The following is a 115,004-nucleotide window of genomic DNA, read 5'->3' on the forward strand; positions in this document are numbered from 1 at the left end:
GCGCACTGTGCGCGTGCACGGCCACCTCGACCGGGAGAATGACCCCGCTCTGCTCCCCGGCATGTTCGTGCGGGCCGTAGTCGAAACCACGAACCGCCGCACGGCTGCCCTGCCCGACAAAGCCGTGGTGGACTACGAGGGTAAGCAGTACGTGTTCCGCCAGGAGCGTCCTACCCAAGGCAAGCAGGTGTTCAGGATGCTGGAGGTGCGCCGCGGCGAGCAGGCCGACGGCTACAGCGAAGTCTTCATTCCGGGGGCCAGCGCAGCGGATACGAAGGTGCAGTACGTCACGGAAGGAGCGTACTCGCTACTCAGCAAGCTCAAAAACCCCAGCGAAGAATAGACACTCACATGGATATCAGCCATGCTCAGCTGTTTGCATTGTGTACTGCATGACGCACATTGCGGCCAGCGTCAGCATCGACGTTAAAAGCCGGAATGAAGGTTCAGCATTCCGGCAACAGTGCTTATTTGACGATCAGGCGGCCGCGCAACATTCCCATACCGCAGGTGAAGGCGAAGGTGCCCGCCTGCCGGGGCAGCAACTCCACCAACGTTGTTTTGAAGGCCGGCAGCTCGCGCCGGATGCTAAAGTCGGGAATAAGGAGCTCCTCGGAGCAGGAGTTTTCCTCGTCCCGGTAAAAGCTCAGCTGCACGGGCTTATCGCGCTCTACTTCAATCACATCGGGCGAGTAGCCGCCCTTGACGGTAATATCGACCTGCTGCAGCCCACCGGACGTAGAAACCGCACTGGCCGTCTGGCGGGTCGAAAAGAAAAAGTACCAGATAACAAACCCAGCCAGACCCACACCGGCCAGGGTTACGATGATTTCGGCGGTATCCATAGCCCTAGTTCTTAACGGGTGAAAAGCCGCGCAGGCGCAGCGAGTTGGTAAGCACCGATACCGAGCTCAGAGCCATGGCCCCGGCGGCAAGCATGGGCGAGAGCAGCAGTCCGAAAACGGGATACAGCAGCCCGGCGGCAATTGGAATGCCCAGCACGTTGTAGATAAAAGCGAAAAACAGGTTCTGCCGGATGGTGCGGATGGTCTGGCGCGAGAGGTCGATGGCCGTAACGACGCCCTGCAGATCGGAACGCATAAGGGTGATGCCGGCGGCTTCCATAGCCACGTCGGTGCCACCGCCCATTGCCAGGCCAATATCGGCCTGGGCCAGCGCCGGCGCGTCGTTAATACCGTCGCCGACCATGGCCACGGTGCGGCCTTCGGCCTGGAGCTGCTTTACTTTGCCGGCCTTTTCGTGGGGCAGCACTTCGGCAAAGTAGCGTTTGATCCCCACCTGCCCGGCCACCTCAGCGGCCGTTTGGGGGTTGTCGCCCGTCATCATCACTACCTCAATGCCCAGTGCCTGTAGCCGCCTGATGGCAGCGGCCGACGTTGCCCGCACCGTATCGGCAACGCCGATTACGCCCACGGCCTGGCCGGCTACGGCTACGTACAGCACCGTTTTGGCCTGGGCCAATAGCATATCGGCCTGCTCCGTCAGCGCCGGTGCCAGCTTGATTCCGGCTTCCGTGAGCAGACGCAGGTTACCAACGAGTACGGCCTGGCTGTTCACCGTAGCTGTGGCTCCTTTTCCTTCCACTGCCTGAAAGCCTGTTGCGGCAAGGGCCGGGGTTTGCTGCTCGTCGGCGTAGCGCACCACAGCCTCGGCCAGCGGGTGCTCACTCTGCCGCTCCACGGCGGCCACGAGCTGCCGCAGCTGAGCAGCATCCTGCCCCGGGGCCGGCACAAAGTCGGTTACGGTGGGCTCTCCGCGGGTGATAGTGCCGGTTTTGTCCAGCAGCACGGTGTTTACCTGATAGGCCTTTTCCAGGGCTTCGGCATTGCGAATGAGCACCCCGTGCTCGGCACCTTTACCAGTGCTGACCATGATGGCCGTGGGCGTGGCCAGTCCCAGGGCGCAGGGGCAGGCAATGATGAGCACGGCCACGAAATTGACCAAAGCCAGCGGCAGGCGGGTTTCCACCGGGGCCAAGTCAAACCAGAGCACAAAGGTGAGAATGGCAATAATGATTACCGTAGGCACAAAAATGGCGCTGACTTTGTCGGCCAGCCGCTGAATGGGGGCCCGGCTGCCCTGGGCATCTTCCACCAACTTCACAATCTGGGCCAGCATGGTATCGGCTCCTACTTTCGTTACGCGGAAGCGGAAGGAGCCGGTTTTGTTGAGCGTGGCGCCAAAGACCGGGTCACCAGCTTTTTTCTCTACCGGCAGACTTTCCCCGGTGAGCATGGCTTCATCTACGGCTGAGTGGCCTTCCTCAATAATACCGTCGGTGGCAACTTTCTCGCCGGGGCGCACTACAACGACGTCGTGCAGCTGCACCTGTTCAATAGGCACATCCACCTCCTGCCCGTCGGGGCGTACTACCCGGGCAGTTTTGGCTTGCAAGCCCATTAGAGCTTTGATGGCAGCTGAAGTTTGGGTTTTGGCCCGCAGCTCCAGCACCTTACCCAGCAGAATCAGGGCAATGATGGTGGCGGTGGTATCGTAGTACACGTCGGGCATCAGGCCGCGGCGCATAAACCAGCCGGGCACTACCGTAGCCGCTACGCTATACAAAAAAGCGGCGCCGGTACCCACGGCAATGAGGGTATCCATGTTGGCGGCGCGATGCTTAAACCCGTTCCAGGCCGAGGTATAAAACTCGCGGCCACTGTAGAGCAGCACGGGCAAGGTAAGGACCAGCAGACCGTAATTGAGCCAGAGCATGTTCACGCGCTGCATCATCGAGGGCCACAGCATAAGCATGCTCAGCGGCATAATTACCACTGCCAGCGCCGCAGCCACCCAAAACCGGCGCTTGAGCTTTTGGTAGGCCCGAGCCTTTTGCTGGTCGAGCTCAGCCTGACGGTCGGCGGCGGAAGTATCGGGGGCGCGCTCCGTAACGCCGTAGCCGGCTTTCACCACGGCCTCTTTCAGCGTGGCGGGGCTGGCCTCGGTGGGCAGGTAGTCGATGGTGGCTTTTTCGGTAGCAAAGTTGACCACGGCCCGCTGCACGCCGGGGGTGCGGGTCAGGGACTTTTCGACGAAGGACGCGCACGAGGCACAGGTCATACCTTCGATGTCGAGAGTTTCGGTTTTAGTTGTCGGTTGCATAATAGTAACAGGAAACGGGGCCGGCCGGGGCGAAGAAAACGTAGTGGCAAGGCCCGAAAGCACAGTACAAAGTAACGGCGGGCCGGGGCCGGAGTTGGTACGGAATCCTTCCGGAAACTTGCATAATTTGACAGCCGCCCCGCTAGGGCATTAACATAATCCCGCTGCACACTTGCATAATTTTGCCGCCCCAGGTTCTGTATACGAACTGCTAATGCCGTGCTTAATGGCTAAACCTGGCCTGCCAGCGCAGTTTCTTCCCTTATAGCCACAGTTCCGCCACTCGTGCCGGAACTCTTAGCAGCGAATAGCAGTAAAGAATCAGTCCCCGTACTTTCTGCGCAGAAACTTAGCTTTGCCGTTCCGTAGCGCCTGTCATGTTCCGTAGCCTGTTCCCTTTCCGCCGTTTGCTGGCGACGAGCTTCTTGCTCGTCTTCGTCAACGTGTTTGTGGGTCAATGCTGGTGCGCAACCCTCACCCCCGCGCTGGCAGCCATTGCCCCGGCAGGCAAGCCGACGCGGCCCAGCTGCCACAGTCACGGCATGGCCGCCCAGAAGTCGGCCAAGGCCAAGCAGACGCACGAGCAGCACGGCTCGCAGTCGGCTGGTAAGCACAACTGCTGCAAAGATAATTCGGCTTCTATTCTTAAGTCGCTCACGACGCCCGGCGAAAAGCACCTGCTCACGCCAGCTCCGGCCCTGCTGCCAGCCAGCAACGACTTCTTTTTCCGGCCGGCTGCCGGTCAGTGGGACCGGGCCCACGCGGTAGTGTTGGTGCTGCGGAAGCACCTGCCGCCCAAAATACCTGACATCCGGATTTTCATTCAGTCCCTGACGGTCTGATAGATTGATGCGCCAAAGGCTCGTCCCGGCATAGCTGTGCTATGTTCGGGGCGGGCCTTTGCGTTTGCGTATCCGCCCGGCGCCCCAGTGCGCCCCTCCCCTTTTCTTCCTGGAGTTTCCTGCCCAGCAACGAAGCATTGTTGCCAGCATGCCCGCATCCACTTTCTCAGTTGAAAGCCGGTTCGTCGTCTGCTGCATGCCCTTTGCCCTCGGGCCGAGGCTGCCACCGTGGCAAGCCTTACGCTCCCGCCGGAACGCCGGCCTGCTGGCGGGGCCTCCTGTTTAACTCCCTATTTCCTGCGTTTATGTCCCGTTTTCCGCTTTCCCTGCTGGCGCTTGCCAGCCTGCTTACCGCTGCCAGCTGCTCTTCCGAAACAGAGTCGGACAGCGCGGCCAATACCGTTACGACGCCCACCACCGGTACCGCCGACCACGCCGGTGGGCACACCTACGCCTGCCCCATGCACCCTGAAGTAACCAGCACAAAAGAGGGCGAAAAGTGCCCTAAGTGCGGCATGAAGCTGGAGCACAACGACCAGGTAGCCAACAGCAAAACCTACCAGATGAACTTCACCGCCACCCCCACCCAGCTTACGGCGGGCCAGCCCGCTACGCTGGCCTTCACGCCCCGCGAAACCGGCAACGAGTCGGCACCGGTGCCGCTGGCGGTGGTGCACGAGAAGAAGATTCACCTCATCATCGTCTCCAAGGACCTGGGCCAGTTTTACCACGAGCATCCCGAGTACACCGCCGACGGCGACTATAAAGTGCAGTACACTTTCCCCAAGGGTGGCAACTATGTGCTGTTTCAGGACTACACGCCCACCGGCAGCGGCCATCAACTCGGCCGCCAACCCATTACGGTGCAGGGCCCGGCCTATACCCCGGCGCAGTTCAAGAACGACGACATGCAGTGGGAGAAAAATGGCTACCAGGCCAGCCTCTCCTTCGATAAGCCCCTAACCGTGGGGCAGCTGCTGAGCATGAAAATCAACATCACGAAGGATGGCCAGCCCGTCACCGACCTCGACAACTACCTCGGCGCCCTGGGCCACGTGGTGGTTATCAGCCAGGATACGGAAAGCTACCTGCACGTGCATCCCAACGACCAGGCCGACAAGGGCCCGGCCATCGGCTTCAACACCAGCTTCGAAAAGCCCGGCCTCTACCGCGTCTTCCTGCAGTTCAACCACGGCGGCCAGATTCACACCGGCGACTTTACCATCAACGTGCAAGCCTAGCCCGCCTTTCCCCTTTAACCTTCTCCATTCAACGCCATGAAACGCGCCACATTCCTCCTCTACGCCCTGGCATCCAGCACTTTGCTGATGATCAGCTGCTCCGATAACAAGTCGACTGAAACGACCACCACGACCACCGAAACAGCCGCAGCCCCGGACTCGGTCGGCCATGACCACGACGCTATGGCCGGTCACGGGCAGATGCACCACGACGCCACGGCTACCGGTATGCAGGCCGTGATGCATACCATGATGCGCGACATGGATGCCTTTAAGCCCGCCGGCAACACCGACCACGACTTTGCCCACATGATGATGGCCCACCACCAGGGCGCCGTGGATATGGCCACGCTGGAGCTGAAAGAAGGCAAGGACGCGACGCTGCGGGCTATGGCCGAGAAAATCAGCGCCGACCAGCAGCAGGAAATCAAGGCCCTCGAAGCCATTGCCACCCGCCTCGACGGAGCGCCCACCAACTACCAGCCCACCAACTACCAGCCCACCAACCCGACCGACCCATTCACCAAAGCCATGAAAGCCTCCATGGACGGCATGATGCAAATGGGCCAAGCCACCGGCAACGTGGACCAGGATTTTGCCCTAATGATGGTGCCCCACCACCAGAGCGCCGTCGATATGGCCAAGGCCGAACTAGCCCACGGCCGCGACACGAAACTTAAGGAAATGGCGCAAAAAATGATTGACGCCCAGCAGCAGGAAATCCAGCAGTTTAAAGCTTGGCAGGCCAAAAACGGCGGTCAGCTCAAGCCCAGCGCCGCCGTGTATGAATGCCCCATGGGCTGCGAAGGCAGCCGCAGCACCCAGCCCGGCAAGTGCCCGGTCTGCGAAATGGAGCTCGTCAAGAAAGTATAACCGGCCGACCCTGATACGGCGGCCGGGCCCGGATTTACTCCCGACCTCATGAAGTATTTGCCCCTTGGTTTTTGCCTATTGCTGCTGGTGGGCTCGGCACACGCCCAGCAGCAGGTGGTGCGGCTCGACAGCGCCGAGCAGCAGGCATTGCGCCGTCACCCGCGGCTGCGGCAGTCGGAGCAGGAAATTGCCGAGCAGCGCGCCCTCAAGCGGGGCTCGTTTGCGCCGGCCAACCCCGATGTGCTGCTCTCGGCTCCCACGGGCGAGAAGTGGGCCCCGGGCGTGGTGCAGACTATTGACCTGCCCAATGTGTACCGGCGCCAGCGCCAGGTGGCCGAAGCCGGTATTACGCTGGCTGAGCGGGGCCGCGACGTAAGCCGGGCCACGGTGCTGCGTGACACACGCCTGGCGTATCTAAGCTTGCAGTTTGCCGAAGCTCAGGTGCGCCAGCTCACCTACCAGGATAGCCTCTTTCGGGCCTTGCGCCTGGCCACCGAGCGGCTGTATGCGGCCGGCGAAGTTACGTCGCTACAGCGCCTGAGCACCGAGGCGGAAGCCCGGCAAGTAACCGTGCAGCTACAGCAGGCCACCGCCGACCAGCGCGCCGCCCAGCGCCGACTAGCACTGCTGGTGGGGCGGCCCACTGAAGCCCTGGCTACCAGCACCGACCTGCGCCGCAGCGGCCCCGAGCTGGCCCAGACGGGCGCAAACCTGCTTGCGGACCTGCCCACCGAGGATAGCAGTGCTCTGATGCGCAGCCCCACCCTGGCTGCGGCGGCGCAAAATGTGGCATTGAGTCAGTCGGGCATCAGCCTGGTGCGGGCCCGGCGCACCCCGGCCCTGACGGTGGGTTACCAGAACCAGGCCTTTGACAACTCGGCTCTGCGGTACCGCTTCCAGTTTGGCGTGTCGGTGCCCATCTGGTTCTGGACCTACCGCGCCCAGCTGCAGGCCGCTACCGCCCGCGCCCAAGCCGCTGGCTACCAGCTGCAAACGCAACGCCTGGAGCTCAGCACGCTCTACCAGCAGGCCCTGGCCGACACCCGCAAGTTCTCGGCCTCACTGGGCTATTATGAGCAAACCGGCCTGCCCCAGTCGCGGGCCATTATCAGCCAGTCGCAACGCCTGTTCCGGGCCGGCGAAATCAGCTACCTGGTGTTGATTCAGAGCTTGAACCAGGCTTTTACCATTCAGAACACCTACCTGACCACCATCCGCGACTACCGTCAGGCCCTGATCGAACTTAACTACCTGCGGGGTGAATAAGATGAACCAACTTCTGATGTTGCTGCTCGGCCTGCTCCTGCTCAGCGGTCCAGCCCAGGCCCACGGCGGCGAAGACCACGGCGCAGCCAATGCTGCCGCGCCAGCGGGGGCTACCTCCTTTTCTGTGGCAGCCCTGTCGGAAAAGTTCGAAGTGCTCTTGCGCTACGATCCCCTGGAAGGCGGCGAGCCGGCCCATCTGCGCCTGTTTCTGTCGGACTACGCTACCAATGCGCCCGTTACCGGCGCCAAGCTCACGCTCACCAATCCTGAGGATAAGAACCTGAAATGGGCCGTAACAGAGCAGGAACCCGGTGTTTACCTGGTCGAGGGCGAGTTTCCGGCTAACCAGCCCTACAGTTTCGCCCTCAACATCGTGGCCGGCTCCCGGGCCGACTTACTGCTGCTGCAGGGCGTCAGGGTGGGTGAAAAGCTGCCCGCAGCCGAACTGCCGCCCACAGCTGCACCGGGGCTGTTTTCCTCCTGGAAAACTATTCTGGCCTTGGTCGGGGCCTTTGCCCTCGGTATTGTGCTCACCGTGCTACTCATGCGCCGGCGCCGCGCCGTTTCCCCCACCCCTGCTTCCGCCATCTATGAAAACCGCGCCTAAATTACTGATTGCTACTGCGGCGGCCGGCTTCGTGCTGACGCTACTGCTGCCACCGCCCGCTACGGTGCTGGGCCACGGCGGCGAAGACCACGGCGGCACGGCCCCGGCCAGCACCGGCATGGCCTCACCCGATGAGGTACTTCTGCCCAAGGAAAGCCAGTTTTTATTCCAGGTACGCACCTCGCTGGCGGCTTATTCCGCTACCTACAGCCGAGCTACGCTCTACGGTACCGTGTCGGCGGCGGCGGGTGGAGAAGGGCGCATTGTGGTGCCGCAAACGGGCCGCATTGTGCGCCTCGCGGCCCAGGTAGGCCAGCAAGTGCGGGCTGGGCAGCTGCTGGCCGTTGTGGAGCAAACCCTGGATGCCACCCAGCAAATCGGGCTGAGCACCGAGCGGGCCAACGCCCAGGCCGAGCTGCGCGCCGCCCAGCAGGACTACGACCGCCTGCAAAGCATTGCCGACATTGCCGCCCGCAAAGACGTGGTAGCCGCCGAGCTGCGCCTGCGCCAGGCCCGCCAAAATGCCAGCATTTACAACGGGCAGGCCCAACAACGCCGCACGACCATCACCTCGCCCGTGAGCGGCACCGTGGACGTGTTCAATCTGGCCGTGGGGCAACAGGTAAATCAGGGTGACGAGCTGTTCCGGGTCATCAACCCCGGCAAGCTGCGCATCGAAGCCCAGGTCTTTGCCCAGGACCTGGCCAAGGTAACGCCCGGCACCCGGTTTCGGGTGGAAGGCCTGCAGGGCCAGCCCGGGGCCGAAGCCCGGTTGGTGGTATTCAGCAACGTGGTAAATCCCGTGAACCAGGCCCGCCAGCTGATTCTGGAGCTGAACGCCGCCGAGGGCAGCACCTACCGCACCGGCCAGGCCGTGAACGTGCAGATAGTGGGCCAGAGCGGCGGGGGCCGGAAGCAACTGGTGGTGCCCACCTCGGCCGTGACGGACCTGAACGGTAAGCCGGTGGTATTTGTGCATACCGCGCCCGAGCACTTCCGGATTCGCTACGTGCAGCCCGGCGCCGTGAATGGCGAGCAAACCGTGCTGGAGCCGGGCCAAGTCAATGAAAACGACCGGGTTGTGACCCAGGGCACCTACCAGCTCAAGTCCATCTACCTGAACCAATAGGCATGCTCGACCAGATAATTCGCTTTGCTCTGCAAAACCGCCTGCTGATGCTGGCCTTCGCCGTGGGCCTGCTCATTGCCGGCTCCTACACGGCCCGGCAGCTCCCCGTAGATGTACTGCCCGACCTGGACCGGCCCCGTGTTACCGTGTTTCTGGAAGCGCCGGGCATGGCTCCGGAGGAAGTGGAGGCCCTGGTAACGCTGCCCGTGGAAACTGCCCTGAACGGCGCCACGGGCGTGTCGGCGGTGCGCTCCAACTCGGCCATCGGGCTGGGCATGGTGTTCGTGGAGTTCGACTACGGCACCGACATTTTCACCGCCCGCCAGATTGTAAGCGAAAAGCTGCAAACCACCACCGAGCAGCTGCCCACGGGTATTACGCCGGTACTAGGCCCCATTTCCTCGGTCATGGGCCAGATTATGCTCGTTGGCCTCACGGGTGGGCCGCAAACCAACGCCGCCGACCTGCGCACCCTAGCCAACTACACCGTGCGCCAGCGCCTGCTTAGCATTCCCGGCGTGGCCCAGGTGATTCCCATCGGCGGCGACAACCGGCAGTACCAGGTGCTACTCGATATGCCCCGGCTCAATGCGACCAACCTGACGGTGAACCAGGTGGAAGAAGCCCTGCGCCGCTCCAATGTGAATACCACCGGCAATTTCTTTGACCGTAACGGCTCCGAGGTACTCATTCGCAACCTGGGCCGCCTGCGCTCAGTGGCCGATATCGAAAATATCATTGTGGGCTACCGCGCGCAGTCGCCCATCCGCGTAGCCGATGTGGCCCGGGTAGAGTTTGGGGCCCGTTTCAAGCGCGGCGACGGCAGCGTAAACGGTCAGCCCGCCGTGATTCTGAGCATCGAAAAGCAGCCGGGCGCTGCCACCGTGGGCCTCACCGAAGCCGTGGAAAAAGCCCTAGTCGAGCTCAAGCCCTCCCTGCCCCGCGACGTGCAGGTGAATACGCGCCTGTTTAAGCAGTCGGAGTTCATTGAGTCGAGCATTAGCAACGTGGAAGAAGCCCTGCGCGACGGAGCCATCCTGGTGGTTATCGTGCTGTTTGCCTTTCTGCTGAATGTGCGCACCACGTTTATTTCCTTGGTAGCTATTCCGTTGTCGTTGCTGGTCACGGCCCTGGTGTTTCGCTTGGCCGGCATCAGCATCAACACCATGACTCTGGGCGGACTAGCCATTGCCATTGGTGAGCTGGTCGACGACGCCATCGTGGACGTAGAAAATGTGTACCGCCGCCTGCGCGAAAACCGGCGGCGGACCACTCCACAGCCGGCACTCAAGGTCATTTACGCGGCCAGCTCTGAGGTGCGCAACTCCATTGTGTACGCCACCATCATTGTAGTGCTGGTATTTTTGCCGCTGTTTGCCCTCGAAGGCATGGAAGGCCGCATTTTCGCGCCCCTGGGCATTGCCTACATCACCAGCATTGTGGCTTCGCTGTTTGTCTCGCTCACAGTCACGCCGGTGCTGTGCTACTACCTGCTGCCCCGCATGAAGCAGATGAGCCACCCCGAAACCGACGGGGGCTTGGTGCGCTGGCTGAAGCAAAAGGATACCCGCCTGCTGACCTGGGGCCTGGCCCACTCAAAAGGTATTCTGACTGCCACGGCGCTGCTCTTCGTGCTGGCCGCGGGCCTGGTACCTTTCTTCGGTACCGAATTTCTGCCGCCCTTCAACGAAGGCTCACTCACGGTCAATTTCTCGGCACCGGCTGGCACCTCCCTCACCGAGTCGAACCGCCTGGGCACGCTAGGCGAGCAGCAGATGCTCAAGATTCCGGAAGTGGCCTACACCGCCCGCCGCACCGGCCGGGCCGAGCTCGATGAGCACGCCGAATCGGTGAACAACTCCGAAATTGAGGTGGCTTTCAAGACGGAGGACGAGCTGAAAAAGGCCGGCAAAGCCATGCGCAGCCGCGACGAAATCTTGGCCGACATGCGCCAGAAGCTCGGCCTGATTACGGGCGTGAACGTGAACATCGGGCAGCCCATTTCCCACCGCCTCGACCACCTCTTGTCGGGTGTGCGGGCGCAGGTAGCCATTAAAGTGTTTGGCAACGACCTGCTGGAACTGCGCCGCTATGCCAATGAGGTGCGCACCGTGGCCGCCTCTGTACCGGGCGTGGTCGACCTGCAAGTTGAAAAACAGGTCCAGATTCCGCAGCTGCTTATTCGGCCCCGCGACGAGGCTTTGCGCGCCTATGGCCTGGAGCGGGGCGAAGTAGTGCGCGACCTGGAAACGCTGTTTCAAGGGGCCGTGGTGTCGCAGATACTCAACGGGCAGCAGCGGTTCGACCTCGTGGTGAAGCTCCCGGAAGCACAGCGCAACGATATTTCAGCCATTAGCCAGACCCGCATTGAAACACCCGCCGGCACCCTGATTCCGGTGAGCCAGGTGGCCGAAATCCTCTACGAGCCTGGGCCCAACACCATCAACCACGAAAACACCCAGCGCCGCATCATCCTCTCGCTCAACGTGGCCGGGCGCGACCTAGGCTCCACGGTGCAGGAAATTCAGCGGAAAGTGAGCCAGCAGGTGCCGCTACCGGCGGGCTACTACCTCACCTACGGCGGCCAGTTCGAGAGCCAGCAGTCGGCTTCCCGGAAAATTCTCTGGCTGAGCCTGTTTTCATTGGCCGGTATCTTTCTGGTCTTGTATTCCCATTTTAAGTCGAGCTACCTGGTGGGGCAAATAATGCTCAATATCCCGCTGGCTCTCATCGGCTCGGTGGTAGCGGTGCTCCTCACGGGCGGCACGTTCAGCATTGCCTCGCTCGTGGGCTTTATCACGCTCACCGGCATTGCCTCGCGCAACGGCATCATGATGATTTCGCACTACATCCACCTGATAGAGCACGAAGGCGAGAAATTTGGCAAGGAAATGATTATCCGCGGCTCGCTGGAGCGCCTGGTACCCGTGCTGATGACGGCCCTGGTGGCCGCACTGGCGCTGGTGCCGCTTACCCTGGCCAAGGATGCGCCGGGCAAGGAAATTCTTTACCCTGTAGCCACCGTTATCCTGGGCGGCCTGCTTTCTTCCACCTTTCTCGACATCATCGTGACGCCCGTAGTGTTCTGGCTGGTAGGCGAGAAAGCCTTAGCCCAGTACTTCGCCGCGCGCCAGGAAGTGAGTCTCGATGAGCACGCACCGGAGTCCGCCGCCCCCACGCCCCCACCGCCCCTGAACCCGGTGCTGCCCGCGCACTAGGCTTCGCTTCGCCGTGTCTCTCAGCACTATTGGTCGGCTAGCCGGGCTTTGCACGCTAACGTTTGTGCGAGCACTGCTACAAAGTTTCCTTTTCAGCGAAGGGTTTGTGTATATTGAAGACTCGCCTGTAGTCTATCCTGGATGGAAGTACTTTATCATACCGCTGCTTTGTCTATTGCCCATGATGCCATCAACCAGTGGCTGTACGTGGAGTGGAAAGGCCAGCATAATGAAGTATCGGCCATTTCGGGTGGCGACTTGATCCTGCGTTTTTTACAGGATTATCCTTGTAAAAAGATGCTCAACGACAACAGCCAGGTCACCAGCGACTGGGAAAAGGGAGCCGCCTGGGTAGGCGGGCACTACTACGACCAACTGGCGCAACGCGGAGTGCGGTACGTAGCCTGGGTGTATCCACCGCACTGGCGGGCCCGCAAATCGATGGACCGGGCCATGCAGTTTGTCACTCGCCCTATGGTGGTCACATTCGATGACTTAGCTACTGCTTACGAGTGGCTCCGGACCACCAACTAATTTTGCCACGAACACTAAAAAGGCCCTGCCTCAAGTAGCGCAGGGCCTTTTCAGGGTACAGAAAGGATTACCGGAAAAGTTTGTTTTCGTAGCTCAGAATGGGTATTTCGTGCATTAAGCTGCTTGCTCCCGGGCGCTGGCCGGCAGCCGGAGGTGTTTTTCCTGTAGGCCTTCCTGGGTTGCCTCTAGCATAGATAGTGTGACGCCGCCGTGCAACGTAAAAAACACTTCTATCTGCTGCTGCAGCTGGGTCGGATCATCGGAGGGTAGCTCAGCGACTATATCGGCCATGGAGGATATTTTCTCGCAGGTCGTCAGCATGTAGCCGGGCTCATGCAACCATGAGTACACGAACAGATGCGTGCCATCCTGAGCCGTGTAGATGTGCTGATAACGGGCATCGGTGGCAGGAATGTACGCTTCTTCGCCGCCCCGGCTGGTGTGGTAGAGGCTGTAGCTGGGGGTCAGGGGAACAAAACCGAGGCTGTGCAGGTAGGTATCTTTCATGGTTGCTGGCAGTTTAATGCAAAGCCCGTGGAGGCAGGCTGTTAGAACGCATCCAAGATTGCCGCCTTATCGTCGGATAGAAAGGACCCTTTATGGGCAGTTGTGACATCCAGCCACACTTAAACACTTGCCGCTAATCGGTCATTCGAGCGTCACACAGCTTACCAGCCTTATTTTAGAGTGGCTCAAGTATGTAAAATTGTGACGGCTAACGACTATTAATTTCAGGGGTTACGAGTGCTCAATAACTGGCAAACCTGCTTCTGGTATGTGCGTATTGTTCCCGCCGCCGCTCTATTGCGCACCCTTTGGTATATAGCTGATTATCTATGTGGTGGATTTATGCGTTGCTCTCCGCCACTTTTGCGGCTCTCACTACGGTGCTGGCTAAAGTGGGTATCAAAGGCGTGAATTCGGACCTGGCCACGGCTATCCGAACCGTTGTGGTTTTGGTGCTGGCCTGGGGCATTGTGCTGGCGCGGAGCAGCCACACCGACATAAGCACCCTAACGACGCGTAACTGGCTCTTTATCGGGCTTTCCGGCATTGCCACGGGCTTGTCGTGGGTCTTTTACTTCAAGGCGCTGCAGCTGGGCAACGTGTCGCAGGTAGCGCCCGTCGACAAGCTGAGCGTGGCCCTGGCAATTGTACTATCGGTGCTGTTGCTGGACGAAAAGCTTACGCTGCCGGTTGGTATCGGGGCGGCTCTTATTATTGTGGGCACTCTGGTTTTGATCTGGGGCTAGCGGGCCACCACGCTACGGCAGTTCCCGTACCGACGCCGGCCACCGGCACACGAGCCGGGTCATTTGCCACAATAACCCTTTGCTGCTTGCCGACCGGTGGGCTAAGGCGGCCCGCTTCCACCCCAAATTACCCCTCCGATAATCCATTCAGCCGACCAGCGCGTATATCGGGCATCTCACTTTTCCTCTCCCCTAATATGATCAAGCACTTCCTGCCCACTCTGGCCCTGACCGCCGTTTTCAGCATCGGCACCGCCGCTACCGCCCTGGCCCAGCAACCCGCCAAAACCAAGTCGGACGCTGATAAGATGAAAACCAAGGAGGACGGTGTGATGGCCAAATCCAAAGTGGCCGACGACGGCAAGGTAAAAATGAAGGGCAAAGCCAACGACGGCAGCAAGATGAAGGCCAAAACCAAGCCCACCGCAGGCATGGACAAAGCCACGAAGGGCGTACTGGTAGGCGGGGCCATGATGACGCCCGATAAGGACATCGTCGATAATGCCGTTAACTCCACCGACCACACCACGCTGGTATCGGCCGTGAAGGCCGGCGGCTTGGTAGAAACCCTAAAGGGCGCCGGACCTTTCACCGTGTTTGCGCCCACCAACGCGGCTTTCGATAAGCTACCGGCCGGCACTGTAAACACGCTGGTAATGCCCGAAAACAAGCAGAAGCTCAGCACCATTCTTACCTACCACGTAGTGCCCGGCCGCCTCACCGCCGCCGACCTGCAGGACGGCCAGACGCTGACCACCGTAGAAGGCGAAACCCTGACGGTGATGAAAAAAGGCAGCTCAGTGATGCTGCACGACGCCAAGGGCGGCACAGCCAACGTGACTATTGCCGACGTTATTTCCAGCAATGGCGTCACGCACGTAATCGACACGGTATTGATGCCGACCAAGTAGAGTCGCTTCATCAAAACTTCATGCCGGACGTTTGCTTATCAGGAGTTTATTAAACTTTTCTAATAGAGCAGAATAATAATCTTCTAAAAAAAGGCCCACGGATTCTTCCATGGGCCTTTTCCCATTTTGGCGCAAGCTAGGAATAGCATTTACGGCTGGTCTACCGAATCATTTTCTGATATTTGTCTTATTCTCCATCCTGTTTTTTCACACTAAGCATGAAACACCTCTTCGCATGGGTTTTGGCCGCTGCAATGAGTTTGAGCATGGCCGCTACGGCTCAGGTGATGCCGCCGGCTCCGCCTTCCAATTTGCAGGGACAAGCACTGAAAGACTGGCTGCGTACCAACTGGTACGACGGCAAGCGCGTGGACCTGGGCTACGACCGGGCCCGGGGCAAAATGTACAACTACGTCGACGTCTTCAACGGACAGCTCACGTGCGTGTACTCGGGCTACTCGGTGCCCAAAACCATTGACTCGGCGGCTACCAGCACCGGTGGCGTGGGCCTGATCAACTGTGAGCACACCATTCCCCAGTCGTGGTTCGACGAGGTGAGCCGGATGCGGTCCGACATTCACCACCTTTTCCCGACCTACACGCAGTGGAACTCGAACCGCAGCAACGACATGTTTGCGGATGTGCCCGACAACCAGACCCAGATCTGGATGCGCAATACGACCAGCCAAAGCACGATTCCGACGAGCAACCTCGACGAGTGGAGCGAAGACGGCGGCTCGCTGTTTGAGCCCCGCGAAGACCACAAGGGCAACGTGGCCCGCTGCGCCTTCTACTTTTACACCATGCACCAGGGTCAGACGTTTGACGCTGGCAAAGACGTAATTACCGGGCTGGCCGATCTGGCTACGCTCTACCGCTGGCACCTGGCCGACCCAGTGGACGCCCACGAGCGGGAGCGGAACCGCCGCGTGGCTAAAAGCCAGGGCAACTTCAACCCCTACATTGCCTACCCCGAACTGGTAGCCCGCGCTTATGGCCTCATCGTGCAGCCTACCTTCGCCTTTGCTACCGCAGGCACTGCCGTGGCTGAAGGCAACAGCGGTACTACCACCAGCACCATCACCGTTTCCGTTGACCCCGCTCCTACCGCTACCATTACGGTGCAGGTAGCCGTAGATGCCGCCAGCTCGACGGCCATCAACCCGGAAGACTACACGTTTTCGACCCAGACGCTGACCTTCGCGGCCGGCGAAACCAGCAAGACGATTACCGTGACGGTAAACGGCGACACCAAGCCCGAAGTCGATGAAACGGTACGCCTCACGCTGACCAACCCCAGCAGCGGCAGCAGCACCGGCAGCGCCGCTACCCACACGCTCACCATCACCAACGACGACGGCGAGCCAACCACGGTGAAATTCGCCTCAGCCAGCGGCTCGATTTCGGAAGGCAACACCGGCACCCAGACCTACACCGTAAACGTGACGCTGACCGGCACGGTGCCTACTACGGCCGTTACGGTGCCCGTGACGATAGTAGCCGCCTCTACCAGCGCCGACGCTGCCGACTATACCCTGAACACGACCTCGCTGACCTTCGCGGCCGGCCAAACCAACCAGACGCTACCCGTGACCATCACCGTCAATGGTGATGTGACGCCCGAGGCCAGTGAAACGGTATATCTGCGCCTGGGTACGCCCACCAGCGGAGCCGTAGCTGCTACGCCCTTCAACCACACCCTGACCATTACCAACGATGACCAGGCCCCGACGAGCGGCCCCTGCACCCGGCTGTATTTCTCGGAATACGTGGAAGCCAGCACCGGCAACACCAAAGTGCTGGAAATCTATAACCCTTCCCAGTTCCCGGTTGACCTAGACGGCATCCGCGTCGACCTGTTTGCCAACGGCTCAACGACGCCCGTTTCGCAGGAACTCAGCGGCACCATTGCTCCCGGCGATGTATTCGTTATTGCCAATGCCGGCTCGGTACCCTCGGTGCTGGCCCAGAACGACCTGGCCTCGGCCGTGACGTTCTTCAACGGCGACGACGCCATCGGCCTTTTCGACGGCACCGATACGCTGGACGTAATCGGTGTTATCGGGCAGCGCCCGGTAGCTACCGGCTGGGTAATTCCCGGCGGTGGCACTACTACCGACAACACGCTGGTGCGCCGCAGCAATGTGGATAAGGGTGATGCCAACTGGTCGCGGGCGGCGGCTACCTGGCAGGCCGCCGGCAAAGATGTATACACCGGTATCGGCAGCCACACCTCGGCCTGCATTACGCTGGGCACCAAACCTGCAGTGGTTACCAACAAGCTGGAAGTGTACCCCACGCCGACCACCAACTTGCTGCACGTGCGCCTGCCCGAATTAGCAGCCCGCACCGAAACCACCATTACGCTTTTCAACGGCCTGGGCCAGCAGGTGCTAAGCCAGAAGCAGACCTTGGGCGGCTCGGCTACCGAAGCCACACTGAACGTGCAGGCCCTGCCGGCCGGCCTCTACGTGGTGCGCGTGGCCCTGGCGGGCACGGTGTACACTAGCCGCGCCATAGTGCAGCACTAGTTATGCGCTGACAAGCACCGGCTTGTGCTAGTCTAAGAAGGCCTGATTCCTTGCGGAGTCAGGCCTTCTTAGACTAGCACCTGGCTGCCGAACTGATTTTATTCAGGTGCTAGCACTGTGCTGGTGGCAGTAAATAATCTATGTTGGTACCTATGTCTCGGGTTTGCGTCGTATTTTTGTAGGTGAAACCGCAGTTGTCTGAGCCGGGAAACGATATTCTTCGTCCTGCAGCGTGAGCAACAAATCTTCCCGTTGCCGTATGTCTCCTAGCTCGCCCAGCGAAACCACTTATTTCTCTAATCCGGTCCTCAACCTGAGCTATGACGCGGCGGGCTACCTGCGCCTGCGCTGGACGCGCACGGGCGGCACCGAGGCCGAACTGCGTGCTGCCTACCAGCAGGTGAAGCAGGCTATGCGGCATTTCCGAACCGGCAAAACGATGAGCATTCACCAACAGCGCCCCCTGATTCCGGTGGCGGTGCAACAGTGGCTGAGCACGGAATGGATACCGAGCTGCGTGCGCGAAGCCGGCTACAGCCACTGCGCCATCGTGGAAAGCGACAACCCGATGGCCCGCCTGGCTTCGCAGGCCGTGAGCCTGGGAACTCCAGCTGCGCTGGCGTTTCGGCACTTCCCCACCGAAACAGCCGCTGACAACTGGCTACGAGCGAAATAACAAACAACTAACCAGCTACTCCTGCTGCTCGCGCAAATCCTGGTACTCGGAGTGGCGTTCGACGTAGCTGCGCATAAATGAGCAACTAGTTTTGATTTGCAACTGCTGGGCCCGGGCATAGTCGAGGGCCTCCACGGCTAAGGCTTCGCCCACGCCCTTGCCGCGCAGGTTTTCATCTACGAAGGTGTGCGTGAAGTCGATAACCGTATCGGTAGGCCGGCTGTAAGCCAGTTCGGCCTCGTAGCCGCTCAGGGTAGCGTAAAAAGCCTGATCTTCCTGATTGTGGGTGATGGTGGGTTTCATAGACTAAGTGAAAACGGATTGGGGCAGTTGCTGGGCTGCATACGCAGCAGAAGCTAGCGGGTACGGCTTTATAGCTGCCGCACTGAAGGCAGGGCTACAGTTGAGGTTGGATTTTAAGCGGGGCTGTAGCCAAATGCGGGCAAGCTGCGTACATACTCGCAGAGCACGGCTTCGTGCCATCCATCCTTACTCTTCTTTCAGCCATGCAAACCCATCCTAACGACGGCAGCAACGATAATCCGGACGAGTTCAGCGAGTTTCGCAAAGACAAAACCCAGGACGCGGAAAACCTGCGCGAAGGCGCCGCCCGCGCCAACACCGCCCCCGATATGAAACCCTCGACGCCCGCAGGCACACCCGCTTACGGCGAATTTGGCGGAGCTATCAACGTCGCCCCAACCACTGGCTCTGATGTATACTCGCACCCAGCCGGCACCAACCCCGGCGGCGTAGCGGCCCCCAACGTAACTGAGCCCGACCAGAAAGGCGCCGCGCCCCAGAACCGCGCTACCGACACGGTAGTCAGCACCCAGGAAGCCGACGCCGAAACGCGCCGCGAAGCTTATAAGGAAGACGACCCGCGCTACGGCAGCGGTACCCGCAACTGGGAAAGCGAAGAGCCGGCCAACCGCAGTAACAGCCCCGAAAACCCCAATGACAGCGCCCTGAACTAGGCTCCGCCGCTTCTCTCACGCCACAACCAGTTTTTTTATGGATAAGAACAAGCAACCGGCTGCCTCAAATGAGCTCCAAAACGACGGCGCCAAGATGAGCCCCGAGCAGCAGAAGCACCACGACGAGCTCTACAACTACAAGCGCGACGAGGAAGGCACCCTGGACACGTCGGCCCAGCTGGAGCAGGAAACGATGGGTATTCCGGACGATACTGTGACGCCCGGTGCCAACCCCGGCACCACCGGCGACCCGGTAGATAATATTATCATCGAGTCGAACAACTCCATCGACGACAACAACCGCTAAGCATCGAACCCTTGATGCTTGCTGGTTCCTGAGCATTCATAACGGATGCGGGGAATTGGTAGTAGATTTCCTAAAAGCCGGCCAGACAATTGTTTGGGCGGCTTTTTTGTTGCCCCTAAAAAAATAACTGGTCAGAATATTGACTTTGAATTACACTATGTCGTATGTTTACGTCATACTACAAAGACACAGCATGACCTACGCCAAAACTGCCGATTTCACCCCTACCCAGCAGGAGCTGGCGCGCCTGGCTAAAGCGCTGGCCCACCCAGCCCGCATTGCCATCATTCAGTTGCTGGCGGCCAAGAAATCCTGCATTTCGGGCGACATAGCCGCCGAGCTACCCCTGAGCCGCACCACCGTGTCGCAGCACCTGCAGGAGCTCAAGGCGCTGGACCTGATCCGGGGCGACATCGACGGGCTGACCGTGTGCTACTGCCTGAACGTGGAACTGCTGCGCCGGGTGCAGGCGCAGTTTGCCGACTTTTTCGCCGAGGCCACTACCGGCTTCGACTGTGCCTGCTAATACCAGTTTGCTACCCGATTGACTCGTTTTTTCATTTCTCACTTTTCCCTTTTTCATCATGAGCAATGCTGTTTTTCCCCGCATGCACGTCAGTCTCTACGTAGCTGACCTCACGGCCACAGTGAACTTCTACACGGCCTTTTTCGGGCAGCCGGCTACCAAAATCCGGACTGGCTACGCCAAATACGTGCTGGATTCGCCGTCCCTGATTATCTCGTTCGTAGAGAATTCGGCGCGGGTCCGCAGTGACTTCGGGCACCTGGGCTTTCAGGTCGAAACCCTGGCCGAGCTCAACCAGCGCCTGGACGTGGCCCGCAGCCTGGGCCTAGTGCAGCGCGAGGAAGTAGGCACCAGCTGCTGCTACGCCAAGCAGGACAAATTCTGGGTAAACGACCCCGACGGCACGGAATGGGAAGTGTATTATTTCCACGAGGATGCCGAATTCAACGACCCGCGCTACCAGCACGAATACGACCAGGCGGCCGGCGGCGCGGACAGCAGCCAGTGCTGCATTGCTCCTGCTGCCACGACCACTACCATTGCCACCACCGAAGTGCTGACGACCGAGCCCATGGCCTTCGCGCTGGAAACCGCCCCGGCCGCCGCCTGTTCCACCAGCTGCGGCTGTGGCTGAAAATGGCTGGACCAGATTGGGCTTATAAGAACAGTAAGTTGGTTCAGCTATAAAATAGAGCGGGCCGCTCGGGCCCACTTGGAGTGGCAGGCTGCTAACCAGGGCAGGATAAGCTCTTACTTTAACGGCAGCCTAACGCTCCTGCGGTATCCTGCGTATCCTTATCGTTAACTACCTGCCCGTATGTCTGCTCCCCTGCTAGTCCTGACCGACTTCACTCCCGCCGCCGACGACGCTCTGCAGTATGCCGCCGCGCTGGCCGCCCAGCTGCAGATGCCACTGGTGCTGCTGCACGTCAACCGCGACTCTATCTTCGACCCCGAAACCTTCACGGGCCGGGTGCCACACCGCACGGAGGGAGAAATAGCCGTAGCCCTGGACGAGCGGCTGCGCCATCTGACTGTGCCCACTATTCCGGCCATGACGGCCGGCCGCTCCACGGCTGCCATTCTGGAAGTGGTGGAACAGCACCGGCCGGCACTGGTAGTGTTGGGCAAACCTAACGTAGAAGACCTGCCCGACGAGCTGGTGACGACAACTTCTTTGGATTTGCTGCGAGCCACGCAGTATCCGCTGCTGGTAGTGCCAATGGGCACTCTACCCCAGCGGCCCCAAAGTATTGTCATAGCCGCTGATGGAGCCCAGTTCCGGCTGGCTGCGCCGGCGGCTGCCGTGGCCCCGCTGTTGCAGGCTCTACAGGCCCACCTCACGGTGGTACACGTAGCCGAGCCCGAAGACGACGACTCCTGCATGGGCGCGCTGAGCATGGTGCGCCAATCGGGGCTGCTGGGCAACCTAGCCGAAAATGCCGTACATACCCGGGGGGCGCGGAACCTGGACGTGGCCAAGGGTATTGAGCACGCCGCTCAGGCCGTGCACGCCGACCTGCTGGTGCTCATTGCGCGGCGCCACAACATTCTGGGCCGCCTGTTTCACCGCAGCATCACGGCCCACTTCATCCGCCACTCCCGGCTGCCGGTGCTGGCCCTGCCCACGGCCGGGTAGCATTTAGGCACCTACCACCTGGCTGCGGCGCTCCAGCAGGCATACGTCGCGCCACTGGCCGTGCAGCTGGCCCAGCCGCTCCCTTATGCCCACGTCGCGGAAGCCGAAGCGCCGGTGCAGGGCTAGGCTGGGTTCGTTTTCCCGCAGAATCCCCGATTGCAGCGTCCAGATACCCTGCGCTTCCGACTCCTGAATCAGGTGGTGCAACAGCGCCTGCCCGATGCCCTGGCCCTGCTGCGTCGGGCTTACATATACGCTCACTTCGGCCACACCGCGGTACACGCAGCGGCCCGACACGGGCGTGAGGGCCGCCCAGCCGGCTACTGTGCCATCGGCGGCCACAGCCACGAGACGGGCAGCGGCCAGGTGACTTTCATTCCAGGCCGGCCACGCGGGTATTTCGGTGGCGAAGGTGGCGTTGCCGGTGGCAATGCCGGCGGCATAAATAGCCGCTACGGCCGGGTAGTGGGCCTCAGTGAGGGGCTCAATAGTGAAGGCGGAGTTCATAGCGTACGGGCCTGGGTAAAATGAAAGGCCCAAGATACAAGAGAAGCCGGGCGTAACGCAAAGCGGTAGTTGGCCGTTCAGTCAGCAGCTACCAACTACTACGCTACCGATGCCCATCAGCCCTGCTACTCCCGATTCGCGCCGCCGCTTTCTGCAACAGCTCAGCGTGGGCGCGGCCCTGGCCGCCGTGGCCGGACCGGGCGCGGCCTTTTCCCAACCTCAACCCGACCCTATGAAACCAGCGGATTCCGGCAAGCTCGGCTTTGCCATTGTGGGCCTGGGCAAGTTTGCCACCGAGCAGATTATGCCCAACTTCAAAGACTGTAAATATGCCCGCATTACGGCCCTGGTAAGCGGCACGCCCGACAAGGCCAAAAAGCTCGCCCAAGAATACGGCGTAGCCGAAAAGAGCGTGTACAGCTACGAGAACTTCGATTCCATCAAGGACAATCCGGAGGTGGATATCGTCTATATCATTCTGCCCAACTCGATGCACGCCGAGTACACGATACGCGCGGCCCAGGCCGGCAAGCACGTGCTCTGCGAAAAGCCCATGGCGACTTCCGTAGAAGATTGTGAGAAGATGATTGCGGCCTGCAAAAAGGCCAACAAGAAGCTCATGATTGCCTATCGGGCCCATTATGAGCCCTTCAACCTGGAGGCCATGGACCGAATCCGGAAGGGCGAGTTGGGCAAGCTGCGCGCCATCACCTCCGACCACGGCCGCCCCGTAAAGCCCACCGAAGACAAGGCCGACTCGTGGCGGGTGGTGAAAAAGCTGGCCGGTGGCGGCTCTTTAATGGATATCGGCATTTACGCCCTCAATGCCTGCCGCTACCTCACCGGCGAAGAGCCAGTGGAAATTACGGCCCAGGAATTCAGCGACAAATCAGACCCGCGCTTCAAGGAAGTGGAAGATAATATTCACTTCACCCTGCGCTTCCCCAGCGGCGTGCTGGCTTCCTGCACCAGCTCCTACAGCTACTCGGAGGTAAAGCGCGGCCGGGCTTTCGGCGACAAAGCCTGGCTCGACCTCGACCCGCTCTCCGACTACAAAGAGCACACGATGAAAATCGGCAGCGACGAAGGCAAGCAAGAACCCAAAATCAAGGAGGGCAACCAGTTTGCCGCCGAGCTGGACCACATGGCCGAGTGCGTGCGCGACAACAAAACACCCAAAACGCCTGGCGAAGAAGGATTAAAGGACGTGCGCTATATCATGGCCATCTACGAAGCCGCGAAGAAAGGCAAGGCGGTGAAGGTGTGATTTAGCGAACTAGTGAGTTAGTGGGTTTTATGTTCTGCCATCCTAAACAGAGCAAAAGGCGTCCTCATCTGGCCCAATCAAGCTTAGTGAATACAAAAAGCCCTTTACTACATTGGTGGTAAAGGGCTTTTTGCGTTGAAAGATGCTTGTCACTTACTGGAGCAAGGTTCTTCACAGGCTCGCAATGACAGGTAATTGTAGGCGGCAAAAAAACAAAAAAACAAAAACTCACTAACTCACTAATTCGCTAAATCACCACTTCCATCCTACCGTGGTGCCGGCGTAGAAATTGCGGGCGGGGGCGGGCTGGTAGAACCGGTTGCCGAAGGCGTTCAGGTCGGGGCCGAGGCTGTAGTGGCGGTTGGTAGCGTTTTCGAGGCCGGCAAATACGTCCAGCTCCAGGTGGCCCAGCAGGGTGCGGCGCCAGCCGGTGCGGGCGGCAAAGGTCCAGTAGCCGGGCGCATAGAAGGTGTTGGCGTCGTTGAGTGGCAGGCGGGCCTGATGGCTGAGTGTGGGGTGCAGGTAGAAGCCCGGCTTGGTGGTGGCATCGAGGCCGGCGCTGAGCGTGTGCGGGGCAGTGCCGGTGAGGCGGTTGCCGCTGTAGTTGTCGGCGTTCTGTTGATAGTCCTGGAAGCGGAAATGGTTGTAGGCGTAGCTGGCCCACAGGCGCAGCCCGGCGGCCGTGGCGGCCACGTCAGTTGGCGTGGCCGCAGGTTGCCAGAGCCAGCCACTCACGGCCGCCTCCACCCCGCGCTGGCGGGTAGAGCCGGAGTTGGCAAACAGTTGGGCGCCCTGCTCCGTGGTGCGCGTCACGATGGTTTGGCGCAGCCGAAAGTCGAAGGCGGCTACATCGAAGGTGAGCCGCTGGCTAAGGGCTTTGCCGCGCAGGCCCGCTTCGTAGCTGGTGCCGCGCTCGGCTTGCAGGGCCGTGTTGAGGCTGCCGTCGGAGGGCCGTATTTCTTCCTCGGTGGGGGGCGAAAAGCCGCTGCTCACGCTGGCGTAAGCCGAAATCAGCGGGGTAATTTCCTTGAGCAAGGCTACCCGGGGCGACACTTCGGGCTCGAAGCGGCGTTCTACCTCGTAGCCCCCGGGCGTGATGGTGCCGCCCGGCAGGCGGGTGATGTCGTAGGCGAGGCGGTTGTAGCTGGCGCCCACGGTGGCCAGCAGGCCGGCCGGCAGTTCCAGCTCAGCCTGCCCAAACACGAAGCCCGTGCTGGTCCGGATTTCGTCGTCGTAGCGCAGCGGGCCGGGCGTACCGGCGCGGTTGGTGTAGTTGCGGGAGCTTTCGAAGCTGCTTTGCCACTCCCCGCCCCCGCTCAGGCGCAGAGCGCGGCCGGCCACCGGCAGGCGGTAGGTGAAAGCCGTGCGCCCACCCCAACCCAGGGCCGTGTTGCGCTCATAGTCGACCAGGAATGGGGTACGAATGGCCGTGCCAGAGGTATAGAGCGTGGTTTTGTTGGTGAAGGCCGGCGTGAAACGGTACTCGTGCGACAAGCCCAGCAGCGCCGTGCGCGAGGCGTAAGCCGCCTGCTGGGCCACCGTGCCAGGGTTGGTTACTACGCCCGCCGCATTCACCACCGACGGCCGGGCCTGCCTTGGGTTCTGGTCGAACTGGGCCCGGGTGAGGCCGCCGGGTAGCTGGTAGCTCAGGTCGGTGTAGAGCAGGTGGGCGGCTACGGTGCGCTTCTCGGAGGGCCGGAATTCGCCGTCGAGGGTGAGCACGTCGCGCAGGGCGGCGCTGTTCTGACGGTAGCCGTCCAGGCTTTGGTGGGCGTACTGGGCCCGCAGGCTGCTGGCAGCGGTGCTGGTTTCGGCCGTGGCCGAGTAGCGCCGCAGCCCGTAGCTGCCCGCCGTGAAGCCCACCTGGGCCCGCGACTCGCCGGGCGCGGCCTGGCGGTTTGAGAGCAGAATGGCCCCGCCGGTGCCGGCCCCGTACACGCTGGCCGTGGGGCCTTTCAGCACCTCGATGCGCCCGATGGTGGCCGCGTCGAGCAGGTTGAAGGGAGTGCTGCCGCTGGCCTCAGTGAAGGGAATATCGTGGTAATATACTTTCACGTTGCGCACCCCAAACGGCGAGCGAAGCGTGCTGCCCCGCACGCTGATGCGGTAGCTGGCCGTGGCCCGCTCCTCCAGCCGCACGCCGGGCAGGGTATTGACGGCGGCGGCCAACGACGATTGGTTGAACCGCTCGATACCCGCGGCATCCAGCACGGCCACGCCGGCCGCCGTGCGCCGCAGGGGCAGATTGGTGCCGTAGCCCACCACGGTAGCCTCGGGCAGCTTCACGGTGCGGGTGGTATCGGGCGGGGCGGGGGTTTGGGCCCGGGCCGACAAGGTCAGCAAGCCGAGGGGAAACAGCAGTAAATAACGGGGACGCATACGCACAAGTCAGGTCAGTGAGCATCCAAACGGCAAACCGGGCGGGATGTTTAGGCTGATAATGCCCGTCTTAGTGTATCTTGACTGCTAGCAGCTGAGCGTTCCGCTATTTCCGTCTCCGACTTTTCCCATGTACGCCCTTCGCCGCCACCGTCGCCAGTTGCTGCTTCCACCGGGCTTGCTGGCCCTGGCGTTTCTGTTGCTGCTGGGGTGTAGAGTGATAGAGCAGCAGGCAGGGCGGCTGAGAGAGCAGTACGTAGTATCACTTACTGTTGCCCCACCGCTCCCAAACCAAGACCCTATTTTAGCGAAGGGAAACCCACACTTGTACATGCCTCCAAGCAAGCTGGAGCATTTCCGCCCCTGGCAAACGGTCCTGTTGACCGGCAATGTCTGGCAGGACTACTTTTCTCTGCAACAAGCTCAGACCATACTCCGGCAACTGCATCACGCCCCAAACCATGACCGGGGATTACGTATCCGCTTTGGGCCGCAAGCCTCCTACGCCAGCCTTATCCAGACCTTGGACCAGCTGTATAATGCGGACGTGAATAAGTACTGGCTGGATATTCATCATGAGCCGACCACGCTCTATACCTTCACCACGTATCAGCAGCAGCCCCTAATCGAGTGCTACGGTACTTTCACAGGCAAACAAGCTACTGCAACCCTAGCACCTCGCCTGTACAGCTGTACAGAAGTTGGCACTATTCCTTTCAAACTAATGCCACCAGAGGAGGCATCGATTTGGGCCCATGTTACTGAAGACATACCCCCCTTTTCAATAACTACCACCTGGGCATCCCTGCTCCTGCTGGCCCTGGTTTCGGGCGGGCGGCTGTTTCGGCAGTGGCAGCAGGCATAGGTCTTCCCCTGCCCATCCCACAAAAAAGCCTGCCCGGTTTCCCGGGCAGGCTGTTGCATAGGCATAGCATAAGGTTAGGCAGACAGCTCATCGTGGCGGACTTGCACCTGGGCTTTGCAGTCCAGGTAGCCGGTATGCTGGCGCTGGGCGGCATCTAGCTCCCGGGCCCGGCGGAAGGCCCCGCTGCCGCCCTGGCCGACGAGCTGCTCGTCCTGGAGCCCTTCGCGCTTGCGTTTGAGGCCGCGCAGCTTCACTTCCTCCTTGGTACGGGCCGGGCCGGCGAGCATCGTGGCGATACGCGCCTCCAGGGGCGTAATCTGCTCGGTCAGGGAGTCGATTTCGTTGACGTTGGCCGTGGCCTCCCCGGTTTGCAGGGTAGTCGAGCGGGTCGTGGCCGTAATCCGGAACTCCATCCGGTCAATATCGGCCTGGGTTTCGGCGAGTACCAGCAGACACTCGGCGCGGGAGATAAGCAGGTGAACAGGGTAATCCATAGTACTGATAAGAAAAAAAGAGGAATAAACCAGAGTGGCGGAGTGCCACCCCACAGAAATATAAGCAGCTATTAATCACGTAGAATAGGTATATACATATTTATTTTTATACCACCTTACGGTGAGTGCCGTATCCTCGCCCGGCCGTCCCGCCCACGCCCCGTTACCCCTTCCCTCCGGCCAGCCAGGCTTCCAGCAGCACCCCCTCGTGCCGGTAGGCTTCCCCTCGCATACCCAGCAGCGCGGCCACCACCGGCCCGGCCTCAGCTTCGGGGAGCAGGGCATCGGTGGCGGCTTCGCGCAGGCGGGCCAGCCAGCGGCGGCGCAAGGCCAGGGCCACCGGCTCGGCAGCCGTTTCGGGGGGTAGGGCCGCGTGCAGTACCGGGGCGGCTGCCAGGCGGCGGGCGGCGGTGCGCAGGGTGCCCAGCAAGGCCAGGTGCTGCAAGTGCAGCCGCCGGACCTGGTAGTCGCACTCGCGCAGGCGGGCCAAGGCCGCGGCGGGCCCGGCACTAGCCAGGAGCAGCGCGGGCGCGAGCGGCGGGGCCGGCACGGTCGTTTCATCGTCGGGCAGGGCCTGGGCCGTGAGCCAGGGAAACAGCCAGGGCCGGGCGTGGCGGGGCAGCTCCTCCCGGCCCGTTTCCACTAAGGCCAGCAACGAGCGGCTTATGCCCAGCCAGGTGGCTAGGTCGGCCTGCAACAAACCGAAATGGGCGCGCACGTCGCGCAGCAGCGGGGCATAGCTCATGGCAAGGCAGGTCAGGCGAGACCTAACAATTTCTCAGCCCATCCGAAATGGTGTTAGGTAAGGCCTAACCTAACATAATTTCACCTAACATGATATGGTGTTAGGTGAAATCGTGTTAGGTCCGAGCCGGGAGGGCGGCGCGGGGGCCAGAAACCGTAGTTCCTGAGCGAAAATCGAGGATAAACGCGGAGCGGCTTGTAGTTATCGATGCGGACCTTTGCAGAGCCTAACGCCCTGGGCTGTATGGAGAACAGGCAAAAGGGCCGTCATGCAGAGTATTCTGCGCATGAAGCAGAGCCGAAGCATCTCGCGTGCTGACGTTGCAATAGTAATTGCGCCTGAGTTTGCGCCAGCAGCAGGCCTTGTTTGAGGCCGTGCAGGCGGCCCAGGAAGCCGAGCGCAAACGCGTGGCCGAAAGCCTGCACAACGGTATTGGCCAGTTGCTCTTTGCCACCAAGCTACGCCTCGACCAGCTGCACGCCCCGGCGCTGCACACCCTGCCGTCGTTGGTAGCTGCCCGCCAGGAGGCCGACCGGCTGCTGGCCGAAGCCATCCGCCAGACGCGCACTCTCTCTCACGAGCTAGTGCCCATGATGCTGGAAAAGTTTGGCCTGGCGGCAGCGCTGCAGGACATCAGCCGGAAGATGAGCTCTCCGCAACTGAGCCTGCGCTGCCAGGTGCTATTCGACGAAGATGCTGGCCCGATATCCCCGGCTTTGCAGCTGGCACTCTACCGGATGGCCCAGGAGCTGGAAACCACGCCCGGCTGGGTACTGCTGCGCGCTGAAGACAACGGCCCCGGCTTCGCCCCAAGCCCAACGGCCAGCACCGGCCTGGGCCTGCGCAGCATCCACGACCGGGTAGAGCTGCTGGGTGGGGTAATGGAAACCGGCACTTCGGATGGGGCCTACGTGCGCATTCGCCTGCCGCTCTCCCGCCCGGTATAAGGCGGGCTACTACGGAAATGAGCTGGTGGAAGGCAACGCCCGAGGGCCAGCCGGATAACCTCCGGCCGTCGGGCTGCGTCTAGCAAGTATGCCTTTCCTCCAGCCCAGTGTGGCTTTTCTTTTTTGCCTGGGCTCTTTCGCCGCCTGCGGGCAAGCCAGCCGCTTGGCCGACCGTAACCACCTCGGCTGGCTGGTGTATGAGGGCGACCATCGTTTGGGCCGCCGCTGGACGCTGCACACCGAGTACCAGTGGCGGCGCACCCACTTTATTGGCCGGCCCCAGCAGCAGCTGGCCCGGCTGGGCGCGGCCTACCAGCTGCTCCCCCGCCTGAGCGTGGCCACCGGCTACACCAACCTGATTACTCACCCCTACGGTGCCTACCCCACCGCCGCTACCGGCGTGCCGTTTCCCGAGCACCGCAGCTACCAGGACGTGCAGCTGAGCGACACCCTGGGCCGCCTCGGGCTGGAGCAGCGGGTGCGCCTGGAGCAGCGCTGGCAGGGCCAGCTGGCCGAGGGCCGGGGCCGGGCCGTGCAAAGCTGGGAGTACCAGAACCGTATCCGCTACCAGCTCGCGGCTACCCTGCCCCTGCAAGGCCCCCGCCTCGACGACGGTGAATGGTACCTGACAGCCTTTGACGAGGTGTTTCTGAGCTTTGGCCGTAATGCCAGCAAGGTGTTTAACCAGAACCGAATTGGGGCGGGCCTGGGCTACCAGGTGCAGGACAACTTCCGACTGGAGGCGCTTTACCTCAACCAGATAACCCAGCACGCCGACGATGACGAAACTTCCGGCTTGCCGGTGTTCGAGTTCAACCACGGCTTCCGGCTGGGCGTAGCGTATGATTTCACGCTGGGGCAGTAGCGCGAACTTTGTAGTTCGCGTAGCCCGCGCTGTTAAAGTCGTTCTGGCACTCAAACTACAAAGTTCGCGCTACTGCCGGCAACCCTAACCCGGTGCAGGCGGTAAACCGAAGTGCTCTATTCGCTCAACTTCCTACTGTATGACTACCCGAATTCTTCCCTATCTAACCGCCGCGGCCCTGCTTTCTACCCTGACTGCCCAGGCCCAGAACGACTATGAGAAGACCGTAAAAGACGGCTTTGCCGTCAATGTCTTCAAGCCCGGCAAGGTAGACGCCACCGATGCCTACGTGGCCCAACTCAAAGCCCCGGCGGGTTTTACCGTCACGAAATTCGCCGAGAAAACCGGCAACCCGCGCATGCTGGCCGTAGCCCCCAACGGCGACGTGTACGCCTCCGACCGCACCAAGGGCACCGTCATGCTGCTGCGCGACACGAACAAGGACGGCAAGTCGGATATGATGAAAGAGGTAGCTAAGCGCCCCGACCTGCACGGCTTGGCCCTGCGCAACGGGAAGCTCTACATCAGCGCTATTCGGGAGCTGTTCGTGGCCGACATCAAGGCCGACGGCACGCTGGGGGAGCTGAAAACGCTGTATAAAGACCTGCCCGACGCCGGCCAGCATCCTAACCGCACCCTGAACTTCGGGCCCGATGGCAAGCTGTATTTGTCGGTGGGCAGCACCTGCAACGCCTGCGACGAGCGCAACAAGGAGCAGGCCACGCTGCTGGTGGTGAATACCGATGGCTCGGGCCGCAAGGTGTTTGCCAAAGGCCTGCGCAACACCATCGGCTTCGGCTGGCACCCCGCTACCAAGGCCCTCTGGGGCTTCGACCACGGCATCGACTGGCTCGGCGACGAAGACCAGCGTGAGGAGCTGAACGAAATCAAGGAGGGCAGTGACTACGGCTGGCCCTACGTGTACGCCGACGGCAAGATTCCACCCCACCCCCAGCCCGCCGACATGACGCCCGAGCAGTACGCGGCCAAAAGCGTGCAGCCCGTGCAGCTCTACGCCGCCCACGCGGCCCCGCTGGGCCTGGTGTTCAACACGGGCCAGCAGTTTCCGAAAGAATACCAGAACGACGCCTTCGTGACCATGCACGGCTCCTGGAACCGCGCCCAGCCCTCGGGCTACCGCATCGTGCGCGTGAAGTACGATGCCCAGGGAAAAGCCACCGGCATCGAGGATTTTGTAACCGGCTGGCTCGTGAACAACAACAAGGAGCAGTTCGGCCGCGTCTGCGGCATTGCCCAGCACACCGACGGCTCGTTGCTGATTTCGGACGACTCGAACGGCGTAATTTACCGCGTGGCCTATGCGGGCGGTAAAGCGGCGGAGAAAGGCAAGGCGAAGAAAGGGTAAACCATTGAAGAAGGAACGTCATTCCGAGCGAAGCTGAGGAATCTCGCGTGCTGATGTTGTGGTAGCAATCCAACGTCGCCACGCGAGATTCCTCGGCTTCGCTCGGAATGACGTGCTGTTTTTTTACTATTCACACTTCTACTGCGTTACTTGTTGGCTTAACTTTCCTGCCCGGCCATGTTGCTTTATCCTGTTCGCCGCTTCCACCGGCCTCTGCTGTTTCCGCCCAGCCTACTGGCGCTGGGGTTTCTGCTGTTGCTGGGGTGCCTGGCATTGCGGCCCTGGTATCCGGCGTTGGAGCCGCGGTATATGCTGGAACTTACGGTGCCGCCCAAGCCAACGTCCGATTATATCTTCTTTCAGGTTTCCTCACAATCTGGCATACACGAGTGGCTTCAGATCGGTGAGACGGAGCGTATTTCTAATTTTGCAGAAAGGTTAGAGCGTTATTCTCAGCTGCCCTATTTCCGCTCTTGGCAGGATTTTGCTTTTACCGGAGTACTAGAGCAGGATCTGACCACTGCCAATGAAGCCCGATTAGCTATGCGGGTAATGCAAACAGATACAATGCACGCTAAAGGCATACGGATACGCTTTGCTAAGCAGGCCACTTACGCTAGTCTGGTTCAGGGATTGGAGTGGGCAAATTCTGCTACCGAAACGTATTTGCTGGACATTCACCACACGCCTGTTACACTGTATGCTTTTACCAATGTCTACAAATCGCCAGTTTTGGCTGATGGTATTCTTTACCCCAACAAGGCTCCTGTCCCATTTGGTTGTGGCACTGCTTATTACGACGTAATTGACAAAAAGCCACTCGCTTCTTTCGGAGGCCAGATGCAAAATTGGCTCACGCGCTGGCAGCAAGCTCGGAGCGAAGCCTTCTCTTCCTCTGCGTGGCAACTTCCAATCCTATTCCTGTTAGGAATTATAGCCCTAAGCAGCTGGAAAATGGCGCGGCGGTGGCACACGGCGTAGCTATTGCGTGTTTCCCAGTCTGACCCAGACTTCCCTATGCCCGCCCTTTCCCCCGACCTGCGCAAAGCCCTCTTCAACTTACCCCAAAAGGAAAAAGACCAGCTCCTGGCCCGCCTCGTGGCCCAGGACGCGGTGCTGACCGAGCAGCTGGCCTACCGCCTGCTCGAAGGCCCCGACGCGCTGGAGGACCGCCGTGCCCAGCTCCGCACCCAGATTGACGACCCGGTGCGCGGCTACCACCAAACGCCCAACGATTTGCTCATTATCGTGCGTCAGCTACAGGCCCGCATTGGCTACCACGCCAAGATTACCGAGGACGCCTTCGGGGAAGTGGAACTAACCTTGCGCCTACTCAACCGCGTCTTTGAGCACCAGCCCCAATTAGTAGCCAAGCTGCACGGCCCCACTCAGCCCTTGCTGCAACACCTGGCCAAGCGCACCCACGACGCGCTACGCCAAACCGAGAAACTCCACGCCGACTACCACCTGGAGCTGGCCGAAACCATCCAAACGCTCCTTCAACGCCTCTGGCAATCCGGAGCCGCGCCCCTGGCCCGGGAGCTGGGCGTACCGAAGGAGTTTAGTTGTTAGTTGTTGGTTGTCAGTTGTTAGAGCTGTCATCCTGAACGCAGTGGAGCATTCCGAGCATCAAGCGGCGTTGAAGAACCTTCCCTCGCCTACCCCACCGCAGATAGTGCCAATGTAAAAAGCCAATTACCACGCAAGTAGTAGAGGGCTTTGGTACGTTGAATCACCCTTATCACTCAAGGGAGGAAGGTCCTTCGCGGGGCTCAGGATGACAGCGCTAACAACTGACAACTGACAACTTCACCACCTACTCCAGCGCCCGAAACACGATGGGCAACGTGTAGGCCACTTTCACGGGCTGACCGCCGATGCGGCCGGGGTTCCACCAGGGCATGATGCGCACCAGGCGCAGGGCCTCTTCGTCGAGGCCATAGCCGAGGCCTTTCACCACTTTGGGGTCCAGGATGTGGCCCTGCTCATCGACGACGAAGCTGACGTGGACTTTGCCGGACGCGCCGTGGTTGAGGGCGGCGGCCGGGTAGTTGATTTTGGCCCGCAGAAACTTGGCAAAAGCGGCGTCGCCGCCGGGAAAGCCGGGCATTTCCTCGGCCGTGTGGTACACGAGCGGGGCGGCGGCCGGGGCACTGCCAGTGGGCACGCTGCTGCCGCTGTCGGAAAGCGCAGCCGCGAGCTGGCTTTGGGCGGCGGTGGGAGCCGTGGCCAGCAGAAACGAGAAAAGCACGAGTAGCAGTGGACGCATGGCGGGGCGGGGTATCTGGCAGACATACAAAGCTATGCCCTGGCTCAAGCCCGGCCGTAACGCTACCGTTATGCTTGTGTTGCCGTTGTGTTGGCAGAGGTTGCGGTATCCTTTGCCGCCAAAAAGCAGTACATTATTTCAGGGTTCTTTTCCCCACCTTTTCCAACGCCCCCGCCTAGCTTTCACCACCATGTCTACTCCCAACCCCGAAAATATGCGCGTGCCTCAGCATCTGAGCGAGGCCGAGCTGCACCAGGCCCTCGACGAGCTGGATGCCAAAATCAAGACGCTGCGCAACCGCACCCACGCCACGGCGGCCAACTCCGAAAACACCTACCACGAGCACATTGCGGCCCTGGAAGTGAAGCGGGCCAAGCTGGCCGAGCTGGTTGGGCCCGCCAGTGCCAAAGCACCCGAGCGCCCCGGCAGCACCTGGGACGAAATCCGCCGGGGCATCGACACCCTGCGTGAGGACTTGCGCAATATCATTTAGCCCCTACCATGAAGAACTTTTTTCCGCTCGCGGCCCTGGTGGCTGCCTTGCTGCTGAGTGCCTGCACTGCCCAGGAAAGCTTTCAAAACGCCGAAAACTGCGTGAAAGTGGAAGTCGGGATGAGCGAGCAGCAGGTGCGCGGCATTATGGGCGCGCCCACCGGCGAAGATGCAGCCGAGGGCAGCGGCAAAACCTGGTCGTACCTGTTTGGCAGCGCCACCGACACCCAGCCCATCCGCATTCAGTTTGATGCCAACGGCAAAGTAAGCTCTACTACCTGCGCCCCGGAAGCCTCGGGCTCGGAGCGGCCTACAGGCAACTAGAAGCACGTTTTGCTAACTATACGCGGCCCCGTCTCAGTCTTTGAGGCGGGGCCGTCGGCGTTGCGGGCGTTACCATTCGGCCGGGTTTACGGCTGGTCAGCGGCCCTATTTACCGTTCGCCCAAAACCTGTTTCATGGGGCCGGGGCTAGCGCTAGGTTTGAGTCATCATTCACCGCCAACCTCACTCCTGCTCTATGAACTTCGCCGCTACCCTCCGCCCCGCCCTGGCCGCCATGCTACTGGCTGCTGCCCCGCTCACCGCCGCCCTGGCCGCTGCTTCGCCGGTCAGCGCTACTGCCCTCATTGCCGACGATGCCGCCGCCCACCCCGGCTTCACGGTGAAAGTAACCGGCAAAGGCCGCCCCATGCTGCTGATTCCGGGCCTGACCTGCCCCGGCGCGGTGTGGGACGAAACCGTGGCCCACTACCAGAAACAGTACCAGTGCCATATAGTGTCGCTGTCCGGGTTTGGCGGGCAGCCGGCCACGGCCAATACCACGGCCTTTCTGCAAGGTGTGTGCGACCAGCTGCTGGTGTACATCAAGGCCCAGAAAATGAGTAAGCCGGTGATAATAGGCCACAGTTTGGGCGGCTTTATGGCTTTGTGGCTGAGCGCCACCCAACCCGAAACCGTCGGCCCGCTGGTTATCGTCGATTCGCTGCCGTTTATGGCCGCCATTCAAAACCCGAGCCTGACGGCGGAAGCCGCCAAGCCGATGGCTGAGGGCATGCACCAACAAATGAGCAAGGGCCGCATGACGATGGCCACCCAGCGGCAGATGGTAAGCAGCCTGGTAACCGATACAGCCCGCGTGACGCAGGTGGCGCGCTGGGGCCTGGCCTCCGATGCGGCCACCGTGGCCCAGGCCATGTACGACCTGATGACCACCGACCTGCGCCAGGATATTGCCCGCATTCAGCAGCCGGTGCTGGTGCTCGGGGCCTGGGCGGCCTACCAGCAGTACGGCTCGACGCTGGAAAGCACCCGCGCCATCTTTGCCAGTCAATATGCCAAGCTGCCCCAGCACCACATTGAGATGTCGCAGGCCGGCCGCCACTTCCTGATGTACGACGACCAGCAGTGGTTTTTCGCCCAGGCCGACGCGTTTCTGAAGCAGAGCACGGTGGCTAAAAAGTAGGCGGTACAGAGCAGAATAGAAATGTAGCCCGTCATGCTTGGCTCAGGCTCAGCATGACGGGCTTTGCCGCCTGGCATTCTCGTGCAGGATGCCCAAGGCGGCTCCACCCATATCCGAACGGCGCTATATTGCTCATCTTATGGCCATCATTACCGCCCGCCCCCGGCTTTACTGGACGCTGCAGCTACTCTGCTGGAGCCTGTACGCCCTGATGGGAATTACCATTTTCAAGGCTACCGGGCGGCTTACGCCGGGGCTGGCCGTGTCGCAAGTATTCATCGTTGCCCTCAATATCGGCACTTCGCACCTGCTGCGCGGCCTCATTCGGCGGGGCGGCTGGCTGCGATTGCCGGTATTAGCCGTGGTGCCCCGGCTGCTGGTCGTCAACTTCCTGCTGGCGCTGGGCACGCAGTTCGTCATTTCAGGCATCATGATGTTCATCGTGGGCGTCTTCACGCCGGGCGAGTTCAGCTGGCTGATGCTGGTGCTCTATTCCTGCTACGCCAACTTCGTGTTCTGGCTCTGGTCGGTGCTTTACTTCGGCCTGCACTACCTCGACGGCTATAAGCAGGCCGAGGTGGATAAGTGGAAGCTGACGGCAGCCGTGCAGGAGGCCGAAATGCGGATGCTCAAGGCTCAGATCAATCCGCACTTCATGTTCAACGGGCTCAATAACATCCGGGCGCTGGTGATTGAAAACCCCGCCCGGGCCCGCGACATGATAACTCACCTCTCGGACTTGCTGCGCTACTCTATTCAGCTCAACAGCACCGAGCAGGTGCCCCTGGCCCGGGAGCTGGAAATCGTGGAGCACTACCTAGCCCTGGAAGCTATGCAGCTGGAGGAGCGCCTCGCCTACTCGCTCGACGTGGCCCCCGAAGCCCTGGCCGTGCCCATTCCACCCATGACGCTGCAATTGCTCGTGGAAAATGCCATTAAACACGGAATTGCCCCAAACCCCGACGGCGGCCGGATTCAACTAGTAGCCCACCTCGACCAGCAGGAGTTGCGCGTAACGGTGCGCAACACCGGCCACTACCAGCCCCGCTCCGGCCACGAAGGCGTGGGCCTGCGCAATGCCCAGGAGCGGCTGCAGCTGCTGTTTGGGCCCGCCGCCAGCCTGCAGCTCACCAACAGCGCTACCGAGCCCGGCACTGTAGTAGCCGAGTTGCGGCTGCCGGCCGGGCCTGGGTCCCCGGCCCTGCGGCCCGCGCTGGCAGCCGTTTCCGCATAATGCTTCCAACGCCTTCCTATTTCGCCATCCTGCTCATTTTCTTGCCCTGCTTGCTATGAATGCCCTTCTGGTTGATGATTCGCGGCTGGCCCGCACCGAGCTGCGCCACCTGCTACAGGCCTTCCCCGAAGTAGTCGTTGTGGGCGAAGCCCGGCACGCGGCCGAAGCCCGCCAGCAGATCGAGCAGCTCCGGCCCGAGCTGCTGTTTCTGGATATTCATATGCCCGGCGAAACCGGCTTCGAGCTGCTAGCGTCGCTGGAAGCGGCCCCGCAGGTTATTTTCACCACGGCCTACGACGAGTATGCGCTGCGGGCTTTCGAGGTCAACGCCCTGGATTATCTGCTCAAGCCCATCAGTGAGGCCCGGCTGGCGGCGGCCCTGGAAAAGGCCGGCACTCAGCGGCTGGCCCCCGCCATGCCGCCCGAAGAAGCTACGCCTGCCCCGCTGTCGATGCAGGATCAGGTGTTTGTAAAGGACGGGGAGCGGTGCTGGTTTGTGCGGTTGGCCGATATCCGACTGTTTGAAATCAGCGGTAGCTACACCCAGATCTACTTCGAGCAGCACCGGCCGCTCATTCCGCGTACCCTGCAGCACCTGGAGGCTCGCCTCGACCCAAAAGTATTTTTCCGGGCCAACCGCCAGCAGATCATCAATCTGAAATGGATTGAGAGCATCGAGCCCTGGTTTAGTAACACGCTCAAGATAAAGCTACGGGAAGGGCCCGAAGTGGAAGTGTCGCGCAAGCAGTCGGTGCTGTTCCGGGAGCTGTTGAGCCTGTAAGCGGCGGGGCAAATGCGGGCCTTTCAACCGACTGGGGGTATAAGTTAGCTCCTCAGTAGCCCAAGGGCTTATGTATCTTTTATCCCTCGTTCTTAGTATACTACCAGGCAAAGCCCCGACACTCCCGACCGGGGCATTTTCCAGTGCCTCTCCATGAAAAGACTAGTACAATTGCTCGCCTGCAGCCTGCTCATTACCGGCGCATCCTGCTCCCAGGATACGGTCAGCCAGGGTGCCAACCCGAAGAAATACAAGGCCGTTTCCACCAGTGGCCCCCGTCGCACCAACGACAAATCCAAGTTCAAAAAGCACCGCAGCCCCGGTTTCGGCGTCGATTTGAATTCCCGCAACCCCTACAAGGCCAAAACGGTACCGGCTCCCAAAGACTACAAATTCGACAAGAACCCCGGCCGCTAAGCACCGCCTCGTTAGTACCAACAAGCAGCGCCCCGCCTGAATTGCTCAGCCGGGGCGCTGTTATTTATCGATGATAAGCTTTAGGAAGCGGCAGGCTCGCGGAAACCCACCCAGGTGAAGCGCTTAATTACAAATTCAGGGTTGGTGAAGGAGGCATTGCCGGCCGGGTTGCCGCCCGTTACGTGGAAGTCGGAAAAGCCCGCGTTCTGGTTCACGTAGATGCCGCCGGTCAGGTTGAAGCTCACGGGCGTGCCAGCCAGGCTCATTTCATCCATTATCTGCTCTTTCACCTGCGCGTCGGTGGTATAGGCCCCGCAGCTGATGGCGCCGTACTCCCGGGCCAGCTGGGCCGCCAGCCGAATGCTTTCCTGGGTGTCGCGGGTTTTGATGACCAGCATAATCGGCCCAAACAACTCTTGGCTAAATTGCTCGATACGGGCCGCATCTACCTCATGAATGCTGGGCGAGCAAGTGCGCGCATTCTGGAAAATGGGGTGAGCCACGGTGCCATAGGGCAAAATGCTGCGGCCGCCATCCAGCGTCAGCTGCTGCACCCGGGCGTGGGTAGCGGCGCTCTGAATAGCCCCCAGCACGTGCGGGCCGGCTTTGGGGTTGGTAGCCAGGCTCGTAACGGCGGCAGCCAGCTTCTGCACTACTTCCTCGTAGGGCACTACTTCGTCGCCGACGCGCACGCCGCCGGCCGGAATAAAGAAGTTCTGGGGCGCGGTACACATCTGGCCTGAATAGAGGCTCACCGAAAACGCCAAGTTCTGGGCCACCTTGTCCAGGTCGTCGCAGCTGTCGAGGATAATGGAATTGACGCCGGTTTTCTCGGTAAACACGGTTTTGCCCGGCAGACTTTCGATATAGTCGCCAAACTGGGACCCGCCGGTGTAGTCGATGAGCTTCACGGCCGGGCTTTCGGCCAGGTCTTTGGCAATCAGCCGGTCGTCGGCATCCACGGCCAGCTGGCAGGTATTTACATCCAAGCCGTAGCCGGCCAGCACTTTCTGCACCTCGGCCACCATAATGGCAATGGGCAGCACGGCTTTGGGGTGGGGCTTCACGATAACCGGGTTGCCGGTAACCAGGGAGGCAAACAGGCCCGGCACCGAGTTCCAAGTGGGGAAAGTAGAGCAGCCGATAACCAACCCCACACCCTTAGGCACGGCCCGCCAGGTTTTGAGCAGCGCCAGGTTGTATTTGCCCATGGGCTTTTCCCAGCGGGTTTCCTCCGGAAAGCGGGTTTGCTCCTCGTAGCCGGCGGCAATGGCTTCCAGGGCCCGGTCGGCGGCATGGGGGCCGCTGGCCTGAAAGGCCATCATAAACGCCTGGCCCGTGGTGTGCATGGTGGCGTAGGCAATTTCGAAAAACCGGTCCTTAATACCGTCGAGGGCCTCGGTGAGCAGGGCTGCCCGCTGCGCTGGCTTGAGTTTGCGCCAGGGGTTGAAGCTGGCCTGGGCGCGCTGCACCAGGGTTTCGGGCGCGAAATATGGATACTGCACGCCCAGTGGCAGTTGCTCCCACGGCGACTCTTCCTGGCCCACCCACTGCTCAGCACCAGTCTGGAGCAGTTCGGTGAAGCGCTGGTGGCGCTGGCGCTCAAAGGCTTCGTGGCCGAGCCGGTCGGCATCGGGGCCATAGATTTCGGGCGAGGGGTTTTCGGGGAAGGCGGCGAAAAATGTGCGGCCGTGCAGGGCCCGAATGGCGGTATCGAGCGTATCCTGGTGTTTCTGGGTGGGAATGGGCATATGCGCTTGGGAAAGAAGCGGGAGAAGAGTTGGCGGAGTATTTAACGGAGTTAGTCGAAAAGTAGCGGGCCGACCTCAACAAGTACGCCTGCCCGGGACTAAATTTACGTACCTAACCGGGAACCGTTTACCCCGCCTGCTATGCCCCAACTGCTACGTTTCGTTCTTTTTCTGGGGCTGCTCGGCGCCACTTTTTCCGGTTTTGCCCAGGAGGCCGGTACCCAGCCGCTGCCGGGCACGCTGGTCTTTAAGCTCAAGCCCGAGTTCAAAGCTCAGGCCGCACCCGACAACGTAGCTATTCCGGCCCTACAACGGGTGTTGGAGCAACTCGGGGCCACGAAGCTGCGCCAGAAATTCCCGCGCACGTTGCCCGCCAGCACCGAGCTGCCCGGCTCCGTGGATCTGCAGCTGGTGTACCAGATTCAACTGAAGGCCGATATGCCGCTGGCCAAAGCCTGCCGGGCGCTGCTGCAAACCGGCGCGCTGGAATACGCCGAGCCGCTGAACTTCCGCCCCCCGCTCTACCAGCCCAACGACCCGCTCGCCGACTCGACCAACACGGCCGGGCAGTTTTACCTGAAAAACATTCAGGCCTACCGCGCCTGGGACGTAACCAAGGGCGACACGAGCGTGGTCATCGGCATCACCGACACCGGCACGCGCTACAGCCACGAGGATTTGCGCAACCAGCTCAAGAAGAACTACGCCGACCCCATCGACGGCCTTGATAACGACAATGACGGCTACGTGGACAATTTCCGCGGCTGGGACGTGGCCGACAACGACAACGACGCATCTATCAATATGGCCGTGTTTCAACCCGTGCACGGCATTCTGGTAACCGGCTGCGCCGTGGCCCAGCCCGACAACGGCGTGGGCCTGGCCGGCGTGGGCTTCAAGTGTAAGTACCTGCCGCTCAAGATTTACCCCAACACGGCTACCGGCAGCTTTGCCGGCTTCGAGGCCATTGTGTACGCTGCCGACCATGGCTGCCAGGTCATCAACGTAAGCTGGGGCAGCCCCGGCAGCCGCTCCCAGTTCGAGCAGGACGTTATTACCTACGCCACCATCAACCGCAATGCCGTGGTGGTGGCCGCCGCCGGCAACACCAACGCCGAGCTGGACTTCTACCCCGCCAGCTACGACCACGTCATTTCGGTGGCGGCCCTGGCCCCGAACGACGAGAAGTCGGGCCCGGCAACGTATAGCAGCCACGTTTCGCTGAGCGCGCCCGGCGAGCAGGTGCTGACGATTCTGGGCAACAACGACAGCGACTATTACCCCGTCAACGGTTCCTCTTTTGCCTCGCCCCTAGTGGCCGGGGCCGCCGCACTGGTGCGCACCCGCTTTCCGCAGTTCACCGCCGAGCAGGTAGCGGCCCAATTGCGCCAGACTGCCGACGACATTTACACGCTGCCCGGCAACTCCACGCTACGCGGCAAGCTCGGCACCGGTCGCCTGAACGTGCACCACGCCGTGAGTCAGACCGACCGGCGCGAGGCCCGTATTCTGAGCAGCCAGCTGCTGCCCGCCCGCCAGGCCTACCAGCCCAACGACACGTTTCAGTTGGCCGTAACGCTGCAAAATCTGCTGCAGCCAGTGTCGAATCTTACCGTTACGCTTACTTCGCTTTCCCCCTACCTTACCGTACGCCGGGGCACTTTCGCAGCTGGCACGCTGGCCACGCTGGCCCGTACCACCAACTCGGCCGCGCCATTTCGGCTGGTAGTGGCCGGCGCGGTGCCCATCAACACCCGGGCCGAGCTGCGCTACCGCCTCACAGCCGACAACGGCTATCAGTCTGACCAGTTCTTGGTAGTTACGCTCAACCCCGACTACGTGGTGCTTGATGCCAGTGACCTGCACCTCACGCTCACCAGTCGGGGCAATCTGGGCTACGACGGACTGGGCTCCGACCTGGGCCAGAGCGTGACTTACAAAGGTGGCGCGCCGCTGCTCTACGAAGGCGGCCTGATGGTAGCCACCTCGCCCACCCGCGTGGCCGACCGGGTGCGCAACGAGCGGAATCAAGCCAACCAGGATTTCTACTCCCTGAGCCAGATAGCCCTTAGCCGCCAGCCCTTGCGGGCCACCCAGGAAGCCCAGGGAATATTTCAGGACTCCCTGCCCAGTGCCAAGCGCACCGGCACCGTGGGAGTGCGCATCAGGCAGCGCGGCTACGCCTGGGCCTCCCCCGCCGACCGTGACTACGCCATTGTGGAGTATCAGCTCAAAAACATAACGCCCGACACGCTCAAACCCCTGTACGCCGGTCTGTTTATGGACTGGGACGTGGTGCCCGAGGCCGGCCGCAACGCCGCTGACTGGGACTCGGTGCGGACCCTGGGCTACGCCTACGACCGGGAAAATCCGATGGTATACGCCGGCGTTAAGCTGCTGCGGGGCGGAAAGGCGACGTGCTATTCCATCAACAACAACTCCACCATCACGGCCGTGCGCCTCGGCGACGGTTTCAGCAGCGCCGAAAAGTACCTTACCCTCAGCAATAAAGCCCGCCTGAGCTCGGTAGGCTTCAACTCCGGTACCGATGTGTCGCAGGTGGTGGGGGCCGAGCTGGTACGCCTGGCCCCCGGCGACTCGGTGGTGGTGGCGTTTGCCGTGCTGGGCGCTCCTACGCTGGCGGCGCTGCAAACGGCCGCCGATGCCGCTCAGGCCCGTTATAACCTGGTACTGCCCACACGACCGGCCAAAAATCTGCTTTTGTGGCAGGCTTACCCCAATCCGGCCCGCACGCAGCTGCGGGTAGAGCTGCCGGCTGGCGCTGGCTATACCCAACTATCGTTGCTCACCACGCTGGGACAACTGGTCAGGCAGCAGGCCGTAGTAGGTTCCGGCAGCCAGATTGACGTCCGCACCCTGCCGGCCGGCATCTACGTGCTGCAGGTAGCGGGGCCAGCGGGCGTACTGTCGCGGCGGGTGGTAGTGGGCCCAGAGTAGCAGACGAGTCTGTTTGGCATTGCCCTGGCCTTGCTACAGCTTCAGAATGGAAACAAAAAGAGGTCCTGACCGAAAGTCAGGACCTCTTTTTGTTTGGGTACAGCAGAACGTTTTATAAGGCCAGGGCCAGCCATTCCTCATCAGTCAGGCCGTAGTCGGCGGGGTTGGCGCGCAGCAGTTGGTGGCGGTCCAGCAACTCAGCTACGGGCCGGGGCACTACCAGAAAATGCCGGGCCATGTTCTCCAGGGCTTTGCGGCCCCGCCGGATCCAGAAGGTACCCCGCGCCGGATGCACCTGCACCGTTGGATCAATGACCAAGGCCGCCTGCAGCCATTCATCGGCCGGGGCTATCGTGGTATTCTGGTCATCGCCCAGCTCCTGACGCAAAAACTGGACGAAGCGGCGCTGCAGGGCAACGGGCAAAGCCGAAAACAGGCATGGTGCGGTGGTATTCATAACAGGGCAGACAATCAGGGTGGAGAATACTATTGGATACGTGTTATAGCCATTTCGGATGCCAAAAAGCCAACAGAATCGGCACAGGAATTAAATACCGCAACACGAGCAGCTTTTTACAGCCATTGGGGCAGCCAACCCACGCAGTCGTGGGGCTCTACTAGCGGCCGTAGTGACGGAAAATTCTGAGCTTGTTGGGATATAGCCAGTAACCTTGGCCGAAGCTTTTGGCAAAGTCAATTGGCACAATGCTGACTGCTTGCAAGTAGATCATTATATAGCTCATTATCAATAGTTAGTATATATAGCCCCTATTGCAGCTAACCAAATTAGTAATATTTTTATGAAAATTCGTTATTCAGTTCCTAGGCGGATTTTTACCGCATTCTATTATTTCCTTTAATATTATTTTAATCCTAGTATTGAGGATCATTATGCCTATAATTCATCGTATTTTTCTACCTAATATTTTTAGTCTAGCAATAATATTCGTATTTTTGGATATGCGTAGAACGAAGCAAGCCAATCTTCCTTTTCCTCTTCCCATGCAGCAGTATGCTCGCTGCATTGATGCCTCCCGTCGGCCCACCGACCATATCGGTGACTGGCCGGCACCAGGTGCGGTGTACCCGGTGCAGTACCGCCCCAATGCCCGTACCGGTCAGCTACAGGTGCATGTGCTGGGCTTTTATGCCGAGCGGCCCTACGGCGCGTTCAACTTTCAACGGTTTGAGCCGGTAGCCCAGCTCTGGCTCAACTAGTATCCAGCGTCCCTCCTTTTCATTAGCCACCCGATTCGGGTGGCTTTTTTGTTACCCACACTACCCGCCGTTGGCTATTGCGGCGGCCGGTTTGCCCGCTCCGGCCCGGCTGGTCGCCTTATTTACCCGGCACCGTGCTGGATTTTTAGCCGCCTTGCTTTTCTTTACGGCATGCCCGAGCCTATCAACCAGATTTACAGCATTCCGGCCCCCTACCGCCGCATGGAAAATATGCACATCCTGTTCTGGCTACTCAAAGACATCGGCTGGTGCATGCTCTGGAAGCCCCTGGGGTTGGTCATGATTTTTCCCACGCTCATCATTGCCATCGTCATCACCTGGCGCACCCGCGACATGAAAGCCGAGCTGGCCCACAATCTGGCCATTGTGTTCTGGATTTCGGCCAACTCCTACTGGATGATCAGTGAGTTTGCGGGCTTCGATACGGTCCGGATCTGGGGTAGCCTCACGGGCAAGCACCTGGCCCTCATTCCCTTCCTGACCGGCCTGCTCGTGCTGCTCTACTATTATCTGGTGCAGAAGCCGCGGGAAAAACAGGCCGGGCAGTTGGCTACGCAATAAGGCGCAGGCGGCTCTACGCGGCGTTTTCCTCAGCTCACGCCGGCCCGCTTCCGGCGGCGCAAGCGGCGAATACCCAGTGCGGCACCCGCGGCCAGCAGCAGCGAAGCACCACCATCAATAGGCACTTCCGTCACGGCTGGCTCAGTGCTTTCATCTAGGTCGAGAGCGGTATTGGCTTTCAATACTTCGTCCTGCTTGCGGCGCAGGGCCGCTTTCTGGGCCTCGTTTTCCAGGGCCAGATAAGCAGTAAAGGGCGTCAGAATGCCGGCCCGGAAGCTGGCCTGCACAAAGGGAACCCGCTGCTCGTCGGTAGCCTCGGGGTGGAAAGCCTGCCATTGCTGGTAGCCGTGCAGCAGCAGGCCCATTTGCCAGCGGCTGGTGCCCGCCCCCGGCTGCGGCAGCGCTACCTGCTGCTCATTGAGCACAATATCAGCCGATTCGTCATCGGGCAGGTAGGCCCGGACGTGGGCAACATCGGGCCAGGCCCGCACTGGCACGGGTAGCACAGGCTGTGAGGTAGCCATTTGCCCAGCCCGGCTATTGGAGCGGAGCGAATGGACAGCAAGACTATCGTCCGCACCCAGCACATAAAACTGGTCCGTTTCGGGGTAGGCACTGCTCAGCTCCGCCAGGTTTTGGCCCAGAATTGCCTTGTGCAGGCTATCCGTTACCACTGCAATCAGCGGATAGGTAGCAGCAGAACTTTGCCGGGCTTTAAACAGCAGCTGGCGCAACGCCCCATCCAAGTAAAAGCCACCCGTGCTTTCGTGCCTGGCGAGTTGCTCCTGCCATTTTTCAGTGGGTGCTACGGGCGTGGCATACGCATCTACCAGCGTAAACCGGGCTTGCGCAGTGGCGGCTTCCTGGGCAAAGTGCCGGTTGATGCGGGCCGCATACGCCGCCTTGCCGTTACCCTGCCCAGCCGACGCATCCAGCAGGAAATGATAATAAGGCTTACGCTGCACCAGCGGCAGGGCTTTTTTGGCGGCGGCACTCACGTATACCACTGCCTGGTCGGGCGTGGCTACGGGCCGGGCCAGGGGCTGAGCAGAGGAGTCGCCGAGCAGCACCGTGCGGCCATCTACCGTCAGGCGCACCGGTTCCTTGTGCAGCAGCTGAATGCCGGTGGTGCGGGCTACGTTCCCCGCCACCGGAAACACGCGCAGGCTTACGTGGCGGGCATCAAGGTAGCTGAGCAGGCCCGGGTCCCGGTTCTGGTTTTCGTTCAGAATCTGGGCGTAAACCCAGGCCGCCGTGCGTTTTTCGGCCAGAACCCCCGGTTCTCGCCGGCCATTGATGTCGAGGTAATAGTCGCCGACCCAGCAGCCGACCGGCAGCTCCAAACTGGTGCTGTACTCGCCGTTGCTCAGCCGGGCGTCGGTGTTGGCCACCGTCAGATCGAGCCAGCTTACCCAGGCCTGCTGCCGGGCATCGTAGCGGCTGCGGGTGGTAAGGCTTGTGAGGGCCGGGCGGCCGGACGCATTGCCCGGCCGCTCGTTGCCGGCGAAGCGCTGCCACTGGGGCTGCTCGTACTCCGGCTCCTGGGCCGCACCCAGAAACAGCTGCTCTAGGGACGTAATCTTGTCGTCGGACAGCGTCAGGTTGTCGAGCACCAGCCAGTTAAAATACATCGACAGGTAGGGCACGTGGCTGGAGGAAAAGTCGTTGGCGCGCTCCTTATGCTGTTTGATGACGTTCAGAGTACGGGCCAGCGCCTGCTCGTCGAGGTGGTAGCGCCGGGTGTAGTCGGGCGTGTAGCGGTAGTCCAGCGCCTCGTGCAACACCCAGCGGTTATGCAGGTATTGCCCCGTGATGATAAGCGGCAGCGTGAGCCCACCGGCTACCAACCCGGCCCGCAACCAGCGCCGGGCGAAAAAGCCTGTCAAAAACTCCAGATCAGCGGCCAACTCGTGCACGTGCAGCACCAGTAGCAGCAGCGGCGCCAGCATCAAAAAACCGGCCCCGATGAGAATAACGGCCAGAATGGACAGTGGCAAAAATGGCAGGAAGACGATGAAAAAGTAGAACGTGTAGCCAAACAGCACGCTCCGCCCCAGAAACACCGCCAGCCGCCGCCACCGGTCGGGGCTGTCGGGCAGGCACAGCAGCAGGCCGTTGAGCACCGCCAGGGCGTAAAACCACGGGCTGTTGAAGTTGCCAAACACGCCCCGGTCGTGGCTGCCGGAGCCGCCAAACATGTTGCCCAGCAAGAAACCATTGTTGACTAGCAGGCCCAGCATTGGTAGCACCAGGCTGATCAGCACCTTCCAGAGCAGGTGCAGCTCGGCATCTTCGGCCCGCCGCATTGCCAGAATGTAGGCCCCGCGCACCAGGAAAAACAGAAAGCAAAACGAGCAGCTAATCAGTAAAACAGCCAGCAGCGGCCCCTCCCACGACCGCTCGAACCGCTCCAGCATGGTAGAAGGCAGCCACATAAGCACGTACAAGGCAGCCGGTGCAGCAAAAGCCAGAGCAAAGTTCAGAGCGGCCGTGTGCGACCGGTCGGCGGGCGTGAGTCGCACTACCAACGCAAACATGGCGTGGGCCAGCGTGGGCATGATAAACGTGACGACGTAGATGGCCAGGTCGGTGGGCACCATCCAACGGGGCACCGCAAACGGCACAATCTCCGAGTCGTGGCCGATATAGAGCAGCGCGAAGGTGGTGTAGGCCACCAGAGCCAGGGCGCTGTAGACCCACTCTACCGGCCGACCGCGCCGCAGCTGCACCAGGGCGTAAGTCAATGTACTCAGCCCTAGCCCCGCCAGGGCCAACGCAAACTGCTGCCACAGCACCAGGCTAGCGGGCGGCAGCAGGCTCTGAATAACCGTGAACTGGCCGTAGCACAGCCCCGCCAGGAGTACCAGTGGCAGCGTGTTGAGCAGCAGAAGCCACTTGGGATTGAGCAGGTTGCGCATACGAACTTAGCAGAAAGATACGTTGTGGTAAAGCACAGCAAACATATATCAAAGAACTTTGTAATACAAAGCATATTTTCAGCCGGCGGAATCAATTACCCTTGGCAGTGAAGATGTGTCGACAAGCAGGCAACCGATGAAGCATAACTGCTCTGGATTTTCAGACCCAAACAGCTGATGCCACAAAAAAGGCTGCCTCCCGCGCGGAAAGCAGCCTTTCAGCCGACAGAAAGCCTCTGTACTACTGATATTTCACGTCTATTTCCACTCCTATCTGCTCCCCGGGATTCAGCTTGGGCACCAGGGCGTGGTAGGTGATGTTGGGCGCTTCGGTGGTCAGACCCTGCCGAAACTCGACGTGCAGCATGGGCTTGCTGGTAACACAGTCGCGCCGGAAGGTGTAGTTGATGCCCGCGTTGCCGCTCGACAGCCCTTTCTTGCCGATGACCAGATCATAGGTCGTAAAATCAATCAGGGGGTGGCAGGGGCCGCTTACTAGCTGGTCGAATTCAACCTGGGAGCGAATAACCGTGTGCGTTTCCGACAGGTTGATAGTAAGGTTGCGCCGGGTATCCTGGCAGCCGTACTCACCCTCCAGGCTTTTTACCGGGAGCGGGGTGCTGGTGCAGGGCTCCATTTCGCACTCGGTCTTGCAGCCGCCAAGCAGCGTTAGGACCAGCAAGAATCCGGGGGAGTAAGCCAGTGGTTTCATACGAAGAAGCTATATAGTGAAAGACAGGAACTCGTATTTACCAGAGCCGCAGCCAGCTGCAAAGGTTGCACGCCTCCCCCCTACTCCTGTTTCCGGTGGCCAATGGCGTCCGAGTGGCCGCTCCCGGCAGAGGCGCTATTGGAGGTTTTCGAGCTTGGCAGTCAGCAGCGGCTGTAAGCTACCTTTTTTGGACGTTGCGGCACCGGTCAGCACGCGGTTTTGGCGCCGGAGCGGGCGGTTACCGTCATGGTGCCGGCGGCCGTTTCGCTGATAACGTAGGCGGCCGGCCCATTGAAAAACTCCAAGCTGACATCTGGCCCGGTGCGGCGCAAGGCAAACGGCACTTCGGTAGGGTCCACGTCGAGCCCGGGAAAGACAAACTCCACCGTGTCGTCTTTGCGCAGCAGCGCGTAGTAAAGCCGGGTGTCATCGGTAGTAAAAAGCATCACCTGCTTATCACTGTCGGCCACCTGAAACGAGCAGATAATCCGAATATCCGGACTGTCCAGAATGATTTGCCGCGTATTGGCCGTCACCACGTAGCGGCTGCCATTCCACACTTCCTCGGAATGCTCGCTAAACGGGTACTGGGTCATCTGATCAGTAACGCGCCGCACCAGAAACGGCTTGTTGTTGCGCACGATAAACTCCGACCACTCGTGCCAGCAGCAGCCGCTCTTAGTCATCACGCTCAGGCGCTTGGCCTTGGCATCGGTGCTGAACATACCGCAGTATTCCTGGGCCAGGGCCGTAAAAGCTGGACTGGGCACAAAGCCCGTAGCTGTGCCCAGATACACCTGAAACGAGGGGCCGTGGTAGCAGCTATTTTGCCCGTCTTGCAAGGCCAGATCCAGTCGCCCGTCGAAGTTGAAGTCGTTGCTGATAATCAGGCTTTGCTCACCGTAGGGCAGCTCTAGCACGTTGGATTCCGCCTTGCCATTATGCGTAAACAAAGCCAACTCATCCGACGTGACCTTCAGCACCTGCTTGCGGGTTTTTTTGTCGTAAATAGCCACCCAGCCCGGGCTGAATACTTCCGCCGTATCGGCCAGGTATATTTTGCCGAAGTAGGCCTTCGAAAAGTCGTCGACGCGGTATTGCCGCTGGGCCCAGGCGGCGGGGCTGCAACAGAAAAACAGGAGTAGCAGCGTAACAAAGCGGATAAGCATGGAGCGTAGTGAAAAGTAGTTCCGGGTATGGCAGCGGGCAAACCGCGGCGAAACTTAGCGGAAATACTTGTCAATCTCCGGGCGGTGGTAGTCCACTATCCACTCGTTGTGCTGCTGGTACAAGGGCCTGATAGTGTCGGCCGCGTTACTTCCCACTATGCAGCCCCGGTCGTCATACATGTAGAAGATTCGGTTGGTTTGCGGGTCAATAAAGAATATCCTTTCCTCCAAAGCCGGCTTAAATCCCATTTCCAGATTGGCAATTCCCCGCAGGATATTTTCAACGGCTATATCCTTCTGCCGGACCTTCCCAATGATGAGCCGAATCTGGTCTTTGGCTAGTTCTGCATTGTCCGGGTCTACTGCCTCGCCAGCCTCATTACCAGTATCAACCATTTCCAGCTGATTGTAAAAGCGGGCATATACGGCAGCGGGAAACTGCTGCTCCAGGTAGTCCCGGGTGGCCCCGTAAAAACTCTCATCCTGATACTCATAGATTAACACCCAAAGTTCGGCGTCGGAGTTTGTAAATGTCTCCCGGAAAATAGTAGCGGCGCGTTGGCTTGCTTGCTCTACCCGTTGCTGAGTGCCGTTTGGTAGCTCGCCGCCCAATTCGAAGCGAATATGTACCTGCCCGCCTAGCGCATAATCATGGCTGATGTCACCGGCTCCGAAAGTGGCGGATAGATACTGCTGTAGTTCTGCTTTCATGAGAATTCCTTAAAACAAAACGGCCGCCCAATAGCTGGGCGGCCGTTTTTACTTCTGCATTGAAGCGAAGCCTACTTCTGCGACAACTGCGCCGAGCCGGCTTCTTTCAGGCGGATCAGGTTCAGGGCCGAGCCGGCTTTAAACCACTCAATCTGACCCTGGTTGTAGGTGTGGTTCAGATAGATGAGGTCCGTGTCGCCGTCGGTATGGTGCAGGCGGGCCTGCAGCGGAACACCGGGAGCAAACGACGTCAGGCCGAGGATGTCGATGGTGTCGCCTTCCTCAATCAGGTCGTAGTCGGCCTTGTTGGCGAAAGTCAGACCCAGCATACCCTGCTTTTTGAGGTTGGTTTCGTGAATCCGAGCAAAGCTCTTCACGATAACCGCCCGTACGCCAAGGTGGCGGGGCTCCATGGCGGCATGCTCGCGCGAGGAGCCTTCACCGTAGTTCTCGTCGCCGATAACCACCGTGCCGATACCCATCGACTTGTAGTTGCGGGCCACCTGCGGAACCGTGTTGTAGGTGTCACCCTGGGCCACGAAATCCCGCACCTTGTTGGCTTCCCCGTTGAAGGCGTTGGTGGCGCCGATGAGCATGTTGTTCGAGATATTGTCGAGGTGGCCGCGGTATTTCAGCCACGGGCCGGCCATCGAAATATGGTCGGTGGTGCACTTGCCCTGGGCCTTGATGAGCAGGCGCAGACCCAGCAGGTCGGTGCCTTCCCACGGCTTGAAGGGCTCGAGCAGCTCCAGGCGGTCCGACGTAGGATCCACGAGGACCTGTACGCCCGTGCCGTCTTCGGCGGGAGCCTGGTAGCCGGCATCTTCCACGGCGTAGCCCTGGGGCGGCATTTCCACGCCCTGGGGCTCATCAAAGCGCACCTGCTGGCCGTCTTTGGTCGTGAGCGTGTCGGTGAGGGGGTTAAAGGTCAAATCACCGGCAATGGCGAAGGCCGTTACGATTTCGGGCGAGGCCACGAAAGCGTGGGTGTTCGGGTTGCCGTCGTTGCGCTTGGCGAAGTTGCGGTTGAACGAGGTGATAATCGAGTTGCGACGCTTGGGGTCGTCGGTGTGGCGGGCCCACTGGCCGATGCACGGACCGCAGGCGTTAGCTAGCACCACGCCGCCCATCTGGGCGAAGGTGTCGAGCAGACCGTCGCGCTCCACGGTGTAGCGCACCAGCTCCGAACCGGGCGTTACGGTGAATTCAGCGTTTACCGTCAGGCCTTTGGTGACGGCCTGGTTGGCAATGCTGGCGGCGCGGGTGATGTCCTCGTAGCTGGAGTTGGTGCACGAGCCGATCAGGCCTACTTCCAGCTTCTCGGGCCAGCCGTGCTCTTTTACGGCGGCGGCAAACTGCGAAATCGGCCAGGCGGCGTCCGGCGTGAACGGGCCGTTCACGTAGGGCTCCAGCTCGGAGAGGTTGATTTCGATGAGCTGGTCGTAGTAAGCGGCGGGGTTGGCGTACACCTCGTCGTCGGCGCGCAGGTTGTGCGCAACGGCAGCGGCGGCTTCGGCAATTTCGGCCCGCTCGGTTCCGCGCAGGTAGTCGCCCATCTTCTCATCGTAGCTGAAGACCGAGGTGGTAGCCCCGATTTCCGCGCCCATGTTGCAGATGGTGCCTTTGCCGGTAGCTGACAGGTTGTTGGCGCCTTCGCCGAAGTATTCCACAATAGCACCGGTGCCGCCCTTTACGGTCAGGATGCCGGCTACTTTCAGGATTACGTCTTTGGCCGAGGTCCAGCCCGAGAGCTTACCGGTCAGCTTCACGCCGATTACTTTCGGGAATTTCAGCTCCCAGGCCATGCCCGCCATTACGTCGACGGCATCGGCGCCACCAACGCCGATGGCAATCATGCCCAGACCGCCGGCGTTGGGCGTGTGGGAGTCAGTGCCGATCATCATGCCGCCGGGGAAGGCGTAGTTTTCGAGCACTACCTGGTGAATGATACCGGCACCGGGCTTCCAGAAGCCGATGCCGTATTTATTGGAAACCGAAGCCAGGAAATCATAGACTTCGCGGTTTTCGTCGTTGGCCACGGCCAAATCCTCGTTGGCACCGTCGCGGGCCTGGATGAGGTGGTCGCAGTGTACGGTGCTGGGCACGGCCACCTGGGGCTTGCCGGCCTGCATAAACTGAAGCAGAGCCATCTGGGCGGTGGCATCCTGCATTGCGACACGGTCGGGGGCAAAATCGACGTAGGAAACGCCCCGCTCAAAAGCCTGAGTTACAGTACCGCCATACAAGTGAGCGTACAGAATTTTCTCGGTCAGCGTGAGCGGGCGGCCAACAGCGGTACGAGCAGCATCAATACGCTGGCCCATACCGGCATACACGGCCTGAATCATTTCTAAGTCAAACGCCATAGTCAGAAGGGAAAAAGTGAAATAGGTAAGGCTCCTGCAAGCAGGTACGCAAATATAGGTGGCAGTCGTTGCGCTGCCCAAAATTTATCTTGGCCACCTATCTTTAAAACCAAGTACGCCCGTTGGTAGTTTTGGGCCGAATTATCTTTTCTACTTGTATGTCCTTTCCTGCTTCTTTCCGTCCCGTGGCCGCCAGCCTCAGCCTGGCACTACTCCTGGGTTCCTGCCAGCCGAACTCGAAACCTGAAACCGCCGCCGGTGGTGGCGACCTAATGGAGGTGGGCAGCAGCACACTGTCGGCCGGTACCTGGCGCGGCGTGCTCTCGGCCCAGGGCCAGGAAATCCCGTTTCTATTCGACGTAGCCCAGGATGGCGGCAAGCCCACCGTGACCTTGCGCAACGGCGAGGAGCGCCTCAAGCTCGACGAAATCAGTACGGCCGGCGACTCCACCACCATCCGCCTGGGCGTATTCGACGCGGCGCTGGTGGTGCGGGCCGATGGGGCCGATAAGCTCAAGGGCACCTGGGTGAAGTACGACGGCAAAGAGCCCTACCGGGTGCCGTTTGCGGCCAGCAAGGCCTCGGCTGGCGCGGACCTGTTCAGGGGTGAATCCAAGCTGGCGCCCGTGTTCGGCGACCTGGTACAGGGCGCCACGTTCCGCGTCGAGTTCAAGGGAGACGATGGCGAAACCTACCCCGCCGTGGGGCTTATTCAGCAGGACCCGGCCAATAACCACGGGCTGACCGGCACCTTCCTTACTACTACGGGCGACTACCGCTACCTGGCCGGCAACATCGTGCTCAAGGCCGACGGGGAGCATATCATGCTCTCGACCTTCGATGGCAGCCACGGCTTTCTGTTTGATGCCAAGCTGGCCAAGCCCGGCAACATCAACAACCTCAGCGGCCATTTCTACTCCGGCAAGAAAGGCCACGAAACCTGGACGGCCGTGCTGGATAGCAACGCCAAGCTGCCCGACGCCAATTCCCTGACCGGCATGAAGCCCGGCCAGAAAAAGCTCGACTTCAAGTTTCCCAACGTCTACGAAGGCGGCAGCATCTCCCCTTCCGACCCCAAGTACAAGGGCAAAGTAGTAGTGCTGCAGATTCTGGGCTCGTGGTGCCCCAACTGCATGGACGAAACCAACTTCCTGGCTCCCTGGTACGAGAAGAACAAGAGCCGCGGCGTGGAAATCATCGGCCTGGGCTACGAGCGTACCCCCGACCAGACGCTGGCCTCGAAAAAGCTCATCAAGATGAAGGAGCGCATGAATGTGGGCTATGACCTGGCCGTGGCCGGCATTGCCGACAAGGACGCCGCCGCCAAATCATTGCCGCAGCTGCAGAGCGTGCTGGCCTTCCCTACCACCATTTTCCTCGACAAGAAAGGCGAGGTGCGCAAGATTCACACCGGCTTCTCGGGCCCCGGAACCGGCAAATACTACCAGGAAGAAATTGCAGACTTCAATAAAACGGTAGATATGCTGCTGAAGGAGTAGCGGTTAATGTGCTAATCGTTTGTCATTGCGAAGCACGGCAATCCGTCCTCTGCGCAGCATGACCCATCCTTTTACCAGAAAGCCCTTTCTCGTTGCGACGGGAAAGGGCTTTTCAATGAAGAGGGCTTTCTACATTTCAGAGGACGGATTGCTTCGTCGTGCCTACTCGCAATGGCACAAACTCTACAACAGCCGCAGCCTTATCTCAAAATCTCCTTTCGGCCGCAGCGTAATCAGCGGCTGGGTGGGTACGGGTGACTGGCCTGCTACCAGCTCTACGGCGAAGTGGCGCAGCAGCTCCAGCGTCACGAGCTGCATTTCGGTGAGGGCAAACTGCATCCCGATGCACAGGCGTGGGCCGCCGCCGAAAGGCAGATACGCACCGGACGTTACCGAGCCCTGGGTGGGTGCAAACCGCTCGGGCTGAAACTCGGTGGGCTGCTGCCAGTACTTGGGCGCGTGGTGCAGGCCGTAGATATAGAGCGAAAACAAGGTGCCTTTCGGGATGTGCAGGCCCTGGTAGTTGTCATCGGCCAGGGCTACGCGGTCCACCATCCAGGCGGGCGGATACAGGCGCATGGCTTCCTGCACGGCGTAGAGGGCGCGGCTAAGTTGGGGCAGTTCCTCGAAGGCGAAAGGTGCGGCGGCCTGCTCCGGCGCGCGAGCTGCCAGCACGGCCAGCATTTCGGCCCGGATAGCGGCAGCCTCGGCGGGATTTTGAGCTAATAGGTACAGGAGCCAGGTCAGGGCGTTGGCGCTGGTTTCGTGGCCGGCAATGAGCAGAATCAAGGCTTCGTCGAGCACCTGCTGGTCGGTCATGGGCAGGCCGGTGTCTTCGTAGCGCACGTCGAGCAGCATCTGTAGCAGGTCGTCGGGCGGCGCGGGCGTGCCGGGTGCTTCGTTGGCGGCGCGGCGCCGGGCTATGTAGCCGCCCAGCAACTCGCGCAGCTCGCGGGTTAGCTGGTCGTGGTAGCGGAACCGGCCCCGCAGCCGAAACCAGCCATTCAAGTACGGCTGGCGAATGGTGCGGGTATAGAAGGCCTGAATTTCGGTGATGAGCCCGGCTACGCGGTCCAGTTCGGCGACGGCAAAATTGGAGCTGAACACCGAGCGGGCAATGATGCGGAACGTGAGCCGGGTCATCAACTCATGGGTTTGCACCGTTACGGCCCCGCCCTGTGCCGCCGCCCCAGCCGTAAGTGGGGCCAGGGTTTCGGCAATGATTTCCTGCATCAGGGTGGTGAGGCCGGCCACGCGCTGCCGGTGAAAGCCGGGCTGAATCAGGCGGCGCTGCCGCAGCCAGTCGGGCCCTTCGTTGGTGAGCAGACCGTGGCCCACGTAGCGGGCAAAGCCTTGGGTAAACTTCGATTTGGCATAGTTGCGGTGGTTTTTCTGCAGAATGTGCTGCATCAGGCCCGGGTCCTGGGTCAGGATGGATGGCTGCACGCCACCAATGTAGAGCCGCACCGTGTCGCCGAAGCGGGCCAGGGTAGCTTCCAGTACCGGCAGCGGGTTTTTGGCCAGCGCGAAGGAGCGCAGCATCGACTGCCAGCGGGGCACCTGCGGCAAGGGCCCGGCCCCGGAAGAAGCGGAAGCAACAGAATCAGCCATGAGAGGGAGGCGTAACCGAATGTCTGGTTTCAAAGTAACTACCTCAGCGGCAAGGCGCCATGCGGTCCGGCTTATCTTTTTCAAAACGGCCTCGTACAGCCAGTGGGGCCTGCCCCAGCTTTCGATTCCCTTGCCCCTCTTCCTAACCAACTACCAAACCCTCTTTCCTATGTGGATTCAGCAAAAAAATAACTCACCGGCCCCCCTTGATGAGTTGCAGGGCCGCACCGTGGGCCTCAAATTCGAGTGCAACCACTGCCAGACCGAGGTCTTCACTGACCTGATCGGCGTGCCGGCCCCCGACCATCTGGCCAACTCAACCGAAGACGACGGCCAGTACGAGAAAGAAGAAATCAAGTGCCCCGGCTGCGACATGACCCACGAAATTACCGTGAAAAGCACCTTCGACGGCGTCATGTTCGACGTCTCGGAAGTGAAGCCCGAAAGCGTGGCTTACCAGGTAAAAGCCTAAACGCCTCCCTGCCAAACCATACCAAAGCCCGATCAGCTCCTACTCCGGAAGCTGGTCGGGCTTTTTCGTGCGCTTCAAAATACCCAGAAGTGGGTATTGTAGCCAGCCCGGGAAGCCAGCAGATTTGTATCACGCTACGTCCGCCCGTTTCGACCGGGCGTCCAACTTGCTTTGAACTAGTCGGCTCCTGCTAACGGCCGCAACCATCCCGTTAAATACTCATTTCCGCACTTCATACCTATTGCAGCATGATTTCATTGTACAACTTCCGTCGCCCGGCGCTGCTTGCGCTGGGTGGCATCGTTTCCCTGGGCCTGGCCTCATGCTTCGAAAGCGGCAAGGAAGACGACCCCGCGCCCACCGTGTCCGAGAGCCTGCACTTCGCCTTCAAAACGCCCGATTGGGAGCGGCACATCGACTGTGAACAGCTGAATCTGAGCTTCTCGCCGCTCTATACCAACCCCAAAATTGCCAGCGCCTCGGCCACGTCCGGCTCTACCAGTTCCACATTCTACTTCACCTATCTGGCCGACAGCTCGGCCCTGGTGGCACCGGCCAACATTGCCAAATATGCCATTGGCGAGTATTTGAGCAACACGGGGGCTTTCGAGTTGTCGCACAAGTTGCCCACCACCGAAGGCAGCACCAGTCGCCTGGTAAGCGTGGCCGGCAAAGCCGACAACTCTTACAATGAGATTCTGTCGGTGAAGTACATTAAGCACGAGGGCATCTACGCCATCTTCGACATCAAAGGCCAGTACCAGATGCAGATGAAGGAATATGTCAACGGTGTAGCGGGTGCCACCAAGCCGGTATCGGGCTCCTTCAAATTCCGCCTGCGCGCCCGGGCTAAATAGGCTTATTAATGTGCTAATGAGTGATGTGCTAATCGTTTGTCACTGTGAGGCACATTCCGCGCATTAAGCGGCGGCAATCCGTCCTCCGCGCAGTAGGCACAGTCTTTTGCCAAAAAGCCCTTTATCGGTGGTTCGATAAAGGGCTTTTCCTTTCAGGATACTCAGCACGTTTCAGAGGACGGATTGCCGCGCTTCGCTCGCAATGACACATTATCCACATTTCTCACATTACCCCACATTTCCTACATTCAGTCAGCACATTCTCCACATTAGCACCTAAGCACATTCCCTCCTTACTTCTCCCGCTCAATCGTGTAGTTGATCAGCTGTTCGAGCGAGGTGCGGGAGGGCGACTCGGGGAAGGTGTGCAGGATGGTCAGGGCCTCGTCGCGGTAGCGCTTCATGACCGTAATAGCATAATCAAGGCCGCCGGAGGTTTTCACGAAGTCGATGACTGCCTGCACCCGGTCGCGGCGGCCCTCGTTGTTTTTCACGTTGAAGATGACGCGGCGCTTGGTGAGCCAGTCGGCCTGCTGCAAGGCATAAATCAGGGGCAGCGTCATCTTTTTCTCCTTGATGTCGATGCCCACGGGCTTGCCGATTTCGTCGGTACCGAAGTCGAACAGGTCGTCTTTGATCTGAAACGCCATGCCTACTTTCTCCCCGAAAAGCCGGGCCCGCTCAATGGTATCTTTATCGGCGCCGGTGGAGGCGGCACCCACGGCGCAGCAGGAGGCAATGAGGGAGGCCGTTTTCTGGCGGATAATATCGAAGTAGATATCCTCGGTGATATCGAGGCGGCGGGCTTTTTCAATCTGCAGCAATTCCCCTTCGCTTAGCTCACGCACGGCGTTGTTCACGATTTTGAGCAGCACAAAATCGTCGTTTTCCAGGGCCAGGGCCATGCCGCGCGACAACAGATAGTCGCCGACGAGCACGGCAATCTTGTTTTTCCAGAGGGCATTAATGGAAAAAAAGCCACGCCGGTAGTTGGATTCATCCACTACATCGTCGTGCACCAGCGTGGCCGTGTGCAACAGTTCGATGAGGGCCGCGCCGCGGAAGGTAGCTTCGGGCAGCGGGTCGCCGCCACTGATTTTGGCCGTGAAGAACACGAACATGGGCCGGATCTGCTTGCCCTTGCGCTTCACGATGTAGCCCATGATTTTGTCGAGCAGCAAGACCTTGGTTTGCATGGACGCGCGGAATTTGCGTTCAAATTCCTCCATTTCGGCCGCTATTGGGGCCTGTATGACATCCAGGGTACTTTTCATGCAAGGGCTTGAGCAACTCAAAGCGGCTCGGGGCCACCGCAGCAGCTCAAAGCGCTGCAATGATACGGGGCCGCACGGCGGTTTCCTAACCAATAGCTACGCCCAACAGTTTTAGCCGCGTACTTTGCAGTAGCGCGAACTTTGTAGTTCAAGTAATAGAACGATAACCATTGCCATGGCGCGGGCCACGCGAACTACAAAGTTCGCGCTACTTTCGCTGCTTAACCCCTTAATGCCATGACTGCTGCCCTCCCCATCACGGTTGAGTTTCTGCTCACCTCCACCCGCCACTCCCGGCCCTTCGCGGCCGATGCCCGCTTTCTGCCCACCGGGCAGCCCAAACCGGTGGTGGTATTCGTGCACGGTTTCAAGGGGTTCAAGGACTGGGGCCATTTCAACGTGCTGGCCGATTACTTTGCCGCCCAGGGCTTCGTGTTTGTGAAGCTGAATTTGTCGCACAACGGCATCGTGCCCGGCGGCACCGGCGACCTGGAGGATATGGAAGCTTTCGGGAGCAACAATTTCAGCCTGGAGCTCGACGACTTGGGCACGCTGCTCGATTACCTCACCACTTCGGCTACTTCTATTCTGCCCGCCGCCGAGATTGATTTGAGCCGGCTTTACCTGGCGGGCCACAGCCGGGGCGGCGGCATCGTGATGCTCAAAGCCGCCGAGGACGCCCGCGTGCGGGCCGTAGCGGCCTGGGCGCCCATCAGCAGCGTAAATCCGCGCTGGCCCGACGAGGTGATGCAGCGCTGGCAGCAGGACGGCGTGCAGTACATCGATAATATGCGCACGGGCCAGCGCATGCCGCTCTATTATCAGCTCGTGGAAGATTTCGAAGCCAACCAGGCCCGGCTGGATATTCCCGGCAACGTGCGCGAAAAGCTCCACCAGCCCCTGCTCATCGTGCACGGCAACCAGGACGAAACTCTGCCCGTGCAAATGGCCCACGACCTGAAAAGCTGGAAACCCGATACCGAGCTGGAAATAATGCCCGGCGCGGGCCATATGTTCGGCGGCAAGCACCCCTGGGACGAAGATCAACTGCCCGAGCTGGCCCAACACGTAGCCGACAAAACCATTGCGTTTTTCCGGAGCCTGCCGGCTTCGTAACGGCGCTGCCGCAACTAACTTTTGGAGCATATTTTTCAGATTCTAAAAAATATGCTCCAGGATTTGCGTCTTATTTTTTGGGTTTGAGAAATAAGACGCAAATCGTTCTCCGGCTTTTCGCCCCGCTTTATGCCTACTGCTTACCTCCTGCTCGGCTCCAACCTCGGCGACCGGGCGGCCACCCTGCAAGCCGCCGTGCAGCAGCTGGCCGCCACCGCCGGCACCGTAACGGCAGTATCGGGCCTCTACGAAACTGCCGCCTGGGGCCTCACCGACCAGCCCGCCTTTCTGAACCAGGCCGTGCAGTTGACCACTAGCCTCTCTCCCACCGATCTGCTGGCCGCCTGCCTGCACACTGAGCAGCTGGCCGGCCGTGAAAGGCGTATCCGCTGGGACGCCCGCACCCTCGACGTGGACATCCTGCTCTACGACGACCTGGTTCTGGATTCGCCCGAGTTGCAGGTGCCCCACCCGCGCCTACCGGAGCGCCGCTTCGCGCTGGTGCCCCTGACCGAAATTGCGGCGGCGGTGGTGCATCCGGAGTCAGGAGCTACAGTGGCGGAATTGCTGGCGGCGTGTGGGGACGAGTTAGCGGTGATTAAAGTGTGAAGACGTCAGTTTTATTACGTGGGAGAATATGCATGGCATCCTTATACATTATTTGGACACAAAGCGCTTAGGATTATTACATTTAACGCATTAATGGACCAAAAGGGCCACTGAAAAAGACCACTTTAGTAATAGGAAAGATAATATTTCTCGATAGTTTATTAGCACTACATTTCTTCATATAAAGTTTATTTTTCACGCCTATTAAGCATTGATTTTACCGATACCCGACAATGAGCCAATCAACACCTCGCAGTATTGTCAAATACTCATTCTTTGCAATATTATTTCTCCTTTTTCTCTCCTGTGAACTGAAACCGGATAAAATGCCACAAAACATCATGTATCAACTCGAAGCCTTTAAAAAGAAAGATAAGTTTCTTAAGGAAGCAAATTTCACATATCCTGGTATTTCTACGCCAGAATTGAGAACAGTATTAGAAACCAAGATAAATATGGCTGCGGATGATTTTCGCGAGGCAGCCAATAGCAATGCCCCAAATGAAGAGTTATACCAAGTTAAAATAGGTGTAGCACTCAAACGATTCGAGGATGTTTACCTGGAGACCGACACGGAAGACAGGGAGAGAATTTGCACGTATTTTGAAGAGTTAATGGATATTTTCGGACTGAAAAGTTCGAATGGCCAGCTAAATGAATTTATGTACGGTTTCGACCCTACAGAACTTATACACGGTTCCAAGCCCACAGAAAAATAAAGAGTAAACTAATACCAAATAAAAACACCCCGATGAGTGAAATCATCAGGGTGTTTTTATTTGGTATCTGTAGCACCTACACCGCCGCCGAGCTACCGGCAGCTTCCGGTGCAATCTTCTTCACGAGGCCCTGCAATACTTTGCCGGGGCCGCACTCTACAAACTCGGTAGCGCCGTCGGCTACCATGCGCTGCACGCTCTGCGTCCAGCGTACCGGGGCGGTAAGTTGGCGCACCAGGTTCTGACGGATTTCGTCCGGGTCGCGGTGTGGGACGGCATCCACGTTCTGGTATACGGCGCAGAGCCCGGCCGAAAACTGCGTTTTCTCAATGGCTTGGGCCAGCGCGGCCTCCGCCGACTGCATCAGCGGGGAGTGAAACGCGCCGCCTACGGGCAGCGGCAGGGCACGTTTGGCCCCGGCGGCCTTTAGCTGCTCACAGGCCAGCTCGATGCCACGCTGGGAGCCGGAAATAACCAGCTGGCCGGGGCAGTTGAAGTTGGCAGCTACCACCACGTTACCTGCCTGCGTGATTTCCTGACAAATCCGCACGGTGGTTTCGTCGTCGAGGCCGAGAATAGCCGCCATGGTACCGGGCTGCTCCTGACAGGCGGCCTGCATGGCCTGGGCCCGCTGGGCTACCAGCTGCAAGGCATCTTCAAACTTGAGCACTTTGGCCGCTACCAGTGCCGAAAACTCGCCCAGCGAGTGACCAGCCACCATGTCGGGGCGCAGGTCGGGCAGGGTGGCGGCTAGAGCTACTGAGTGCAGAAAAATGGCGGGCTGGGTTACGTTGGTCTGGCGCAGGTCGTCGTCGGAGCCGGTGAACATGACGTCGGTCAGACGAAAGCCCAGAATTTCGTTGGCCTGGTCCATGAGCTGGCGGGCGGCGGGCTGCTGCTCATACAATTCGCGGCCCATGCCGCTAAACTGGCTGCCCTGACCGGGGAAAATAACTGCTTTCATACAAAGGGAAAACTGAGGCGGGAAAGAGGTAGAGAGAAAGGCGTTGCTGACTTTGGGGCGGCAAGATACAGGAATAAAAAAACCCGCTCTCATGGCTGAAAGCGGGTTTCTTCTACAGCTTAGCTACCTCAATGGGTTATTTCGACCCAGCCTTTGTAGGTAATCTTGGTGGAGTTGGCATCAGCAAATTCCACTTCGGCCGTGTAGTAGTATACGCCATCGGGTACCTGCACGCCTTTGCCCCGCTCACCGGACGTAGCCATACCAGTCCAGTTGATATTCGGGTCATTTTCGCCCTCGAATACTTTCACACCCCAGCGGTTGAAGGCCTGGAAGCGGATTTTGCGCAACGGCGTAGCTACCCGCGGCCGGAACGTGTCGTTGATACCGTCGCCATTAGGCGTGAAGATGTTCGGCATCTCAAATACGATGCAGTTATCCACGCATTTCTCCTCACTCAGCATGCTGCGGCGGCCACCTAGCACGCCCACCGACTGCACTTTGTAGCAGCCAGCCTGCTCGGCAAGGCCCCGGTGCGAATAGGTGCGTTCTGGGCCGCGTGTCGAGTCGATGAGTGTGTAGTTCGTCTCGTTAACGCGACGGAAGAAGATGCGGTAATAGGCAATGTCGGTGCTACAGCCCGTGGGGTTGGCAGTATTCAGGTCCCAGCTCAGCTCGTTGGTGTAGGTTTCGCCAGGGGCAGGGAAGTAGCCCGGACGGCCCAATACCCGCGTTTTGAGAGCTTCGCAGTCGGTTTTGATGGTTACTACCGGCGGGCATGGCACCGGTACCAGCAGCACGGTCAGCTCTTGGCTTAAGTTCTTGAGGCGGGCGGGCAGTTTCGGGTCGTTGTAGGTACCGATAGTGCGCACGTAGTACACGTACTGCGCGCCCGGCACCAAGGCCCGTTTGGCCCCAGTATCGACGTAGGAAGTAGCCTGCTGCACCGAGTCGAGCAACACGAAAGCGCTGCTGTTCGGGTCACGCCGGTAGATGGCGGTATACTTACCGGGCTCGGTATTTTTCCAGGGCACGGTAAAGGTCCAGCTCAGATTTACCTGCTTCGCATCAGCCGTCGGCTCACCGGCTAACCGCACCGTGCTAGCCGGGCCCGACTTCTCGGTGAGCGGAGCTGGCACGCCCGTTGGGTCCTTGCGGAAGAACTCAAGGTGATACGTAAACGTGCTGTCGAGCGTGTTGCGGCCCTGATCCACGAATACGGTATCGGTCAGGTTCATCGTGGTTTTCACCAGCTTCGACTGTAGCTGGGTAGCATTCTGGCCCCGGCCCCGGTAGAGGTTGTAGCCGAAAGGCGCCTGGAAGCCACCAGTCCCGCTGGGCTGAGTCCAGCGCACCGTCACCTGGCCATTGGTACGGTCAGTACGGTCGATGGTGGCATTCGTTAGCGTAGCGGCACGGCCTTCCAACGTTACGCAGGTTTCGAGCGAAGCCAGGCTAGCCCCACCGGCTGGTAGCGGAAACTCCGCGTAGATACGGTAGCAGTAGGTACGGCCCCGCTGCAACTGGGAAATTGTGCCATTGTCGAGGTACGACTGCAGCGTCACATCGGTAAGCGAGGCAATCTGCACGTAGCCCGAGGAGGCCGGAATTCCGGTCTGGCAAGTATCGTTGGGGAAGGTTGAGGGGCCTTCTTTGCGGTAAATCAGCAGACGGCTGGCATTCTGGCACGCATAGCGGTTCCAGGTCAGCAGTACGTTGCTCTGGCTCTGCTGGGCTCGCACGTTTTCGGGGCGGGGTCCCACCACCTTGATGCGCCAGGCTTTCTCATCTATCAGGGCCGTCTCACCCGTTGCGGGCCGGTCGGTGGCCTTAAAAAGTACCAAATAAGGCTGGGCGGCAATATCGGAGCATTCGGGCGTCCAGCGGAAGATACCCTCTGCTACCGGCGTCGGCCCGAAAGAACTCTGCACAAACGTAGCAGGAGCTACCGGCCGGCCGAAAATACCTCCAAAAGCAGAAAGCACGACCTGGTTGCGGTCCGGGTCGGTAGCAGTTACTTTTTTACGCACCTGTACCCCGGCCACCACGCAGATATCCTGAGGAATAGTCACGGTTGGGCGCAGGTTGTTGGTACCCCGCACCACAATCTGCATATCCCGGATTACTTCCCCAATTAGCCGAACACCAAATTCGGTTCGTCGCCACTCCTCCACCACAAAGGCCACGTTGAAGTCGCCCAGTCGGTTGGGGGCGTTCCAGACCAGCTGGCCGGTTCTCGCGTCAATGGTAAAAGTTGCCCGGTTACCCCCGGGCTCCGTTAAGTAGGGCACCGTTACGCCCACTGGCGTCACCTCATTGGGGTATACAAAGCCGGTACATACTTTAGGAAGCGGAGTGTTGTTGTTACTCAGCCCCGACTCCACAGTTCCGGCCTGCTGGCTCATTCTGAGCTTAAAGGAAATAGAGTCGCCATCGGCGTCAGAAGCGGCCGGATTGTGCAAAAAAACCTGATTGCGGGAAGCTTTATCAATAGCCGGCGCATTCAGGACCGGGGAGCGGTTGATACCGATGCCCGGATCAATAGTGATGCGGGTAGAAATGTAGAACGACTGATTCTGCGAATCACTCATGTTCTGCACCCCGATGTTCCGGTTTACGCCGATGTAGCTCACTACATAGCTGCGGTCGGCATTATAAGTATGCTCGAAGTAGTAGATGTTCTGGTAAGTGTCTTCCGTTACTCTGACCTGCTTGGCACGGTCGATTCCCAGCAGCCCGCTGCTGGTACCGTCGCCATAAAAAATGGTGACTTTAGGCTCGTCCACGTTGGTCTGCCCAAAGTCAGTATAGAGAATCATTTTGAAGAAGATCCGGCGCGGGTTATTACGCTTATCACCAAACGGATAGGTCGTGTCGCTTTTTGCCTGAATATCTCCGGCCCGAATGTGGGAGGCTTCGGCCGTGGAGTGCAGGCCCAGCAGGCTTAGCACGCTAGCCATCAGTACCAATACCCACTTACCGGCACTACGCGGTAAAGAGAGGTTCATAGAATAAGTCCTTTAGTAAGCTGAGAGGAAAAGAAGGTCGCAAAAACCCCGGTAGAATCCTAACAAAAATCCCGCCTGCAAGGTTGCTCTTTAGATTATCTACTCTAACGGCTTTGGCCGCAGATTGATTCGCCACCCCAGTTAACGCGTAATCGGATTGTTTAGTACACGGCCCGCATGTACCTTTGACCGATACAACCGACCGTTTCAAAACCACCAGTAGCTCCTATGAGTTGGATCAGTAAAACGTTTTCCAGTAGCATTGGCCGCAAGATTATTATGGCCATCACCGGCCTGTTTCTGTGCTCCTTTTTGGTCATTCACCTCATCGGCAACTTGCAGCTGTTTAAGGATGATGGCGGGCAGGCCTTCAATGTCTACTCGCACTTTATGGGCACCAACCCTGTCATTCGGACCATTGAATGGGTGCTGGTGCTGGGCTTCGGCTTCCACATCTACGAGTCGATTGTGCTGACCCAGCGCAATAAAAAAGCCCGGGGTGGCAGCTACGCCAGCAACCACGCCGAGCAGAACAGCCCTTGGCAGTCGCGCAATATGGGCCTGCTGGGAACCATTATCCTGATTTTCCTGCTGGTTCACCTGTATAACTTCTTCTACCGCGCCCGTTTCGGCGAGCTGGACCCGGATATCAACAACAACGACGACCTCTACACACTGGTAGCCACTTCCTTCAAGCAGCTCTGGTATGTAATTCTGTACGTAGCCGCCCAGATTGCCCTCGGGTACCACCTGATTCATGGTTTCCGCAGCGCCTTCCAGACCCTGGGCATCAACCACCGCAAGTATACGCCGGCCATCAAGTTTGTGGGCTACGCCTTCTCCGTGGTAATAGCCGCCGGTTTCGCCTCGATGCCGCTGTACTTCTACTTTTTTAAATAATTCCTAACCTCGTTCATTCCGATGATTCTGGATTCCAAAATTCCCGAGGGGCCCTTGGCCGAGAAGTGGGACAAGCATAAGTTTAACGTGAAGCTCGTTAACCCCGCCAACAAGCGGAAATACGACGTCATCGTAGTTGGCACCGGCCTAGCCGGTGCTTCAGCCGCCGCTTCGCTGGCCGAGCTGGGCTACAACGTAAAAGCCTTTACCTACCACGATTCGCCCCGCCGCGCGCACTCCATTGCCGCCCAGGGTGGTATCAATGCCGCCAAAAACTACCAGAACGACGGTGACTCGGTGTTCCGTCTGTTCTACGACACCATCAAAGGCGGTGACTACCGGGCCCGCGAAGCCAACGTGTACCGCTTGGCGCAGGTATCGGTCAACATCATCGACCAGTGCGTAGCTCAGGGTGTACCATTTGCCCGCGAGTACGGCGGACTACTGGCCAACCGCTCCTTCGGCGGGGCTCAGGTGAGTCGCACGTTCTACGCCCGCGGCCAAACCGGCCAGCAGCTTTTGCTGGGTGCTTATTCGGCCCTGAGCCGGCAGGTGGCTTATGGCAAAGTGAAACTCTACACCCGCTCCGAAATGCTGGACGTGGTGGTAGTCGATGGCAAAGCCCGGGGCATCATCACCCGCAACCTGATTGACGGCAAGATTGAGCAGCACTCGGCCCACGCCGTGGTGCTGGCTACGGGTGGCTACGGCAACGTGTTCTACCTGAGCACCAACGCCATGTACTGCAACGCCACGGCCGCGTGGCGGGCCCATAAGAAGGGCGCGTATTTCGCCAACCCCTGCTTCACCCAGATTCACCCCACCTGCATTCCCGTGTCGGGCGACTACCAGTCGAAGCTAACGCTGATGTCGGAGTCGCTGCGCAACGACGGGCGCGTGTGGGTGCCCGCTACCAAGGAAATGGCTGAGCGCCTCCGGGCTGGCCAGATTCGGGTGCAGGACATTCCCGAGGAAGAGCGTGACTACTTCCTGGAGCGTAAATACCCCGCCTTCGGTAACCTAGTTCCCCGCGACGTAGCCTCGCGCAACGCCAAGCAGATGTGCGACGAAGGTCGCGGCGTGGGCAGCACCGGCCTGGCCGTATACCTCGACTTTGCCGACATCATCAAGCGTACCGGCGCTGATTCGGTGGCCCAGAAGTATGGCAACCTGTTCGATATGTACGCCAAGATTACCGGCGAAAACCCCTACGAGCAGCCCATGCGCATCTACCCCGCCGTGCACTATACCATGGGCGGCCTGTGGGTAGACTATAACCTGCAAACCTCGGTTCCTGGCCTCTACGCCACCGGGGAGTGCAATTTCTCCGACCACGGTGCCAACCGCCTCGGCGCTTCGGCCCTGATGCAGGGCTTGGCCGATGGCTACTTCGTAATTCCCTATACCATTGGTGATTACCTGGCTAATACGCCCCCTACGCCCGTTACGACCCAGCACCCGGCCTTTGCTGAAGCAGAAGCCGATGTACGTGCCCGGATTCAGAAGTTCTTGTCCATCAATGGCACCCGCACACCCGACGACTTCCACAAGCACCTGGGCCATCTGATGTGGGAATATTGCGGCATGGCCCGCAACGCCAAAGGTCTGACCTTTGCCAAGGCCGAGATTCAGAAGCTGCGCAAAGAATTCTGGAGCGACCTGAAGCTGGTGGGTACCAATGAGGAACTGAACCAAGCCTTGGAAAAAGCTGGCCGCGTGGCCGACTTCCTGGAGCTGGGCGAGCTGATGGTAGACGACGCCCTGGCCCGTAACGAAAGCTGCGGCGGCCACTTCCGCGAGGAATATGCCACCGAGGAAGGCGAAGCCAAGCGCAACGACGACGAATTTGCCTATGTGGCCGCCTGGCAGTACGCCGGCGACAACCAGCCAGAAATCCTGAACAAGGAGCCCCTGGAATTCGAAAACGTGAAGCTCACCCAGCGCAGCTACAAGTAATGTTGAATTTTGAGTGTTGAATTCTGAAGTGGCGATACGGAACAAGATTTTCCACTGCCCTTCATTATTCAAATAGTACCCATTCAACATTTAAAACTCAAAATTCAAAAGTCCCGATACAATGGCTGGAAGTAACCCAAATGCCAAACCAATGAATCTTACCCTGAAGGTGTGGCGCCAGAAAAACCGCACCGCCCAGGGTCAGATAGTAGATTACCAGGTAAAGGACATTTCGCCCGAAATGTCGTTCCTGGAAATGCTGGATGTACTCAACGAAGACCTGCTGCGCCGCGGCGACGACCCGGTAGCTTTCGACCACGACTGCCGCGAAGGTATCTGCGGCTCGTGCAACCTATTCATCAACGGCCGCGCCCACGGCCCGGAAGCCGGCACCACTACCTGCCAGCTGCACATGCGCAAGTTCTCCGACGGCGACACCATCGTCATCGAGCCCTGGCGTGCCAATGCCTTCCCGGTCAACAAAGACCTGAGCGTGGACCGCTCGGCCTTCGACCGGATTATTCAGGCTGGCGGCTACGTGAGCATCAATACCGGCGGTGCCCCCGACGGCAACGAAATTCCAATTCCGAAGGACATTGCTGACCGGGCTTTTGAAGCCGCTACCTGTATCGGCTGCGGTGCCTGCGTGGCAGCCTGCAAAAATGCTTCGGCCATGCTGTTCGTGTCGGCCAAGGTGTCGCAGCTTGCGCTGCTGCCCCAGGGCCATGTGGAGCGCAAAACCCGCGTGGAAAACATGGTGGCTCAGATGGATATCGAAGGTTTCGGAGCCTGCACCAACATTGGCTCGTGTGCTGCTGAGTGCCCTGTGGGCATTTCGCTGGAAAACATTGCCATGCTGAACCGCGAGTTCCTGGTGGCCAAGGCGACGTCGAACAACCTGTCGTAACGCCCGCCGACGCTTGCTATAAAAGCGCGAAACGACCCGTCGTTTCGCGCTTTTGCGTTATATACCGCTCATCTTTTATTCCGAAAGGCCAACATTCTGCCGGCTTCGCGGCTTACTGAGCGAATCCTTCTGTTCCGCCCCTGTTCTTACTGCATGATTACCATCGTTGCCGGTACCAACCGCCCCGCTTCCCGCGCCCGTCGCATTGCCAACATTTACGCCGCTATGCTAGAAGAGCTGGGAGCCGAGTACCAGATTCTGGATCTGGCCGATTTGCCGGCTGATTTTACCACCTCCGCGTTGTACGGCAATCTGGGTAAGCACGAGGCCTTCAATAAGGTGGTACGGCAGGCCGAAGCGGCCGATAAGCTGGTCTTTATTGTGCCCGAATACAACTGCTCAATCCCGGGCGTACTCAAGGCCTTTATCGACGGTCTGCCCTACCCCGGCGGCATCCGGGGCAAAAAGGCGGCGTTAGTAGGTCTGAGCGCCGGCACCCAAGGCGGCATTCTAGCCCTGAGCCACCTAACTGACATTCTGATGTACCTAGGCACTACCGTGCTGCCCAGCCGGGTGCGCCTGCCTAGCCTCGACCAGTACCTGCTCAGCAACGGCGAGCTGGATAATTCGCTGTACCTACAATTGCTGAAAGAGCAGGCCGAGCAGCTTGTTGCTGCCTGATACTACCACGATGGGGCCAGGCAACAAATAAACTGTTATTCCTGCCCGGGCCTGTATATTTGCCGCAGTTCCTTCCTTTTTTTCCTGCCGTGGCGCGCATTCTGGCTCTTCTGCTTACCACCCTGATTCTGCTCCAGACGTTTAGTCGGGAGCTGGTGGTAGTGGATTACCAAATGCATAAGGAGCGCATCACTCGGCTTTTCTGCTTGAATAAGGACAAGCCCCGGCTGCAGTGCAACGGCAAGTGCCACCTGGCCAAAAAGCTCCGTAAGGCCGCTGCCTCCGATAGCAAAGCCCCGGCCAGCGGCTTCGCCAAGGTGAAGTACGACGCCGTGCTGCCCTTCCGGGCGCTGGTACCGACGCCGGCTGCCCTGCCGCCCCTGCCGGTACAGTTTGGCCGCACGCTGGCCGCGCCGTATTGCTTCACGCCAACCCACGGCATTTTTCATCCTCCCTCTTATCAGGCCTAATTCCGCCGCTGTCCCGAAGCTTTTGTGGTTTCGTGGCAACGTAGGCGCTGCTCATTCCGAGTAGGGCTGTGTGCATCCGCACATTTGGTTTTACCTCCTGATTTTTCTGACGATGAGAATTTCCAGCCTTTTTCTGGCCCTGGCTGTCGTGGCCGTTTCCCTGACGGGATGTGAGAATAAAAATACCGATCCGGACCCGGTAGCGCAGGTGGGCGAAATGGATATTGAGCTGGACCACGTGGTGGGGACCAGCAGCCTGGTGCGCGATGCGGCCACGCCCAACTACACCACTCCCAGCGGCGACCAGTTTTCGGTGAGCGTGTTTCGCTACTACATCTCCAACATCAAACTGAAGAAAGCTGACGGCACTGAATATGCCCAGCCCGAGAGCTACTACCTGATTGACGATACCAAGGCGGCTTCCAAGCGGCTGGCCCTCAAGAATATTCCCGTAGGCGACTACACCGGTCTCACTTTCACCATCGGTGTCGACAGTGCCCGCAACATGTCGGGGGCGCAGCAGGGCGCGCTGGCCCAGAGCGACATGTTCTGGACCTGGGACTCGGGCTATGTCTTCATGAAGCTGGAAGGCCGCTCGCCCCAGGCTAACGCTGGCGGGTTCTCCTACCACATCGGCGGATTCAAGAAGCCCAACATTGCCATGCGCACCGTGTCGCCGGCCTTGCCAACGGGCGTCAAGATTCTGGTGCGACCCGACCATACGCCGGAAGTTCACATGAAAGTCGACGTTATGAAGCTGCTGACTGGGCCTACCACTGTGCGGTTTGCCACCTTTGCTACGGCTCACATGCCGGGCGCGGCGGCAGTACAGCTGGCCAATAACTACGCGGCCGGCATGTTCAGCATCGACCATATCCACGCCAACTAAGGCCGGCCGACGATGAAACGCACCCACATAGTGCTGCTGGCCACCGGGCTGGCAGCACTGCTAGTGGCGGGCTGCCAGCCCGAGGCCGAGGTAACGCCCGAAGCGGTGATACCCGGCTCGGTGCTGCCCGCCAACTTTCCGGCCCCGGTGTACGGCTTCGACCAGAACCCGCCTACGCAACTTGGCTTCGAGCTGGGCCGCACCCTGTTCTACGACCCGCGCCTCTCCCGCGACGGCACCATTTCCTGCGGCAGTTGTCACCAGCAGTCGGCCGCCTTCAGCCACGATGGCCACACTGTGAGCCACGGTATTGATGGACTGCTGGGCACGCGCAACAGCCCGGCCCTGCACAACCTGCGCTGGCAAAAAAGCTTTTTGTGGGACGGCGGCGCCAACCACATCGAAACCATGCCGGCCGCGCCCATCACCAACCCCGTGGAAATGGGCGAAACGCTGGAAAACGTGGTGCGCAAGCTCAACGCCGATGCCACGTACCAGCAGCGCTTCGCCCAGGTTTTTGGCAGCCAACCCATCGACTCCTACCAACTGCTCAAGGCGCTGGCGCAGTTTACGGCAGCCCTCACCTCGTCCAACTCCCGCTACGACCACTATGTGCGTCACGAAAGCGGCGGCACGCTCTCAGCCCAGGAACTGCGGGGCGAAGCTATTGTGGCGCAAAAGTGCGTAGCCTGCCACGCTACGGACCTGTTTACGGATAACTCGTTCCGCAATAATGGTCTGAACCAAGCTTTCCCGGCCGACTCGGGCCGGGCACACATCACCCAGCGGGCCACCGACCGGGGCAAATTCAAGGTGCCGACATTGCACAACATTGCCCGCACGGCGCCTTACATGCACGACGGCCGGTTCCAGACGCTGGAGCAGGTGCTCGACCATTACGACCACGGCGTGATGGCCTCCCCCACCCTCGACCCACTGCTGCGGCAGCCCGACGGCCGGCTGGGTATTCCACTCAATGCCCAGCAGAAAACCGACCTGTTGGCTTTTCTGCACACGCTCACCGACGAGCAGTTTCTCACCGACAAGCGCCTGGCGGAACGCCGTTAGCCAGCCCTTCTGGCGGCGGCCGGCGGGCTGCTTTACGCTTTATTTCCCATGAAAAAGATATATCTGACGCTGGCCCTGGTGGGCTTGCTGCTACCGTCTGCCCAAGCCTGCGACATCTGCGGCTGCTTTATGGGTATTACGCCCTACGACAACCAAAGTGGTGTGTCGCTGATGCACCGCTACCGGATTTTCAACGGCTACCAGCAATTCGGGCAGCGCCCGTCGTTCTTTCCCAAGGGCGTGGAGCCCTTCGTACCGGCACACCCCAACCAGGATGACGGCTACCGCCACGACCACCAGGGCGACGCTTCCGACTATGAAGCCTACCGCGTGGTGGAGCTACGGGGCAAGTATTTTCTGGCCCAGCGGCTGGAGCTGAACGCCTTTGTGCCCTATGTAATGAACACCGCCCAAAGTAACGGCCGCAAGCTCAATACCGCCGGCCTGGGCGACGTCACGGTTTTTGCGGGCTACCATTTGATTCGGGCCATCGAAACGGCCGGGGTACAGAGCCGGCTCATCGTGGGGGGTGGAGTTAAGCTGCCCACCGGCGACTTTCAGCGGCAGAGCCCTGCCGGACGGCGCTACCCCATGCTTAACCAGCCCGGTACCGGCACCACCGACGGCTTCGTGTACGCCAACTACATCGGCAGCTACCGCAGCTTCGGGCTTAGCCTCAACTCCAGCTACCGTCGCTCCACCCGCAACCGGTTTGAAAACAGTCTGGCGCCCAGTACGGCCAGCTTTGCCAACCTGTTTTACCGCGTAGCGCTGGGCGACAAGTGGCAGATTTATCCGTCGGCGCAGCTCTACTACGAGAAAACCAGAGGCGAAATGCTGGAGGGCCAACTTACCCACGAGCACGCCATAAATGCAGCGCTGCTGGGCCCCGGCATGGATATTTACTACCAGAATTTCTCCCTTAACACTAGCGCCCAATTTCCACTCTACACCGCCTCCACCGACCATCCTGCCAGCGCCGGACGCATGGTAATAGCTTTGGGCTACAGCTTCAAGCAAACCAAATACCTGCTCAAAAGCCGACGGCCGGCGGGCTAAGGAAGGTCACGCAGCCGCCGACCCTGCTGCCGCGCCCACAGCCCGTGCTTGCTCTGGCCCACTACCTGCGACCCGTAAATGCCCCGATGGCCCGAAAACAGGTAGCTCAATCCGCAGGCCAGGCCCGCATACAGGCCGCACTCGTGCCCAAACAGCTCCATTGCCATCAGAATGCAGGCCAAAGGCGTGTTGGCCGCGCCGGCAAATACGGCTACGAAGCCCATACCCGCCAGCAGCGGCATGGGCAGGGCCAGCCCCGGCGCCAAGGCATTGCCCAAAGCGGCCCCGATAAAGAACAGCGGCGTTACTTCGCCGCCCTTGAAGCCCGCCCCCAGCGTCAGGGCCGTCAGCAGAATCTTCAGAGCAAAGGCGTAGGCCGGCAGAGGCTCGGCAAAAGAGCGCACGATGATGGGAATGCCCAGGCCAATGTAGTCAGTGGTGCCGAGTAGCCATACCAGCAGCGCCACCAACACACCGCCTATCATCGGCCGCAGTGGCGGAAAGGCAATAACGCGCTTAAACCAGCTGTTGACAAAATGCGTAGCCCCGGCAAAAAACCTGGCCGTCAGACCAAAAGCCACCCCGGCCAGTGCCGCGCTGCCCAGCCCCGCCGCCGACAGCGCGGGAGCCGCCAGCAGCGGGTAGGCCGTGTGGCCCACGCCCCAGGCGCGCGTCACCCAATCGGCAAAAACGGCGGCCAGCAAGCTAGGCAACAGGGCATCGTAGCGCAGGCGGCCCAGCAGAAATACTTCCAAGCCGAAGACGGCCCCGGCCAGCGGCGTACCGAATACCGACGCGAAGCCGGCACTGATACCGGCAATAAGCAACAGTCTTCGTTCCCGCCGGTGCAGCCGCAGCCACCGGGTGAGCTGGTCGGCCAAGGCTCCGCCCATCTGCACGGCCGTGCCCTCGCGCCCAGCCGAGCCGCCAAACAGGTGGGTAAGCAGCGTGCCGAGCAGCACCAGCGGCACCATACGCAAGGGCAGCCTGGCCCGGGGCTGGTGTATCTCGTCGAGCAGTAGGTTGTTGCCGCCTTCCACCGACTGGCCCAGATAGTGATATAGTAGCCCTACTAGCAGCCCACCCAGCGGCAGTGCGGTCAGTATCCAGGGGTAGGCTTCCCGCCAAGTGGTAACCCAGTCCAGCGCCACCAGAAAGCCGGCCGAAGCTGTACCGGCCAATGCGCCTACTACCAGGCTGATGCCCAGCCAGCGCAGGCTAAAGAGCAGCAGCACACGATATTCCGCCCCCAGTCGGGCAGCCAGCCGGAAGGGCATAGAGCAAGCGTTGAATGAAAAAGGCCGGGGTAAAAGTACGCAAAGCTACTTGAGGGCCGGGGTACACTCAACCACCTGAGTAAAGGTAATTTGCCCGCCCGAAACCAATGCCGCAGGTACCGGTGTTATGCCGGAAATCAATATATTGGACTTTCTCTACCCTTACTTTTCCCGGGTGCTTACATCTACTCGCCTACGTTCCTGGCTTTATGCTTCGGCCATTCTTATTGGCTTCATAACTGCCTGTAAGCCAGAACCTGAAGAAGAGGGCGAATCTGCTGTGGTAACTACGCCCTACCAACTGGTGCTGCCCAAAGGCTTTCCCCAGGATGTTAAGATTCCGGCTGATAACCCGCTGACCCAGGAAGGCGTGGTCCTGGGACGCATGCTGTTCTACGAAACTAAACTCTCGCGCAACAACACCATGTCGTGCGGCAGCTGCCACCAGCAAAGCAAGGCCTTCACCGATGGGCGGGCCCTGGCTTTGGGCGTAGATGGCGTGCCCAACCCCCGGGGCACGATGTCGCTGGCCAATATCCTATGGGAGCCCACGCTGAACTGGGAAGGTGCGGCCATCAGCCTGGAAACGCAGGCCCTGAAACCCATCGAAAACCCCGTGGAGCTGCACCAGTCCCTGGCCGCCGGCGTGGGCAAGCTGCAGCAAACCGATACGTACCCGCCGCTTTTCCGCGCCGCCTTCGGCTCGGCTACCATTACGGAGGCCAATGTGCTCAAAGCCTTGGCCCAGTTTGAGCGGACCCTGATTTCGTCGAATTCGAAGTACGACAAGTACCTGCGCAACGAAGGGCCGCTCACCAGCCAGGAAATAGCGGGTAAGGTGCTGTTTTCCAGCCACCCCGACCCCACCATTCCCGTGGCCGGGGCCGACTGCATGCACTGCCACAACGAAGGCAACCGGCTCTTCACCTCCACCGACTACACCCTCGGAGCTTCCAGCAGTTTCTTCAACAATGGCCTCGACTCCAACCCGGCCGATTTGGGCCGCTTCGGCGTAACCGGCCTTGCCGCCGACCGGGGCAAGTTTCGGGCTCCCACCCTGCGTAATATTGCCCTGACAGCCCCTTACATGCACGACGGCCGCTTTGCCACCCTGGCCCAGGTACTCGACCACTACAGCGACCATGTAGCCAAAGACAGCCCCAACCTGGATATTAACATGCTCACGAGCAGCAATAAACGCAACGGTACCCAGCTTAGCCTCACGGCCACTCAGAAACAGCAGGTCATTGCCTTCCTGCTCACTCTCACCGATTCTACCTTTATTCAGGACAAGCGCTTCTCGGATCCGTTCAAGCCGTAGCCGAAGTTGGGTAGTACGGTGGTAGCTGTATTTCCTGCCGTCCTGTTGCTTTAGACAAACTTCCTGAGCGCCAGCGCGTATAGTGGCCCGGCACTAGCCCGCACGCTACCGTGCAGAAGTGCTTGTATTGCTGCCCAACCCGGCAGCTCACTCTCCTAAAATCATGAAAAGTAAATTGCTCATTGCCCTGCTGGCTCTCTGTTCGGCCTGTAGCACCACCTCTTCCCCCACGGCATCACATCGTCGGCCTCTTTCTCCCGACCGCGAATCAGCTGACCCAGTGAATGCCTCTATCCCCGACTCTACCTCCACAGCCACGGCTGAGTAGCCGCTTGCCGGTATAGAAACCAAAACGCCACTCAGAAGCTTCTGAGTGGCGTTTTGGTTTCTACTGGCGCAGTTCCGAATCTAATCCACGTTGTCGTGCAGGAAGCGGTTGTCGCCTAGCAGCTCGTTGTCGTCTGAGAGGTTGAAGCGCGAGATATTCCGCTCGCTCGATGGCACCACGTTTTCCAGCTTCACCTGCCGCCGCAGATACGCGGGCGTCTCTAGCTGGTCCTTAATAACATCGTTGGTCAGCCCGTTGCTCAGGCCTTCCAAGCGGCGGCGGCGCTCCTCAGCGCGGGCATCCAGCGACGGACGAGCCGGTTGCTGTACCGGGGCAGCCTGTTGAATGACTACGGGCTCCGGGGCCGGCGTCGATGGCGCGGCTACCGGCGGTACGTAGCCCGTGTAGGGCGACGTTTCGAGGTCGAAGGTAACCTTGGGCGGCTCCGGGGCAGCAGCTACCGGCGCCGGGGTGCTGAAAGTCGGCACAAACGGCGCGGCGGGAGCTTCCTGCCGGTCTTTGTCGAAAATGTTGATCTGCGGATCGGGCGCCGCAACCGGCTCTGGCTCCGACTTATCCAGCCCGTAGGCCATGCTTATGTTGTGCGCGTCGCGGGCAAAGCCGGTGGCAATAACCGTCACGCGGATGCTCTGACCCAGCGTGGAGTCGATACCGTGGCCGAAGATAACCTCGGCGTCCTGACCAGCCTTGTTCTGGATGTACTCCGTAATTTCGGTCAGCTCATCCATTTCCAGCTCGGCTTGGTCGCCCGACATGATGGAGAGCAGAATTTTCTGGGCCCCGTGAATGTCGGTGTTGTTCAGCAGCGGTGACGACAAGGCCTCCTCCGCCGAGCGACGGGCGCGGTTTTCGCCTTCGGTGATGCTGCTGCCCATTACGGCCGCGCCCGAGTCTTTCATCACCGTTTTCACGTCTTCAAAGTCCACGTTGACTTCGCTCGTTACCGTGATAATTTCGGCAATCGACTTGGCGGCGGTGCTCAACACGTTATCAGCTTTGGCGAAGGCGGCCCGAATCGGCAGGTTACCGAAGATTTCGCGCAGCTTATCGTTAAGAATCACCAGCACCGTGTCGCAGTTGTCGCTGAGCTCCTTAATGCCCTGCTCGGCCTGCTGACGCTTTTTCTTGCCCTCGAACAGGAACGGCGCCGTGACAATGCCCACCGTGAGAATGCCCAGCTCCTTAGCTACTTTGGCAATAACCGGAGCCGCGCCCGTGCCCGTACCACCGCCCATACCGGCCGTGATAAACACCATCTTGGTGCCGTTGCTGAGCAATTCGCGGATCTGTTCCCGGCTTTCGATGGCGGCCTGCTTGCCCCGCTCGGGGTTGGCGCCGGCCCCGAGGCCTTCGGTCAGGTCCACGCCAATCTGCAGCTTGTTGGGCACGGTGCTGCTGTGCAGTGCCTGCTTGTCGGTGTTGCAAATCACGAATTCCACATCCTTTATGCCTTGGCTGAACATGTGGTTCACGGCATTGGAACCGCCCCCACCGACGCCAATCACCTTGATGATGGAGTTGGATTGCGCTGGAATATCAAATTTATACATGAGTCGTCTGCTTCAATTAACAGTTATCATCTATCATTTATCACTCAACTATTCTGCGCTTACAGGCTTTTCGCCAGGCGGAAGGGTCAACTGATAATTGTTAAATGGTAAATGATTTAGTACTGCTTATCGTCGAAATCATCAATCAACAGCCCTTTGGTGCGGCTGATGATGTCCTGGAAGAACTTACCGGCTCCCGATGCCTTCTTCGGCGGCGCGGGCTGGGCGGGCGTGGGCTGCGGCGCTACCGGAGCAGCGGCCCGCACCTCCGGTACCGGACGATACGTGTTTTCCTCTTCTTCGTACGAACGGCTGATGCGCTCATCAATCGAGCGGTAGCCCGACAGCACGAGGCCGACGGTAGTTGCATACATCGGCGACTTCACTGCCTCAATCTTGCTCTTGCCCAGGTGCTCGTTGGGGTAGCCAATGCGCGTATCAAGGCCCGTAACGTACTCCGTGAGCTGCACCAGGTTCTGGAGCTGCGAGCCGCCACCGGTCAGCACGATGCCGGCGGCCAGCTTATCGCCGTGGCCCGTGCGCTGAATCTCGGCGTACACCAGCTCGATGATTTCTTCCATCCGGGCCTCGATGATGTGGGCCAGATTCTTGAGCGAAATTTCCTTGGGAGCCCGGTCGCGCAGGCCAGGGATGCTCACGATTTCGTAGTCGGAAGCTTCCTCGGCAATGGCTTTACCGAATTTCACCTTCAGCTGCTCGGCCTGGTTCTGCATTACGGCGCAGCCCTGCTTGATGTCGCTGGTCACGATGTTGCCGCCGAAGGGCAATACCGCGGCATGCCGAATAATACCATCCTTGAAAATGGCCAGGTCGGTGGTACCGCCCCCGATGTCAATCAGGGCTACACCGGCTTCCTTTTCCTCGTCACTCAGCACCGACATGCTCGACGAGAGCGGCTCCAGAATCAGGTTATCTATTTCCAGGCCTGCCTTGGTGACGCACTTGTTGATGTTGTTAATGGCCGTGCTCTGGGCCGTGATGATATGAAAGTTGCCTTCCAGGCGCACGCCCGACATGCCCACGGGGTCCATAATGCCTTCCTCGTAATCCACCTTGTAGTCCTGGGGCATTACGTGGATGATTTCGGAGCCGGGTGGGGTTACCAGCCGGTACATATCGTTGGTCAGCCGATTTACATCGTCGACGGTAATCTCAGTTTCGGCCGAATTGCGGGTGATGCTGCCGTTGTGCTGCAGGCTCTTGATGTGCTGGCCGGCAATGCCCACATTCACGACGCCAATATTGATTCCGGACTGTTCTTCGGCCTGCCGAATTGCTTTCCGGATAGCATCCACCGTCTTGTCGATATTCGACACGATACCGCGCACCACACCTTCCGACACGGCTTTGCCCATGCCGAGAATTTCGAGTTTGCCGAACTCGTTTTTACGCCCTACCAGGGCGCATATTTTGGTGGTGCCGATGTCGAGGCCGACTACAATCTTATCGTTTTGCATGGGGAGAAAGGACGAGTGGGGTGCGGTTGGTGCTATGTGTTTCTGATGCAAAAAACGCCGTTTCCGGGCGTTTACGCAAGGATTCCTTATTCACAGATGATCTGGTCTTTGAACTCAACGTTGACACGGTGGTACGTGTCCCAGCCCAGGACCGGAGGAATTTGACGGTAAAATACCATCAGTTTCGCAAATTTTTCCGAAATATTCTCCGGAAAGCCAAATTCTATTCGTTGGTCGCCTACCTGTTGAGTAAAGGAAACCTTGCCATTGGGGCCGATAAATACCTCGGCTACCTGGGCTCGCCAGAACGGGTGTTCATCAATATAGCGCAAAAACTCAAGATACTGACGCCCGGTGGAATCTTGGAAAAAGCCAGCTTGGAGCGGCCCACCACCCAGCCGGGAAATGGGCACCACGCGGGCAGTGAACAACGACGAGAGCGGCAGTTTCTTGCCCTCAGCATCGAGGTAACTATCCTGGCGGGTATCGGCGTGGATGAGACGGGCAATGGGCCGGTTCTGGCGCACGTCGGCGTGCAGGTTGCCGGCCAGGTCGCGGTACACTTGGGCCTCGCGCACGAAGCTGTGGGCCTTGAGGCGTGCTTCCAGCGCCTTGAGGTCGAGGTCATCGGGGTGGGCGCCTTCCAGGCGCTGGCCGCCGTTGCGGGTGAGCAGGGCCGTTACTTCCCGCTCACTGATGAAGTAGTTGTTGAATTCGTTGCCGATGGTCACGATGACGCTGCCCACGGGTCGGCTGGCCTGCCGGACCCCGGCAAACACCGCCAACGCCGAGAGCAGCACAAGGCACCCGGTAGCGAAAATCAGATTATTGGCCTTACGCTTCAACTCCATTCCAGCGAATATCTAAAATATTCCTTAGCCGGGGAACAAGCTGGTCAATATCTCCAGCGCCGACGGTGGCTAATACGTCGAAATTCTCGTCTATGGCCGCCGAGGCCAGGACTTGTTCTTTGGTCTGCAACGACTTTTGGGGCGCCGTTATTTGGGACAAAATCAATTCGGAGGTCACGCCTTCCAGCGGCTGCTCCCGGGCCGGGTAAATAGCCAGCATCACCACCTCATCGGCCAGGCTCAGGCTTTCGGCAAAGCCGGGGGCAAAGTCGCGGGTGCGGGTGAAGAGGTGGGGCTGAAACACGACCCGCAGCCGCTTGCCGGGGTAGAGGGCCCGTAACGAGCGAAGGAAGGCTTCTATTTCACGCGGGTGGTGGGCATAGTCGTCCACGTATACCTTCTCCCCCGCTGTTATGATGAATTCGAATCGGCGTTTTACGCCTCGATACGCCGCTACGGCACTTTTCAACTGCTCCTGCCCTACGAGTTGTAGCTGAGCAACCACGCAGGCGGCCAGCATGTTTTCCACATTGTGGTAGCCGGGCACGGCCAGTTGCAACTGCGGCACGTCGCCGAGCGGGCCGTGCAGGTCGAAGCGGAACTGGTGGCCCTGGGCGGTGATGTGGTCGGCGTAGAGCTCCGGGCCCTGCTCGGGTGAGAGGCCGTAACGAATCACCCGCACGCCTTCGGCTACGGCAGCCGCAATGCTCTGGTCGGCAGTGTGATTGAGAATGAGCGTACCGCCGGGCTTGATCTGGGCCACAAACTGCCGGAACGACTCGACCAGCGCCTCTTTGTTGCCATAGATGTCGAGGTGGTCGGCATCAGTGCTCGTGACGATGGCAATATCGGGGTGCAGAGTCAGGAAGCTCCGGTCGTACTCATCGGCTTCGACGACTACCGGTGCATTCGGGTCGCCGGGCTGGGCCAGCAGCAGGTTGGAGCCCAGGTTGACGGCAATACCGCCCAGAAAAGCCGAGCAGTTGACGCCCGCGTGGTGCAGCAGGTGGGCTACCATGCTACTGGTCGTGGTTTTGCCGTGGGTGCCGGCTACGGCAATGGTGTAGTGGCCGGCCGTGAGCAAGCCCAGCACCTGACTGCGCTTGCGGATGTCGTAGCCCTGCTCCCGCAGCCAGGCCCATTCCTGGTGGTCTTTGGGAATGGCGGGCGTGAGGACTACCAACGTCTGGGCGCGGTTGTCACGCACTTCAGCCGGAATGCTGGTTACCGCGTCGTCGTAGTGAATCCGGATGCCTTCGGAAGTCAGAGCTTCAGTCAGGGGCGTCACGGTTTTGTCGTAGCCGCTCACGCGGTGACCGTTGGCCTGAAACCAGCGCGCCAGGGCCGACATGCCAATGCCACCGATACCCAGAAAATAGACGTTCGGAAATGCGGCTACGGGATTCATACGCGGGCTACAAGGGCTAAAAGTTCATCCACGATGGTTTCGGTGGCGTGCGGAAACGCCAGCGGGCTGAGGTTGCGGCTCAGTTCGAGTTGCTGGTCAGGATTGCTAAGCAGGCGCAGGGCTTCGTCGTAAAGCTGGACTGGAGCCTCAGCGTCGGTTACCAGCAGCGCGGCTTTCTTGCTGACCAGGGCCATAGCGTTTTTGGTTTGGTGGTCTTCGGCCACGTTGGGCGAAGGCACCAAGATGCTAGGCTTGCCAGTGAGGCACAGCTCCGACACCGACAACGCCCCGGCGCGGCTGATAACCACATCGGCGGCGGCGTAAGCTAGGTCCATGCGCTGCACAAACTCCAGGGCCTGGAGGTGGTCGGCGGCGAAAGGCTGAATCTGGCCGGCGGCCTGGGGGTAGTAGAGCTTGCCGGTTTGCCAGAGCAGCTGAATGCCGGCCTCGCGCAGGCGGGGCAGCGCGGCAGCCGTGGCCTCATTCAGGGTGCGGGCCCCGAGGCTGCCGCCGATGACGAGCAGCGTCTTTTTCTCGGGCGAGAGGCCGAAGAACTGCAGGGCCTCTGCCCGGCTGCCGCTGGTAATTTCGGTGCGCACGGGGTTGCCGGTCAGCACGAGCTTATCGGTGGGAAAGAACTTCTCCATTCCGTCGTAGGCCACGCAAATCCGGTCGACGCGGCGGCTGAGCAGCTTGTTGACCAGACCCGCGTAGGAATTCTGCTCCTGAATCAGACTAGGAATATTACGCGAAGTGGCAGCCAGCAGCACCGGCGCCGAGGCATAGCCGCCCACGCCCACTACGGCATCGGGCTTGAACTCTTCGAGCAGCTTGCCGGCCTTGCGCACCGAGCGGAACACCTTCATCGGAAACAGCAGATTCTGGGGCGTGAGGCGGCGCTGCAGGCCGGCAATGTCGAGGCCCACAATCTGGTAGCCAGCTTCGGGCACGCGCGTCATTTCCATGCGGCCGTGGGCGCCCACAAACAGGATTTCGGCATCGGGCTGGCGGCGGCGCAGCTCGTTGGCAATGGCCACGGCCGGAAATATATGCCCGCCCGTGCCCCCACCGCTGATAATCACGCGGTAAGGCCGGGGGGGCTGAGAAGAGGCGCTATAGAGGGTCGTTTTGGGCACTGGTAGTGAAACTGTGAAAGGTGAAGTTGTGAAGAGCGAAATGGCAGGTTATGGATTAACAATTTCACCTTTCACAATTCCACGCTTGATTTAAGCGTAAGCGGTTTTCTTCGGGATGCGGATGGTATCCTCCGGCTCGCCGGTCATGGGCCGTATTTCCCGCTCCCCGCGGCTCACGCTGAGGATAATGCCGATGCTGATACCGGTGAAAATCAGGGAGGTGCCGCCCATGCTCAGCAGTGGCAGCGGCAGGCCGGTAATCGGGCCCAGGCCCACGGCCACGCCCATGTTGACCATGGCCTGCAAGACCAAACTAAACGCCAGGCCCGCCGAGAGCAGCCCGCCGAAAGCCCCGTAGCTATTCATCACCGTTTTCAGCCCCCGATAGAGAAAGGCCAGGTACAGGAACAGCACGAAAGCCCCGCCGGCCAGGCCGTATTCCTCGATGATAACGGCGTAGATGAAGTCGGAATACGGGTGGGGCAGGATGTTACGCTCGGTGCTCTGGCCGGGGCCTTTGCCCGTGATGCCGCCGGTGGCAATGGCAATGTAGCTGTGCTCGAGCTGGAAAGGCACCGGCTTGGTTTTGTCGGTGAAGTTTTCAATGCGCGACTGTACCGTTTTGAAACGCTGCCCCGAGGCCAGCCCGATGCCGCCTACCACGGCTCCGATGGCCACCATGACGGCCATTTGCTTGAGCGGCACGCGGCCAATGAACATGAGCAACAGGCAGGTAGCAAACAGCAGCAACGCCGTGGAGGCATTGGTCAGGATGATCAGGCCGCAGATGATACCCACCCAGATCATTACGGGCAAGAGCGTGGTTTTGAACTCATTGACGTGCTGCTGCCGGCGGCTGAGCATGCTGGCCAGATGCGAAATCAACGCCAGCTTGGCTAAGTCAGAGGGCTGAAAGGTCTGGTTGACAACCGGAATGGTGAGCCAGCGCGAGGCCTCGTTGATGTTGGAACCCATGAAGAAGGTAAACAGCAGCAGCGGCACCGAAATCAGCAGGGCGTAGAGCGACAGGCGCGAGTAGTAGCGGTAGTCGATGCGGTGGGCCAGCCACATGAAGAACAGGCCCACGAAAATCAGGCTGGTGTGCTTGAAGAGGAAGTATTCGGTGTTGCCGCTCATCTTCTTGTACGCCAGCGTGCCCGTAGCCGAGTACACCACCGCAATGCTGATCAGCGAAAACAGAATCACAATGGCCCACAGAATCGGGTCACCTTTCAGATTCCGCTGCAGCCAGGTTTTGATCGGGTCCATGTGATAAGTTAATGAGGGTGAGCAGGTATGAGGGCAGGAGGTAGCGGTATGAATGAGTAAGGAGAAGGACAAACTTCTACCCTCCCACCCGCATACCCTCATTACCGAAGTCGGCAACCGCTGCTGCAAACTGCCGGCCGCGGTCTTCGTAGTTTTTGAACAGGTCGAAGGAGGCGCAGCAGGGAGAGAGCAGCACTACGTCGCCGGGGGCGGCTAGCTCGGCGCCGCGGCGCACGGCGGTAGCCATGCTTTGCGTTTCTTCGAGGTGGGGCACAATGCTGCCGAAGCTGGCTTTGAGCTTTTCATTGTCGATGCCAAGACAGATTAGAGCCTTTACCCGGCTTTTGGCCAGGGGCAGCAGGCTGGTGTAGTCGTTGCCTTTGTCGGTGCCGCCGGCAATCCAGATAATGGGCTGACGGATTCCGTCGAGGGCATACCAGGCCGCTTCCACGTTGGTAGCCTTCGAGTCATTGATGAAGGTTGCGCCGTTGATTTCGCCCACGGGCTGCAGGCGGTGGTCGGCGTTGCGGAACGTAGCCAGGCCGCTTTCAATCTGCTGCTCCGACAAGCCCGCTACCCGGGCGCACAGCACGGCGGCCAGCGTGTTCTGGCGGTTGTGCTGCCCGATGAGGGGCGAGCCGGCCGTGCTGATTTCCATGCTCCGCCCTTCCATACCGGGGGCCAGGTTGGTACAGAGCCGGTTTTCGGCGGTGTAGTAGCCGGCCAGGTGATAGTCGGGGCGGTGGTGCAGGCTGAAGGGCAGCAGGTTGGCCTCGCTGAACACGGAGGTAAACTCCTGCTGAATCACCGCGTCGTCGGCGTTGTAGATGAAATAGCCGCTGCTGTCCAGGTTGCGGGCAATGCGCAGCTTGGCGTGGGCGTATTTCTCCAGCGAATAGTCGTACCGGTCGAGGTGGTCGGGCGTGATGTTGAGCAGCACCGACACCCAGGGCCGGAAGTCGTAAGTATCATCGAGCTGAAAGCTACTGAGCTCCAGCACGTAGTAGTCGAATTTATCGTCGATAACCTGCTCGGCGAGGCTGTAGCCCACGTTGCCGGCCAGGCCCACGCTCAGGCCCGCTTCCTTCAGCAGGTGGTAGGTGAGCAGCGTGGTGGTGGTTTTGCCGTTGGTGCCCGTAATGCACACGCACTTGGCCTGGGTGTAGCGCCCGGCCAGCTCGATTTCGGAAATGACCGGAATCTGCTTGTCGCGCAGGGCCTGAATGACCGCAGCCTTTTCCGGAATGCCGGGGCTTTTCACGACTTCATCGGCCGTCAGAATCTCTTCCAGCGTGTGGCTGCCTTCCTCGAAGCGGATACCGGCCGCCGTCAGCTTCTCCTTATATAAAGGCTGAATCGGGCTCTGGTCCGAAACGAAGACGGTGTGGCCTTTAGCCTGCGCCAGTAGCGCGGCCCCTACTCCACTTTCCGCAGCGCCGAGAATGACGATTTTCTTAGACATGGTATGTGAGAACTCAGAAGTCAGAGCTTAGAGCTCAGATAGAAGAAAGAGTGCCGTCCCAAAAGTCTAAGGTATAAGCTCTGACTTCTGAGTTTTAAAGGTTAGCGCAGCTTGAGCGTGACGAGCGTGAAGATGGCCAGCATGATGCCCACAATCCAGAAGCGCGACACGATTTTGGATTCGTGGTAGCCTAGCTTCTGGTAGTGGTGGTGCAAAGGCGACATGCGCAGCAGGCGGCGGCCCTCGCCGTACTTGCGTTTGGTGTACTTAAACCAGCCCACCTGCACCATCACCGAGAGGTTTTCAATCAGAAATACGCCGCAGAGCACCGGAATCAGCAGCTCCTTGCGGATGATGAGGGCCAGCACGGCAATGATACCGCCAATGGCCAACGAGCCGGTGTCGCCCATGAAAACCTGGGCCGGGTAGCTGTTGTACCACAAAAAGCCGATGCAGGCACCCACGAAGGCCGTACAGAAGATTACCAGCTCCCCGGAGTTGGGAATAAACATAATATCCAGGTAATCAGCCAGCAACGCGTTGCCGCTAACGAAAGCCAGGATAGCCAGCGTAACGCCGATGATGGCCGACGTACCGGCCGCCAGCCCGTCGAGGCCGTCGGTGATGTTGGCCCCGTTGCTCACGGCCGTGATAATCAGAATCACGATGGGAATGTAGAGGAAGCTGTAGAGGCCGTTGAAAAACGGGCCGGCGTAGGCAAACAGGTTGCCGTAGTTGAGCTCGTTGTTTTTGGCGAAGGGAATGGTCGTAATCATCAGCTTCACGTCCTGGTACACGGTGCTGGCGTCCACGGCCGAGAGCTGGCCGTTGGGCAGCAGATACTGGCGCACGGTCACGTCCTTGCTGAAAAACAGCACCCAGCCCACCGTAATGCCCAGCCCGATCTGGCCCAGCACCTTGAAGCGCCCACTAAGGCCCTCCTTGTTTTTCTGGAACACCTTGATGTAGTCGTCCAAGAAGCCGATGAGGCCCAGCCACACGGTGCTGAGCAGCATGAGCACGATGTAGATATTATCGAGCTTGGCAAATAGCAGCACCGGCACCAGAATGGCCAGCAGAATAATCAGGCCGCCCATGGTGGGAGTGCCTTTTTTGGCCATCTGTCCTTCCAAGCCCAAATCCCGGATACTTTCGCCTACCTGCTTCATCTGCAGCACCCGAATAAGGCGGGCGCCGAAGAGCTGGGCAATGATGAGCGAGGTAATAACGGCCATGGCCGCCCGAAACGAGATAAACTGGAACACGCCCGCGCCTGGCAGGTTGTAGTGCTTGTCGAGAAAGTCAAAAAGGTAATAAAGCATTGGCGCGGGGGTCAGCGGGTCTTCGGTGGAGTTATTCCAAGCTGCAAAGGTTTGGCTTTTTTGGGGTTGGGCAACTGTTGCGTTTTTGCAGATTTTCTAGTAGTCGTCATGTTTCGGCGGCGCTTAGCATGACGTGTTTTTTCATTTTCCCAGCAAGTCAAACATTTCCTGGAGCACTTGCTTGTCGTCAAAATCATTCTTGACGCCTTTGATTTCCTGGTAGTTTTCGTGGCCTTTGCCGGCTACCAGCACAATGTCGCCGGGCTGGGCCAGGGCCACGGCCGTTTTGATGGCTTCGCGCCGGTCGGCAATGGTCAGGACTTTGCCCAGATCGGCGGGCTGCACGCCGGCCTGCATCTGCTGCAGAATGTCGTTGGGGTCTTCGAAGCGCGGGTTGTCGGAGGTGAGTACCACGCGGCTGGAGCCTTTGCAGGCCAGGTTGGCCATAATGGGGCGCTTGGCCGCGTCGCGGTTGCCGCCGCAGCCCACCACCGTAATTACCTGCTGGCTGGGCTGGCGAATATCGGCAATGGTGTCGAGCACGTTTTCCAGCGCGTCGGGCGTGTGGGCGTAGTCTACGATTCCGGTAATGCGCGTCTTCTCGGCCAGAATGGGCTCGAAGCGGCCGGGTGCCGAGGTCAGGCCCGACAGCGTGGTCAGCACTTCCATCGGCTCCTCGCCCAGCAGCACCGCCGCCCCGTACACGGCCAGCAGGTTGTAGGCGTTGAACACGCCAATCAGCCGGAACTGCACGTCGCGGCCGTCCACATCGAGGTGCAGACCGTGCACGGCGTTTTCAATGAGCCGCGCCCGATACGTGGCCGGGCCGCGCAGGGAGTAGGTTTCGCGGCGGGCGGCGGTGTTTTGCAGCATCACCGGGCCGCGCTTGTCGTCGGCGTTGGTAAGGGCAAACGCCTGTTTGCCGAGGCCGTCGAAAAAGCCCTTTTTGGCCTTCAGGTAGTTATCGAAGGTGCCGTGATAGTCGAGGTGGTCGTGGGTGAGGTTAGTAAACACACCGCCCGCAAACTGCAAGCCCGTAATGCGGTGCTGCACCACCGCGTGCGAGCTGACCTCCATAAAGGTGTGGGTGCAGCCGGCAGCCACCATCTGGGCTAGCAACTCGTTCAGCCGGATGGCATCGGGCGTGGTGTGGGTGGCCGGAATTACCTGCTCGTCAATCTGGTTCTGCACCGTGCTCAGCAGCCCTACGTGGTAGCCCAGCTCCCGGAACAGCTTGTGTAGTACCGTGGCGCAAGTGGTTTTACCGTTGGTACCCGTAATGCCCACCAGTTTGAGCTGCCGCGACGGATGCCCGTAAAACGCCGCCGCCATATAAGCCATAGCCTCGGCGCTGTCGGCCACCTGTATATATGTAGTGTCGGCAGCAGTTTCGGCGGGCAGCTCCTCGCACACGATTACCGACGCGCCCTGCTCCACCGCCTTCGGAATGAACTGGTGGCCGTCGGTCTGGGCGCCGCGCAGCGCGAAGAAGATAGTACCCGGCCGGGCCTGGCGCGAATCCAAGGTGAGGCCCGCTACCGTAACGTCGGCGGGACCAGCCTGGGCGCGCACGGCCACGCCGCTGAGCAAAGAGGAAAGCAAATGGTTATCGGCGTTGGTCAAGCAAGTGGGGCGGCCGGCAAGCCGCTTTTTCGGGATGTTTCGATTCTGTGTTTTGGCGGTCGAAGCCGGTCAGCCTACGCGGTGCTAGGCCTTGGGTTTACCGGCCTCGGCTCGTTTGGCAGCCTGCTGGCTGATGCGGTACTGCTCCAGGCGTTTGGCTTTCAGGGCCTTGATGCGCTTGGCCTCGTCCTGGTCGACGGCGGTAATAAGCTTGTTCTCCGTGAGCAGAGTGGGCGCCGGGGCGGGCAGCGCCTTAGGCGCGTCCCCCGACTTACTGCCAATGGGGACCAGCTCCAGCGTGACAACGGAGCCGCGCCGGATACCGCTGCCCGCCGCAATGGACTGCTGCCGCACGCGGCCGGTGCCCAGGGCTTTCACGCGTAGGCCCCGGTTTTCGAGCAAAAACAAGGCGTCGCGCAGGGTCAGGCCGGTTACGTCGGGTACCCGGCCGGGGCGCACGGCTACGGGTTTCCAGTCTACGGCATTCACGTTGGAGTCGGCGCGGTCGGCCCGCACCCAGTCGTCGCCGGAGGCCTGCGAATGGTTGCTCACGCCCAGCTTCTGGCACACCAGCGTCAGTTCATCCTGTAGGCCAGCCCGCACATACGGCACTTTCGATTTATTAGAAGGCGCCCGGGCCAGCAAGGGGCGCTGACTGGCCATGTCGCGGGCCATAGCCTTGTCGGCCACTTCCCGGAAAATCGGGGCAGCTACCTGGGCTCCCGACCAATTGGCGCCCTTCGGCGAATCGACCACGACGATGCAGCTGTACTTGGGATTATCGGCCGGAAAGTAGCCGCAGAAGCTGGTGGAGTACTGCTTGGTATACTGGCCGTTTTTGAACTTCCAGGCCGTGCCGGTTTTGCCCGCAATGGTGTAGTCGGGCGTTTGGATGGCGCGGGCGGTGCCAGCCAGCACCACGCCTTCCAGCATTTCGCGCAGCTTGGCCACCGTTTCCTCCGAGCAGATTCGCTCGTTCAGCACCTTGGTTTCGAACCTCTCCAGCACCTTGTCAGCCTGCTTGATTTCCTTGACAATCATGGGCTGCACCTTCACGCCGTTATTGGCAATGGCGTTGTAGAAGGCCAGCGTCTGGAGTGGGGCCAACTTCAGCTCGTAGCCGATACACATGGTACTCAGTGAGGTACGGCTCCACGAGCGGTCCGTGGGGTCTTTAATATAAGGCCGGGCCTCACCTGCCATCTGGAAGCCCAGCGGCTTGTCGAGCCCGAACTTCTTGAGGTAGTCGGTGTACTTGCTGGGATTGGGCGAGAAATGGTCGTTGATGAGCTTGGCCACCCCGATGTTGGAGGAATTCTCAATCACCTGCTTCACCGACAGGCGGCCGTAGGCGTGGGTGTCGGTTTTCACGGCCCCAGCAATGCGCATCGAGCCGGTGCGGCCGGTATTCACCGTGTCGTCGAGCGACAAATCCTTGTTGTCTTCCAGCAAGGCCATCATTGAGGCCAGCTTGAAGGTCGAGCCCGGCTCGGTGCGGCCCTGGTCGGCAATGGCGTAGTTGTAGTCTTCGCGGTACACGCCGTCGGCCACTTTGCCCAGGTTGGCCACGGCCTTGATTTCGCCAGTCTGCACTTCCATCAGAATCACGCAGCCGTACTGGGCGCTGTTGTCGACCAGCGACTTGTAAAGCGCATTTTCGGCCACGTCCTGCAGGTTGATGTCGAGCGTGGTTTTCACGTCATAGCCGGGCTGGGGCTTTACTTCGGTGCCGTCGTAGATGGGCTTGTTGCCGCCGGGCAGACGCTCAAACAGCGCCTCGCCGTCTTTGCCGGCCAGGTGGCGGTTGTAGGTAAACTCCAGGCCCGCGCCGTTTTTATCCTCGTTCAGGAAGCCGATGGTGCGCTGGGCCAGGCCACCAAAGGGCCGGAACCGCTTGTCGACCTTCTCGAACAGCACACCGCCTTTGTTTTTGCCCGCCCGGAAAATGGGCCACTGGGCCAGCATCTTCTTTTCCTGGTAGTTGATCTGCCGCGAATTCAGCCGCAGGTAGCGCACCTGGGCTTTCGAGTTCTTGGCGTTCTTCAGCTTGCGCCGGTATTCCTCGGGGCTCCGGTCGCCAAAAAAGCGCGACAGCAGCAACGACAGCGAATCGACGCCACTATCGAAGGTTTTCCGATCAACCACGCTCGGGTCCCAGGCCACCCGGAAAAAGGGCAGCGAGGTGGCCATAATGCTTTCGTTATCGGAATAGATGTTGCCGCGGGTGGCAAACACCGGCTGGTACACGATGCGCCGCTCCTGTTCCAGGGCGCGCCACCGGTCGCCTTCTTTAAACTGAATGCGCGACACTTTCCACATAATGGCGGCCGAAAACAGGCAGACGCCCAGAAACGCCAGCCGTACGCGGGTAACAATGGATTTCTTAACGCTTCCTTTCATGGCTCTGACTGGAAGGTTTGGTGGTTTTTTTGGCTGCTGGCTTCTTTGCCACCGGCTTTTTAGTCGTAGGCTTTTTAGCGGCCGACCGGGCGGCTGTTGGTTTCCGGGTAGTTTTTTTCGGGGTCGAAGGGCGCGCGGCCGTGGCGTGGCTGGTCGAGCTATGACCCGACGCTACCATGCGGGCCGGGCGGGCGGGCTTCACCGAATCGGCCAAGGCCAGGGAGTCGGCAGCCGACAGCGCTGCTAGAGAATCGGCAGTCAGCACGGGCATGGCTTCCAGCTCGGCCTCATCGAGGCGGCCGGCGGGCACGGTGATGCGGAACGGCGGCGATGAGCTTTCGACCAGGCCGTAAGCCGCCACTTTACGGGCCACTTCGCTTTGCTTGCTGGCCTCCATGTAGTCCGATTTCAGGGTGGTGTAGTCGGCCCGCAAATCCTCGGTTTCCAGCTTCAGCTTCTGAATACTGCGGTTCATGCGGTAGCCCCAGTGGGTGTTACCGATGTAAACCAGCGTCAGAAACATCACAAACAGCACGTGCGGCAGGTACTGCACGGGCAGACCTTCGCGAAAAATGCTATCCACGCTGGTGAGGCGGTCGAGCAGCGTGAATACGCTCCAGGTACTGCGCGGGGCAGCCTTTTCGCGCTTGGGAGGTCGTGGCGCGGGCGCAGGTTCGGGTTCGGCCGCCACGGGCGTGGGCTCGGGCACCACTGGTGGCGGTGCTACCTCCCGGGGCACGTTGGCCCGGGGCGGCGTATTAGCGACGGGTTTGAGGGTATTGGTAGCCAAAATCTCGGGAGAGGAAAAGGAGGTTGGCGTTTTTGCTTAGAAAGTCAACAGCACTGAAGCGGCGGCGCGGGGCGAAAACCCGGCCAGTTTCCGGTTCATTCGTCGCGGCGCACCGCGATGCGCAGCTTGGCCGAGCGGGCCCGGCTGTTCAGGGCTACCTCTTCGGCAGTAGCTTCCACGGGTTTGCGCGTGAGCACCTCGAAGGGCGTATTGGTATGGCCGAACAAGTCTTTTTCGGCCTCGCCGAAGAATTTGCCCTTAGCCATAAAGTTCTTTACTAGCCGGTCCTCCAGGGAGTGGTACGACATAACCACCAGTCGGCCGCCGGGACGCAGCACCTGAGCCGTTTGCAGTAGCATTTCCTGCAGGGCGGCCATTTCATCGTTCACCTCGATGCGCAGCGCCTGAAAAACCTGGGCCAGGTACTTGTTTTCCTTGCCCCGGGGCATGCAGGGGGCCATGGCTTTTTTCAGCGCCCCAATCGTGTCGATTGCCTGCCCGCGGCGAGCGGCTACCAGGGTTTTGGCCAGCGTGCGGGCGTTGGTTACCTCGCCGTACATGCCAAAGATGCGGTGCAGCTCGGCCTCGGCGTAGTCGTTCACAATGTCGCCGGCCGTACGCTCCCCTTCGGGGTCCATGCGCATGTCCAGCGGGCCGTCGAAGCGGGTGCTGAAGCCGCGCTCGGGCGTATCAAACTGGTGCGACGACACACCCAAATCGGCCAGCAGCCCATCGACGGGCAACACGCCGCGTTGCTCCAGCTCGGCGTGCAGGTCGCGGAAATTGGCCCGGATAAAGGTGAACTGGGGCCGGGCCAGGCGGGCCGCTTCCTGTTCGGCATCGGCATCCTGGTCGAAGCTGTAGAGGTGGCCGGAACTTAGGCGCTCCAGCATGCGGGCCGAGTGGCCACCGCCGCCGAAGGTTACGTCCACGTAGCGGCCGTCGGGGCGCAGGTCGAGGGCTTCGAGGCACTCGGCCAGCATCACGGGGCGGTGGTAGTCGGTATCGTTCTGGTAGTCGGGGCTCATGCGGCAAGGGGGCCGCTGGCGGGCGGTACGTCGGTGGATAAAAATTTCTGGGCCAGCTTCGAGAAGCTCTGCTGATCTTTGATGAGGAACTCGTCGTACTTTTCGGGGTCCCAGATTTCGCAGCGGTTGCCGAGGCCCACGATAATGGCTTCCTTCTCGATGCCAGAGTAGCGCAGCATAGTGCGGGGCAGCATGAAGCGGCCGATGTTGTCGAGCTCTACTTCCGTCATGCCGCGGAAGAAGTTGCGCTGAAACTGCCGGTACTCCTCATTGAACTCATCCAGCGCCATAACCTTGTCGTGAATCACGCGCCACGATTCGCGCGGATACAAAACCAGGCAAGGCTCAAACCCGCGCACCAGCACGAGCTGGTTGCCGGAGGCTTCCGGTAGGTTGGCCTTCACCTTGGCGGGCAGTACCAGGCGCCCTTTCGGGTCCAGCTTGCACTCATATTCGCCGGAGAGAAGGTTCATTGCTGCCAGTGGTGCCGACCAGGCGTGGGAATGGGATAATAGCAAAAGTACGCAATGCCCCGGAAAAGGCAACCACGATTTACCATTTTCTACCACTACGCAAAAACGGGCTTTAAAGCCGTTTAAGACAGTTTTTATTCTCCATACGTTAGCGTGGCAAGGCCAATCAATGCAGCAGGAAATGCGCTTTGCCATAATGGCAGTCCTGCTATCGGGCTGTTTCAGGGCGAGGTTTACCCGCCATCCAAGCCACTTTGCGGGTTATTCTATCTCCTGTGCTGCCGGCCTCTGAACCACGCTCTGGCGGCAGTGTTGTATCTTTGTAGACGTGAAACGCCCCCTGCTCCATCGGCTCTTCAGCGGCTTTATGGCTCTGCTCGTGCTCACCACTTCAGTGGGGCTCACGGTGCAGTCGCACACCTGCCGCAGCAGCGGGCGCAGCACGGCGGCTATTATCTTCAGCGCCCCCCAACACAAGTGTCCGCCCGCTTCATCGGCAGCAGCCTTGGCGGCTTCACACCAGTTGCCGGGCAAGGCCGAGCTAAAAAAATCCTGCTGCGAATTCGGGGCCCATTTCCACAAGCTAGAAGCTGCTTCGCATACTTCCGACCAAGCCAAGCTCCTGCCGCCCGTGCTGACGGCTTGGTCGCCGGCATCCGACTGGGGCTTATTTCAGCCGGGCCGGCTTGTAACACAGGGAGCAACCTGGCACGCCAGCGACTCTTCGCCGCCCTTGCGGGCAGGGCGGATGCTGCTGGTTTTCGTGGGTACCTGGCAGGTTTAGAATTTCTTCCGGCGCTACTCTGGTGGCGCAAGGCAACCCTTTACGGTTTTTCTCCGAGAAGAATTCTAACCTACTGATACTATGCAGCCTTTCTTAGGGCGACGCGCTTCCGTGGCACTTGGCTTGGTGCTAAGCAGCGGGGCGGCCTTTGCCCAAACCGATGCCATTCCGCCCGTGCAGGGCCAGGTTACCGATGCCAGTGCTACCTCGCCCCTGCCCGGCGCGGTGGTGCGCTGGCTGGAAGTAGCCAATGCGGGCACAACCACCGATGCCAGCGGCAAATTTACGCTGGTGCGGCCCGCCCGGGGAGCGGCCAGCCACCTTATTATCAACGCCCTGGGTTACAGGTCCGATACGCTCACCATCGGGGCCACCGACTATTCGTTTGTGCGGACCGCGCTGCGCCGCGCCGTGGAGCTGGGCGAGGTAAAGATTGAGGAACGGGCCCCGGCCTACTCTTCGCTCACGCCCACCAACACCCAAGTCATTACCAGCCGCGACCTAACCAAATCGGCCTGCTGCAACTTGGCCGAAAGCTTCGAAACTAACGCCGCCGTGGAGGTTTCGACCACCGATGCCGTATCCGGAGCCAAGCAGATTCAGCTGCTGGGCCTCGACGGGGCCTATTCGCTGCTGACCATCGACAACCTGCCGGCGCTGCGCGGCCTGTCTACCCCGTACCGGCTCAGCTATTTGTCAGGCACCTGGATTGAAGGCATCGACATCATCAAGGGCATGGGCTCGGTGGTGAATGGCTACGAAAGCATAGCGGGTCAAGTGAACGTGCGCCTGAAGGAGCCCGACAAAACTGAGCGGCTGCTCTTCAACGCCTACGGCAACGACTTGGGCAAATTCGACCTGAACCTGAACCTGGCTACACCGGTGAGCAAGAAGGTAAGTACGGCGCTGCTGCTGCACTCCGACCACCTCGGCCGCCGCGTCGACCGGAATAAGGATGGGTTTCTGGACTTACCGCTGGCCACGCAGTACAACCTGTTCAACAAGTGGAAGTACAAGTCGGGCAACGGCATCGTAAGTGAGCTGGGGCTGGGTGCATTGCGCGAAACCCGGCAGGGCGGGCAGGTCGATTTCCGCGAGGATCAGCCGGGCGGCTTTTACGGCACCACGCTGAGTACCAACCGCTACACCGGCTTTTCCAAGACATCGTACACCTGGCCCGGCCGGCCCTACCAAAGCCTGGGTCTGTTGCTCAGCGGCACTAGCCACGCCTTCGACTCGCGCTACGGGATCCGGAATTATGACGGCACCCAGCGCACTGGGTTGGCTACGCTGCTGTTTCAGAGCGTGCTAGGTACCACGGCCCATACCTACCGCCTGGGTGTGAGTTACCTGCACGACAACTACGAAGAGGTGTACCGCGACGGGTATATTTATCCGACGGAAACGGCGGCAGAACGTTATGCCCGGCAGCACCGCAACCGCTACGAGCGGGTGCCCGGCGCCTTTGCCGAGTATACCTACCAGAATGCACGCAACCTGACCGTAGTGGGTGGGCTGCGCTTCGACCACCACAACCTCTACGGCCCGGTACTTACGCCCCGCCTCAACGTGAAGTACGACGTGCTGGCCAACACGGTACTGCGCCTGGCCGCCGGCACCGGCTTCCGGACGGCCAACCCCATTACCGAAAACTCGGGCATGCTGGTCAGCTCCCGGGAGTTTCTGGTGGCTGACAACCTGCGGCCCGAGCGGGCCTGGAACGTGGGCGGCAGCTTTACGCAGTACTTTACCGTGGCGGGCCACCCGGCCACGTTCGTGGCCGACTACTACCATACGGAGTTTCAGAATCAGGTAATTGCCGATGCGTATTCAGCAGCCAACGCGCTGCAGATCGGCAATCTGGAGCCGGACGGCCGCTCTTTTTCGCGCAGCTTTCAGGCCGAAGTGCAGGTAGAGCCCCTGAAAGGCCTGCAGGCCAAGGCCGCCTATAAGTACCTCGACGTAGCCACCACTTACTCCGGCGAGCTGCTGCCCAAGGCCCTGACGCCCCGCCACCGGCTGTTTGCCAACCTGGGCTACGCTACGGCCTTCGATAAGTGGCGCGGCGACCTGACGGCGCAGTGGTTTGGCCAGCGCCCCCTAGCCCACACTCCCGGCGGCGCAGGTCACGAGCACGGCAGCGGCGCCACTACGCTCAACTACGGACCCCGCTATGCGCTGCTAAACGCCCAAGTAACGCGGGCCTTCAAGCGCTTGGAAGTGTATGTAGGAGTCGAGAACCTGACCAACTACCGGCAGCCCGACCCTATTGCAGGAGCTACGGCACCTTTCGGGCCCAACTTCGACGCCGCCATGGTGTGGGGCCCCACATATGGCCGCCTCACCTACGCAGGGCTGCGCTTCAAAATTGACTAACCGCGGGCAATTCTTCCGGCAAGCTCTTTGTTACTGGGGCACCGGGCCAGGAATTTTGGCGCATTTCTCTTTTCTGCTTCCCTCACTCATCTCATATGAAGACCTTCAAATCGATTCTGCTGACGGCCCTGGTGCTGCTCACCACCCAGCTCTCCTTTGCCCAAACGGCTCCTACTGCTAAAGTAAAAGCCAAGGGGCCGGCCACCGAGCAGCTCCAGATCAAGACCTCGGCCGTGTGTGATATGTGCAAAGCCCGTCTGGAAAAGGCTATGGCCTATGAAAAAGGCGTGCAGCAAGCCATCCTCGACGTGCCTAGCCAAGTGCTGACCATATCGTACCGCCCCGATAAAACGGCGCCCGCCACCCTGCGCACCGCCGTACAGCGCACCGGCTATGATGCTGATGAGCAAACCGCCGACGCCCGCGCCTACGACCGGCTGCCTGACTGCTGCAAGAAAACCAACAACGTGCATACGGATACCGGCCATTAAAGCCTGAATTGGCCCAGTAATGTGACTTAACAGAAGAGCCTGCTTCTCAAAGCAGGCTCTTCTGTTTTATGCTTCAGTAGAGTAGTGGCTTATTTAGCTCAGGCCTGGGCCCCTGGTGCCAGCTGCACGTCGAACTCCAGCACTGCGCTGAACGCCAGCGGCCGGGTGAGGCGGCGGCGGTTGGTGCCCGATATTTCTAGGGTAAAGGAGTCGGCGCGCAGGTATTCGAGAAGATTGGGGTGGCCCTGGGCTTCCATTACGATGCGAGTGGGATGTACGTGGCGGCTCGAAAAGGAGGCAATAGAAACCTTGCGCCCGTTGGCCGTCAGAAAGCAGTTGCCGCTTTCCAGCGCGGCTAGCGTGGGCGTGCCTCGCCCAATAGCGTGGTTCTGCTCGGGGTGCCATTCCAGCCGCACTGAGCGCAGAATAACGGCCACCACGCCGGGCCGCGTGAGGCTCGAGAGACAGGGCAGCGTATTGGGCAACGTAGTTTCGCACAGATAAATCAAATCCATGCTGGGGTCGATGCGCAGGTTGATAGCCCGGGTATTGAGCCCAAATGCGGAGCGGAGTGACTTGCGCAGGCCTTGATGGTTGGCAATGGTCAGTTCAACCCCCAGAACCACGGGCGGCAGGGCCGTACGGGAAGTAGTAAAACGCTTCATGAGTGATAGGTGTGGTAGCGGGAGTAATCATGCGCGGAAAAAGAACAAGCAGAACCATTCGAACAGAGGAAGGGCGCTATTCGGATTATAAGGTATCTAAACCCATTATAGTTAAGGCCTTAAAGTATAGCAACCCCTACTAAAAGTAGATAGAAACTGGTAATTCACTTGTCGAATATTGATTTCTTCTTATAATTAATAGCACAAATCAATTTAAACTTTTTATATTCACCCACTCCCTATCTGAAACTCGTGCTCTATGAAGATTAGCTGTTTGCTGCTCGACGATGATCCGCTGGTGCTGGATTTGCTGCAAGCCTATGTGGCCATGACCGACGTGCTGGATGTGAAAGCCGCGTTTACCGACCCCCTGGACGCGCACCGCTACCTGATGCACAACGACGTGCAGGTTTTGTTCTCGGATGTGACCATGCCGCATCTCAGCGGCCTGGACCTCGTCCGGTCCCTGCAGCACCCGCCGCTGGTGGTTTTGATGACGTCCTATCCGCAATATGCCATGGAGGGCTTCAATCTGGACGTTATCGACTTCCTGCTAAAACCCATTTCGCTCGACCGGTTTCTGAAAGCCGTGAACAAGATTGCGGGCATTCTGCGCACCAATATGTCGGAGAATGACGGCAACCAGGATATTCTCTCGGGCTGGGGCTCGTTCTTTATTCGCACCGATGCCCAGTTTGTGCGCCTCCATTACCGTGAAGTGCTTTATATAGAAGCCCTGAAGGATTTCACCAAAATCAACACTGCCGATGGCCGCACCCACCTCACGCTGGTCAACCTCAAGAATATTGAGGAGCAGCTGCCGCCCGGCCTGTTTGTGCGTACGCACCGCTCCTACCTGGTCAACACAGCCCGGATTGAGGCCGTCAGCAACTTAGAAGTAAAAGTTGGCGGCCACTCGCTGCCGCTGGGGCAAACGTACCGGGAACGGGTGACGGAGCGTATTGTGAACCGCTCCCTTATTCGACGGCAGCAGCCGCAGTAAGGTAGGCTTCCGGGGCATCGGCCGCCTGCGGCGCGGCGGCCGGCAGTGTAAATGTAAACGTGGTGCCCTGCCCCGGCAGGCTGATAAACGTGAGGTGTCCGCCGTTGCGCTCCACAAAATCCCGGCACAGCTGCAGGCCCAGGCCGGTACCCTTCTCGCGGGCCGTGCCCAGTGTGGAAAACGGCCCGGCCTTGCCGAATACCTTGTCATGGTCGGCGGCCTGAATACCGATACCGGTATCGTGAACCGCCACGGACCACAGCGTACCACGAGGCGTCGCGGTTACTGTAACGGTGCCGCCTTCGGGTGTAAACTTAATGGCATTGCCCAGCAGATTGCGCAGCACCAGCCGTATCATGTTTACATCGGCCCGCACCGGTGTAGGCACCGGTAGCTGGTTGAGCAGCAGAATACTTTTACGCTCCGCGTCGCCCAGCAACAGCGCCACTGCTTCTTCCGCCAGCACATCGAGTCGCAGTTTCTCGGGCCGGATCTTGTCGTCCTTCATCTGCGCCGCCGACCAGTTCAGCAGGTTATCGAGCAGTAGTAGGGTGTTGTTTAGCCCCCGAGTGAGGCGCGCCGAGTGCAGCGCCAGCCGCTCAGGCGGCAGTGACCCCATATTTACTAAGCTAAGCAGCGAATAGAGCGAGCTGAGCGGGCTGCGCAGATCGTGGGAAATAACTGAAAACAGCGTGTCCTTGGTACGATTGAGCCGGCCCAACTCTTCCTTCTGCCGATTGATGGCGGCATTCTTCCGTTCCAGGAGCTTATTGACGCGCCCCTGCTGTTTCCAGCCGCGGTATAGCACACCCACCAGCACAAGCAACAGCAGCGCCCCGGTGGCCAGGGCATTACGCAAAAGCTTCTGCCGGTAAAGCTTGGCATCCTGAATCTGCCGGTCCTTTATCAGCAGCTGAATTTCACGCTCTTTTTTTTCGGTTTCGTAACGGGTGCGCAGCTCGGCAACCTGAGCCAAACGCTCTTCCGCAAATGCGCTGTCTTGCAGGCCCGCAAACCGCGTCAACGCTTCCAATGACTGCCGGTAGCGCCCCATGCGCCGGTAATTATCGGCCAACGCATGATACACGGCGCTTAGTTGGGCCTTCGAACCACTGCTCCGGGCCAGGGGTAGGCTGCGCCGCAATACCTGCTCGGCCGAAAACCAGCTTCCCAGTGAGTCGTGGGCGGCAGCCATCCGCTGGTAGAGGAGCAGATGCTGCAGCGCGGAAGCCGACTGGGGGAAAACATGCTCGGCTTGGTTGAAGCTCCGCAGCGCCGCTTCCGCGTTGCCAATACTCAGGTATACTTGCCCGATACCAGCCAGACTTTCACTCCGGGGCAAACTATCGGTGGGCGCGGCGGCCCGCAAGGCTTGGTGCAAATAATACAAAGCCCGGCTATACTGCTGCTGCTGCGCATAAACGGCACCTATAGCAGTGAGTGTAGCAGCCACCTGCCCCGAATCGGCTCTATGCTGCCACTGTTCCAGAGCCCGGGCCTGGCTGGATAAGGCCTGTCCCCACTTACGTTGCTGAGCGTAAAGCTGCCCTAAACTGCCCTGCACCCGGGCCACCCCTGCCGGATGGCGCAGCTGGGTGAAGCCCTTCAAAGCCGCCTGATACTGCTGGTAGGCCTGCCCGGTGTCGCCCTGACTAAATAGCGCCCTACCCAGATACAGCTGATCCACGGTAGCATTGCGCGTGTTGCGCAGTTGCCTGTGCAACCGCAGCGCCACCCGGAAATGCTGCACGGCCTGCAGGTAGTGGTGCAAGTCTTGGTGAGCAGAGGCAATGATGCGGTGGCCCAGAGCCTGTCTGCGGTAGTCTTTGGCCGTTTTAGCCTCGTGCAGGAGCTGTTGCCCATACTGCAGCCGCGCCTCCGGATGGAGAGGAACGGGTCGGTTGGTCAGGGCAATTTCATCTTCCCAGACTTCCAAAGTTAGCGGTAACGTGGTTGCACTGGCCGGGACGTGCACGGAAGTGGCCAGCAACAAAGCAGCCAATAATAGTATCAGAAAAGACCGAGGTTTCGCACAGGGGCGAAAGAGACGCGTCATAACGATTCAGGCAGCTCAACACTATGTTGGGCTGCCTGAATATAGTCACATTCCAGGTTTAAATTTACCGGTGAAATCGTTTTATCCGGGTTATTCAGGTTACCGTTGAGCTTACCCAAGCCTATTGCCCGGCTTCCTTGGTGCGCCACAGCCGCCACCACGGCAAATATGGCTGGTCGTGGTGCTCGTAGTGGTAGCCAAAGAAATAGCAACTCACAAATGCCCACAGGTGATGCCGTAGCTGGGTGCGTGACTTGTGCGGATTGTCGGCAGCATGCTCGCCCCGGTGCGGCAGGTAAGTGCCAAAGAAAAACAGCTGCACGGTAGCCAGCACCGCCGGCACCATCCAGAAAGCAATAATATTGGCCACCGGAAACGCCAGCTGCAGTAGGTTGTAGGTCAGCGCCATTAGGGCTATCTGCCACCACGTTACGTAGTTCAGGGCGAAGCGCAGCAGCCAGGGCAGAAAGCCCGTGTGCTGGCCGTCGTGAAAATCGGGGTCAGCGTCGGTGGCTACGTGCTGGTGGTGCTGATGGTGGCGGGGCAGCAGGCGTGGGTACCAGTTGTAGGCAAACAGAAAGGCGGCCAGCGCCCCGATTCTGTTGTTCAGCCGCTTGTTGGCACTTACCACACCGTGCATCGCATCGTGGGCCGTAATGAACAGGCCGGTATAGAGGTGAGTTTGGACCAACGCCAGCAGATAGGGCCAGGGCGTGTGCCAATCGGGCCGGTAGAAAGCCAACAGAAATGTGAGTAGCAGTGCCCAGAGCCCCAAAATACTCAGCGCAATACCAACTCCCGCGTAGCCAAGCGGCAACGGCTTCACCCGGACGGGCAACGAAGAAGCGGATAGGTTTTGCGTTTGGGTTAGCGGCATACGGTGTAACTACTTGGAACGGGCTAACAGCCAGCACGGCCGCAAAATTCACAATTTCCTTACTTCTCCCCTACCCTCACATGGCCAGCAGCGCGTCGCGCACGTCTTCCATCAGCCACATCGGCGTGCTGGTGGCGCCGCAGATGCCGACCGACTGCCCGGGCTGAAACTGGCTGGCGCACAGCTCCCCTACCTTGGAAATAAAGTGGGTTCGGGGATTAGTGTCCTTACAGACCTGGTAGAGCACCTTACCATTGCTGCTTTTGGTGCCCGACACAAAGACAATCTGGTCGTATTGGGCCGCGAATTTGCGCAGATCTTTGTCGCGGTTGCTCACCTGCCGGCAAATCGTGTCGTTGGCATTCACGGCGTAGCCCCGGTGCTCCAGCTCGCCCTTGATGCGGTAGAAGCTGTCGGTGCTCTTGGTGGTCTGGCTGTAGAGGGTAATGTTGGCCGGCAACTCGTGGCTGAGCAACTCGTCGAGGCTTTCAAACACGACGGCGTTGCCGCTGGTCTGGCCCAGCAGGCCACGTACTTCAGCGTGACCGTGCTTGCCGTAGATGAATATCTGCTCCTTTTTGTCGTAGCTGGTCTTGATGCGGTTCTGCAGCTTCAGCACCACCGGGCAGGAGGCATCAATCAGCGTCAAGTCGTTCTGCAGCGCGGTTTGGTAAGTGCTGGGCGGCTCACCGTGGGCCCGGATCAGCACTTTCTCGTCGCGCAGCCGGTCGAAGGTGTCGTAATCGATGATGCGCAGGCCGCGCTGCTCGAGGCGCTCCACTTCCTCGTCGTTGTGCACAATGTCGCCGAGGCAATACAGGTAGCCCTGCTCTTCCAGGATATCTTCCGCCATCTGAATGGCATAGATGACGCCGAAACAGAAGCCGGAATTAGGATCAATACGGACGCTCAGGTGGTGCGGCATAGCTCGGAAACCAAGGAAGCGGGCGGAAAGTTGTGGTTAGGCTTGGCGGAAGCAGAAGGTACGCAATCCAAGTCAGAAGCGGTTTTTACGGGCCTGTTGGCTGATGCGGCAAACAGGCGGTATGAAAATCGGCAGTTAGGCACAAACACGACCTTGTACCCAAGGCATTAACCTATCTTATAGGTATTTAGTTTACTGCTACCAATACTCATGAAAATCGTTTTTGTTTTACTTTTCACCATAAAAAGTTAAACAAAAATTTCGATTAGAACAAAAGAGCCGCGCTGTTGGGCAGCGCGGCTCCGTTAGTTAAAGCCAAGGTTAGAGCAGTTTAGCTGCCAATGCGACCCAACTGGTGGGCTTCGGCCTCGCTCACATGGCCGCGGCCCACCAGAAAGCCCCGCACAGTTTCGAAGGCTTCGGTATCAAGGCCCGACTTAGGGTGCTTCAGTAGAGTCTGCACCAGCAGCTGCCGGTCTTCGTCGATGTGCTGGCTCAGGCCCAAAAACGCGGGCAGGTTGGTTTCGACGCTGAAGCGCAGGAAGCGGACTTCAGCGTTGTTGGGGTCGAGAGCTACGGCCTGGTCGAAGGTACGGCTAGCGGCCTGCACGTAGCCAAGCTTGTTGAACATCGACGCGTCGCGGGCCCGAATGGCTTCGGCAGCACCTTTGTAGCCCAGCACTACGGCGTCTTTATCGTTGTAGTCGGCCATGAGCTTGTAGAACTTTTCACCGGCGGCTTTGTCGGCGGCGGCTTGCTCGTAGTGGCGGCGGAGGGTAGGCAGGTGGTAGGGCGAAGTGGCGGGCACGGCGGAAATAAGGGAGAAAAGCGGAAAAAGGAAAAGCAGAATACGCTTCACAGACGGCGGGGTTCGTGGTCAGATGGCCCGAAGGCGGTAGCGAAAGTACGAGCCCATGAGCAACAAAAGTTTCGTGTTGTCGGGCACGCGCACCCGCTCACCCAATATTCGTGCCGCCGGCAGCTGCCGAATCTTGTGAAAAAGTTTGAGGTAATACACGTAGGCCAGGTACACGCCCAGCCGCGCCGCCCGCGGCAGCTGCACGATGCCAGCGTAGCCCGCCTCGAAGTCGGCCCGGATGTCGGCCTCGATTTCGCGCTTCACCGCGTCATCAAACCGCTCGTAGCTCACTCCGGGGAAATATACGCGGCCCCGCTCCTCGTAGTCGGAGCGGATGTCGCGCAGGAAATTCACCTTCTGAAAGGCCGACCCCAGCCGCCGGGCAGGCTCTTGGAGCTTCTCAAAAAGCGCCGCGTCGCCTTCGCAGAAGATACGCAGGCACATGAGGCCCACCACTTCGGCCGAGCCGTAAATGTACTCCTCGTACATCGACTGGTGGTAGCTGCGGTCTTCCAGGTCCATTTCCATGCTCTTCAGGAAGGCGTCGATAAACTCCCGGTCGATGCCGTAGCGGCGCACCATGAGCTGAAAGGAGTGCAGCACCGGGTTCAAGCTCAGCCCGCCGGCCAGCGCCTCATCGGTCTGCCGCCGGAAATCGGCAAACAGCGCGGCTTTATCATAGTCGTGAAAGGTGTCCACGATTTCATCGGCCCAGCGCACGAAGCCATACACGGCGTACACCGGCAGGTGAAAGCGCGGGTCGAGCGTGCGGATGCCCAGCGTGAAGGACGTGCTGTAGCGTTTGGTAATCAGCTTGCTACACGCCAGACTGGTTTGATCGAAGAGGGCAACGTGGTCCATGTTTCTTTGAATTAAGAATTATGAGTCATGAAGTATGAATTGAGAATCGACCTAGAAGAGGCGCCAACTCTTAATTCAGAATTCTCAACTCACAATTCATAATTATTACTTCTTAATCCGGTTCTCTTTCTCGACTTCCTTCGCCACCACCTGGCCCGAGATAAGCGAGGGGGGCACGCCGGGTCCCGGCACCGTAAGCTGACCGGTAAAATACAGATTACTAACCTTTTTACTTTTCAGCGTGGGCTTCAGAATGGCCGTTTGGCGCAGCGTGTTGGCCAGACCGTAGGCATTGCCCTTGTAGCTGTGGTAGTCGGCCACGAAGTCGCGGTGGGCGTAGCTGCGCTTGTATACTACAAAGTCACGGATATTCTCGCCCACGTGGCGCTCCAACCGGTCCATCATCTGGTGGTAATACCGCTCCCGGGTTTCTTCGGGGTCATCCAGGTCGGGGGCCACGGGCATGAGCAGAAACAGATTTTCGCAGCCTTCGGGCGCCACTGTGGGGTCGGTCTGAGATGGGGCCGAAACGTAGAACAGCGGCTTGCTGGGCCACTGCGGCTGCTCGTAAATCTCGTGGGCGTGCTGCTCGAAGTCCTCGTCGAAAAACAGGTTGTGGTGGCGCAGCTTGGGCAGGCGCTTGCTTATGCCCAGGTAAAACAGCAGCGACGACGGGGCCATGGTGCGCGAGTTCCAGTAAGCCTCGTCGTAGTGCCGGTGCTGGGGCGGCAGCAGGTGCTGCTCGGCGTGGTGGTAATCGGCGCCGGCAATTACGACGTCGGCCGGGCGGAAGCCAGCAGCCGTTTGCACGCCGGTGGCACGGCCGTTTTCCACCGTTATCTGCTGCACTTCCTGGCCGTATTCGAGCGTGACGCCCTGTTCCTGCGCCAGTTGCACCATACCGCGCACAATCTGGTGCATGCCGCCTTTGGGGTACCAGGTGCCCAGCGCGAGGTCGGCGTAGTTCATGAGCGAATACAGGGCCGGGGTATTTTCGGACGTGGCGCCCAGAAACAGAATCGGAAACTCGACCAGCTGGAGCAGCTTAGGATTCTTGAAAAAGCGGCGCACGTGCTTGTGCATACTCTGCAGCACATCCAGGCGCAGGGCATCAACGAGCAGGCGCGGGTCGGCAAACTCCAGCAGGGAGCGGCCGGGCATGTGCACGAATTTGTTGATGCCGACCTCGTACTTATAGGCCGCCTGCCGCAGAAACTCGTCGAGCCTAGCGGCGCTACCTGGCTCGTAGTGCTCGAAGAGCTGACGCAGTTCGGCCATTTTCGCCGGAATATCCACGGCATCGTTTGCCCCAAAAATCACCTGGTACGAGGGGTCGAGGCGCACCAACTCGTAGTAGTCGGACACTTTTCGGCCGAAGCGGGCAAAGTATTGTTCAAACACTTCGGGCATCCAGTACCAGCTCGGGCCCATGTCGAAGGTGAAGCCCTGGGCCTGAAAAACCCGGGCCCGGCCGCCCGGGCCGTCGTTCTTTTCGAGAATCGTGACGCGGTAGCCGCGCTGGGCCAGGGAAGTGGCTGCCGAGAGGCCGGCAAAGCCCGCCCCGATGACCAGGACGTGTTGGGAAGCAGCAGGGGAAGTCAATAGTGCGGGGAGAAGTTGGCAGCAAGCTACAAACCCACTCCCGACTTTGTTTTGCCCAACGGCTTTTGGCAGCAGACTTCCGCCGGCAATTCCAGTTGTTTGGCCATCAGCAAAAGTCTACTTCATTTTACATCAAACACTTAATAATCAAGAAGCAACAAGGATAATAATCCACATTCAAAAGTCCCTCAAAATCCAAAACTGGTATTAATCTGGCTGCAATTGTCTGCACATTTCCTTCACTAACGGCCTTTGGCCTCTACTTCACTCCGCCGACAACTCACCAGCATATGCAACGCCGCCTCTTTCTGCGCAGTTTGTCTTTAGGAGCCGCTACGGTCCTGCTGCAGCCTTGGGCGGCATTCGGAAAGCCCCAGGCGGCCACTCCGGCCGACGCACGGCAGCGTTGGGGTGAGCTGCTGGAGTATGCCCGCTGGTCGCCGAGCCCGCACAACGTGCAGCCCTGGAAAGTAAAAGTGGTGTCGGCCACCGAGGCGCAGGTTTTCTACGACCCAGCCCGCCTGCTCCCCCATACTGACCCAACCTCCCGCTTCACCATTGCCGGGCTGGGCATGTTCATCGAGTGCCTGCGCGTGGCCGCTCTGCCGCTAGGCTTTGACCTCACGGCCCACCACGAGCCGGAAACCCGCCTGAGCTACTCGGCCCGGGAGCTGCGGCTTTTCGCCACGCTACAGCTCACTGCTACTACCGGCGCACCAACGGCCGTTGTCGTGGACCGGGAGCTGATCCGGCAGCGCAAAACTTCCCGCCTGCACTACAGCAGCCGCCCGATTCCGGTGGCGGTGCAGCAACGGCTGGCGGCGCTGGCCGCCGCTTACGGGCACACGCTCACCTTCACCGTTGAGCCCGCCACGGTGAATTTTATCCTGGATCTGAACCGCGAAACCCTTTTTACCGACCTCGACGATGTGCCGGTTCGCACCGAGCTGGCCCGCTGGATTCGCACCAGCCCCGAGCAGGCGCGGGAGCGGAAAGATGGCCTCTGGAGCCACTGTATGGGCTTTCCGGGCCGGCTGATGCACAACTTCTTCTTTCATAGTGAGCGGTTCAAGAGTGCCTGGAAACGCCAGGTGTTAGGCAAGGTGTATCGGCACTCCATGCACGGCACCACCACGGTAGCCTGGCTGCAGGGCCCCTTCGGCGGACGGGCCGACTGGGTGCAGGCCGGCACGATGCTGCAGCAGCTCTGGCTCGAAATGACCCGCCACGATCTGTATATGCACCCTTTCGGCTCGGTGGTGACCAATGCCGGGGCCTACGAAAAATTTTGCCAGAGAATAGCACAGCCGGCCTCGGCTGAACCCATGTGGCTGCTGGTGCGCCTGGGCTATAGCCAGGAGCCCCCGCGCAGCCTACGCCTGACCGTCAACGATATCCTTATTTAACTCAAGCTCATGAAAACCCTCGTCGTTTTGTTCGTTGTATACGTGCTGCGCCTGTGGCGCAAGGCGCTAGAGCTAGATTACGGCACCATGAAGCTGCTGTTTTTGCCGCACATGGAGGCAGTACGCTGGAATATTGGCAAGATGAAAGCCCTGGCCGTGTTCTGGATGGCCCGTCGGCAGGCCCCGGCTTACCAGCAGTTTCTGCGCGACCATCACACCCGCTCACCCCGTCTGCACGGCCTCATTCCCGACCTGAGCTCATTGCCCATCATGGACAAAGAAAACTACGTGAAGCGGTATTCACTGGGCGAGCGGTGCCTGGGCGGCAAGGTGCCTGGCCACGGCATCATCATCGACGAGTCGTCGGGGAGTAGCGGGGTGCCCACCAACTGGGTGCGGGGCACGGCCGAGCGACGGGCCAACAAGCGGATGCTGGAATTCGGCCTGTTCCACCTCATCGGGCCCGGCCCCTACTTCCTTATCAACGCTTTTGCCCTGGGGCCCTGGGCCACGGGCATCAACATCACCATGTCATTTGCCGATCTGGCCGTTATGAAATCGTTGGGGCCCGACGCGCAGAAAATCATCAACACGCTGCACTCTTTCGGACCCGACCAGCACTACGTTATCATGGGCTACCCGCCGTTTCTCAAGCAGCTCGTGGATGCGGCCCCGCTCGACTGGCGCAGCTACAACGTAACGATGATCTACGGCGGCGAAGGCATGAGCGAAGCCATGCGCGACTACCTGCTGGCCAAAGGCATCCGGAAAGTGTACGGCTCGTTCGGGGCCTCCGACCTGGAGCTGAACATTTCCAGTGAAAACGACTTCACCATTGCCCTGCGCAAAGCCGTGCTGAGCCGCCCCGAGCTGGCCGCCCGCCTCGTGAAATACCCCGGGGCCACGCCCGTCATCTTTCAGTTCAACCCCGCCGACTTCTACCTGGAGGAAACCGCCGCTGGCGAGTTGCTGGTCACGCTGTGCCGCCCCTACTACCTGGCTCCCAAAATCCGCTACAACATCCACGACCGGGGCCAGGTCATCCGGTTTTCGGAGCTGAAGCGCATCCTGGCCGACTGTGGCCTGACGCCCGATGATATTGCTCCCGGCTACAGCGAGTTGCCCCTGCTGCTCCACTACGGCCGCGCCGACATGACGGTAGCCTTTTACGGCTCCAAAATAGCCCCCGCCGACTTGCAGGAAGCCCTCATGAGCACCCCAGCTCTGGCTAGCCGGGTGCAATCCTTCACCATGTTTACCTCCGAAGACGAAGCCGCCAACAAGAGCCTGCGCATCTGTATGGAACTGGCCCAGGGCCAGAGTATAGCGGATCTTGACGCGGAAAGTGCCAGCCCAGCATTCTTTGAGGAGCTACAGCGCATCAACCAGGACTTCCGCGAGTCGTGGCGGATGCTGCCGGTTGGGCAACGGCCGGAGCTAACCTTCTACTCCTTCCAAACGGGCCCATTTGCCGACAGTGATATGCGCATCAAGCAACAGTACATTCACTCGGAGCCACTGTCGGCGGTACCGGCCAAAGCAATATCCCCGCGCCGCGCCACTACCCGCCTGGTGGCCCGGCCCAGCACCCGGCGCTTTAATCTATTTGACCTATAAAAAAATTACGGGCCGCCGGCAGCGCAGCAAGTGCTACGCTACCGGCGGCCCGCATTACGCCCGGGCGTTGTGTATTCTCCCTATCCCTAGACGCCGGGGGCGTAAACCTTCAGAGCGTCCTTAAGCTCTTTGCGGGCAATATGAATGCGGTTTTTAACCGTACCAATCGGAATCTGCAGCTTTTCGGCTATTTCAAGATACTTATAGCCAATGTAATACATCATAAACGGCGTACGGTAATCAGCGGAAAGACTAGCAATGGCCTCGTTGATGTCCGTTACCACAAAGTCGGAAGTGGCCCCGTTGTGGGTAATATAGTTTTCGTCGGTGTTGAAATACTGGAAATACTCGGTGCTATCAATATTGCTATTGCGCTTGGTAATCTTATTATAGTTGTTGATGAAGGTGTTGCGCATGATGGTGTACAACCACGCCTTCAAGTTGGTGCCCGTCTTAAACTTGTCCTTGTTCAGCATGGCTTTGAGCAAGGTTTCCTGCACTAGGTCCTTGGCATCGTCCGCGTCGCGGGTCAGGTTCATGGCCACGGGCTTCAGGGAGTAGGAAATCTTCTGTACTTGATCGGTGAATTCCAAAGAGGTCATACTGTTTAGCTTTTCGTGGCAAAAGATTAAACAAATATACGGGAAGATTCGACTATTGGTCAGCCTAGATAAGAATTTTTCTTAACTAGCCTTAAGTCGTATGTCGGTACATTGATTACCCGGCCAAGGTACGAACCACTTAATGGGTAGCAGACCTTTGCCCCATAAATTCGGCTTGCCTCCTGTTTCGGAAGTCAAACCCCGGTTTTCGCCCGTTGAAACTCCGAGCCGGAACTGGCTGAAAACAAGCACGCAGCCTGTTGGGGCTGCGTGCTTGTGGGGCTATAAAGGCCATAATTTTTTACTATACCTGCGGCTGTAGCTCATCGGCAAAAGCTAGAAAGTCGGTCATCAGTCGGGGATTCACGGCATTAGCAGGCAAGCTCAGTTTCTGGCAGCTCATCAGCGGACCGTAGAATACCAGCGTAGCATCGGCACACCGCTCGGCCAAGGTATTGATATAGCTTTGCACTTGGCACCGCTCCGGCACAGCCGTTAGCACAGTGCCGATGGCATGCGGCTGATACACCTTGCACACAGCTTGTAGCTCGTTTTCCGGCATGTTTTGGCCCAGGTACAGCACATGGTGCCCCCTGGCGCGCAAGGCGTAGTTCATAAACAGTAGCGCCAGCTCATGTAGCTCGCCCTCGGGCAGAAACAGCACCCAGCGCCGTGACTCCCCCGGTAACACCGGCGTCAGGGTGTCGGTGGCGGCCACTATTTTCTGCCGGATCAGGTTGCTGACCAAGTGTTCCTGAGCTGGATTTATGCTGCCCGTTTGCCACAGCACCCCGATGCGCTGCAGAAATGGGTAAGCCACGCGCATCACCGTTTCCTCGAAGCCTAATTGCCGGATGGCGCCGTTCAGCAGCTTGTTGAGCCGGGGCTCATCCATTTCCAGCGTAGCGGCCAGCAGCGCGCTGATCTGGCGGGCGTAGTCGTGGGGGTCTTCGCAGCAGGAAATAACGGCCGAGGCTAGCTCCTGCTCCGTGAGCTGCGCCACCTTCGAAATCCGGTGGCCCTGGCCGCACAGCGTGGCTACGTTGAGTAGCCGTCGCAGGTCATTGTCGCAGTAAGTGCGAATGTTGGTAGTGGTGCGCACGGGCTGCAGAATGCCGTAGCGCTGCTCCCACATCCGGATGGTATGCGCCTTGATGCCGGAAATGCTTTCCAGGTCGCTGATTGAAAACTGTCCCACGGTGCCTGTTCTACTATTTCGGTGATGCGGATACGTTCCGGCGCGGCCGACTCGGGGCTGCCTTGCGGCGAGCCAGCTCCAGGTATTTGGGCGACACCCAAAGCATGCCAAACTCCTCGGAACCGTCGCGGCCGGTAGTTTTGTGGTGCATCTTGTGAGCCATATTCAGGGCCCGTAGGTACTTATTCCCCGATTTGCGCCAGAAGCGCAGCCGCCCGTGAATCAGCACGTCGTGCACGAAAAAATACACGGTGCCATAGGCAGCAATGCCAATACCGACCCAGAAAGGCCAGCTCTTCTCGGCCGAGCCGTACATGATGCCGGCCATGGATAAGGCTCCGTAGAAGAGAAAAAAGAAGTCGTTGCGCTCGAAGTGGTGCGGATGGCGCACATGGTGCGAGCGGTGCAGAAACCACAGCGCGCCGTGCAGCACGTACTTGTGCATAAACCACGCGACAAACTCCATTCCCAGAAAAGTAGCCGTCGTGATGGCCACGGCTGCCAGCGTAGTCATGTGAGAAAGTTGAGTGGGTTAGAAATGGGTTGAAGTTCTGCTTATTTGAAAGACAAAGCAGTACAAAGGCAAAAATGTTCTGACTTCACAGCCAGAACATTTCTACAAAATCAGTCGGCTCAGGTTTTTACCCGGATTCTTAGCTGGTGCTTACACAGCGCGACGCGCTTAATTATCCCAGGTGATTTTCTCCTTATTAAGAAAAGCGGCAATGCCGCGGCGGCAATCGAGGGAGCCGCGGGCTTCGGCATTCATCTGAGCGGCGTAGCGCAGGCTGTCTTCTAAGGGCATTTCGGGGATACGGGCCAGCATTTCCTTGGTCAGCTCCATGCTTTGCCCGGAGTTTTCGACGCAAAGGCGGCGGGCAAACTGGTACACCTGCTCGGCCAGCTCTTCTTTGGACACCAGAAAGTTAACCAGCCCAAAGTCGGCGGCCAGCTGGGCCGAGATGACGTCGCCGGTGAGCAGCAACTGCTTGGTGCGGGCCTCCCCTATCTTGCGCACCAGAAACACGCTGACAATGGCGGGCAAAAAGCCGATTTTCACTTCGGTGTAGCCAAACTTGGCCTCGGGCACAGCAAAAGCAAAGTCGCAGATAGTGGCCAGCCCGCAGCCGCCGGCCAGCGCGTGGCCCTGCACTTCACCGATAACGACCTTCTTGAGGGTGTAAATCTGGTGAAAGAGCTGCATCAGATGCGTCGAGTCAGCCAGGTTATCGGTGTAGCCAAAGCCCTGCAGCTCCTGAATGTAGCCCAGGTCGGCGCCGGCGCAGAATACGGCTCCTTCGGCCCGCAGCACGATGACTTTGCACAGCTCATCTTCTTCGGCAAACTCGAAAGCCTCCTTCAGCTCCGACACCACGTCGTAGCTGAGGGCATTGCGCTTGTCGGGGCGGTTGAGGGTGATGTAGCCGATGGCGTCGCGCGTTTCGTAGCGGATGTAACGCAGAGCTTCTAGCTCCTGAGTAGGCATATTATCCATGACGGGGTCGTTGCAAGGCGGTGAGAGGCAGAGCGATGCGCAAGGAAAGTAAGCGGCGTATCGCATGAATGGCGTTCGAGTGGGCTTAAACCAAACGTAACAAAAATGGTGCTCTAAATAAACTATATAGCGAGTAACGAGCCTATTCGGTTTCGACTAGTGCGGCTGTAGAGCCCGTGAGTGGGCGGGGCCGGATGATGAACGCGCCTTTACTGGTAACATCATGCGTCTGAAAGCCAGCAGCTTGCAGCAGCGAATCTTGCCGCAGCACGTACCACGATTTGCAGGAGGAATCGAAAATAACCTTCGCTTTTTTTCCGAACAGCTGAGCTAACTCATTGGGTTTCACCCAGGCATTGCGCCGCAGCACAATTACATCGACGGGGCTGGCAGCCTTAGCATCATCCACCTTGCCAGCTACAAAAGCCAGCCGGATGCCGCGCCACACCGCTACGGCTACGTGGGGCGTGGGCTGAGCCGTGGGCATGGGCGCCTGCTGCCAGCCGGTGTGGTAAACCACCTGCCGGGCCTCGCGCTGAATAATGCCGGGCACGATGCGGTAGGTACGCTCGGTTTCAGAGAGCGGCAGCGAATCGACGGTGACGATATGAGCCGCCGCGCCCTGCCAGAACCCGCACACCGAGCGGCGCGGAATACTATAGATGACCAGCTCTTCATTGGTAGTGAGGGCGCGGGCGGCCCACACGCGGCTACCGGCAAGCAAGGCCATGAGCGTGCAGGCCACGCCCAACCACGGCAGCCGCTTGACGGCCACAAACGTGAGCAGCGCCAGGATGATACCGAAAATAAGCCAGGCCTGGGGTGGGGTAACGTGCACGTTTTTGATGAGGGCCTCGGGCATGGTGCGGCCAATCCAGAAGATGTATTCGTTGAAGGCAAGAATCATCTTCTCGAAAACCCAGGCAATACTTTGGGGCAGCCAGTCGAGAACGTTCAGCACCGTAGCCGGCACAAACAACCCGATGCACGCTACTACCCCTTTGGCCGCCAGCAAGGCAATGCCCACGTACACCGCCACCGAGGAAATGGGCACGGCCACCAGGTTGGAGGCCAGAAAGCTGAGCGGAAACTGATGAAAGTAAAACAAGCCCAGCGGGAACGTGGCCACCTGCGCCGCCAACGACAGCGCCGTAGCCTGCCATATCCAGTCGGCCACCCAACCGGCCGCTTTCCAGGATTTCTGCACCGCTTTCGGCTGCCACGGGCGGATGCGGTCGGCGGCTTTATCCTTGAAATCGAACCAGGCGGCAATTTGGGGCTGGAGGTACACGATACTAAGTACAGCCAGAAAGCTGAGCTGAAAGCCCACATCGGCCAGCAGATACGGGTCGTAGCAGAGCAGGCAAAAGGCGGCTACGGCCAGCGTGTTGTACATATTGCTCTGCCGGCCGGTAGCCCTGGCCACAATAATAAAGCTGAACATGACGGCCGCCCGCAGCACTGAAGCCGACAGGCCCGTCAGAAAAGCATAGCTCCAGATGACGGCCAGCCCCACACCCGCCGACCAGAACCGGAAGCCCGGCGTGGCGCCAAAAAACCGCTTCAGGCTAACCGTCACGAGGGTGAAGAGCAACCCTACCTGCAGGCCCGAAACGGCCATGATATGCGTCGTGCCCGTGTTAGCGTAGGCCTGCTTGGTATCCTGATCCACTTCATCCTTGATGCCCAGCACCAGGGCCGAGGCCAGGGCATATTCCCGTTTTTCCTTTACGTACTGTCTAAAAACGCCATCCAGCACCCGGGCCGCCCGCATACTGACGGCCTTCAGATAGCTCGGCGGCTGAACGTCCAGCAGGCGGTACTGGTCGGCGTGAATGAACTGCTGGTGATACACCTGGTGGTAGCCCAGGTAGCGGCGGTAGTCAAACTCGCCGGGGTTGAGCGGGGCTTTAGCCGGCGCGGGTCCGCCACGCACCAGCCAGACGTCGCCGTAGCGGGGCGCGGCCACGCCCGAGTCGCGCGGTACCGACACCCGAATACCACCCAACGCCACCCGCCACTGCCCCGCAATGCGCACCGCCGACACGCGCACGGTGGTAGCGTACGTAGCGGGCCGCACCACGGTATAGTCGTCTACCACGGCGCGGTAGAACTCGATGGGGCCGCTCAATTGGCTCAGGTGCTGGGGCTGGCGCTTTTCGGTGGCCTGCTGGGTGAGCGTGAGACCGGCCACGAACAGGCACAGCATAGCTAGCAGCCCCGCCGCATCCGTTGGGCCGGGCGTGGGCTGACGGTTGGCCCAGGTTTGCACTCCAATAAACAGCAGCGTGAGACTCGCCAGCGCCCAGCGCAGATCCGGTAACTCAGCGCCGAAGTAGAGGTAGGTCAGCACGCCGGCGGCCAAGGCCAGAAACAGGCGTACAAAGGCATAGGGTGCCCATTGTATCATAACGGAATAGCAGAGTAACTAACAATAATGCTTAACGCACCAAGTATACTCAAACTAATCCGCAGTTAGTAGCCCCGCTTGCTGATACGCGGAACTGTTACAACCCAAGGTCGCGAAAAAGCCACATCATTGCCGACAGAGGTATCAGAATAGTAACCGCCAGCAGAAAGAACCAGGTAGCCGCAGTGGTTTTGCCAACCTCTCCTTCCCGCCTGATAATCTGGTGAGCCGTCAAAGCTAGTAGCAGCACCTGGCCAATAATGCCAGCTAGAGCGCTCAGGCCATACACCGGCACCAGGAAGAAAGCGTCCACCACTGGCAGCCACGTAGTTAGCCCGCGCTTTACGGTGCTGGCCAGGTCCTCAGGCATTGCCCTGCGGCTTGCTCCACACCATCTTAAAATGCTCAATGTCGCACTCCGTAAACTGGTCCCCGACTTTGCTGAAGCCGTGCCGCTCGTAGAACGGAATGGCCCGCAGCTGGGCGTTCAGGTACACAGTGGCTTCGGGGTGTTTCTGCTGCACATCGAGTAGCACCCGTTTCAGCAGCACGCTGCCCACGGCTTGGTTGCGAAACTCCTGGAGCACGGCAAACCGCTCTAGTTTCACCCCATTCTCAGTGGTGCGCCAGCGGGCGGCGCCGCAGGGCGTGCCGTCGGCGGCGCGGGCCAGGTAGTGGCGGGCATCGGTCCGGTCGTGAAGGTCGTATTCGGCGTCGGCGGGCACGCCCTGCTCGTGCACGAATACGGTTTCACGGATGGTAAAGGCGGCGTCAAGGTCGCGCAGGTCGGAAACGGGTTCAGCGGTAATCATAAGTGACAAGGCCTGGGGGCAGGCAGGTAAGTGACATACAAAGTAAGGCCAGCGGCCGGGAAACAAAAGAACCACCCGCAACGCAGGTGGTTCGTTCTTTACTACTCGAAACGGCCAGCTTACAGCTGCTGCTCGTGGTTGACGGGCAGGTTACTCATGCCGTCATCCTCGGGGCGGGCGTCGGGGTGACGGGCCGGGTCGGGCGCCTGGATGGGGCCCGAGCGGTAGGGCCGGGCCTCGCGCACGGGCCGGTTGGCCTGGTCACGCTGCTCCTTGATGTCGTGGCGGTCGTAGGCCACCACGATTTCCTTTACCAGGCGGTGGCGCACCACGTCGTCGGCCGTCATTTCCACGAAGCCGATGCCGCGCACATCCTTGAGGATGTCCAGGGCCTGCATCAAACCTGATTTCTGCTTGGTGGGCAAATCAATCTGGCTTCGGTCACCGTTCACCATCACCTTCGCCATGGGGCCCATGCGGGTCAGAAACATCTTCAGCTGCGAAGGCGTAGTGTTTTGGGCCTCGTCGAGCAGCACGAAGGCGTTGTTGAGCGTACGGCCGCGCATGTAGGCCAGCGGGGCAATTTCGATGATCTTGTTTTCCTGGTAGAACTTCAGCTTTTCCGGCGGAATCATGTCTTCCAGCGCGTCGTAAATCGGGCGCAGATACGGGTCAACCTTTTCCTTCATGTCGCCCGGCAAAAAGCCCAGGCTTTCACCGGCTTCTACCACCGGGCGGGAGATGATGATCTTCTTGACCTCCTTATTTTTCAACGCCCGCACGGCCAGGGCCACCGAAATGTAGGTTTTGCCGGTACCGGCCGGCCCGAGGGCAAAGACCAGGTCGTTTTTCATGACGGCATCCACCAGCTTCTGCTGGTTGGGCGTTTTGGCCTTGATAACGCCGCCCTTGGCCCCGAACACGATAACGTCGGCGGGCGAGGTCATGGCAATCTGCCGCTCTTCCAGCTCGTCGTCAGCCGAGGCCAGGTACTGGGAAACGGTTTTGTCGGTGATTTGTCCGAATTGGTGATAATGCT

104 protein-coding genes (2 of these 104 cut by a window edge) are annotated in these 115,004 nt (G+C 59.6%); 55 read left to right on the plus strand and 49 right to left on the minus strand.

The window, feature by feature from the left end:
• Positions 1 to 343, plus strand: partial view of an efflux RND transporter periplasmic adaptor subunit gene (locus LGH74_RS08925; protein WP_226174773.1) — the 3' end only. 839 nt of this gene lie to the left of the window's left edge; the window shows 343 of its 1,182 coding nt (coding positions 840-1,182); its start codon lies beyond the left edge, outside the window; its stop codon occupies positions 341 to 343.
• Positions 344 to 467: 124 nt separating this feature from the next.
• Here the strand turns inward: LGH74_RS08925 and LGH74_RS08930 are convergent, their stop codons facing one another.
• Together LGH74_RS08930 and LGH74_RS08935 are read right to left on the minus strand one after the other, a co-directional pair.
• Positions 468 to 845, minus strand: coding sequence for a cupredoxin domain-containing protein (locus LGH74_RS08930; protein WP_226174775.1), 378 nt, complete (start codon positions 843 to 845; stop codon positions 468 to 470).
• Positions 846 to 849: 4 nt separating this feature from the next.
• Positions 850 to 3,123, minus strand: a complete 2,274-nt coding sequence (locus LGH74_RS08935; RefSeq protein ID WP_226174777.1) for a heavy metal translocating P-type ATPase — start codon at positions 3,121 to 3,123, stop codon at positions 850 to 852.
• A gap of 377 nt (positions 3,124 to 3,500) precedes the next feature.
• Between LGH74_RS08935 and LGH74_RS08940 the strand changes: the two genes are divergently transcribed.
• The 8 genes from LGH74_RS08940 (at position 3,501) to LGH74_RS08975 (ending at position 12,833) form a co-directional block, all read left to right on the plus strand.
• On the plus strand, positions 3,501 to 3,965 hold the full coding sequence (locus tag LGH74_RS08940; RefSeq protein ID WP_226174779.1) for a hypothetical protein: 465 nt from the start codon (positions 3,501 to 3,503) through the stop codon (positions 3,963 to 3,965).
• Positions 3,966 to 4,270: 305 nt separating this feature from the next.
• Complete coding sequence (locus LGH74_RS08945; protein ID WP_226174781.1) at positions 4,271 to 5,206, plus strand: DUF8832 domain-containing protein; 936 nt, start codon at positions 4,271 to 4,273, stop codon at positions 5,204 to 5,206.
• Positions 5,207 to 5,242: 36 nt separating this feature from the next.
• A complete protein-coding gene (locus tag LGH74_RS08950) occupies positions 5,243 to 6,079 on the plus strand; it encodes a DUF305 domain-containing protein (RefSeq protein ID WP_226174790.1) in 837 nt (278 codons plus the stop codon).
• Between the two features lie 48 nt (positions 6,080 to 6,127).
• A complete protein-coding gene (locus LGH74_RS08955; protein WP_226174792.1) occupies positions 6,128 to 7,345 on the plus strand; it encodes a TolC family protein in 1,218 nt (405 codons plus the stop codon).
• Between the two features lies 1 nt (position 7,346).
• Entirely contained in the window at positions 7,347 to 7,952 is a 606-nt protein-coding gene (locus LGH74_RS08960) for a hypothetical protein (RefSeq protein WP_226174794.1), read from the plus strand.
• Positions 7,936 to 9,081 carry an efflux RND transporter periplasmic adaptor subunit gene (locus tag LGH74_RS08965; RefSeq protein ID WP_226174795.1) on the plus strand — a complete coding sequence of 382 codons (1,146 nt, stop codon included), beginning with the start codon at positions 7,936 to 7,938 and terminating at the stop codon, positions 9,079 to 9,081. Before LGH74_RS08960 ends, LGH74_RS08965 begins: the two co-directional genes overlap by 17 nt.
• A gap of 2 nt (positions 9,082 to 9,083) precedes the next feature.
• Positions 9,084 to 12,299 carry an efflux RND transporter permease subunit gene (locus LGH74_RS08970; RefSeq protein WP_226174797.1) on the plus strand — a complete coding sequence of 1,072 codons (3,216 nt, stop codon included), beginning with the start codon at positions 9,084 to 9,086 and terminating at the stop codon, positions 12,297 to 12,299.
• A gap of 168 nt (positions 12,300 to 12,467) precedes the next feature.
• Entirely contained in the window at positions 12,468 to 12,833 is a 366-nt protein-coding gene (locus LGH74_RS08975; RefSeq protein WP_226174798.1) for an STAS/SEC14 domain-containing protein, read from the plus strand.
• 114 nt (positions 12,834 to 12,947) lie between these two features.
• Here the strand turns inward: LGH74_RS08975 and LGH74_RS08980 are convergent, their stop codons facing one another.
• A complete protein-coding gene (locus LGH74_RS08980; RefSeq protein ID WP_226174800.1) occupies positions 12,948 to 13,340 on the minus strand; it encodes a hypothetical protein in 393 nt (130 codons plus the stop codon).
• A gap of 329 nt (positions 13,341 to 13,669) precedes the next feature.
• Between LGH74_RS08980 and LGH74_RS08985 the strand changes: the two genes are divergently transcribed.
• From LGH74_RS08985 to LGH74_RS09000, 4 genes are all read left to right on the plus strand, one after another.
• On the plus strand, positions 13,670 to 14,086 hold the full coding sequence (locus LGH74_RS08985) for an EamA family transporter (protein WP_226174802.1): 417 nt from the start codon (positions 13,670 to 13,672) through the stop codon (positions 14,084 to 14,086).
• Positions 14,087 to 14,487: 401 nt separating this feature from the next.
• Entirely contained in the window at positions 14,488 to 14,997 is a 510-nt protein-coding gene (locus tag LGH74_RS08990; RefSeq protein ID WP_226175813.1) for a fasciclin domain-containing protein, read from the plus strand.
• Positions 14,998 to 15,215: 218 nt separating this feature from the next.
• Positions 15,216 to 17,528, plus strand: coding sequence for an endonuclease (locus LGH74_RS08995; protein WP_226174804.1), 2,313 nt, complete (start codon positions 15,216 to 15,218; stop codon positions 17,526 to 17,528).
• A 259-nt stretch (positions 17,529 to 17,787) separates the two neighbouring features.
• Entirely contained in the window at positions 17,788 to 18,204 is a 417-nt protein-coding gene (locus LGH74_RS09000; RefSeq protein ID WP_226174806.1) for a hypothetical protein, read from the plus strand.
• A gap of 15 nt (positions 18,205 to 18,219) precedes the next feature.
• Here LGH74_RS09000 and LGH74_RS09005 read toward each other — a convergent pair whose 3' ends face one another.
• Positions 18,220 to 18,507 carry a GNAT family N-acetyltransferase gene (locus LGH74_RS09005; protein WP_226174808.1) on the minus strand — a complete coding sequence of 96 codons (288 nt, stop codon included), beginning with the start codon at positions 18,505 to 18,507 and terminating at the stop codon, positions 18,220 to 18,222.
• Positions 18,508 to 18,710: 203 nt separating this feature from the next.
• Between LGH74_RS09005 and LGH74_RS09010 the strand changes: the two genes are divergently transcribed.
• From LGH74_RS09010 to LGH74_RS09030, 5 genes are all read left to right on the plus strand, one after another.
• Positions 18,711 to 19,181 carry a hypothetical protein gene (locus tag LGH74_RS09010; RefSeq protein WP_226174810.1) on the plus strand — a complete coding sequence of 157 codons (471 nt, stop codon included), beginning with the start codon at positions 18,711 to 18,713 and terminating at the stop codon, positions 19,179 to 19,181.
• Between the two features lie 37 nt (positions 19,182 to 19,218).
• Positions 19,219 to 19,488, plus strand: a complete 270-nt coding sequence (locus LGH74_RS09015; RefSeq protein WP_226174812.1) for a hypothetical protein — start codon at positions 19,219 to 19,221, stop codon at positions 19,486 to 19,488.
• 193 nt (positions 19,489 to 19,681) lie between these two features.
• Positions 19,682 to 20,014: an ArsR/SmtB family transcription factor gene (locus LGH74_RS09020; RefSeq protein ID WP_226174813.1), complete on the plus strand. Its 333-nt coding sequence runs from the start codon at positions 19,682 to 19,684 to the stop codon at positions 20,012 to 20,014.
• A gap of 58 nt (positions 20,015 to 20,072) precedes the next feature.
• Entirely contained in the window at positions 20,073 to 20,648 is a 576-nt protein-coding gene (locus LGH74_RS09025) for an ArsI/CadI family heavy metal resistance metalloenzyme (protein WP_226174815.1), read from the plus strand.
• Positions 20,649 to 20,831: 183 nt separating this feature from the next.
• Entirely contained in the window at positions 20,832 to 21,653 is an 822-nt protein-coding gene (locus LGH74_RS09030) for a universal stress protein (RefSeq protein WP_226174817.1), read from the plus strand.
• A gap of 3 nt (positions 21,654 to 21,656) precedes the next feature.
• Here LGH74_RS09030 and LGH74_RS09035 read toward each other — a convergent pair whose 3' ends face one another.
• A complete protein-coding gene (locus LGH74_RS09035; RefSeq protein WP_226174819.1) occupies positions 21,657 to 22,160 on the minus strand; it encodes a GNAT family N-acetyltransferase in 504 nt (167 codons plus the stop codon).
• A 109-nt stretch (positions 22,161 to 22,269) separates the two neighbouring features.
• Here LGH74_RS09035 and LGH74_RS09040 point away from each other — a divergent pair, with 109 nt between their 5' ends.
• Positions 22,270 to 23,427, plus strand: a complete 1,158-nt coding sequence (locus LGH74_RS09040; RefSeq protein ID WP_226174821.1) for a Gfo/Idh/MocA family protein — start codon at positions 22,270 to 22,272, stop codon at positions 23,425 to 23,427.
• A 252-nt stretch (positions 23,428 to 23,679) separates the two neighbouring features.
• Here LGH74_RS09040 and LGH74_RS09045 read toward each other — a convergent pair whose 3' ends face one another.
• Positions 23,680 to 25,806: a TonB-dependent receptor gene (locus LGH74_RS09045; RefSeq protein ID WP_226174823.1), complete on the minus strand. Its 2,127-nt coding sequence runs from the start codon at positions 25,804 to 25,806 to the stop codon at positions 23,680 to 23,682.
• A gap of 331 nt (positions 25,807 to 26,137) precedes the next feature.
• Here LGH74_RS09045 and LGH74_RS09050 point away from each other — a divergent pair, with 331 nt between their 5' ends.
• Positions 26,138 to 26,671, plus strand: coding sequence for a hypothetical protein (locus LGH74_RS09050; RefSeq protein WP_226174825.1), 534 nt, complete (start codon positions 26,138 to 26,140; stop codon positions 26,669 to 26,671).
• Between the two features lie 74 nt (positions 26,672 to 26,745).
• On the opposite strand, the gene LGH74_RS09055 is transcribed toward LGH74_RS09050, so the two are convergent.
• Both LGH74_RS09055 and LGH74_RS09060 read right to left on the minus strand, forming a co-directional pair.
• Positions 26,746 to 27,165, minus strand: a complete 420-nt coding sequence (locus tag LGH74_RS09055) for a hypothetical protein (protein ID WP_226174827.1) — start codon at positions 27,163 to 27,165, stop codon at positions 26,746 to 26,748.
• A gap of 163 nt (positions 27,166 to 27,328) precedes the next feature.
• Positions 27,329 to 27,910, minus strand: coding sequence for a helix-turn-helix domain-containing protein (locus LGH74_RS09060; protein ID WP_226174829.1), 582 nt, complete (start codon positions 27,908 to 27,910; stop codon positions 27,329 to 27,331).
• Between the two features lie 332 nt (positions 27,911 to 28,242).
• On the opposite strand from LGH74_RS09060, the gene LGH74_RS09065 reads away from it, so the two are divergent.
• From LGH74_RS09065 to LGH74_RS09085, 5 genes are all read left to right on the plus strand, one after another.
• Positions 28,243 to 28,857 (plus strand): sensor histidine kinase, encoded by a 615-nt coding sequence (locus tag LGH74_RS09065; protein WP_226174832.1) that lies wholly within the window; start codon positions 28,243 to 28,245, stop codon positions 28,855 to 28,857.
• A gap of 109 nt (positions 28,858 to 28,966) precedes the next feature.
• On the plus strand, positions 28,967 to 29,722 hold the full coding sequence (locus LGH74_RS09070; RefSeq protein WP_226174833.1) for a DUF2490 domain-containing protein: 756 nt from the start codon (positions 28,967 to 28,969) through the stop codon (positions 29,720 to 29,722).
• Positions 29,723 to 29,861: 139 nt separating this feature from the next.
• Positions 29,862 to 31,088, plus strand: a complete 1,227-nt coding sequence (locus LGH74_RS09075) for a PQQ-dependent sugar dehydrogenase (RefSeq protein WP_226174834.1) — start codon at positions 29,862 to 29,864, stop codon at positions 31,086 to 31,088.
• A gap of 177 nt (positions 31,089 to 31,265) precedes the next feature.
• Positions 31,266 to 32,069 carry a hypothetical protein gene (locus tag LGH74_RS09080; RefSeq protein ID WP_226174835.1) on the plus strand — a complete coding sequence of 268 codons (804 nt, stop codon included), beginning with the start codon at positions 31,266 to 31,268 and terminating at the stop codon, positions 32,067 to 32,069.
• A 36-nt stretch (positions 32,070 to 32,105) separates the two neighbouring features.
• On the plus strand, positions 32,106 to 32,660 hold the full coding sequence (locus LGH74_RS09085; protein WP_226174837.1) for a hypothetical protein: 555 nt from the start codon (positions 32,106 to 32,108) through the stop codon (positions 32,658 to 32,660).
• Positions 32,661 to 32,904: 244 nt separating this feature from the next.
• Here the strand turns inward: LGH74_RS09085 and LGH74_RS09090 are convergent, their stop codons facing one another.
• The gene (locus tag LGH74_RS09090) at positions 32,905 to 33,357 is read right to left on the minus strand and encodes an energy transducer TonB (RefSeq protein ID WP_226174839.1); all 453 of its coding nucleotides are present in this window, start codon (positions 33,355 to 33,357) and stop codon (positions 32,905 to 32,907) included.
• A gap of 190 nt (positions 33,358 to 33,547) precedes the next feature.
• Here LGH74_RS09090 and LGH74_RS09095 point away from each other — a divergent pair, with 190 nt between their 5' ends.
• The 6 genes from LGH74_RS09095 to LGH74_RS09120 all read left to right on the plus strand — a co-directional run bounded on the left by LGH74_RS09095 (position 33,548) and on the right by LGH74_RS09120 (position 37,745).
• Positions 33,548 to 33,850 (plus strand): sll1863 family stress response protein, encoded by a 303-nt coding sequence (locus LGH74_RS09095; protein ID WP_226174841.1) that lies wholly within the window; start codon positions 33,548 to 33,550, stop codon positions 33,848 to 33,850.
• Positions 33,851 to 33,858: 8 nt separating this feature from the next.
• The gene (locus LGH74_RS09100) at positions 33,859 to 34,173 is read left to right on the plus strand and encodes an outer membrane protein assembly factor BamE (protein ID WP_226174843.1); all 315 of its coding nucleotides are present in this window, start codon (positions 33,859 to 33,861) and stop codon (positions 34,171 to 34,173) included.
• A 195-nt stretch (positions 34,174 to 34,368) separates the two neighbouring features.
• Positions 34,369 to 35,313 carry an alpha/beta fold hydrolase gene (locus LGH74_RS09105; protein WP_226174845.1) on the plus strand — a complete coding sequence of 315 codons (945 nt, stop codon included), beginning with the start codon at positions 34,369 to 34,371 and terminating at the stop codon, positions 35,311 to 35,313.
• A gap of 139 nt (positions 35,314 to 35,452) precedes the next feature.
• Positions 35,453 to 36,547, plus strand: a complete 1,095-nt coding sequence (locus LGH74_RS09110) for a sensor histidine kinase (protein ID WP_226174847.1) — start codon at positions 35,453 to 35,455, stop codon at positions 36,545 to 36,547.
• Between the two features lie 55 nt (positions 36,548 to 36,602).
• A complete protein-coding gene (locus LGH74_RS09115) occupies positions 36,603 to 37,328 on the plus strand; it encodes a LytR/AlgR family response regulator transcription factor (RefSeq protein WP_226174850.1) in 726 nt (241 codons plus the stop codon).
• A gap of 153 nt (positions 37,329 to 37,481) precedes the next feature.
• Complete coding sequence (locus LGH74_RS09120) at positions 37,482 to 37,745, plus strand: hypothetical protein (protein ID WP_226174852.1); 264 nt, start codon at positions 37,482 to 37,484, stop codon at positions 37,743 to 37,745.
• A gap of 80 nt (positions 37,746 to 37,825) precedes the next feature.
• Here LGH74_RS09120 and paaN read toward each other — a convergent pair whose 3' ends face one another.
• Positions 37,826 to 39,496 carry a phenylacetic acid degradation protein PaaN gene (gene paaN, locus LGH74_RS09125; protein ID WP_226174854.1) on the minus strand — a complete coding sequence of 557 codons (1,671 nt, stop codon included), beginning with the start codon at positions 39,494 to 39,496 and terminating at the stop codon, positions 37,826 to 37,828.
• A gap of 141 nt (positions 39,497 to 39,637) precedes the next feature.
• Between paaN and LGH74_RS09130 the strand changes: the two genes are divergently transcribed.
• Complete coding sequence (locus LGH74_RS09130; RefSeq protein ID WP_226174856.1) at positions 39,638 to 42,454, plus strand: S8 family peptidase; 2,817 nt, start codon at positions 39,638 to 39,640, stop codon at positions 42,452 to 42,454.
• A gap of 112 nt (positions 42,455 to 42,566) precedes the next feature.
• On the opposite strand, the gene LGH74_RS09135 is transcribed toward LGH74_RS09130, so the two are convergent.
• The gene (locus tag LGH74_RS09135; protein ID WP_226174858.1) at positions 42,567 to 42,911 is read right to left on the minus strand and encodes a hypothetical protein; all 345 of its coding nucleotides are present in this window, start codon (positions 42,909 to 42,911) and stop codon (positions 42,567 to 42,569) included.
• Positions 42,912 to 43,456: 545 nt separating this feature from the next.
• On the opposite strand from LGH74_RS09135, the gene LGH74_RS09140 reads away from it, so the two are divergent.
• On the plus strand, positions 43,457 to 43,672 hold the full coding sequence (locus LGH74_RS09140) for a hypothetical protein (RefSeq protein WP_226174860.1): 216 nt from the start codon (positions 43,457 to 43,459) through the stop codon (positions 43,670 to 43,672).
• Between the two features lie 171 nt (positions 43,673 to 43,843).
• Positions 43,844 to 44,254 (plus strand): hypothetical protein, encoded by a 411-nt coding sequence (locus LGH74_RS09145; protein ID WP_226174862.1) that lies wholly within the window; start codon positions 43,844 to 43,846, stop codon positions 44,252 to 44,254.
• Positions 44,255 to 44,283: 29 nt separating this feature from the next.
• On the opposite strand, the gene LGH74_RS09150 is transcribed toward LGH74_RS09145, so the two are convergent.
• From LGH74_RS09150 to LGH74_RS09170, 5 genes are all read right to left on the minus strand, one after another.
• Entirely contained in the window at positions 44,284 to 47,172 is a 2,889-nt protein-coding gene (locus LGH74_RS09150; protein ID WP_226174864.1) for an MSEP-CTERM sorting domain-containing protein, read from the minus strand.
• 241 nt (positions 47,173 to 47,413) lie between these two features.
• On the minus strand, positions 47,414 to 47,884 hold the full coding sequence (locus tag LGH74_RS09155; protein WP_226174866.1) for a hypothetical protein: 471 nt from the start codon (positions 47,882 to 47,884) through the stop codon (positions 47,414 to 47,416).
• A gap of 206 nt (positions 47,885 to 48,090) precedes the next feature.
• Positions 48,091 to 49,053, minus strand: a complete 963-nt coding sequence (locus LGH74_RS09160; RefSeq protein WP_226174868.1) for an XAC2610-related protein — start codon at positions 49,051 to 49,053, stop codon at positions 48,091 to 48,093.
• Between the two features lie 54 nt (positions 49,054 to 49,107).
• A complete protein-coding gene (locus LGH74_RS09165) occupies positions 49,108 to 49,764 on the minus strand; it encodes a DUF3885 domain-containing protein (protein ID WP_226174870.1) in 657 nt (218 codons plus the stop codon).
• 71 nt (positions 49,765 to 49,835) lie between these two features.
• A complete protein-coding gene (locus tag LGH74_RS09170) occupies positions 49,836 to 52,130 on the minus strand; it encodes an aconitate hydratase (protein ID WP_226174872.1) in 2,295 nt (764 codons plus the stop codon).
• Positions 52,131 to 52,288: 158 nt separating this feature from the next.
• Between LGH74_RS09170 and LGH74_RS09175 the strand changes: the two genes are divergently transcribed.
• Positions 52,289 to 53,629 carry a peroxiredoxin family protein gene (locus tag LGH74_RS09175; RefSeq protein ID WP_226174874.1) on the plus strand — a complete coding sequence of 447 codons (1,341 nt, stop codon included), beginning with the start codon at positions 52,289 to 52,291 and terminating at the stop codon, positions 53,627 to 53,629.
• Between the two features lie 183 nt (positions 53,630 to 53,812).
• Here the strand turns inward: LGH74_RS09175 and LGH74_RS09180 are convergent, their stop codons facing one another.
• The gene (locus LGH74_RS09180; RefSeq protein ID WP_226174876.1) at positions 53,813 to 55,240 is read right to left on the minus strand and encodes a cytochrome P450; all 1,428 of its coding nucleotides are present in this window, start codon (positions 55,238 to 55,240) and stop codon (positions 53,813 to 53,815) included.
• A gap of 130 nt (positions 55,241 to 55,370) precedes the next feature.
• Here LGH74_RS09180 and LGH74_RS09185 point away from each other — a divergent pair, with 130 nt between their 5' ends.
• Both LGH74_RS09185 and LGH74_RS09190 read left to right on the plus strand, forming a co-directional pair.
• Positions 55,371 to 55,712: a hypothetical protein gene (locus LGH74_RS09185; protein WP_226174878.1), complete on the plus strand. Its 342-nt coding sequence runs from the start codon at positions 55,371 to 55,373 to the stop codon at positions 55,710 to 55,712.
• A gap of 248 nt (positions 55,713 to 55,960) precedes the next feature.
• Positions 55,961 to 56,569, plus strand: coding sequence for a hypothetical protein (locus tag LGH74_RS09190; protein ID WP_226174879.1), 609 nt, complete (start codon positions 55,961 to 55,963; stop codon positions 56,567 to 56,569).
• Between the two features lie 293 nt (positions 56,570 to 56,862).
• Here LGH74_RS09190 and LGH74_RS09195 read toward each other — a convergent pair whose 3' ends face one another.
• A complete protein-coding gene (locus LGH74_RS09195) occupies positions 56,863 to 57,843 on the minus strand; it encodes a polyprenyl synthetase family protein (protein WP_226174881.1) in 981 nt (326 codons plus the stop codon).
• Positions 57,844 to 58,080: 237 nt separating this feature from the next.
• Here LGH74_RS09195 and LGH74_RS09200 point away from each other — a divergent pair, with 237 nt between their 5' ends.
• The 3 genes from LGH74_RS09200 (at position 58,081) to LGH74_RS09210 (ending at position 60,287) form a co-directional block, all read left to right on the plus strand.
• The gene (locus LGH74_RS09200) at positions 58,081 to 58,959 is read left to right on the plus strand and encodes an alpha/beta hydrolase family protein (protein ID WP_226174883.1); all 879 of its coding nucleotides are present in this window, start codon (positions 58,081 to 58,083) and stop codon (positions 58,957 to 58,959) included.
• 129 nt (positions 58,960 to 59,088) lie between these two features.
• Positions 59,089 to 59,568: a 2-amino-4-hydroxy-6-hydroxymethyldihydropteridine diphosphokinase gene (folK, locus tag LGH74_RS09205; RefSeq protein ID WP_226174885.1), complete on the plus strand. Its 480-nt coding sequence runs from the start codon at positions 59,089 to 59,091 to the stop codon at positions 59,566 to 59,568.
• Positions 59,569 to 59,801: 233 nt separating this feature from the next.
• The gene (locus tag LGH74_RS09210) at positions 59,802 to 60,287 is read left to right on the plus strand and encodes a DUF4844 domain-containing protein (RefSeq protein ID WP_226174887.1); all 486 of its coding nucleotides are present in this window, start codon (positions 59,802 to 59,804) and stop codon (positions 60,285 to 60,287) included.
• Between the two features lie 76 nt (positions 60,288 to 60,363).
• Here LGH74_RS09210 and fabD read toward each other — a convergent pair whose 3' ends face one another.
• Positions 60,364 to 61,251 carry an ACP S-malonyltransferase gene (gene fabD / locus LGH74_RS09215; RefSeq protein ID WP_226174889.1) on the minus strand — a complete coding sequence of 296 codons (888 nt, stop codon included), beginning with the start codon at positions 61,249 to 61,251 and terminating at the stop codon, positions 60,364 to 60,366.
• 128 nt (positions 61,252 to 61,379) lie between these two features.
• Entirely contained in the window at positions 61,380 to 64,259 is a 2,880-nt protein-coding gene (locus LGH74_RS09220; protein ID WP_226174890.1) for a T9SS type B sorting domain-containing protein, read from the minus strand.
• Positions 64,260 to 64,487: 228 nt separating this feature from the next.
• Between LGH74_RS09220 and LGH74_RS09225 the strand changes: the two genes are divergently transcribed.
• The 8 genes from LGH74_RS09225 to LGH74_RS09260 all read left to right on the plus strand — a co-directional run bounded on the left by LGH74_RS09225 (position 64,488) and on the right by LGH74_RS09260 (position 72,189).
• Entirely contained in the window at positions 64,488 to 65,159 is a 672-nt protein-coding gene (locus tag LGH74_RS09225) for a succinate dehydrogenase cytochrome b subunit (RefSeq protein ID WP_226174892.1), read from the plus strand.
• 21 nt (positions 65,160 to 65,180) lie between these two features.
• Entirely contained in the window at positions 65,181 to 67,115 is a 1,935-nt protein-coding gene (locus tag LGH74_RS09230) for a fumarate reductase/succinate dehydrogenase flavoprotein subunit (RefSeq protein WP_226174894.1), read from the plus strand.
• 151 nt (positions 67,116 to 67,266) lie between these two features.
• The gene (locus LGH74_RS09235; RefSeq protein ID WP_226174896.1) at positions 67,267 to 68,022 is read left to right on the plus strand and encodes a succinate dehydrogenase/fumarate reductase iron-sulfur subunit; all 756 of its coding nucleotides are present in this window, start codon (positions 67,267 to 67,269) and stop codon (positions 68,020 to 68,022) included.
• 153 nt (positions 68,023 to 68,175) lie between these two features.
• Positions 68,176 to 68,703, plus strand: coding sequence for an NADPH-dependent FMN reductase (locus LGH74_RS09240; RefSeq protein WP_226174898.1), 528 nt, complete (start codon positions 68,176 to 68,178; stop codon positions 68,701 to 68,703).
• 89 nt (positions 68,704 to 68,792) lie between these two features.
• Complete coding sequence (locus LGH74_RS09245; RefSeq protein WP_226174900.1) at positions 68,793 to 69,173, plus strand: hypothetical protein; 381 nt, start codon at positions 68,793 to 68,795, stop codon at positions 69,171 to 69,173.
• Positions 69,174 to 69,285: 112 nt separating this feature from the next.
• Positions 69,286 to 70,062, plus strand: a complete 777-nt coding sequence (locus LGH74_RS09250) for an MbnP family protein (RefSeq protein ID WP_226174902.1) — start codon at positions 69,286 to 69,288, stop codon at positions 70,060 to 70,062.
• 12 nt (positions 70,063 to 70,074) lie between these two features.
• Entirely contained in the window at positions 70,075 to 71,130 is a 1,056-nt protein-coding gene (locus LGH74_RS09255) for a cytochrome-c peroxidase (protein ID WP_226174904.1), read from the plus strand.
• A gap of 48 nt (positions 71,131 to 71,178) precedes the next feature.
• Positions 71,179 to 72,189 carry a transporter gene (locus LGH74_RS09260; RefSeq protein WP_226174909.1) on the plus strand — a complete coding sequence of 337 codons (1,011 nt, stop codon included), beginning with the start codon at positions 71,179 to 71,181 and terminating at the stop codon, positions 72,187 to 72,189.
• Here LGH74_RS09260 and LGH74_RS09265 read toward each other — a convergent pair.
• On the minus strand, positions 72,186 to 73,466 hold the full coding sequence (locus tag LGH74_RS09265) for a chloride channel protein (protein WP_226174919.1): 1,281 nt from the start codon (positions 73,464 to 73,466) through the stop codon (positions 72,186 to 72,188). The two genes, LGH74_RS09260 and LGH74_RS09265, sit on opposite strands and share 4 nt — an antisense overlap.
• A gap of 280 nt (positions 73,467 to 73,746) precedes the next feature.
• Here LGH74_RS09265 and LGH74_RS09270 point away from each other — a divergent pair, with 280 nt between their 5' ends.
• Positions 73,747 to 74,787, plus strand: coding sequence for a cytochrome-c peroxidase (locus LGH74_RS09270; protein ID WP_226174921.1), 1,041 nt, complete (start codon positions 73,747 to 73,749; stop codon positions 74,785 to 74,787).
• Between the two features lie 408 nt (positions 74,788 to 75,195).
• Here the strand turns inward: LGH74_RS09270 and ftsZ are convergent, their stop codons facing one another.
• From ftsZ to mraZ, 13 genes are all read right to left on the minus strand, one after another.
• Positions 75,196 to 76,686, minus strand: coding sequence for a cell division protein FtsZ (gene ftsZ, locus LGH74_RS09275; protein WP_226174923.1), 1,491 nt, complete (start codon positions 76,684 to 76,686; stop codon positions 75,196 to 75,198).
• 116 nt (positions 76,687 to 76,802) lie between these two features.
• A complete protein-coding gene (gene ftsA, locus LGH74_RS09280; protein WP_226174925.1) occupies positions 76,803 to 78,164 on the minus strand; it encodes a cell division protein FtsA in 1,362 nt (453 codons plus the stop codon).
• Positions 78,165 to 78,250: 86 nt separating this feature from the next.
• Positions 78,251 to 79,015 carry a cell division protein FtsQ/DivIB gene (locus LGH74_RS09285; protein ID WP_226174927.1) on the minus strand — a complete coding sequence of 255 codons (765 nt, stop codon included), beginning with the start codon at positions 79,013 to 79,015 and terminating at the stop codon, positions 78,251 to 78,253.
• Positions 78,999 to 80,423, minus strand: a complete 1,425-nt coding sequence (gene murC, locus LGH74_RS09290; protein WP_226174936.1) for a UDP-N-acetylmuramate--L-alanine ligase — start codon at positions 80,421 to 80,423, stop codon at positions 78,999 to 79,001. Before murC ends, LGH74_RS09285 begins: the two co-directional genes overlap by 17 nt.
• Positions 80,420 to 81,559 (minus strand): undecaprenyldiphospho-muramoylpentapeptide beta-N-acetylglucosaminyltransferase, encoded by a 1,140-nt coding sequence (murG, locus tag LGH74_RS09295; protein WP_226174939.1) that lies wholly within the window; start codon positions 81,557 to 81,559, stop codon positions 80,420 to 80,422. Before murG ends, murC begins: the two co-directional genes overlap by 4 nt.
• 90 nt (positions 81,560 to 81,649) lie before the next feature.
• Positions 81,650 to 82,828, minus strand: a complete 1,179-nt coding sequence (locus LGH74_RS09300) for an FtsW/RodA/SpoVE family cell cycle protein (protein ID WP_226174941.1) — start codon at positions 82,826 to 82,828, stop codon at positions 81,650 to 81,652.
• 76 nt (positions 82,829 to 82,904) lie between these two features.
• Complete coding sequence (murD, locus tag LGH74_RS09305; RefSeq protein WP_226174950.1) at positions 82,905 to 84,290, minus strand: UDP-N-acetylmuramoyl-L-alanine--D-glutamate ligase; 1,386 nt, start codon at positions 84,288 to 84,290, stop codon at positions 82,905 to 82,907.
• A 101-nt stretch (positions 84,291 to 84,391) separates the two neighbouring features.
• Entirely contained in the window at positions 84,392 to 85,612 is a 1,221-nt protein-coding gene (mraY, locus tag LGH74_RS09310; protein WP_226174951.1) for a phospho-N-acetylmuramoyl-pentapeptide-transferase, read from the minus strand.
• 141 nt (positions 85,613 to 85,753) lie between these two features.
• Positions 85,754 to 87,214, minus strand: a complete 1,461-nt coding sequence (locus LGH74_RS09315; protein WP_226174953.1) for a UDP-N-acetylmuramoyl-L-alanyl-D-glutamate--2,6-diaminopimelate ligase — start codon at positions 87,212 to 87,214, stop codon at positions 85,754 to 85,756.
• 105 nt (positions 87,215 to 87,319) lie between these two features.
• Positions 87,320 to 89,635 carry a penicillin-binding protein gene (locus LGH74_RS09320; RefSeq protein WP_226174955.1) on the minus strand — a complete coding sequence of 772 codons (2,316 nt, stop codon included), beginning with the start codon at positions 89,633 to 89,635 and terminating at the stop codon, positions 87,320 to 87,322.
• Entirely contained in the window at positions 89,619 to 90,425 is an 807-nt protein-coding gene (locus LGH74_RS09325; protein ID WP_226174957.1) for an FtsL-like putative cell division protein, read from the minus strand. The genes LGH74_RS09320 and LGH74_RS09325 overlap by 17 nt, the downstream gene beginning before the upstream one ends.
• Before the next feature lie 95 nt (positions 90,426 to 90,520).
• Entirely contained in the window at positions 90,521 to 91,453 is a 933-nt protein-coding gene (rsmH, locus tag LGH74_RS09330) for a 16S rRNA (cytosine(1402)-N(4))-methyltransferase RsmH (RefSeq protein ID WP_226174967.1), read from the minus strand.
• A complete protein-coding gene (mraZ, locus tag LGH74_RS09335; RefSeq protein ID WP_226174969.1) occupies positions 91,450 to 91,926 on the minus strand; it encodes a division/cell wall cluster transcriptional repressor MraZ in 477 nt (158 codons plus the stop codon). Before mraZ ends, rsmH begins: the two co-directional genes overlap by 4 nt.
• A gap of 328 nt (positions 91,927 to 92,254) precedes the next feature.
• Between mraZ and LGH74_RS09340 the strand changes: the two genes are divergently transcribed.
• The 3 genes from LGH74_RS09340 to LGH74_RS09350 all read left to right on the plus strand — a co-directional run bounded on the left by LGH74_RS09340 (position 92,255) and on the right by LGH74_RS09350 (position 95,577).
• Positions 92,255 to 92,710 (plus strand): HYC_CC_PP family protein, encoded by a 456-nt coding sequence (locus LGH74_RS09340; protein WP_226174971.1) that lies wholly within the window; start codon positions 92,255 to 92,257, stop codon positions 92,708 to 92,710.
• Positions 92,711 to 92,791: 81 nt separating this feature from the next.
• On the plus strand, positions 92,792 to 95,086 hold the full coding sequence (locus tag LGH74_RS09345) for a TonB-dependent receptor (protein ID WP_226174973.1): 2,295 nt from the start codon (positions 92,792 to 92,794) through the stop codon (positions 95,084 to 95,086).
• Positions 95,087 to 95,181: 95 nt separating this feature from the next.
• Positions 95,182 to 95,577 (plus strand): heavy-metal-associated domain-containing protein, encoded by a 396-nt coding sequence (locus LGH74_RS09350; RefSeq protein ID WP_226174975.1) that lies wholly within the window; start codon positions 95,182 to 95,184, stop codon positions 95,575 to 95,577.
• A gap of 98 nt (positions 95,578 to 95,675) precedes the next feature.
• Here LGH74_RS09350 and LGH74_RS09355 read toward each other — a convergent pair whose 3' ends face one another.
• Complete coding sequence (locus tag LGH74_RS09355) at positions 95,676 to 96,242, minus strand: hypothetical protein (protein WP_226174982.1); 567 nt, start codon at positions 96,240 to 96,242, stop codon at positions 95,676 to 95,678.
• A 259-nt stretch (positions 96,243 to 96,501) separates the two neighbouring features.
• Between LGH74_RS09355 and LGH74_RS09360 the strand changes: the two genes are divergently transcribed.
• Complete coding sequence (locus LGH74_RS09360; RefSeq protein WP_226174984.1) at positions 96,502 to 97,245, plus strand: LytR/AlgR family response regulator transcription factor; 744 nt, start codon at positions 96,502 to 96,504, stop codon at positions 97,243 to 97,245.
• Here LGH74_RS09360 and LGH74_RS09365 read toward each other — a convergent pair.
• The 6 genes from LGH74_RS09365 to LGH74_RS09390 form a co-directional block, all read right to left on the minus strand.
• Positions 97,220 to 99,181 carry an ATP-binding protein gene (locus LGH74_RS09365; protein ID WP_226174985.1) on the minus strand — a complete coding sequence of 654 codons (1,962 nt, stop codon included), beginning with the start codon at positions 99,179 to 99,181 and terminating at the stop codon, positions 97,220 to 97,222. The two genes, LGH74_RS09360 and LGH74_RS09365, sit on opposite strands and share 26 nt — an antisense overlap.
• A gap of 241 nt (positions 99,182 to 99,422) precedes the next feature.
• Positions 99,423 to 100,178: a fatty acid desaturase gene (locus LGH74_RS09370; protein WP_226174988.1), complete on the minus strand. Its 756-nt coding sequence runs from the start codon at positions 100,176 to 100,178 to the stop codon at positions 99,423 to 99,425.
• A 76-nt stretch (positions 100,179 to 100,254) separates the two neighbouring features.
• Entirely contained in the window at positions 100,255 to 101,103 is an 849-nt protein-coding gene (locus tag LGH74_RS09375; protein WP_226174989.1) for a 4-hydroxy-3-methylbut-2-enyl diphosphate reductase, read from the minus strand.
• Positions 101,104 to 101,434: 331 nt separating this feature from the next.
• Positions 101,435 to 101,962, minus strand: coding sequence for a hypothetical protein (locus LGH74_RS09380; protein ID WP_226174991.1), 528 nt, complete (start codon positions 101,960 to 101,962; stop codon positions 101,435 to 101,437).
• Between the two features lie 18 nt (positions 101,963 to 101,980).
• Complete coding sequence (locus tag LGH74_RS09385) at positions 101,981 to 102,823, minus strand: phytoene/squalene synthase family protein (protein ID WP_226174993.1); 843 nt, start codon at positions 102,821 to 102,823, stop codon at positions 101,981 to 101,983.
• A gap of 105 nt (positions 102,824 to 102,928) precedes the next feature.
• Positions 102,929 to 104,425 (minus strand): phytoene desaturase family protein, encoded by a 1,497-nt coding sequence (locus LGH74_RS09390; RefSeq protein ID WP_226174995.1) that lies wholly within the window; start codon positions 104,423 to 104,425, stop codon positions 102,929 to 102,931.
• A 290-nt stretch (positions 104,426 to 104,715) separates the two neighbouring features.
• Between LGH74_RS09390 and LGH74_RS09395 the strand changes: the two genes are divergently transcribed.
• Together LGH74_RS09395 and LGH74_RS09400 are read left to right on the plus strand one after the other, a co-directional pair.
• Positions 104,716 to 105,831, plus strand: coding sequence for a hypothetical protein (locus LGH74_RS09395; RefSeq protein ID WP_226174997.1), 1,116 nt, complete (start codon positions 104,716 to 104,718; stop codon positions 105,829 to 105,831).
• A gap of 9 nt (positions 105,832 to 105,840) precedes the next feature.
• Entirely contained in the window at positions 105,841 to 107,448 is a 1,608-nt protein-coding gene (locus tag LGH74_RS09400) for a phenylacetate--CoA ligase family protein (RefSeq protein ID WP_226174998.1), read from the plus strand.
• 86 nt (positions 107,449 to 107,534) lie between these two features.
• Here LGH74_RS09400 and LGH74_RS09405 read toward each other — a convergent pair whose 3' ends face one another.
• The 8 genes from LGH74_RS09405 to LGH74_RS09440 form a co-directional block, all read right to left on the minus strand.
• A complete protein-coding gene (locus LGH74_RS09405; protein ID WP_226175000.1) occupies positions 107,535 to 108,050 on the minus strand; it encodes a sigma-70 family RNA polymerase sigma factor in 516 nt (171 codons plus the stop codon).
• Between the two features lie 304 nt (positions 108,051 to 108,354).
• The gene (locus LGH74_RS09410; RefSeq protein WP_226175002.1) at positions 108,355 to 109,248 is read right to left on the minus strand and encodes a MerR family transcriptional regulator; all 894 of its coding nucleotides are present in this window, start codon (positions 109,246 to 109,248) and stop codon (positions 108,355 to 108,357) included.
• A gap of 13 nt (positions 109,249 to 109,261) precedes the next feature.
• Positions 109,262 to 109,762, minus strand: coding sequence for a sterol desaturase family protein (locus tag LGH74_RS09415; protein WP_226175004.1), 501 nt, complete (start codon positions 109,760 to 109,762; stop codon positions 109,262 to 109,264).
• A gap of 168 nt (positions 109,763 to 109,930) precedes the next feature.
• Entirely contained in the window at positions 109,931 to 110,743 is an 813-nt protein-coding gene (locus LGH74_RS09420; protein ID WP_226175006.1) for an enoyl-CoA hydratase/isomerase family protein, read from the minus strand.
• 142 nt (positions 110,744 to 110,885) lie between these two features.
• Positions 110,886 to 113,153 (minus strand): ComEC/Rec2 family competence protein, encoded by a 2,268-nt coding sequence (locus LGH74_RS09425; RefSeq protein ID WP_226175008.1) that lies wholly within the window; start codon positions 113,151 to 113,153, stop codon positions 110,886 to 110,888.
• A 97-nt stretch (positions 113,154 to 113,250) separates the two neighbouring features.
• Positions 113,251 to 113,523, minus strand: a complete 273-nt coding sequence (locus LGH74_RS09430) for a hypothetical protein (protein WP_226175010.1) — start codon at positions 113,521 to 113,523, stop codon at positions 113,251 to 113,253.
• Positions 113,516 to 113,965 carry a GNAT family N-acetyltransferase gene (locus LGH74_RS09435; RefSeq protein ID WP_226175012.1) on the minus strand — a complete coding sequence of 150 codons (450 nt, stop codon included), beginning with the start codon at positions 113,963 to 113,965 and terminating at the stop codon, positions 113,516 to 113,518. Before LGH74_RS09435 ends, LGH74_RS09430 begins: the two co-directional genes overlap by 8 nt.
• Positions 113,966 to 114,084: 119 nt before the next feature.
• Positions 114,085 to 115,004, minus strand: the 3' portion of a protein-coding gene (locus LGH74_RS09440; protein ID WP_226175013.1) for a PhoH family protein. The gene runs 190 nt beyond the window's last position; only the last 920 of its 1,110 coding nucleotides appear in the window; the start codon falls outside the window, past its right edge; it ends in the stop codon at positions 114,085 to 114,087.

Source organism: Hymenobacter lucidus (genome assembly GCF_020447265.1).
In the GTDB taxonomy this organism is placed as follows: Bacteria; Bacteroidota; Bacteroidia; order Cytophagales; family Hymenobacteraceae; genus Hymenobacter; species Hymenobacter lucidus.

Coding starts and splice junctions, on each gene's coding strand:
- LGH74_RS09055 (WP_226174827.1), bottom strand. CDS start 27,165: ATGGATTACCCTGTTCACCTGCTTATCTCCCGCGCCGAGTGTCTGCTG.
- LGH74_RS08945 (WP_226174781.1), top strand. CDS start 4,271: ATGTCCCGTTTTCCGCTTTCCCTGCTGGCGCTTGCCAGCCTGCTTACC.
- LGH74_RS09045 (WP_226174823.1), bottom strand. CDS start 25,806: ATGCGTCCCCGTTATTTACTGCTGTTTCCCCTCGGCTTGCTGACCTTG.
- LGH74_RS09420 (WP_226175006.1), bottom strand. CDS start 110,743: ATGGATAATATGCCTACTCAGGAGCTAGAAGCTCTGCGTTACATCCGC.
- LGH74_RS08955 (WP_226174792.1), top strand. CDS start 6,128: ATGAAGTATTTGCCCCTTGGTTTTTGCCTATTGCTGCTGGTGGGCTCG.
- ftsA (WP_226174925.1), bottom strand. CDS start 78,164: ATGCAAAACGATAAGATTGTAGTCGGCCTCGACATCGGCACCACCAAA.
- LGH74_RS08965 (WP_226174795.1), top strand. CDS start 7,936: ATGAAAACCGCGCCTAAATTACTGATTGCTACTGCGGCGGCCGGCTTC.
- LGH74_RS08970 (WP_226174797.1), top strand. CDS start 9,084: ATGCTCGACCAGATAATTCGCTTTGCTCTGCAAAACCGCCTGCTGATG.
- mraY (WP_226174951.1), bottom strand. CDS start 85,612: ATGCTTTATTACCTTTTTGACTTTCTCGACAAGCACTACAACCTGCCA.
- LGH74_RS09140 (WP_226174860.1), top strand. CDS start 43,457: ATGCAGCAGTATGCTCGCTGCATTGATGCCTCCCGTCGGCCCACCGAC.
- LGH74_RS09425 (WP_226175008.1), bottom strand. CDS start 113,153: ATGATACAATGGGCACCCTATGCCTTTGTACGCCTGTTTCTGGCCTTG.
- LGH74_RS09220 (WP_226174890.1), bottom strand. CDS start 64,259: ATGAACCTCTCTTTACCGCGTAGTGCCGGTAAGTGGGTATTGGTACTG.
- LGH74_RS09210 (WP_226174887.1), top strand. CDS start 59,802: ATGAGCCAATCAACACCTCGCAGTATTGTCAAATACTCATTCTTTGCA.
- LGH74_RS09095 (WP_226174841.1), top strand. CDS start 33,548: ATGTCTACTCCCAACCCCGAAAATATGCGCGTGCCTCAGCATCTGAGC.
- LGH74_RS09160 (WP_226174868.1), bottom strand. CDS start 49,053: ATGCTTATCCGCTTTGTTACGCTGCTACTCCTGTTTTTCTGTTGCAGC.
- LGH74_RS09250 (WP_226174902.1), top strand. CDS start 69,286: ATGAGAATTTCCAGCCTTTTTCTGGCCCTGGCTGTCGTGGCCGTTTCC.
- LGH74_RS09135 (WP_226174858.1), bottom strand. CDS start 42,911: ATGAATACCACCGCACCATGCCTGTTTTCGGCTTTGCCCGTTGCCCTG.
- LGH74_RS09360 (WP_226174984.1), top strand. CDS start 96,502: ATGAAGATTAGCTGTTTGCTGCTCGACGATGATCCGCTGGTGCTGGAT.
- LGH74_RS09170 (WP_226174872.1), bottom strand. CDS start 52,130: ATGGCGTTTGACTTAGAAATGATTCAGGCCGTGTATGCCGGTATGGGC.
- LGH74_RS09385 (WP_226174993.1), bottom strand. CDS start 102,823: ATGGACCACGTTGCCCTCTTCGATCAAACCAGTCTGGCGTGTAGCAAG.
- LGH74_RS08935 (WP_226174777.1), bottom strand. CDS start 3,123: ATGCAACCGACAACTAAAACCGAAACTCTCGACATCGAAGGTATGACC.
- LGH74_RS09090 (WP_226174839.1), bottom strand. CDS start 33,357: ATGCGTCCACTGCTACTCGTGCTTTTCTCGTTTCTGCTGGCCACGGCT.
- LGH74_RS09130 (WP_226174856.1), top strand. CDS start 39,638: ATGCCCCAACTGCTACGTTTCGTTCTTTTTCTGGGGCTGCTCGGCGCC.
- LGH74_RS09225 (WP_226174892.1), top strand. CDS start 64,488: ATGAGTTGGATCAGTAAAACGTTTTCCAGTAGCATTGGCCGCAAGATT.
- LGH74_RS09230 (WP_226174894.1), top strand. CDS start 65,181: ATGATTCTGGATTCCAAAATTCCCGAGGGGCCCTTGGCCGAGAAGTGG.
- LGH74_RS09025 (WP_226174815.1), top strand. CDS start 20,073: ATGAGCAATGCTGTTTTTCCCCGCATGCACGTCAGTCTCTACGTAGCT.
- LGH74_RS09435 (WP_226175012.1), bottom strand. CDS start 113,965: ATGATTACCGCTGAACCCGTTTCCGACCTGCGCGACCTTGACGCCGCC.
- LGH74_RS09150 (WP_226174864.1), bottom strand. CDS start 47,172: ATGCGCAACCTGCTCAATCCCAAGTGGCTTCTGCTGCTCAACACGCTG.
- LGH74_RS09100 (WP_226174843.1), top strand. CDS start 33,859: ATGAAGAACTTTTTTCCGCTCGCGGCCCTGGTGGCTGCCTTGCTGCTG.
- LGH74_RS09430 (WP_226175010.1), bottom strand. CDS start 113,523: ATGCCTGAGGACCTGGCCAGCACCGTAAAGCGCGGGCTAACTACGTGG.
- LGH74_RS09110 (WP_226174847.1), top strand. CDS start 35,453: ATGGCCATCATTACCGCCCGCCCCCGGCTTTACTGGACGCTGCAGCTA.
- LGH74_RS09395 (WP_226174997.1), top strand. CDS start 104,716: ATGCAACGCCGCCTCTTTCTGCGCAGTTTGTCTTTAGGAGCCGCTACG.
- LGH74_RS09155 (WP_226174866.1), bottom strand. CDS start 47,884: ATGAAACCACTGGCTTACTCCCCCGGATTCTTGCTGGTCCTAACGCTG.
- LGH74_RS09180 (WP_226174876.1), bottom strand. CDS start 55,240: ATGGCTGATTCTGTTGCTTCCGCTTCTTCCGGGGCCGGGCCCTTGCCG.
- LGH74_RS09120 (WP_226174852.1), top strand. CDS start 37,482: ATGAAAAGACTAGTACAATTGCTCGCCTGCAGCCTGCTCATTACCGGC.
- mraZ (WP_226174969.1), bottom strand. CDS start 91,926: ATGAACCTTCTCTCCGGCGAATATGAGTGCAAGCTGGACCCGAAAGGG.
- folK (WP_226174885.1), top strand. CDS start 59,089: ATGCCTACTGCTTACCTCCTGCTCGGCTCCAACCTCGGCGACCGGGCG.
- LGH74_RS09400 (WP_226174998.1), top strand. CDS start 105,841: ATGAAAACCCTCGTCGTTTTGTTCGTTGTATACGTGCTGCGCCTGTGG.
- LGH74_RS09105 (WP_226174845.1), top strand. CDS start 34,369: ATGAACTTCGCCGCTACCCTCCGCCCCGCCCTGGCCGCCATGCTACTG.
- LGH74_RS09050 (WP_226174825.1), top strand. CDS start 26,138: ATGCCTCCAAGCAAGCTGGAGCATTTCCGCCCCTGGCAAACGGTCCTG.
- LGH74_RS09040 (WP_226174821.1), top strand. CDS start 22,270: ATGCCCATCAGCCCTGCTACTCCCGATTCGCGCCGCCGCTTTCTGCAA.
- LGH74_RS09260 (WP_226174909.1), top strand. CDS start 71,179: ATGAAAAAGATATATCTGACGCTGGCCCTGGTGGGCTTGCTGCTACCG.
- LGH74_RS09015 (WP_226174812.1), top strand. CDS start 19,219: ATGGATAAGAACAAGCAACCGGCTGCCTCAAATGAGCTCCAAAACGAC.
- LGH74_RS09405 (WP_226175000.1), bottom strand. CDS start 108,050: ATGACCTCTTTGGAATTCACCGATCAAGTACAGAAGATTTCCTACTCC.
- LGH74_RS09355 (WP_226174982.1), bottom strand. CDS start 96,242: ATGAAGCGTTTTACTACTTCCCGTACGGCCCTGCCGCCCGTGGTTCTG.
- paaN (WP_226174854.1), bottom strand. CDS start 39,496: ATGCCCATTCCCACCCAGAAACACCAGGATACGCTCGATACCGCCATT.
- LGH74_RS08940 (WP_226174779.1), top strand. CDS start 3,501: ATGTTCCGTAGCCTGTTCCCTTTCCGCCGTTTGCTGGCGACGAGCTTC.
- LGH74_RS09240 (WP_226174898.1), top strand. CDS start 68,176: ATGATTACCATCGTTGCCGGTACCAACCGCCCCGCTTCCCGCGCCCGT.
- LGH74_RS08930 (WP_226174775.1), bottom strand. CDS start 845: ATGGATACCGCCGAAATCATCGTAACCCTGGCCGGTGTGGGTCTGGCT.
- LGH74_RS09145 (WP_226174862.1), top strand. CDS start 43,844: ATGCCCGAGCCTATCAACCAGATTTACAGCATTCCGGCCCCCTACCGC.
- murD (WP_226174950.1), bottom strand. CDS start 84,290: ATGTCTAAGAAAATCGTCATTCTCGGCGCTGCGGAAAGTGGAGTAGGG.
- LGH74_RS09195 (WP_226174881.1), bottom strand. CDS start 57,843: ATGAAAAGTACCCTGGATGTCATACAGGCCCCAATAGCGGCCGAAATG.
- LGH74_RS09190 (WP_226174879.1), top strand. CDS start 55,961: ATGATTTCATTGTACAACTTCCGTCGCCCGGCGCTGCTTGCGCTGGGT.
- LGH74_RS09200 (WP_226174883.1), top strand. CDS start 58,081: ATGACTGCTGCCCTCCCCATCACGGTTGAGTTTCTGCTCACCTCCACC.
- LGH74_RS09075 (WP_226174834.1), top strand. CDS start 29,862: ATGACTACCCGAATTCTTCCCTATCTAACCGCCGCGGCCCTGCTTTCT.
- LGH74_RS09415 (WP_226175004.1), bottom strand. CDS start 109,762: ATGACTACGCTGGCAGCCGTGGCCATCACGACGGCTACTTTTCTGGGA.
- LGH74_RS09080 (WP_226174835.1), top strand. CDS start 31,266: ATGTTGCTTTATCCTGTTCGCCGCTTCCACCGGCCTCTGCTGTTTCCG.
- rsmH (WP_226174967.1), bottom strand. CDS start 91,453: ATGAGCCCCGACTACCAGAACGATACCGACTACCACCGCCCCGTGATG.
- LGH74_RS09285 (WP_226174927.1), bottom strand. CDS start 79,015: ATGGAGTTGAAGCGTAAGGCCAATAATCTGATTTTCGCTACCGGGTGC.
- LGH74_RS09235 (WP_226174896.1), top strand. CDS start 67,267: ATGAATCTTACCCTGAAGGTGTGGCGCCAGAAAAACCGCACCGCCCAG.
- LGH74_RS08990 (WP_226175813.1), top strand. CDS start 14,488: ATGAAGGCCAAAACCAAGCCCACCGCAGGCATGGACAAAGCCACGAAG.
- ftsZ (WP_226174923.1), bottom strand. CDS start 76,686: ATGTATAAATTTGATATTCCAGCGCAATCCAACTCCATCATCAAGGTG.
- LGH74_RS08960 (WP_226174794.1), top strand. CDS start 7,347: ATGAACCAACTTCTGATGTTGCTGCTCGGCCTGCTCCTGCTCAGCGGT.
- LGH74_RS09060 (WP_226174829.1), bottom strand. CDS start 27,910: ATGAGCTATGCCCCGCTGCTGCGCGACGTGCGCGCCCATTTCGGTTTG.
- LGH74_RS09115 (WP_226174850.1), top strand. CDS start 36,603: ATGAATGCCCTTCTGGTTGATGATTCGCGGCTGGCCCGCACCGAGCTG.
- LGH74_RS09005 (WP_226174808.1), bottom strand. CDS start 18,507: ATGAAACCCACCATCACCCACAATCAGGAAGATCAGGCTTTTTACGCT.
- LGH74_RS09000 (WP_226174806.1), top strand. CDS start 17,788: ATGTCTCCTAGCTCGCCCAGCGAAACCACTTATTTCTCTAATCCGGTC.
- murC (WP_226174936.1), bottom strand. CDS start 80,423: ATGAATCCCGTAGCCGCATTTCCGAACGTCTATTTTCTGGGTATCGGT.
- LGH74_RS09085 (WP_226174837.1), top strand. CDS start 32,106: ATGCCCGCCCTTTCCCCCGACCTGCGCAAAGCCCTCTTCAACTTACCC.
- LGH74_RS09345 (WP_226174973.1), top strand. CDS start 92,792: ATGCAGCCTTTCTTAGGGCGACGCGCTTCCGTGGCACTTGGCTTGGTG.
- LGH74_RS08980 (WP_226174800.1), bottom strand. CDS start 13,340: ATGAAAGATACCTACCTGCACAGCCTCGGTTTTGTTCCCCTGACCCCC.
- LGH74_RS09175 (WP_226174874.1), top strand. CDS start 52,289: ATGTCCTTTCCTGCTTCTTTCCGTCCCGTGGCCGCCAGCCTCAGCCTG.
- LGH74_RS09010 (WP_226174810.1), top strand. CDS start 18,711: ATGCAAACCCATCCTAACGACGGCAGCAACGATAATCCGGACGAGTTC.
- LGH74_RS09265 (WP_226174919.1), bottom strand. CDS start 73,466: ATGCCCTTCCGGCTGGCTGCCCGACTGGGGGCGGAATATCGTGTGCTG.
- fabD (WP_226174889.1), bottom strand. CDS start 61,251: ATGAAAGCAGTTATTTTCCCCGGTCAGGGCAGCCAGTTTAGCGGCATG.
- LGH74_RS08995 (WP_226174804.1), top strand. CDS start 15,216: ATGAAACACCTCTTCGCATGGGTTTTGGCCGCTGCAATGAGTTTGAGC.
- LGH74_RS09370 (WP_226174988.1), bottom strand. CDS start 100,178: ATGCCGCTAACCCAAACGCAAAACCTATCCGCTTCTTCGTTGCCCGTC.
- LGH74_RS09035 (WP_226174819.1), bottom strand. CDS start 22,160: ATGAACTCCGCCTTCACTATTGAGCCCCTCACTGAGGCCCACTACCCG.
- LGH74_RS09165 (WP_226174870.1), bottom strand. CDS start 49,764: ATGAAAGCAGAACTACAGCAGTATCTATCCGCCACTTTCGGAGCCGGT.
- LGH74_RS09030 (WP_226174817.1), top strand. CDS start 20,832: ATGTCTGCTCCCCTGCTAGTCCTGACCGACTTCACTCCCGCCGCCGAC.
- LGH74_RS08950 (WP_226174790.1), top strand. CDS start 5,243: ATGAAACGCGCCACATTCCTCCTCTACGCCCTGGCATCCAGCACTTTG.
- LGH74_RS09375 (WP_226174989.1), bottom strand. CDS start 101,103: ATGCCGCACCACCTGAGCGTCCGTATTGATCCTAATTCCGGCTTCTGT.
- LGH74_RS09255 (WP_226174904.1), top strand. CDS start 70,075: ATGAAACGCACCCACATAGTGCTGCTGGCCACCGGGCTGGCAGCACTG.
- LGH74_RS09300 (WP_226174941.1), bottom strand. CDS start 82,828: ATGGACCCGATCAAAACCTGGCTGCAGCGGAATCTGAAAGGTGACCCG.
- LGH74_RS09020 (WP_226174813.1), top strand. CDS start 19,682: ATGACCTACGCCAAAACTGCCGATTTCACCCCTACCCAGCAGGAGCTG.
- LGH74_RS09320 (WP_226174955.1), bottom strand. CDS start 89,635: ATGAAAGGAAGCGTTAAGAAATCCATTGTTACCCGCGTACGGCTGGCG.
- LGH74_RS09350 (WP_226174975.1), top strand. CDS start 95,182: ATGAAGACCTTCAAATCGATTCTGCTGACGGCCCTGGTGCTGCTCACC.
- LGH74_RS08985 (WP_226174802.1), top strand. CDS start 13,670: ATGTGGTGGATTTATGCGTTGCTCTCCGCCACTTTTGCGGCTCTCACT.